Here is a 113,589-nt window from a genome sequence, read left to right as displayed (position 1 = left end):
TGCAGGGGCTGGGCGGCATGCAATCCATCTACGACAACCTTGATAAAGTGGCCGGGCTCTCCTTCCGTGGAGCAAAAACCATGGCGGCGAAGCTGGAGCAGAATCGCGATGTGGCATTTCTCTCCTACCAGCTGGCGACCATCAAAACCGATGTGGAACTGGAGCTGGCCTGCGAGCAGCTGACGGTTAACGAGCCTGACGTCGAAGCATTGCAGACGCTGTTTAGCCGCTATGAATTCAAACGCTGGCTTGCCGATCTGCAGGAAGGAAAATGGCTGCAGGGTAAAAAGAGCAATAGCCAGGCGCAGAAATCGCTGCCGGATGAACCCGCCGTGGCCGCAGCGGAAACGGTCAGCGTGCTGTCATCCGACGGCTATGTCACCATCCTCGACGAGGCGACCTTTGCCGACTGGCTGAAAAAACTGCAAAGCGCCGACGTGTTTGCTTTTGACCTGGAAACCGATTCGCTGGATACCCTGAGCGCCAATATTGTCGGCATTGCCTTCGCCGTGGCACCGGGCGAGGCCGCTTACCTGCCGGTGGCGCATGACTATCTTGACGCGCCACCGCAGCTGGATCGCGCCGCGGTGCTGAAGCAGCTGAAACCGCTGCTGGAGGACAGTAAAGCAGCGAAGGTCGGGCAGAATCTGAAGTACGATCGTGGCGTACTGAAAAATTACGATATTGAGCTGAACGGCATCAAATTCGACACCATGCTGGAGTCTTACTGTCTGAACAGCGTCGGCGGCAAGCATGATATGGACAGCCTGGCGGCTCGCTGGCTTAACCACAAAACCGTCACTTTCGAAGAAATCGCCGGTAAAGGTAAAAATCAGCTCACCTTCAATCAGATCGCGCTTGAGCAGGCGGCGCACTATGCGGCAGAAGACGCTGACGTCACGCTGCAGTTGCACCTGCAGATGTGGCCGAAGCTGGAGCAGGAAGCCGGTCCGAAGCAGGTATTCGAGGCGATTGAGATGCCGCTGGTGACGGTCATTTCCCGCGTAGAGCGCAACGGTGTGCTGATCGATCAGAACATCCTCGCGAAACATTCGCAGGAGCTGACCTCGCGTCTGGCCGAGCTGGAGCTGAAGGCGCACGAGCTGGCCGGCGAGCCTTTCAACCTCTCCTCCACCAAACAGCTGCAAACCATTCTGTTTGAGAAGCAGGGAATTAAGCCGACGAAGAAAACGCCGGGCGGCGCGCCATCGACCAGTGAAGAAGTGCTGGCTGAGCTGGCGCTCGACTATCCGCTGCCGAAAGTAATTCTTGAGCATCGCGGCCTGTCGAAGCTGAAATCCACTTACACCGATAAGCTGCCGCAGATGATCAATCCGATCACCGGCCGGGTACACACCTCTTATCACCAGGCGGTGACGGCCACCGGACGACTCTCCTCGACCGACCCGAACCTGCAAAACATTCCGGTGCGCAACGAAGAGGGACGGCGCATTCGTCAGGCGTTTATTGCGGGCGCGGATAAGCGCATCGTGGCCGCCGACTATTCGCAGATTGAGCTGCGAATCATGGCGCACCTGTCGCAGGACAAAGGCCTGCTGGATGCGTTTGCGCAGGGTGAGGATATCCACCGCGCCACGGCGTCTGAAGTTTTCGGTGTGGCGCTAAGCAAGGTTTCCGGTGAGCAGCGCCGCAGTGCGAAAGCGATTAACTTCGGACTGATTTATGGCATGAGCGCATTTGGTTTGTCGCGACAGCTCAACATTGGTGCCGGCGAAGCGAAGAAGTACATGGATCTCTACTTTGAGCGCTATCCGGGCGTGCTGCGTTATATGGAAGCGACGCGCGCGCAAGCCGCGGATAAGGGGTACGTCGAGACGCTGGATGGTCGTCGTCTGTGGCTGCCGGACATCAACTCCAGCAATGCCATTCGCCGTAAAGCCGCCGAACGTGCGGCGATCAACGCACCGATGCAGGGCACCGCAGCGGACATCATCAAGCGTGCCATGATCGCCGTTGACGGCTGGCTGCTGCAGCAGAACAGTGACGAGGTGAAAATGATCATGCAGGTACACGATGAACTGGTATTTGAGATCCACAAAGATGCCGTCGCAGGTGCCAGCCAGACGATCCGCGAACTGATGGAGAACAGCATGAAGCTGGATGTACCGCTGCAGGTTGAAGTGGGAACCGGCGATAACTGGGATCAGGCGCACTAAGGGCCCGCTGCCCGCCGCAAATGCAGGCGGCGGGTAACGTCATAAGAAAAAAGTTTACTTAATCGGTTCAGCCGGTCATCAAAACTGCCGGTAAAATACAGGTTAAGTAACTGCTTATCGGCTAAGCATTTTTTTGGTAATTAAACTACATGCCCTGCGCGAAAATGTGACGAAGCTGGTAAAAAAGATGTGGAATTCTGAAACTTAACAACAAAAAACCCTTTGTTGGTCAGAAAAAATCGGGTAAAGTTCATCGCGTAGGGTACAGAGGTAAGATGTTCTATCTTTCAGACCTTTTACTTCACGTAATCGGATTTGGCTGAATATTAGCCGCCCCAGTCATTTATGACTGGGGCGTTTTTTATTGGGCTTTTTCTGAAAAAAAGCGGACGCAAAGGCCCGCTCTGGCGCTACTCTGACAGCGCTTCACCGTCGCCTTCCTGCGCCGGGGTCAGCTCGCTAAACCATGTATCGAGTTTCTGACGCAGCTTATCGACGCCCAGTTTTTTCAGCGATGAGAACATCTCGACCTGGACATCGCCCATAAATGCCAGCGATGCTTCACGCACCATGTTCAGCTGCGCTTTACGGGCACCGGAAGCCAGCTTGTCGGCTTTGGTCAGCAGAATCATAACCGGAATACCGCTCTGCACCGCCCACTCAACCATTTGCTGATCGAGATCTTTAAGCGGATGGCGGATATCCATCAGTACCACCAGTCCTTTCAGGGCCTGACGTTTCTGCAAATATTCACCCAGCGCGCGCTGCCATTTACGCTTCATCTCTTCCGGGACTTCCGCATAACCGTAACCTGGTAAATCCACCAGGCGTTTGCCTTCCACCACTTCAAACAGGTTAATCAGCTGCGTGCGGCCTGGCGTTTTACTGGTACGCGCCAGGCTTTTCTGGTTGGTCAGGGTATTCAGCGCGCTGGATTTGCCTGCATTTGAGCGCCCGGCAAAGGCAACTTCAATGCCCGTATCCGCCGGTAGATGACGAATATCCGGCGCGCTGAGCATGAAATGGGTGACGTGATAGTTCAAAGCAGACAATGTAAAACTCCAGCAGAATGATCGGGCAATGGCGCTGATTATACCTGTTATGGCGCAAAAGTGCCCGACAGGCGTCTTAACGCGCCATTTTGTAAGAGATCGCCGCTAACTGCTACCAGTGATGACGGATTCATGCAACATTCATTCGTTATAATATTGTTTATTTTCAATGTATTACGTTAAAAATGAAAAAGGCCGCTCTAAATTAGAGACAAGTCTCACTTGTTCAATTTACTGTTTGGTCTACATTTGTTGTCAGTGCACGGCAGCACCCATCAGGATGATGAGCTCAGGAGCGTCGGGGATGACCGCGAGCATGGCAGGAGAGCGATTCAGGCAGGAATCGGACAGGGACAGGGATTACTCGCAGGAGCGATGTGGCGATGGAGCAACCGGGACGTTGTGAGCCGTAAAGGATTTGACGCGTGTTTCCTTCGTATGAAGGTGCGAAATAAGGCGATAGCACAGGCTATCGCCTTTTTTCTTTGTCATCTTTCTGCTAGATTTCGCCGCAATTCTATACTGAACTCACCAGGCATCGCCGAGACCGAACACATGAAGCAACCTGCACCAGCCCAGCGTGGCAAACCTGCTGCTAAAGCGAAACGCAAATCGCGTGAAGAACTGAACCAGGAAGCCCGCGATCGCAAGCGCGATAAAAAGCACAGCGGCCACAAATCCGGCAGCCGCGCCAACCCGGAAACGCAAAGCGCCGGTAAAGGGCACAGCAAAAAGAGCGCCGATCCGCGCGTGGGCAGCAAAAAGCCAGTCGCGCTGGTGGCGGACGGCAAAACCCTGCCCGAAAAGAAAGTGGCGAAGCCAAAACCCAAAGCCGAAAAAGTGCGCCTGACGCCGCAGGAAGAGCTGGCCAAGCTGGAGAACGATGAGCGTCTCGACACGCTGCTCGATCGCCTTGAGAGCGGCGAAACCCTGAGCGCAGAAGATCAGGCGTGGCTGGATGAGACGCTGGATCGCATTGACGAGCTGATGGAAACGCTGGGCATTGCGCTGGACGACGACGCCGAAGACGAGCAGGCAGAAGAGGATATGATGCGCCTGCTTAAGGGCCACTAACCGCCATTTTTGATCGGCATGCGGCTTTGCGCATGCCGCGCTAAACAGGTATTCACCTATGTTTTGGCCTGGATCAATTTTAGCGCTGCTGCTGACGTGTTATCTGCTGTGGTTATTGTTTAAACTACGCCGCCTGTCGCGGCTGAAATCGCGCTTACGGCGGCGTTCCGCCCAGCGCTTCGTCTCCTCTTCTGCCACGCGACCCGCCCTCAGACGACGTCACCGTAAGGAGTGAGCATGTCATCGCAGCAGATTGAGTGGGATCAGCGGCTCATCGAAAAATACAATTACGCCGGTCCGCGTTACACCTCCTATCCCACCGCGCTGGAATTCAGTGAAAGCTTTGGCGCGAGCGATTTTCAGCGCGCGGTTGAGCGCTATCCCGAGCGCGCGCTGTCGCTGTATGTGCATATCCCGTTCTGCCATCGTCTGTGTTACTTCTGCGGCTGCAATAAAATCGTGACGCGCCAGCTGCACAAGGCCGATCGCTATCTGGAGGTACTGGCGCAGGAGATTCGTCAGCGCGCTCCGCTGTTTGCCGGCCGTCGCGTTACGCAGCTGCACTGGGGCGGCGGCACGCCCACCTTCCTTAATCAGCAGCAGGTCAGCCGGCTGGTGGCGCTGCTGCGCAGCCATTTCGACATCGCTGATGATGTTGAGATGTCGATCGAAGTCGATCCGCGTGAAATTGAGCTGGAGATGATCGATCATCTGCGCGCAGAGGGCTTCAATCGCCTGAGCATGGGCGTGCAGGATTTCAACAAGGCGGTGCAGGAGCGGGTCAACCGCGTTCAGGATGAAGAGACCATTTTCGCCCTGGTGCAGCGTGCCCGCGCGCAGGGATTCCGCTCAGTCAGTCTGGATTTAATCTACGGCCTGCCGCTGCAGACGCCAGAGAGCTTTGCCTTTACGCTGCAGCGGGTGATTGCGCTCAATCCGGATCGCCTCAGCGTCTTCAACTATGCGCACATGCCTGCGCTGTTTGCCGCTCAGCGCAAAATCAAAGATGAGGAGCTGCCGACGGCGGCGCAGAAGCTGCAAATCCTGCAGCAAACCATTGCGACGCTGACCGGTGCGGGTTACCAGTTTATTGGCATGGACCACTTTGCCAAACCGGATGATGAACTGGCGGTGGCACAGCGCGCCGGCGTACTGCATCGCAATTTCCAGGGTTACACCACGCAGGGCGAAACCGAACTGCTCGGACTGGGCGTTTCGGCCATCAGCATGCTGGGCGACAGCTATGCGCAGAATCAGAAAGAGTTAAAAGCCTGGTATGCCAGCGTTGAGCAGCAGGGCCATGCGCTGTGGCGCGGTTTAACCCTGAGCGAGGATGATTGTCTGCGGCGGGATGTGATTAAAGCGCTGATCTGTAACTTTGCGCTGGATTTTGCCGACATCGAAGCCCGGTGGCCAGTGGTGTTTGAACGCTATTTTGCTGAGGATTTAGCGCTGCTGGCGCCGCTGGTGGCGGACGGCTTGCTTGAGATGGGTGAGCGCCGGCTGCAGGTCACCGGCATTGGCCGTCTGCTGATTCGCAACATCTGCATGTGCTTTGACCGCTATCTGCGGCAGAAAGCACGGATGCAGCAATTTTCGCGGATAATTTAAGCATAAAGGGAGCCAGCGCTCCCTTTATGTTAACTGAACAGACTGACGCTGATGGCGCAGACCACGGCGGCCAGCGCGGTTTGCGGTGAGTGAGTCACAGCATTACCGATTGCCGCCACGTTATGCGCGATCAGCTGGATGACAGATTGCAACATGTTAGCCTCTCCCGATTGCCGCCAGTATGATACTGAACGGCACCGGTCTGTACAGATGTTACGCGCAGAAAGTGTGCAATAAATAACCCTTTTACACTTTTCCGCGTTATTCCATGCCCAGTTCTTTCAGTTTACGCGTGAGCGTATTGCGGCCCCAGCCCAGTAAACGTGCCGCTTCCTGCTTGTGGCCCTGCGTATGACGCAGCGCAGTGGTCAGCAGCGTACGCTCCATCTCCGGCTGTGCTTCTGACAGCAGGTTCTGATGACCGGAACGCAGCGCGCGGTCTGCCCACTGCGCCAGCAGCGTTGCCCAGCTGTCCGGCAGCGACTGCACCGGATTTTCCGGCGTACTCGACTCAAACAGCTCCGGCGGCAGATCCTGAATCAGCACTTCCTGGCCCGCGGCCATCACCGTCAGCCAGCGGCAGGTGTTCTCCAGCTGGCGCACGTTACCCGACCAGTGCAGTCGCGTCAGCGCGGCTTCAGTCTCCGGATGCAGAATTTTCGCTTCTACGCCCAGCTCACGCGCTGCGACCTGCAGGAAGTAGCGCGCCAGACGCGGGATATCCTCACGACGTTCACGCAGCGGCGGCAGATGCACGCGAATCACGTTGAGGCGATGGAACAGGTCCTCACGGAACTTGCCCTCCTGCACGCGCAGCTCCAGATTCTGGTGGGTAGCGGCGATGATGCGCACATCCACTTTGACCGGCGCATAGCCACCAACACGATAGAACTGGCCATCGGCCAGCACGCGCAGCAGGCGCGTCTGTACATCAAGCGGCATATCGCCGATTTCGTCGAGAAACAGCGTGCCGCCATCGGCCTGCTCAAAGCGGCCCTGACGAATCTGGTTCGCGCCGGTAAACGCGCCTTTCTCGTGGCCAAACAGCTCCGATTCGATCAAATCCTTCGGGATCGCCGCCATATTCAGCGCGATAAACGGGGATTTGGCGCGCGGGCTGTGGCGATGCAGCGCATGCGCGACCAGCTCTTTACCGGTACCGGACTCGCCGTTGATCAGCACGCTGATCGACGAACGCGACAGACGGCCGATGATGCGGAAGACATCCTGCATCGCCGGCGCTTCGCCGATGATATCGGTGGTCGGGCCGCTTACCGGCTGATTGCGCGGCTGCTGCTGCTCCTGATAGTGACTGATGGCACGCTCTACCAGCGCGACCGCTTCATCAATATCAAACGGCTTAGGCAGGTAATCAAACGCGCCCTGCTGATAAGCGCTGACCGCCGCGTCGAGGTCCGAATGCGCGGTCATAATGATGACCGGCAGCATCGGATGACGCTGTTTGATCTGCTTCAGCAGCGCCAGACCATCCATGCCTGGCATACGAATATCCGACAATAATACGTCCGGGGTTTTGGTCGAGAGCGCATCCAGCACCTCGTTGCCGCTGTCAAAGGTGGCGCAGCTTAAACCGGCTCCAGTGAGCGCACGTTCAAGCACCCAGCGGATGGAGCTATCGTCATCGACGATCCAGACTATCCCTCGTTGCATAGAAACCTCACTGGCGAATAGGCAGGTAAACCGAGAATTCGGTGTGGCCTGGCCAACTGTTAAATTCAATTTTTCCCGAATGCTGATCGATCAGGCTGCGGGCGATAGAGAGACCTAAACCGGTGCCGCCTTCGCGTCCGCTGACCATCGGATAGAACAGCGTATCCTGCAGCTGGGCCGGAATGCCCGGGCCATCATCTTCAATGTCGATACGCGCCACCAGCCGGTAACGCGTGCCGTGTAACGTCAGCTGAAACGCGGTACGGGTGCGGATGACAATGGTGCCGCCCGCTTCGCCCAGCGCCTGCAGCGCGTTACGCACCACGTTGAGCAGCACCTGCTCAATCTGGTCCGGGTCGTGTGGCAGCTCCGGCAGGCTGGGGTCATAATCACGCACCAGCGAGACGTTTTCCGGCAGCTCCATCGACACCAGGTTAACCACACGTTCAGCCACCTGATGGATGCTCTGGGTCACGTGCAGTCCGGGCTGCTGCGGACCCAGCAGGCGGTCGACCAGGTTACGCAGCCGGTCGGCCTGCTCAATAATCACTTTGGTATATTCATTCAGCGCCGGATCGGGCAGGGCGCGCGATAATAGCTGTGCCGCGCCGCGCAATCCGCCGAGCGGGTTTTTAATTTCGTGCGCCAGGCCGCGTACCAGATCGCGCGCGGCAACCTGCTGAGCGTGCTGAATCTGCTCCTGGCTGAGACGGCGCTGATTATCCATCGGCGCCATTTCCAGCAGAATAAATCCGTCGGGTAGACGCTGTGCCGTGAGCGACATAATGTGCGCGCGGCCATCCACCACTAACGTGACTTCGCTATCGGTAAAGCCCTGGCCTGCCCCTAAACTCTCGCTCATTACCTCAATGTTCAGCGAAAAATAGCCGGTAAGTTCCGGTAAGGGCGTGCCGAACAATTTTCGTGAGCTTTGCGCCAGTAATTGCTGGGCCGCCGGGTTGGCGTAGTGGATAACCAGATCGTTATCGACCAGCAAAATACTATTGATCAGGGAGTTGAGAATCTGCCCCGCGTCGGGCAGCGTGCCAGTTGCCATACAGCGTTCCTCTGCACTAAATTAGTGCATTATAGCCTTTGGGGACGCAAATCTATCCGTCGAACGATGAATTCGCGGTGAAAAAAGCCCATCCGGAGATGGGCTAAAGTTTCCACGGCAACAAAAAATCTTCAGCGCCAGGATTAGCACCGTCGCGGCGTTGGCGGCTACGGTGCATCTGCGCGAATCTTTTAAGGATTAAACGCTGTAGTACAGTTCGAACTCAACCGGGTGCGGCGTCATGCGTACGCGGTCGTTGTCAGCTTTACGCAGTTCGATGTAAGCATCGATAGCGTCGTCGGTGAACACGCCGCCACGGGTCAGGAACTCGCGGTCTTCGTTCAGTGCGTTCAGCGCTTCTTCCAGTGAACCGGCCACTTTTGGAATCTCAGCTTCTTCTTCCGGCGGCAGGTCGTACAGGTTTTTGTCCATCGCATCGCCAGGGTGGATCTTGTTGATCACGCCGTCGAGGCCGGCCATCAGCAGTGCGGTGAACGCCAGGTATGGGTTAGCCGCTGGATCCGGGAAGCGCGCTTCGATACGGCGTGCTTTCGGGCTGGCCACCACCGGGATACGGATAGAGGCAGAACGGTTACGCGCTGAGTAAGCCAGCATTACCGGTGCTTCGTAGCCTGGGACCAGACGCTTGTATGAGTTGGTGGTCGGGTTTGCCAGGGCGTTGATGGCTTTAGCGTGCTTGATGATACCGCCGATGTAGAACAGGGCAGTTTCAGACAGGCCGCCGTATTTGTCGCCAGAGAACAGGTTTACGCCGCCTTTAGACAGTGACATGTGGCAGTGCATACCGGAACCGTTGTCGCCAAACATCGGCTTCGGCATAAAGGTAGCCGTTTTGCCGTAGGCGTGCGCGACGTTGTGCACGACATATTTGTAGATCTGAATTTCGTCAGCTTTCTTGGTCATGGTGTTGAAGCGGGTAGCCACTTCGTTCTGACCAGCAGTAGCCACTTCGTGGTGATGCGCTTCTACCACCAGACCCATCTGCTCCATGGTCAGACACATGGCAGAACGGATGTCCTGTGATGAGTCAACCGGTGGCACCGGGAAGTAGCCGCCTTTCAGACCTGGACGGTGACCTTTGTTACCGCCTTCGTACTCTTTACCGGTGTTCCAGGCTGCTTCGATGTCGTCGATAGCCACGTGTGAGCCGGAAGTTGAAGAGCCGAAACGGATGTCGTCAAACAGGAAGAACTCTGGCTCAGGTCCGAACAGTACGGTGTCGGCGATGCCGGAAGAACGCAGGAACTCTTCTGCGCGCTTGGCAATGGAGCGCGGGTCGCGATCGTAGCCCTGCAGCGTGCCTGGCTCGAGAATGTCACAGCGGATGATGAGCGTCGGATCTTCGAAGAACGGATCCATTACGGCAGTTGTTGCATCCGGCATCAGCACCATGTCTGATTCGTTAATGCCTTTCCAGCCGCCGATGGAAGAGCCATCGAACATTTTGCCTTCTTCGAAGAAGTCAGCGTTAACCTGGTGAGCAGGGATAGTAACGTGCTGTTCTTTACCTTTGGTATCGGTAAAACGCAGGTCAACAAACTTAACTTCGTGCTCGTTCATCATCGAGAGAACGTGTTCAGCGGACATACTCAACTCTCCTGGAAATGGTCATTTTGTCGTCGTGGTGAGAGAACTTCTGTTGCCGGGAATGTGTCACGACTACTGACCACCCCTGACCAAGATCTCGGCAAGCTCTTCAACCGTTGTGCAACTGTCGTTTTCGCTTAAAAGATATAAAGCGAATTCTGTGCCAACTTTATTACAATGGTAAAAATGGCGCTGTGATGCGCCCTGCGGTGAGACGACGGCTGCACCAGCGTGGATGGAATGCACCAAAACAGTGCCGTCAGTTTAGGGGTAAGCACTTAAATGGTGCAAAGCGCCATCAAAGTGCAGCTTAATGCACCGTTATTGGTGCTAAAAACGCGCACTGCGAGAATCTTTCGGCGAAAACTGTGATCATGTTCAGTCTTTCGCTTAATCCGTGTACAATACCGCGTTATTTCTATAATGCCTGAGGCAAAGCTGTGATCGAAAATTTGCGTAACATCGCCATCATCGCGCACGTTGACCATGGTAAGACCACCCTGGTTGACAAACTGCTGCAACAGTCCGGTACTTTTGATGCCCGTACCGAAGCGACTGAGCGCGTGATGGACTCCAACGATTTGGAGAAAGAGCGTGGGATTACCATCCTCGCGAAAAACACCGCCATCAAATGGAACGACTACCGTATCAACATCGTTGATACCCCGGGACACGCCGACTTCGGTGGTGAAGTTGAGCGCGTCATGTCCATGGTGGATTCGGTGCTGCTGGTTGTAGACGCGATGGATGGCCCTATGCCGCAAACCCGCTTCGTAACCAAGAAAGCCTTTGCCCACGGTTTGAAGCCGATTGTAGTCATCAACAAAGTTGACCGTCCTGGCGCGCGTCCGGACTGGGTTGTGGACCAGGTATTTGACCTGTTCGTCAACCTCGACGCGACTGACGAGCAGCTCGATTTCCCGATCATTTATGCGTCTGCGCTGAATGGTATCGCCGGTCTGGATCACACCGACATGGCTGACGACATGACCCCGCTGTATCAGGCCATCGTCGACCACGTTTCTCCACCGCAGGTTGAAGTTGAAGCCCCACTGCAGATGCAGATCTCGCAGCTGGACTACAACAACTACCTCGGCGTAATCGGTATCGGCCGCATCAAGCGCGGTAAAGTGAAGCCAAACCAGCAGGTTACTGTGATCGACAGCGAAGGGAAAACCCGTAACGCGAAAGTCGGTAAAGTGCTGGGCCATCTGGGTCTGGAGCGTATTGAATCCGATCTGGCTGAAGCAGGCGACATCATCGCTATCACCGGTCTGGGCGAGCTGAACATCTCCGACACCATCTGCGACACGCAGAATGTGGAAGCGCTGCCAGCGCTGAGCGTGGATGAGCCAACCGTAACCATGTTCTTCAACGTCAACACCTCACCGTTCTGTGGTAAAGAAGGTAAGTTTGTGACGTCGCGTCAGATCCTTGAGCGTCTGAACAAAGAGCTGGTGCACAACGTAGCGCTGCGCGTAGAAGAAACCGAAGATGCCGATGCATTCCGCGTATCCGGTCGTGGTGAGCTGCACCTGTCAGTTCTGATCGAGAACATGCGTCGTGAAGGCTACGAGCTGGCGGTATCCCGTCCGAAAGTTATCTTCCGTGAATTCGAAGGCCGCAAGCAGGAACCATTCGAAAACGTTACCCTCGACATCGAAGAAACCCACCAGGGTTCAGTGATGCAGGCGATGGGTGAGCGTAAAGGCGACCTGAAAAACATGGATCCGGATGGTAAAGGCCGCGTACGTCTCGACTACGTGATCCCAAGCCGTGGTCTGATCGGCTTCCGTAACGAATTCATGACCATGACTTCGGGTACCGGTCTGCTGTACTCCACCTTCAGCCACTACGACGACGTGCGTCCGGGCGAAGTGGGTCAGCGTCAGAACGGCGTGCTGATCTCCAACGGTCAGGGTAAAGCGGTTGCCTTCGCCCTGTTCGGCCTGCAGGATCGCGGTAAGCTGTTCCTCGGTCACGGTGCGGAAGTGTATGAAGGCCAGATCATCGGTATTCACAGCCGTTCTAACGACCTGACCGTAAACTGCCTGACCGGTAAGAAACTGACCAACATGCGTGCGTCAGGTACTGACGAAGCTACCACCCTGGTACCACCGCAGAAAATGACGCTGGAGCAGGCTATCGAGTTCATCGATGACGACGAACTGGTAGAAGTGACGCCGCAGTCAGTACGTATTCGTAAACGCCACCTGACCGAGAACGATCGCAAACGCGCGTCTCGCGGCAGCAAAGAGTAAGCGAAATCGTCTGATAATGAGCCCCGCACCCGCGGGGCTTTTTTTTGCCTGCCGTCTGAGGCAGCGCGACCCGCACGAAATCAGACCCCGCTTGCGGAATGCGGATTTCCCCTAAGCGTACCTGTTCAGGCTTGCCTTTTACCGCTAGAGTGAATGATCCAGGGAACGTAGAGGAGAGGTGTCATGCTGTACATCTTTGATTTAGGCAATGTGATTGTTGATATCGATTTCAATCGGGTACTCGGCGTCTGGAGCGATCTGGGACGCGTGCCGCTTGCCACGCTGCAGAGCCGTTTTCGCATGGACGAGACCTTCGAGCAGCACGAGCGGGGCGAAATCAGCGACCCGGAGTTTGCTGCCCGGCTGTGTGACCAGCTCGATATTGCCCTGAGCTATCCGCAGTTCACTGCGGGCTGGCAGGCGGTGTTTGTCGGCGTGCGTCCGGAAACGCTGGCGATCATGAACCAGCTGCGCGCCAGCGGCGAGCGCGTGGTGATTCTGTCTAACACCAACCAGCTGCATTTCGAGTTCTGGCCAACGCAGTATCCGGAAGTACAGCAGGCTGCCGACCACATCTATATGTCGCAGGATATCGGCATGCGCAAACCAGAAGCGCGCATCTGGCACTACGTACTGGAGCATGAAGGCTTCACCGCCGATCAGGCGGTATTCTTTGATGACAACCAGGCTAATGTTGATGCGGCGCGCGCGCTGGGCATTGAGAGCGTGCTGGTCGAAGATGCGAAAACCGTGCCTGACTGGTTTGCGAGCCGTCGCTGAGTGACCATGCGAACTCATCTGCGCCACTCGGCGCATGCGTTTTTCCTGTGGATCAAACTGCTGTGGCGCCGCATCGATGAAGACAACATGACTACGCAGGCCGGTAATCTGGCCTACGTGTCACTGCTGGCGCTGGTGCCGCTGATTGCCGTGGTATTCGCGCTGTTTGCCGCCTTCCCGGTGTTCTCCGACATCAGCGTGCAGCTGAAGAACTTCATCTTCACTAACTTCATGCCGGCCGCCGGGGATGTGATTCAGCGCTATCTCGATCAGTTTGTCGCCAACGTCAATAAAATGACGGCAGTGGGGGCTGTGGGGCTGATAGTCACTGCGCTGCTGCTGATGCACTCGGTCGACAGCGCGCTCAACGCCATCTGGCGCAGCGACAAGCCGCGCCCGATGGTTTACTCCTTTGCGGTCTACTGGATGATCCTGACGCTGGGACCGCTGCTGGCCGGTGCCAGTCTGGCTATCAGCTCTTATCTGCTGTCGCTGCGCTGGGTGAACGTGACCGGCGTCACCAGCCTGATCGATCAGGCGCTGCGCATCTTCCCGCTAGTACTCTCCATTCTCGCCTTCTGGCTGCTGTACAGCATTGTGCCGACGCGGCGTGTGCCGGGACGCGATGCGTTGATAGGTGCGGTGGTCGCGGGTCTGCTGTTCGAGCTGGGCAAAAAAGGCTTTGCGCTCTATGTTACGATGTTTCCTTCGTATCAGTTAATTTACGGCGTGCTGGCGGTGATCCCCATCCTGTTTCTGTGGGTTTACTGGACCTGGTGTATTGTGTTGTTAGGCGCGGAAGTGACCGTCACGCTGGATGACTATCGCCAGTTAAAACAGCAGGAACGCGATAAAGAACGAGAGGAAACATGATTGCTTTGATTCAGCGTGTGACGCGCGCCAGCGTCAGCGTAGATAACGCCACGGTGGGCGAAATTGGCGCCGGTCTGCTGGTGCTGCTGGGGGTGGAAAAGGGCGATGATGAGCAGAAATCACAGCGCCTGGCGGAGAAAGTGCTGGGCTACCGCATTTTTGGCGATGAGAACGACAAAATGAATCTCAGCGTACAGCAGACAGGCGGTAGCGTGCTGGTGGTTTCGCAATTCACCCTGGCGGCCGACACGCAAAAAGGCATGCGTCCCTCTTTCTCTGGCGGCGCGCATCCGGCGGAAGCGGAGCGCCTCTATCACGACTTCAGCGATCGCTGCCGGGCGCTGGGCGTCACCACCGCCAACGGGCGCTTCGCCGCCAATATGCAGGTTTCGCTGATTAACGATGGTCCGGTGACCTTCTGGTTACAGGTGTGAGATTTTTAGCCGAGCGGCAAGGGATCAGCCACGCAAGCTCCGAACGAGAGAATCACTTTATGTATCATCTTCGCGTACCGCAAACGGCGGAAGAGCTGGATATGTATTACCAGTTCCGCTGGGAAATGTTACGGAAGCCGCTGCGCCAGCCGCAGGGCTCAGAACGTGATGCCTGGGATGCGCTGGCGCATCACCAGATGGTGGTGGATGAGCACGGCAAACCGGTAGCGGTAGGCCGGCTGTATATCAATGCGGAAAATGAAGCGGCGATCCGCTTTCTGGCGGTGCATCCGTCGGTGCAGGGCAAAGGGCTGGGTACGCTGGTGGCGATGACGCTGGAGTCGGTGGCCCGCCAGGAAGGGGCCAAACGCGTCACCTGTAGCGCGCGCGAGGATGCGGTGGAGTTCTTTGCCAAGCTCGGCTTTGTCAATCAGGGCGAAATTACCGCACCGCAAACCACGCCGGTGCGCCACTTCCTGATGATTAAACCGGTGGTGACGCTGGATGATATTCTGCATCGCGCCGACTGGTGCGGACAGCTGCAGCAGGCGTGGTACGAACACATCCCGCTGAGCGAAAAGATGGGCGTGCGCATTCTGCAGTATACCGGGCAGAAGTTTGTTACCACCATGCCGGAAGCCGGCAACCAGAACCCACACCACACGCTGTTTGCCGGCAGCCTGTTTTCACTCGCCACGCTTACCGGCTGGGGATTGATCTGGCTGCTACTGCGCGAACGCCATCTTGGCGGCACCATCATTCTGGCCGATGCACATATTCGCTACAGCAAACCGATCAGCGGACGGCCCGGCGCCATCGCCGATCTCGGCTCGCTGAGCGGCGATCTCGACCGGCTGGCGCGCGGACGAAAAGCACGCGTACAGATGGAGGTGGAGCTGTTTGGGGATGATGAGCTGGGCGCGGTGTTTGAAGGTGTTTACATCGTGTTACCCGCCGATCCCGACGGACCGCTGGAAGAGGGCGGTTCAGGCGCGCGTATTAATTAACCACGCAGCGCGCAACAAAACCACAGGGTCACTCTGCATGGCGTAATGCTTGCCAGCTAAGATTCAAATGCATTCAACAACAGTTGCATTTTTGGTAGCGGCGCAATTTATTGCGCGATAAATCGCGCCGCTACAAATATTGTGCGATTTGTGATGGCCTGACGCGCCCGCATCGCGCTTTTCAGCGCGATCGGTCATGCAATCATCACTGCACCTGCCCGCCACGCATCGTCTGCTGCAGCGACTGCGTATCCGTCGTCACCGACAAACTGCCTTCTGCGCTGGCACGCAGCGGGGCGCCCGCGCTAAGCGAGCCCTTCAGCTGCAGCTGCAAATTACTGCTGCCGCTCAGCGGCAGCGCAGGCCAACCCCAGTTTTGCAGCACGTTTGCCGGTACCGCCTGGCCTTTCAGGTTCAGCGTAAACGGACGCTGTGCTTCCTGTCCTGCGGTTGCCGTGCCTTCCAGTAATCCGCTACCGTTGAAGGCGCTCATCTCGCTGACCTCAATCTGCCGATCGCTGGCGTTCAGGCTAATCGACGGATGGCGTAAATCGGTGCGGTTAAAGGTGGCTTCCGCCGCGTTAAAGGTGGCTTTGCCCGCCCAGATGCCCCATTGATGCTGGCGCGCCAGCAGCAGATTCTCTGTATTACCGTCGAGCGCGGTCATCTGGAACGGGAAGGCCGGATTGATATCAATCACCAGGTTACGGTTAGCGGTCGCACGCTTCACCAGCACGCTATCCAGCCAGCCCGGCAGCGTCTGCTGCCAGCGATCGCGCCAGTTTTGCGGCAGCGTGTATTCCAGGCCGGCAATGGCTAAATCGTCAAGCGTCAGGCGCTTATCGCTGCGCGTCCAGCTGCCGCTGGCGCGAATCACGCCGTTGACCCAGCGTGAGCTGAACTGCGTCAGCTGAATGCCCTGCGGTGAGAATTCGGCGTTGACGATCGGATCGTTGAGTTCAAAGCTGCCGTTAATAAAGTTGCCGGCGTTCATGGCCAGCGAACCGTCGTCGCTCTGCCAGTCATCGCCGCGCAGTGTAATGTTCTTCAGGGTCAGATCGAGATCGGTCACCGCCCAGTCCGGGCCCTGCAGGCGCGCATCGGTCATATCCAGCCGGTTGATGCTCACCGAAGGCACGTCACGCAGCGGACTGAGGAACTCGCTCAGGCTCTGCTGAGTTTGCAGGCGGATATCGTTAAGACGCAGCTGGTTGATTTGCCAGTTACCCTGCGCGTCGCGCTCGGCACGTCCGGTCATTGAGCCGCGCGCCAGATCGGCGCCGATATTGCTCAGCACCAGCCGGCGTTTGGCGATATTGCCCTGCAGCAGCACGTTGTTACCGGCGACGCCGTCCAGCGTCATGGCACCTGCGCTCATCTGGAACTGCGCATCGCTGCCCAGCATATCGTCAGGCGTGGGCTTCCACGGCACAATGCCGCCGTTGACCCGCTGCGCCGCCAGCGGCAGGGCGCTGTGCGGGCTTTCGATCTGCACATTATTGAGCTGCAGCCGGTTGGCCTGAATCGGCAGCGTGGTTTGTGGTGACTGGTTAGCGAGGTTGATGTCGCCGTCGCGCACTTCAATGCTGTCGAAATGCAGCGGATCGCTGAACTGCACCAGTGCCAGACCGAGATCGACGCGCTTCGCCACCAGTACCGCCGGCTGGCCGTCGTGGCCGAAGCTGAAGTCATCCAGGATGATGTGGGAAGGCGAGGAGAAGTTGTGCTCAATCTTACTCAGCGACAAATGCCAGGCGGTTTTATCGCTTACCCAACGGCTAAACCAGCCTGCGCCCCACTGGGTTTGCAGCAGCACATAGAGAACCACCAGCGCCAGCAGAATCAGCAGTAACAAGGTAAGGAAAAACTTGCCTAAAAATTTCATCGCATCCATCCATCCCGATATTTATCCGGTGAGTGGTTGTTATGCCTGAATTACCGTTACAGCTCAACAGCCTGGATGAAAAAGCGGATAAATAACAGGCAGGCCGTAGCCTGCCAGCAGCATTACTTTTCCTGCGGAAAGACGAGGTTAAGCACGATAGCGGTGATACCCCCGGCGGCGATGCCGGATGACAGCAGGGTTTTCAGCCAGTCCGGGGCAAATTGCAGAATCAGCGGCTGTTGCGATACGCCAAGGCCCACCGCCAGCGACAGCGCGATGATCATAATGGCGCGGCGATTGAGCGGCTCGCGCGACACGATGCGCACGCCAGAAGCGGCAATGGTACCAAACATCACGATGGTGGCACCGCCCAGTACCGGTTCCGGAATATGCTGCACAAAGCCGCTCACCGCCGGGAACAGGCCGAGTACGATCAGCATCAGCGCCACCACAAAGCCCACGTAGCGGCTGGCCACGCCGGTCAGCTGAATCACCCCGTTGTTCTGACCAAAGCAGGAGTTAGGGAAGGTGTTGAACAGCGCCGACACAAACGAGTTGAGACCATTGGCCAGTACGCCGCCTTTCAGACGCTTCATATACAGCGGACCGCTGACCGGCTGTTCGGAGACATCGGAGGTGGCGGTAATATCGCCGATGGTTTCCAGCGAGGTCACCATAAACACCAGCATCAGCGGGATCAGCAGATTCCAGTCAAAACCCAGGCCGTAATAGAGCGGCGACGGCACGGCCAGCAGCCCCTGGTTGGTTGGTGCTGAGGTAGCGGGCAGCATATCCAGCGCCCAGGCCAGCGCATAACCCACCGCCATGGCGATCACCAGCGACGCGACGCGCAGATAAGGGTTGCGCTGACGGTTGAGCAGGATGATGACCAGCAGCACGGCACCGGCCAGCAGCAGATTTTTCGGCGCACCAAAGCTGTGATCGTTCATGGCGGCGAAGCCTCCGCCAATCGAGGTCAGGCCGACCTGAATCAGCGACAGACCGATAATCATCACCACAATGCCGGACACCAGCGGCGTGATGATGCGGCGCGCGAGGTGCAGCACGCGTGACAGCAACATCTCGGTACAGGAAGCCACCATCAGGGTACCAAACAGCGCTGCCATCATGGTCGGCACATCGGCGCCGCCGTTTTTCAGCGCCATACCGCCCATGATCAGTGGCGTGACAAAGTTAAAGCTGGTGCCCTGAATCGACAGCAGGCCAGAACCCACCGGTCCCCAGGTTTTGATTTGCAGAATGGATGCCACACCCGAAGCAAACAGCGACATGCTGATGATGTGCTGCGTGTCCTGCGCCGGTAAGCCGAGCGCCTGGCAGATCAGCAGTGCCGGGGTAATCACCGCCACAAACATCGCCAGCAGATGCTGGCAGGCAGCAAACAGCGTTTGCGGCAGCGGCGGACGATCTTCAAGACGGTAAATCAGTTCACTTTTGCTCTCGCCTGGCGCAGTGGCAGGCTGGCGGGATTCAGCAGTATTGACGGACATGGTGGCTTCTCAATAACAACAAAGGGGCGATTTTAAACGGTTGCGTTGTGAAAGCAATCGTTTGCAGTACCCCTTTTGGTTGTGATTGATCTAGAGCGTAAACACGGTGCGGCAGCGGCTGTCATCCTGCTGCCACGCCTGCTCTACCTCACTCAGCGGACGCTGCTGAAAAGCGATGGAGAAGTCACTTTCAGCGGCGGCGTTCAGCATCTCACCAATACAGGCGATCAGTTCGATGTCAGAGACGCTGCCCAGTCCGCTGCCCATCAGCGTCAGCCCGGATGAGCGCAGCAGTTTACTGTGCAGTGCGATCTCCTGCCCGCTGAGCGAGCCAATCTGCACAAAACGCACCGTTTTCTCACCGCCGGCCACGGCCGCATGCATGATGTCGAGCGCACTCTGGCCCCACAGATAATCCAGCACCACATCAATGCCTTGCTGCATCAGCGCTGGCAGCGCGCCGGGCAGTTCATCCAGCGTCAGGATGATATCCGCGCCCTGCGTGCGCAGCTGCTCCAGCACCGCGCGGTTACGGCCGGTGGCGATGATTTTCCCGGCACCGAGGTGACGCGCAATACGCACCGCCAGCCCGCCGGAGGTGCCGGTTGCGCCGTTGATCAGCACGGTTTCACCCGCCTGAAACTGCGCGCGACGCGTCAGTGCGGCCCACGAGGACATGCCGGGATTGGCGATTGCCGCAGCCAGCAGCGGATCAAGCGTCGGCGGCAGCGCAACCACCGCTGCAGCCGGCACCCGGGTCTGCTGCGCCATACTGCCCCACGGTGCGCTAAAGGCGAGAAAATAGACCGGATCGCCGTTGCTCAGCGTGCCGGTGCCATCAATACCGGCGATAAACGGATAGTGGCTACCGGCGCTGTAATGGGCGCCGGCGGCCCGCGCTTTCGCCAGCTGGCTGATGGCGGCGGCCTTCACCGTCACCACCACATGCTGTTCATCGGCCTGCGGTGGCGGGAAATCGCCCCATACCGGTTTCTCACCTGCGGCACTGACAATAGCTGCTTTCATGTTTCACCTTCAGTTCATCGGATAATATGTGTAATATGCACACATTAGGCCTGCTCTGGGATGACGTCAATGAAAAGCGTGCAAAATACACATAATAATGCCGGCTTCGATGATTTGCACAACGCGCTGCTGATGATCGTCGGCACCTTTAATCGTCCGCAACGCGATGAATTATTAATAAAAGAGTCCGGTATCCAGCTGGATCGCGCCCTGTTTCCGTTGCTGATCCAGATTGGCCGCTTTGGTCCCCTCGGCGTGGTCGAGCTGGCCGATCGCGCCGGGCGCGATTACACCACTGTCAGCCGCCAGGTGGCGAAGCTGGAAGAGCTGGGGCTGGCGCAGCGGCAGAAAAATGCCAGAGACAAGCGGATCAATGAGGCGGTGATCACCGCGGCGGGAAAAGCGATGACGGACAAAATCGACGCGGCGCGCACCCAGATCTATCAGCAGCTGTTCGCTGGCTGGCCAGCTGAAGAGCGCGCTGAGTTAACGCGCCTGTTACAGCGCTTCGTCGGGGATTTTATGGCGGTGGATCGACAGCCGCAGCTGGATTAAGCGTGGCTGTAGCGCTCGGTTTCCGGCAGCCAGCGCTCGATCAGCGCCTGAGCCTGTTCAGGATAATGCTGGTGAATATGGCGCGCCACGCGCTGAACTTCCGGAATCATGCTTTGATCGCGCAGTAAATCGGCGACCTTAAACTCGGCGTTGCCGGTCTGGCGCGTGCCGAGCAGTTCACCCGGACCGCGAATTTCCAGATCGTGCTGGGCGATGACAAAACCGTCGTTGCTGTCGCGCAGCACCTGCAGGCGTTTCTGCGCGGTTTTACTCAGCGGCGCTTTGTACAGCAGCACGCAGTGTGAGGCGACGGCACCGCGGCCAACGCGTCCGCGCAGCTGATGCAGCTGTGCCAGACCAAGTCGTTCCGGGTTTTCGATGATCATCAGGCTGGCGTTGGGCACATCCACGCCGACCTCAATCACCGTGGTGGCCACCAGCAGCTGGATTTCGTTGGCCTTGAACGCCGCCATTACCGCCTGTTTCTCCGCCGGCTTCATACGCCCGTGTACCAGACCGACCTGCAGGTCCGGCAGCGCCACTTTCAGCTCCTGCCAGATGGCTTCCGCCGCCTGCGCTTCCAGCACGTCGGATTCATCGATCAGCGTACACACCCAATAGGCCTGACGGCCCTCGTGGCAGGCGCTTTGCACCCGGGTGATGATGTCGCTGCGGCGGGTATCGGGAATCGCCACCGTGGTCACCGGCGTACGGCCCGGCGGCAGTTCGTCAATGGTTGAGGTATCGAGATCGGCGTAGGCCGTCATCGCCAGGGTGCGCGGAATCGGGGTAGCGGTCATGATCAGCTGATGCGGATGGAAACCCTGCTCTTCGCCTTTTTCCCACAGCGCCAGCCGCTGATGCACGCCGAAACGGTGCTGCTCATCAATGATCACCAGCGCCATACCGTTGAATTTCACCTGTTCCTGGAACAGCGCGTGCGTGCCCACCACCATCGCCACCTGACCGCTGGCAATCGCCTCCTGCTGCGCTTCGCGCGCTTTCCCTTTCTGCTTTCCGGCCAGCCAGCCAACTTCCACGCCAAGCGGCGCAAACCACTGACGGAAATTACTGGCGTGCTGTTCTGCCAGCAGCTCGGTCGGGGCCATCAGCGCTACCTGCTTGCCGTGGGCGATCACGTTCAGCGCCGCCAGCGCAGCCACCAGCGTTTTACCGGAGCCGACATCACCCTGCACCAGACGCATCATCGGGAAGTCGTGCGCCAGATCGCGCTCAATCTCTGCGACCACGCGCCGCTGCGCCGCGGTGGGCGAGAATGGCAGTGCAGCCAGCAGTTTGTCCACCAGTTGGTGGCGTGCCGGCATGGGCAGGGCGTGATGGCGCTGCGCGCCGGCGCGTACCGCCAGCATGCTGAGATTGTGCGCCAGCAGCTCTTCGAGAATCAGACGCTTCTGCGCCGGATGACGGCCGGTTTCCAGCTCGCTCAAGCGCAGGTCCGGCGGCGGCCGGTGCAGGGTGCGCAGCGCCTCCGGCAGGCTGATCAAACCGCCGCTCAATTCCGGCGGCAGCAGCTCGGCAATCGGGCAGCTCTCCAGCAGCGTCAGCGCCTGATCGGTGAGATTGCGCAGCGTGGCCTGGCGAATACCTTCGGTGGTGGGATAGACCGGCGTCAGAGTTTCCTGCAGCTCAACGCCACCCAACTCGCCCTGGACGCGATACTCCGGATGAATGATTTCAGCGCCGCGCTGGCCGCGTTTGATCTCGCCATAAGCGGTAACGCGACGGCCCGGTGCCAGGCTGTTTTTCATGCCGGCGTTGAAGTTGAAGAAGCGCATCGTCAGCACGCCGCTGCCGTCGCTGATCTGGCATACCAGCATACGGCGGCGACCAAAGGTGATTTCGCTGTGCAGCACTTCACCTTCCACCGTCGCCCAGATGCCGGGCAGCAAATCGTTAATTTTGTACAGCTGGGTGCGGTCTTCGTAGCGCAGCGGCAGGTGCAGCAGCAGATCCTGAATGGTAAACAGGCCGAGTTTCGCCAGCTTACCCGCCTGGCTGGCGCCGACGCCGGTCAGGGTACTGAGCGGAATGGCATCCAGCAGACGGCCTTTCATTTTTTACCCGTCGCTTGCATGGTGGACCACCAGGCGGCATCGGCTTCGACTTCGCCCTGCGCGTTGATGTGCGGATAGGGCAGGCCTTTCTGCTTCGCTACGCGCGCCAGCACCGGATACCCGCCCTCAAACAGCAGGCGCTGCTGCTCATCCTCGTCCAGCAGGCTGTGCTGGCGGCGATACATGCCGGCGTTTTGCCGCTGGCGCTGGGCTTCATACAGAATCAGCGCAGAGGCCACGGAGACATTCAGCGACTGCACCATACCGACCATCGGAATGATGATATCGCGGTCGGCCAGCGCCAGCGCTTCAGCGGTGATGCCGGTTTTCTCCTGGCCCATCAAAATACAGGTCGGTTTGGTGTAATCGATCTCGCGGAAATCGACCGCTTTGTCAGACAGATGGGTCGCCAGCACCTGCATGCCGCGATCTTTCAGATGGCGCACCGCATCAGCAATGTGGCGATGGGTTTTCACCTTCACCCAACTGTTACTGCCCGCCGACGCGGACACCATGGTGCGCATACGCACGCTGGGCCATACCGCATGAACTTCGTGGATGCCGACGGCGTCGGCGGTGCGGATCACCGCAGAGACATTGTGCGGCTTATGCACCTGCTCCATGCAGACGGTGAGATCGTGCTGGCGCATGGCCAGCATCTCCTGGATACGAGCAAAACGTTGAGCGTTCATGCACTAATTACGGTTACGGTGAACTTTAATCACGTCCGGCATCACGCGGATTTTACGCATGATATTGGCCAGATGGACGCGATCGTTCGCGGTGAGGCGGATGAAGGCGCTGTAAACGCGGCCGTCACGCTCTTCGGTATTGAGGCTTTGAATATTCGAACCTGCGGTATTGATTGCCGCGGTCAGGTTGGCCAGCGCGCCCTGGTGATTAAACATATCCACCTTAATCTCGGCGACAAACTCCTGATCGGTCACTTTATCCCATTCAACCGGCATGAATTTTTCCGGTTCTTTCTGGTAGCCGCGAATGTTGCGGCAGGATTCGTGATGCACCACCAGACCTTTACCGGGGCTGACGTGCGCGACAATCGGGTCGCCAGGGATGGGACGGCAGCACTTGGCGAAGGTAATCAGCACGCCATCAGCGCCCTTGATGGGCAGCTTTTTGCTGCGCTTACTGCTGCCAGATGACGGTTCGCTGCCGGATTGCAGCAGGTTCTTCGCCACCACCACGCTCATGGCATTGCCGAGGCCAATCTCCGCCAGCAGATCGTCGATGCTGGAGAGCTTCATACGCTCCAGCTCCTGCTGAATATTCTCTGCAGGAATTTCGGCCAGCTTTTTGCTGCCGCCGAGCGCGTGGCTCAGCAGACGACGGCCGAGGTTAACGGAATCTTCGCGCTTGAGGTTTTTCAGCAGCTGGCGAATTTTGGCTCGCGCTTTTGAGCTCACCACAAAGTTGAGCCACGCGGCATTTGGTCGGGCGCCAGGTGCGGTAATGATTTCAATCGTCTGGCCGCTGGTCAGCGCCTGCGACAGCGGATACGGCTGGCGATCGACGCGCGCACCTACGCAGGCGTGACCGATATCGGTGTGCACCGCATAGGCGAAATCCACCGGCGTGGCGCCAGCGGGCAGTTCGACGATGCGGCCTTCCGGCGTAAACACGTAGATCTCATCCGGGAACAGATCGGATTTTACGCTCTCGATAAATTCAAACGAGCTGCCAGCGCTCTGCTGCAGCTCCAGCAGGCTTTGCAGCCAGCGCTGGGCGCGAATTTGCGCGGTGGTACCGCTTTCGCCGGCTTCTTTATAAGCCCAGTGGGCCGCCACCCCCATCTCCGCCATCTGATCCATATCTTCGGTACGGATTTGCACCTCAACCGGCACGCCGTGCGGGCCGATCATCGAAGTGTGCAGTGACTGATAGCCGTTGGCTTTGGGAATGGCGATGTAATCTTTCACGCGTCCGGGACGCGGTTTGTACAGGCTGTGCATCTGACCGAGCACGCGATAGCAGGTATCAAGGTCTTTCACGATGACGCGAAAGGCATAAATATCCATGATCGAGTGAAATCGCTGCTCTTTCAGGTGCATTTTGCGGTAGATCGAATAGAGATGCTTTTCACGTCCGCTGACGCGGCACGGAATGCCGGCTTCCTGCAGACGCCCGTCGATTTCCGACAGGATCTTCTGAATCATCTCTTTACGGTTACCGCGCGCCGCTTTCACCACCTCTTTAATCACGCGGAAACGGTTTGGATAGAGCGCTTCAAAGCCGAGCTCTTCCAGTTCCGTTTTCAGGTGATGAATACCGAGGCGGTGCGCCAGAGGACTGTAAATCTCCAGCGTTTCCAGCGCGATGCGCCGTTTTTTATCCGGACGCAGCGCACCCAGCGTGCGCATGTTGTGCGTGCGGTCAGCCAGTTTGATCAGGATGACGCGAATGTCCTGCACCATCGCCATGATCATTTTGCGGAAGTTTTCAGCCTGCGCTTCTTTCTTGTCGCGGAATTTCAGCTTATCGAGCTTGGAAACGCCTTCTACCAGCTCGGCCACGCTTTTTCCGAACAGCTGTTCCATGTCCTGATAGGTGGCGGGCGTATCCTCAATCACATCATGCAGCAGCGCCGCCATCAGCGTTTCGTGGTCGAGCTTCATCTCGGCCAGAATGCAGGCAACCGCAACGGGATGGGTGATATAGGGTTCGCCGCTGGAGCGTGTCTGGCCCTCGTGGGCATCACGTGCGACAAGGTAAGCTTGCTTGAGGCGCTTGATTTGCTCCTCAGGCAAGTATTTTTCAATCAGCTGATTGAGGCTTTCAAACAGATACAAGGTTGACCTGCAGAGTGCTGTTAACGACGACCTTCAGCGATAGCGGTAACGGCTTGTAACTCAGCGGCTTCCTGCTCTTGCTGTTCCTGACGATCACGGACATCCAGAATCTGGTTGGTGATCAGGCCTTCTTCGATTTCGCGCAGGGCGATAACGGTGGCTTTATCGTTCTCTTCCGGAACCAGCGGATCTTTGCCGCCTACCTGCATCTGACGTGCACGACGTGCAGCGACCAACACCAGGTCAAAACGGTTACCAACTTTCTCTACTGCGTCCTGAACGGTTACGCGTGCCATAGGTGTGCTACTCCACAGATGATGAAGAAATGACTGGGCATAATACTGAAAGTGACTTCAGACTGCCAATAGTTTGCTGATTAAAGCATCATGTCGCGCTTTCTGGCGACCCATACGCAGACGTTCTGCGCGAATAATGGTTTTCAGATCCGACAGCGCCAGATCGAAATCATCATTAACAATCAAATAATCGTATTCGGCATAGTGGCTCATTTCTGCCACTGCCTGCGCCATGCGGCGGGCGATCACCTCTTCGCTGTCCTGACCGCGGCCGCGCAGGCGGCGATCCAGCTCTTCGGTGGACGGCGGCAGAACAAAGATGCTGCGGGCGGCCGGCATTCTCTGGCGAATCTGCTGTGCGCCCTGCCAGTCAATGTCGAGAAACACGTCAACGCCGGTCGCCAGCACCTGCTCAATCGCCGCGCGTGAGGTGCCGTAATAATTGCCAAACACTTCCGCATGCTCAAGGAAAGCATCCTCGGCGATCATGCGTTCGAATTCAGGCTTTGAGACGAAAAAGTAGTGTTCACCATGCGCTTCGCCGGGGCGCACGCCGCGGGTGGTATGAGAAACAGACACCTGCGTATCGTACAGCGGTTGTGTCTTTAACAGCGCCTGAATCAGGCTGGATTTACCTGCGCCGCTGGGGGCGGAAACAATATAGAGCGTGCCTTGAGCCATGGTTATCTTGAATTGAGTAAAGAGCGGAGTCGATTTCCTGCACAGTATACACGGCTTAAGCGCAGCACGCAGCGTTTGCCGCCCGCACGCGGCAATTCTTTTTCTGTGCGCGCCCTCCAGCGGCAGCGCAACTTTCTGCAATTCGCACAAAAATCCGTCAGCCTCGCTCCACAATCGGCTTTTTAACGCTGGTGTCACTCACCGCGGCACGCTGCAATCAGCAAAAAAGGAGGCGACGATGAAAGGATGGAGATGGCTGGGTGCGATGTTGCTGGCGGGATGTGCGAATGGGATGGCGGTTTGTCCCAACTGGTCACCGGTGCGCGCTGAACAGGAGATGGGCGTGCTGCACAACCAGCTGCGCCACTGGGATGATGCCTACTACCGTCAGGGGCAAAGCCCGGTAAGCGATGCCGATTACGACAGCCTGCAGCAGCGCTTACAGCAGTGGCAGCGCTGCTTCACGCCGGCGTTGCCCGGCTATGCAGCACAGCTCAGCACCGACGGCAGCACGCTGCACCCGGTGGCGCATACCGGCGTACGCAAGCTGCGTGACAAGCTGGCGGTGGCCTACTGGATGCAGGATAAACCGGCGCTGTGGGTGCAGCCAAAAGTCGATGGCGTGGCGGTGACGCTGATGTATCGCCACGGCGAACTGGCTGGCCTGATCAGCCGGGGCGACGGACTGCGCGGTGAACAGTGGCTGGCGAAAGCGCCGCACATTGCGGCGATCCCGCAGCATATCACGACCGACCGTGCGGAAGTGGTATTGCAGGGTGAGCTGTTCCTGACGATGACCGATCACCAGCAGGTGCGCGATGGCGGTCAGAATGCGCGCGCCCAGGTGGCGGGCGCCATGATGCGGCGCGAAGCCAGTCCGCTGCTGTCGCGCATTGGCGTGTTTATCTGGGCATGGCCGGATGGGCCGCCGATGATGCAGGCGCGGCTGGCACAGCTTACGCAGTGGGGCTTTGCCCTGACGCAGCAGTGGAGCCGCCAGGTCAGTAATGAAGAGGAGGTCGCGGCCTGGCGTGAGCGCTGGTATCGCCAGCCGCTGCCTTTTGTCACCGATGGTGTGGTGATTCACCAGTCACCGCAGCGCGTCGGGCGCGACTGGCAGCCCGGACAGGGCAGCTGGTCGGCCGCGTGGAAATATCAGCCTGCCGAAGTCAGCAGCGAGGTGCTGTCGGTGGATTTCAACGTCGGACGCACCGGAAAAATTGCCGTGGTGCTGAACCTGCAGCCGGTGCAGCTGGAGGATAAAACCGTCCGGCGGGTCAATCTGGGCTCGCTGCGTCGCTGGAAGCAGTGGGATGTGATCGCCGGCGATCAGGTCACGCTGTCGCTGGCCGGGCTGGGTATTCCGCGGCTGGAACGAGTGATTTGGCGCGTGGCGCAGCGCGACTATCCGTCGCCGCCGCAGGACGACGCATTCAATCCGCTGAGCTGCCTGCACTTCAGCGCAGGGTGTCGCGCGCAGTTTCTGTCGCGTCTCAGCTGGCTAAGTCATAAGTCGGTACTGGATATTGCTGGCATGCAGCGCAGTAGCTGGCAGCGCCTGCTGGACGGCGGCAGCGTCAGCCACCTGTTCTCCTGGCTGACGCTCACGCCAGAGCAGATTGCGCAGGCACAGGGCATCTCCACCGTACGCGCCCGGCAGATCTGGCATCGTTTTAACCTGACGCGCCAGCAGCCGCTGCGCCGCTGGATCAGCGCGCTGGGCTTACCGCTGCCGCGCACGGCGCTACAGGCGTTGCCCGATACGCAGTGGTCGCAGTTGCTGGCGCGTTCAGCCGACAGCTGGCAGCAGCTGCCGGGTATCGGCAGCGTACTGGCACAGCGGCTGGTGACGATGCTGCAGGATGCGCGCCTGCAGTCGCTGATTCACTTTCTGCAGCAGCAGAATATCCCGGCGCAGCCGTCAGTGCTCGGGGTGGGGGTAGTTGAAAATCGGCAGACCGAGGCGGAAGCGCAGCGCCAGCAGGCGGGCGAAGAAGCCGAACAGTAGCGTGATGATCACCACCACTTCATGCGCCAGCGGTGTTTTCAGCAGCAGGATATACATCCAGCCGGAGGCAAAAGCGATGCCGGCGTACAGCTCTTTCTGGAACACCAGCGGAATGCGGTTGCAGAACATATCGCGCAGCACGCCGCCAAAAACGCCAGTTATGACTGCGGCGATGGCGGCGATGATCGCCGCATGGCCGGAATCCAGCGCAACCTGTGCGCCGATAATCGAGAACACCACCAGACCCAGCGCATCCAGCACCAGAAACACTTTACGCAGATGATTCATCAGCGGCGCGACAAAGGTTGTGACCACGGCCGCCGCCGCGACGATCATGATGTATTCCGGGTGTTTCACCCAGCCGAGCGGATAGTGGCCCAGCAGAATATCGCGCACCGAGCCGCCGCCAATCGCCGTGACCGACGCAATAATAATGACGCCAAACAGGTCCATTTTGCGTCGGCCTGCCGCCAGCGCACCGGTCATTGCTTCGGCGGTAATACCAATGATGTACAGGACGGTTAATAACATAGAGCACTCCAGTAAACTGGCGGCAAGGCTAAAGATTTCCCAGAGTGTAGACCACTGAGATTTTCTAAAAAAATGTTTTCGGATTAGCCATGCTGATGGCGAGCCTGCTGATGGGCTTGTTACAGAGGAACTGCGGTTGTCAGCCGGTGTTTTCGCATCAATAAAAATGATGCGAGACGGCGGATCGACCCTGATTTAAGTTTCGCCGATGATGTGTCGCACCTGATTAATGCCTGCTCATTCAGGCTCATCATTTACGGGCGCGACGTGCAGCAACTCTGGACAGGCATGAAAAAACACAGCGAAGACATCCTCTATTACTCCTCCGATAAGCTGGCGGCACTCGGGCTGGAAAGCCTGCTATCAGCGTTACCGGTGGGCTGCCGGGTGCATGAACTCTGGTCGCTCAGTACCGTCATCTCGCAGTGTGAAAGAGTGCGGCCGCGGTTACTGGTGTTTATTTTTCACGAGAATATGCCGCTGGCTGGCACCTTCAAAGTGCTGTATGCGCTGCAGCAGCAGTTTCCGGCCATGCAGATGCTGGTGCTGACCCGACGTCTGTTGCCGATGATGCACGCTCTCAGTCGTTATCTGCCCGGACTCAGCGTCCTCGATTTAAAGTCCTCACACACCGCGCTGCGTCGTTGCCTGCTGGCCTGTATCGCCGGCGGGATACCGCAGTTGCAGGAGGGGGCTGACATTCTGCTACCGGACCGGCAGCTACGGGTGCTGCTGATGATGGCGTGGGGCTACAACACGGAGCAGATTGGTAACCGGCTCGGTATCAGCCATAAAACGGTGAATGCACACAAGCTAAATGCGCTTACCCGCCTGCAGGTGAAAAGCAAAAACGATATGGCCGATCTGTTTATGGTGATTGACGAGCTGCGCATGCTGGTGGGATGGCTGCGCCTGCACCGCAATGGCAAGCTGAGCGAGCTGGCTTATCATTCGCTGGAAGAGTTACTGGAAGCATAAAAAGAAAAAAGCGTGCTGGTAACCAGCACGCGAACGCATCTTGCAGATGCCCAGAGCCCACCATACAGACTTGTTGTTATTATCCGTTTCTTGCTCGCACTGCGGCGAAAGCTTTCAGGCTAAAACGGTACTCCGGCTGGAACCAGGGACGTCCGTAGTAGCAGTAGATCAGCATTCTGATGGAAACCATCGCCAGGTAACCCCAGATGGCGCACAGCACTGACGGCGTCAGCCACACGGTAAACAGCGTGACCGCCAGCCCTGCCAGCACGGAAGACGTTTCCGTAAAGGCAATGCGCGTAAATTGTTTTTCCCGTTGCAGGATGGCGCGATAGTGCTGCCCCTGCGGAATAATAATAAAGATGACGGAAATCATCTCCAGCATAATTGCCAGTTCCGACTGTCCCATTACTCGGCTGTAAATATCACTGCCGATAAACAGCACGGCAAAAATAAATAAACCGCTTAATACATTACCCCAGTAAAGCGTCGAGAGTTCGCTGTTATTTAAACTTTGATAGCGAATAAGTGCGTTACCGAAGCCGCGATCGGCTAGTGTATCAATCACTAATAATATCACTACGGCAATCGCGAGCAAATTGAGCTCATTTGCCTGCAGGATTTGCGCCAGCAGTGAAAGCTGTAATACCCCAATGCCAACGATTTTTATGGATGACAACACTGACCATTTGGCGCTGGCCAGATTTCTTTCGCGTATCGCCATACTCTGCTCATTATGGTACATGTACCAGTGCAATTAAGGGTTCACCCGGGCGGCGGCCCAGAGTACAGATCACATCAATGCAGCGCTTCCTGTCGCAGTCCTGAGATACCTTTCAGTACCGGCCACGTCGCGATGCTGTTAATTAAGTGATGCTCTGATAATAAAATGATGCCCCTGGCGCGTAATTGTTGTGGCGTCTGCGCGGTATCTCCTCCGGTCAGGAGGAAATCCGCGAGATCGTTATAAAATCCTTTTGCATTATTATATTTCCCGGCCAGTATCCGTCTGGCAATCTCAACAAATTCTTTTTCAGATAACAAAGGATAGGTTGAGCGATCCATGTTATGTCCCTGCTGTTTTTATTATTAAGTACTGCTGTGTGTGAAGGAGTTATACCGTGTTTTATTTAAATTAACACCATAAGAAAACTCCTATAAATCGACTGCAGGAATAAATGGTTTCAGAATATGGATGTGAATATATAAATTCTGATCTTTACAATTTATTAGTTTTTTTCCACCTTTAATGGCGCTGCAAAGTTGAACAAGTCAGCGCACAGGAAAAAACAGAGATAAATCAGAAGCACTCAGCTCTCGCCAGTCCGGCACGACCAGGAATTTTCCCGGTTACGACGCTTTAGCCAGACTGGTGAATGGTGCGAAAATGCGCTTTGCGCGCGGTGAAACAGTTAAACACCGCTGCGCGAAAAAAATGCTGCTTTTTAACGATTACGTCCAGCGGAGGATAAAGGGTGGCTGGTGGGATAATGCATTGATTCTAATGGGTTAACAGATGAAGGAGGCGCTCAAGATCGCGTTTTACCCAGGCAACATCCCCGGCGAACTTCTCGTCAGACATCAGCGGCTGGCGATAAACCACCATGACGACTTCGGCACCCTGCTCGTTGGCAATGACCCGCATCGGCATATAAATCTCTTTACCGCTGCCGGTGTCGATCCAGTGATCCATCACGCCAAACGGGTTATAGGGAGTGAAACGAATCTTCACTGTGCCTTCCGGGCCTTTCGCTTTCCAGTACTGGCCTTCCTGCGTCAGCGTTCTGCTGCTCAGGCCGCTGGCCCACTTCGCAAAACATTCGGGTTTCCAGATGGTTTCGTACAGATCTAACCAGTTACGGGGAATGGTGAGCGTCACTGTCTGAGATGGCAGCATGGAGCCTCCGCGGGGCAGGTAAACGACAAATTAAACCTGAAACATCGCCTGTCACCTTAACTGAAGGTCACCGGACTGCAAATGGCCCGGTGACGGAAGTGTGCTGCAACAGCGTTTTCTGTCAGATAAAACGACCGCGGCCCTGAATGTCATGCAGTCCGGCGCTGCCGTCGGGCTGACGCAGCACGAAGCGATCGGATTGCGCCACCACCGCGCAGCTGTGGTTAGGGAAGATGCGCAACAGGGCGCCAACCGCAGGCGCATGTTCGCCATAGGTTAAAAAGCCGTGCTCTTCCGACAACTTCTGCACTTCATACTGATGGCCATGCTCGTCCACCGCGATGCCGAAACCGCTGGCATTGGTGCCGTGCGGGCCTTTGTCCGAGCTCAGCATTTTGGAGCCGGCATCAATGATGGCGTAATAAGGATTAACGGCCACCACGCGCGTCACGACCGTTAACGCCAGCGCATCCGCCTCACACAAGCCCAGACGCCAGGCAGTGAGATCCAGCAGGGCATAATTGCCGGGACGAATTTCATCGCTGCCAGCGGCTACCGGTGCCGCCAGCGCCGTGGGCGTGGAGCCAACCGAGATGGGACAAGGAACAAAGCCGGCATCCAGCAGCCGCCGTTGCAGGTCACGCATCAGCGCGATCTCCTGCTGCGCCACCTCAGCTATCGCCGTGGCATGACCCGCAGCGTACGCATGACCCGCATGCGAGATCAGCCCGGCGAAGGGCAATCCGCTGGCGACAATCTGCTGCGCCAGCGTCAGCGCGCTATCGCTATGCGGATCGACGCCAACGCGATGCAGACCCACATCCACTTTAATGGCGATCGCCAGCGCGCAGTCCGGCTGCTGCTGATGGGCGGCGGCGATGGCGCTTACGCCCGCCGCGCAATCTGCGATGCAGGTAATGCGCGCCTGATGCTGTGCCGCCAGCTGCAGCAGTTCGGTCAGCGCGGCGGCGTGCACCACGGGATAGGCCAGCAGCACATCGCGTACCCCGCCGTGCACAAAAGCCACGCCTTCGCTCGGTTTCGACACGGTAATGCCGCGCGCACCCAGCTGTTGCTGCTGTTCAGCGATCCAGACGCTTTTATGAGTTTTGATGTGGGGACGCAGCGCGACGCCGGCGGCATCGGCTTTCTGTTGCATCAGTTGCAGGTTACGCTGCAGGCGCGCAGCATCAACTTCCAGGTAGGGCGTAAGCCGGTCGGCGTGCAGCGGTCGCAGCCAGCCTGCTGTCTCAGGGTGTTCCATTTTAATAGTCCGCAGGTTACGTCTTGGTGCGGACTATCATTCACGAGCGCCGGTTAGACGTAAAGTGAAGCTTCGCCTGGCGGACGGGTTTTAAAGCGGCGATGCAGCCACAGATATTGCTCAGGCGCGCGCAGAATTTCTTTCTCAATCACCCGATTCATGTACGCCGCGGCGGCCGCTTCATCATCATGCGGGTAGTTTTCCAGCTGCGGCTGAATGATCAGCTGATAGCCGTCTTTGCGCGCATTACGAATCAGCACGATGGTCAGCATCGCCGGTTTCGCCAGCCGCGACAGCACAAAGGTGCCATTGGTGGTGGCCGCTTTCTCGACCGCGAACAGTGGAGCAAACACGCTGCCTTTCGGGCCGTAGTCCTGATCCGGCGCGAACCAGACGGCTTCGCCCTGTTTCAGCGCCTGAACCATGCCGCGCAGATCGCGTCGATCAATCATTGCTTTATTGGATCGCATGCGCCCTTTGGTTTGCGCCCACTCCATCGCCTGATTATTGTGCGGGCGATACATGGCCATCATCGGCTGGCACAGTCCGGTGATACGGCCACCCAGCTCCAGCGACATAAAGTGCACGCCAATGACCATCACGCCGCGCTGCTGGCTCTGCGCCAGCTGAAGATTGGCGATGCCGTGCACCTGAAACAGCTGTCGCACGCGCGCATCGGACCAGAACCAGGCGATGCCGGTTTCCGCCAGTGCCATGCCCAGCGACTCAAAATTGCCGGCAATCATCATCTCTTTCTCGTCTTCATTAATGTGCGGGAAGCAGAGTTCGATGTTACGCCGCGTAATGCGTTCGCGCCGCTTCAGGAAGTGGCGTGATAACCGGCCCGCCGTCGCACCCAGCCGGATTAATAAAGGATAGGGGAGCTGCACCAGCAGCCAGAGCACTGCCAGCCCGAACCAGGTAAACCAGTAGCGGGGATGCAAAAGTTTGGAACAGAACTGCCCGGTTTTCTTCATAGCGCCTTCATGTCAGGAGTGAATGTAACGCGCGAAGAAGTCGGTCCATGGTTCCCGGTGCGGTACAACTGTAGTTATTACGACCGGCACTTTAGCAAATAGTGCCGTATAAGATATGTAAACTCTGCAATCTTCAGGATTCAGATGATTGATGGATCGTGCACTAAACGGCAGGGGAGTGAAATCGGATTGGGTTTAAAAGGCGTAAAAACAATAGGTTGGTGGACTGGCTGGCCAGATTTATATGTCATTTTCGGTCAGTAACAGACACAGTTGTTCATCATTCAGGCAATAATCCTTACATTGCGTAAATTAAATATTGGTCTACTGCATCGGCTGGCAGCTTCTGCAAGCCAGTTTCAGACACAGTAATGTCCTTTTTGCCCTAAAAAAGCCATGATCAGACACTATTGTGTCTATGTGGAAGCGCTATAGCTCAACCAGGCTTACCCTATGGCTACGGTGTGCAGCAAAATCTCACCGCATACCTGCGGCAGGCTGTAAAACCATGCGATCCAGCCACCAGGCGCTATACAAACCGGCGTAATGGCTGCTATTAGCAAGGAAAGATAAAGCCCTGAGCAGGGCTTTATAGAGACAAGCGTTATTCGATGTTCTGAATCTGCTCGCGCATCTGTTCGATCAGCACCTTGAGCTCAATTGCCGAGGCGGTGATGTCCGCATTGATCGATTTCGACGCCAGCGTGTTCGACTCGCGGTTGAACTCCTGCATCATAAAGTCGAGGCGACGGCCGACGGCTTCTTTCTTCTTCAGAATGTTGTAAGTCTCTTTCACGTGCGCATCGAGGCGATCCAGCTCTTCGGCTACATCAATACGCTGGGCCATCATCACCAGTTCCTGCTCAAGGCGATTGTTCTCCAGCTGTACCTCAGCTTCTTCCAGCTTGCTCACCAGACGCTCGCGCTGCCATTTCAGCACTTCTGGCATCTGCGCGCGCACTTTGCTGACCTGCTCGGTCACGCCCTGCAGCCGCTGTTCGATGAGCGCTTTCAGCGCGTTGCCTTCACTTTCACGCGCAATGATGAAATCGTCCAGCGCGCCATCCAGCGCCGCCAGCAGTTCCGCGTTGATGGCGTCCAGATCCTGCTCCTGCGCGGTCATCACGCCCGGCCAGCGCAGAATATCCAGCGGGTTAATTGCGCCTTCATCACTCTGCATCTTCACCCAGTTCGCCGCCTGAACCAGCTGTTTAGCCAGCGACTCATTCAGCTGCAGCTCACCCTGAGCGCTGGCATCGGCGTCGAAGCGCAGGTTGCACTCGATTTTGCCGCGTGTCAGGCGGTTGCGGATGCGTTCGCGAATCACCGGCTCCAGGCTGCGAAACTGCTCCGGCAGGCGGATATAGGTTTCGAGGTAACGCTGGTTGACGGAACGCAGTTCCCAGGCGGCGCTGCCCCAGCTGCCTTTGGCTTCACGGCGGGCGTATGCGGTCATACTGCGGATCATAAGCTTCTACTCATTCAGGAAATGTTCTTCGAATTATAGCGAGGGTGCTCCCGGCATGATAGGCGTAAACGCACAGCAGGGTGCCAGGCCTTTGACAACCGCGTTTATTGTTATTTACCGATGTTTTCAGGCGATAAAAATATCAAGGTTGTGAATGCAGAGATAAATAACATTTTAATCTGGCGAAAAAATAGCTACTGCGTGAATTGACCTGCGGTAATTATCGCCAGCTTGTGAACGGGCAGGGTTTTTACCTTGATTAAAATCATTAAAACACTGATGCAAAGCTGTGAATTGTGTCAATCCATTGATTTTAATGGCTTTAATAACCGTTAAAACATAATGGATTTGTGAGTGTTGTTTTTGATCATATATAACGAAAATACCGTTGCGCAGGGCAAAATTGATCTCTATCGTTGGCACCACTTGAGGACGACAACCACAAAAATGATGTGGACGGCCATCAGGAAAAATATAAGTAATTAAATTTTTCTATACACAGCAAATTGAATAAGACCGACGCAGAACGCGCTCCTTGTTTTATTCACCTAAATGGAAATCAGCAAATGAACATGAACAAAATCGTTGTGGCTTTAGGTCTGTCTATGTCTCTGGTGGCGGGTTCTGCGATGGCAGCAGGTGAAGGTAACGGTACTGTGACGTTTAAAGGTGCGATTGTTGATGCGCCATGCTCCATCGAACCAGGTTCAGTCGATCAGACGGTTGAGCTGGGTCAGATTTCCAACCTGGCGCTGAAAGACGGTGGCCGTTCTACACCGCGTCCATTCCAGATCAAACTGGAAAACTGCGACACCGCAACCAAAAAAGAAGTGACCGTGACCTTTGCCGGTACTGGCTCTCAGGTTATCCCGGGCAAACTGGCTATCACCGGTACTGCATCAGGCGCGGCGATCGGCATCAACTTCGGCGATACCGAAATTGAACTGGGTACCGCAACACCAGCGCAAAAACTGATGGACGGCAACAACCAGCTCTCCTTCGCAGCCTTCCTGCAGGGTGGCGGCGCTTCTGAGACTATCGTCCCGGGCGAATTCCAGAGCGTGGCTGACTTCGCACTGAACTATCAGTAATGGTCAGAGAGTGGCGGGCTTCCTTGCCCGCCACTCTATCTTTTCGCTTAAGGAACTGCGGCGATGAGTCGTTTTATGCCTGCGGCGATAGTTTCGGCATCGGTGCTTTTCATCAATGACTGCCGCGCCGAACAGTTGATCGACCGCGGCCGCGTTGCGTTACGCGGCGCCATTCATCAGGGTGCCTGCGCCATTAAGGTCGATGATGCTGAACAAACCATCGCGATGGGGGTGCTGCCGCTGGCGCGCCTGCAGCGTGACGGTAAAGGGCCGGGTTTTCCCTTCTCTATCCAGCTGGTCAATTGTCCGGTGGAGTACAGCGCGTCGGGAGGCGTGGCACGCACCTTTTCTATCACCTTTGACCACGATGGCCCGCCGGGTCAGCAGCGTTTTGCTGTGTATGGCGATGCCAAAGGGGTAGAGCTGATGATTACGGATACGCAGAGCAACACCATTGCTCCCGGTGAGGCGCAGCCGATCGATCAGCATCTGACGCAGCAGCACGACCTGCGTTATCGGCTCACGCTGGTCAGCAACCAGCAGCAACTGCACAGCGGGAGTTACGCCGCCGCGATTCGTTTTCACATTAATTACAACTGATCTTTCACGGTTTACGGACACCGCTTGCCATGAAAAAGGCTTCATTAACTGCGCCAGTCTCATGCGTGCGCAGGCAGCGTATCAGGCTGACGCCGCTCAGCGTGGCGTTAATGTTAGCCCTCGGCTACAGTGCTCCGCTCTTCGCTGCCGGTGCGGTCTCATTCAACACCGATATTCTTGATCTCAACGATCGGCAAAACATCGATCTGTCGCAGTTTGCTCAGGCTGGCTACATCATGCCGGGCGAATACATGATGGAGCTGCGCGTCAACCAGACACAGATTCCGGAAATGCTGGTGCGCTACTACGCGCCCGAAAACGCGCCAAATGAAAGTCTGCCCTGCCTGACACCCGAAATGGTGGATAAACTGGCGCTGAAACCGGAAGTGCTGAAAAACGCGTCGTGGCTGCAGGATGGCCAGTGTCTGGCGGTGGATTCCATCTCCGGCATGCAGGTGCGCGGCAATCTGGGTGAATCTCGCCTCAACATCACCATTCCACAGGCATGGCTGGAGTACAGCGCCGCCAACTGGGAACCGCCGTCGCGCTGGGATAACGGCGTCCCTGGCCTGTTAATGGATTACAACCTGTTTGCCTCCACTACGCGTGCGCAATACGGCGCTAAAAGCCAGAGTGTGAGCGGCAACGGCACCGGTGGCGTTAACGCCGGTGCCTGGCGCCTGCGTGCGGACTGGCAGATGCAGCAAAATCGTGGCACGGGCAGCCATCGTCAGGAATTCACCTGGACACGCTTTTACGCCTATCGGCCGCTGCCTTCTCTCCAGGCAAAAGCCACGTTGGGCGAGAACTATCTCGATTCCGGCATGTTTGACAGCTTTCGCTATCTTGGCGCGGCGATCACCAGCGATGACAACATGCTGCCGCCCAACCTGCGTGGTTATGCACCGGAAGTGACCGGTATCGCCAAAACCAACGCCAAAGTCACCATTAGCCAGCAGGGACGGGTGATTTATGAATCGCAGGTGGCTGCTGGTCCATTTCGTATTCAGGATCTCAATGATGCCGTCTCCGGCCAGCTTGACGTGCGCGTCGAGGAGCAGGACGGCAGCGTGCAGACCTTTAGCGTCGATACCGCCACTATCCCGTATCTGACCCGTCCGGGCCGCGTGCGTTACAAATTCGCCAGCGGCAAACCAGGCAGCGAAGAGCACAAAACGCAGGGCCCTACGTTTGCCACCGGCGAATTCTCCTGGGGAATCAGTAACGGCTGGTCGATGTACGGCGGCGGGCTGGCCGCAGGCAATTACAAAGCGTTATCGATGGGTCTGGGGCGCGATCTGCTGTTGCTGGGCGCCATTTCATTTGATGCCACCCAGTCACAGGCTGGCTTACCGCAGCAGGGCAACAAAAGCGGCGGCTCTTATCGCCTGAGCTATTCCAAACGCTTCGAGGAACTTGATGGTCAGGTGACGTTTGCCGGCTACCGCTTTTCGCAGCGCAACTTTATGAGTCTGCCGCAGTATCTCGACGCGCGTTATCGCAACCAGCAGGTTTCTAACAGCAAAGAGCTCTACACCATTACGCTCAACAAGCACTTTCGCAGCCTGAACCTGAGTAGTTACCTCAGCTACAGCCATCAGACCTATTGGGATCGTGCCCCGCTGGATCGCTGGAGCTTTTCCACTTCGCGCTACTTTGATGTCGGCCGGTTTAAGAATCTGAGTTTAAGTCTGTCGCTCAACCGGACGCAATATAACGGCAAAAACGATGACAGCGTTTACCTCAACTTCAGTATGCCGATTGGCGGTGACAGTAGCCTGAGCTACAGCCAGCAAACCAGCGGTAAGCAAACCACCCACTCGGCCAGTTTTTATGACCGGCTGGACAGTAACAACAGCTACAGCCTGAGCGCCGGCCTTAATAGCGATCGCCGTCAGTCGTTCAGCGGGTTTTACAGTCATCAGGGCAGTCTGACCAGCATGACGGCCAGCGCCAGCGCGCAGCAGGGACAGTACCGCAGCGCCAGCCTGTCACTGCAGGGCGGTTTAACGCTCACGCCGCAGGGCGCGGCGCTGCACCGGCTGGGCATGCCCGGCAGCACGCGTCTGATGGTCGATACCGATGGCGTCTCCGGCGTACCGGTCAACGGTGGTGGCAGTAACACGTATACCAATTTCTTTGGCAAAGCGGTGATTTCGGATGTGAACAGCTATTACCGCAACACCGCCAGTATCGATGTCACCGGACTGGCTGACAACGTGGAAGCGTCGCGCCCGGTAACCCAGATCACCCTGACCGAAGGCGCCATCGGTTACCGGCGTTTTGGTGTGATTAAAGGCATTAAAGCCATGGCTGCCATCCGGCTGGAAGATGGCAGCTGGCCGCCCTTTGGTGCCAGCGTCCAGAGTAACGGACGCGAAGTGGGCATTCTGGATGATGACGGCCTGGTATGGCTGAGTGGCATTGAGGCCGGTGCCAGCATGGATGTGCGCTGGAACGGCGAAACCCAGTGTCAGCTGGCATTGCCCGATCCTCTGCCGCAGCAGTTGCTCGACGAAGGACAGAACTTGTTATTACTTTGCACGCGCCGCGCCGCGCCTGCTTCTTCAACGTAAGGAAAGAGTTAATCATGCTGGTAAAAACGCTGAGCGGCGCCTTGCTGCTCTCCACGCTGACGCTATCGCTGCAGGCTCACGCGGCGATTGCGCTTGATCGCACCCGGGTCATTTTTAACGGTAACGAAAAAAACGTCTCACTGAATATCAGCAATGAAAACAAGCAGCTGCCTTATCTGGCGCAGGGCTGGATTGAAGACAGCAGCGGTAAAAAAATTACGTCACCGCTGGTGCTGCTGCCGCCGGTGCAGCGCGTCGAACCGGGCGAACGCAGCGTGGTGAAAGTGCAGGCGCTGCCCGCCATCAAGTCTCTGCCGCAGGATCGTGAGTCGGTGTTCTATTTCAGCATGCGTGAAATCCCGCCGCGCAGCGAGAAGAGCAACGTGCTGCAAATCGCGTTGCAGACGCGTATCAAGCTGTTCTATCGCCCGGAAGCGATCGTCGTGAGCAATCCGTCGGTGGTGACGCCATGGCAGGAAAAACTGACGCTGACGCGCAAAGGTGCACGCTACCAGCTTAATAATCCCACGCCTTACTTCATTACGCTGGTGGATGCGCAGCCGGCGAAAGGCCAGTCGCTGAAGAAGAGCTTTGAACCGGTAATGGTCGCGCCAAAAAGCAGTATCGATCTGGGCGTGAACGCAGCAGAACTGGGCAGCACGCCGCTGTTAACTTACATCAACGACTACGGCGGCCGTCCAACGCTGGCGCTGAAATGTGCCGGCGACAGCTGCAGCGTCGTCAGTAACAAGGTGGAGCAGTAAGCGATGCGTCTGCTGTTGCTGGCGCTGACGCTGCTGAGCGTGACTCTGCAGGCGGCAACCAACGGTGTGGTGCATGTGTATGGCGCGCTGCAGGAGAGTCCATGCTGGCTTGACGTCGGTAACAATGATCAGGCGGCTGGCCTCGATACCACGCCGACCGCCGCGCTGCAACAGGTCGGTGAGCAGGTGATGAAGCAGGCATTAACGCTGCATTTGCAGGACTGTCCGTACAGTATCCGTAATGTCGCCGATCCGCTATGGCTGCAACATGTGCCGTCCATCAGCATCGACTTCTTTGCCCCGCAAAGTCTGGCCGATCCGCAGCTGATTCGCGTCCAGGGCTCTGACGGCGTGGGCCTGCAATTGTTTGATGAGAACCATCAGCCGCTGCCGCCCACCTTCCGCAATCTGCGCGTGCCGCTCAGCGCCGGCAGCAATGTGCTGAGCTGGCTGACGGTAGAGGAACGCACCGCGCTGCCGCTGCAGCCGGGAGCCTGGTCAGCCAGCGGTCAGTTACAGGTGAACTATGACTAAGCATCGACTTGTTCTGTTGATGAATTATTACAGCAGGCTGCTAACCGGTAGCCTGCTACTGTGCATCTGCTGGTCGCTGCATGCGGTGGAGATGCGCCTGCACGGTACGCTGATTGAGAATCCGCCCTGCACGCTGAATGACAACCAGAGCCTGATGATTGAGTTTGGCGATGCGCTGAGTGTGAAAAAGATCGATGGCGTCGACTATCTGCAGCGTAAGGCGATACCGGTCAAGTGCACCGAGGATCCGGGCGCGGCATTGCAGGTGCGTCTGACCGGAACCGCTTCCGGTTTCGACAGCAGCGCACTGCTCAGCAGCGTGAGTGCGCTGGGTATTCGCTTTTATCTGGCCAGCAAGCCGCTGGCGGTCAACAGCACGTTGCCGATTGTTTTCCCCGGTACGCTCGATCTCGGTGCGGTGCCGGTACAGCAGCCGGGCGTGACGCTGGAGGGTGGGGAGTTCACCGCCAGCGCGGCGCTGCTGCTGGAATATCAGTAAGGAGAGGCGATGAGAGCGGGCGTAATGCTGGTACTGGGATGGCTGCTGGTGCCACCGGCACAGGCGATAGAGATGCAGCTGCACGGCACGCTGGTGGCGGAACCCTGTTCTCTGGAACCGGATCAGCAGCAGCTGGAACTCAACTTTGGCGACATCGTTGCGAAATCGCTGTATCAGAATCCGCGCACGCCGGCGCGTCCGCTGGTAATGCGTCTGAGCGGCTGTGATACCGAACTGGGAAAAGACGTTGAGCTGGTGTTCAACGGTATTGCCGATGCCGAGCAGCCCGATCTGCTGGCGCTGGCCGGTGATGCCGGTGCCAAAGGCGTGGCCATTGGGCTGAGCGATGCGGACGGAAAGCTGGTGCCCATTAACCGGGGCGTGATGCATTTTCCGCTGCAGCAGGGCGATAACCAGCTGCAGTTCAGTGCCTGGCTGCAGGCTTCGGCGAGCGCGATTGCCGAACGCACCATTGAGCCTGGCAATGTATCGGCGATTGCCACTTTTTATCTGAACTATCCCTGAGTGCCTGTTATGTGGTTGATCAATCAACATATCACCTTTGACCCGGATCGGCGCCTGTTGCGCGATCGGCATGATAACGAGCTGCTGCTCAACCAGAGCAGCGCACGCTGCCTGGCGCTGTTTCTGCAAAAGCCGGGTGAGGTCATTAGCCACGAAACGCTGCTGGATGAAGGCTGGCGTAGCCAGGGGGTGCACGTGACGGAAAACTCGCTGCGCCAGATGCTGTCGATGCTGCGCAAACAGTTTCTGCAGCTGCGGGTTGAGGGAGAAACCTTTGTCACTGTTCATCGTCAGGGCTACCGGCTGCATGAGTCGGTGCGGGTGGAAGCCTGTTTACCGCTGGCTGAAGCCGTGGAAGAAGCGCGCATCATGTCGGAAGCACGTATCCAGCCGCTGGTCACCACCCATGTGCACACGACGCCGCTGCCGGTGATGGTGCAGCCGCCGATCACCACCACCGTGGAGGAGGAAATACCCGCTGCGGCGCCACGCAGCCGTTCCGGGCTGGTGTTAATCGGCATGTTGATCAGCGCGGTGTTGTTACTGGTGCTGGCCTTACTCGGCATTAAGGTGCTGGAGATTCGCGACGTGGTTGCTGTGACCTATGCACCTTATCGCCACGTGCAGGGCCGCCAGTGGTATATCCAGGACGACTTCAGCGCCACCGAGCGTGAAGAGATCGATCAAAACCTGCAGCTGGTGAGTGACAGCATGGCGCGCTTTATCCAGCTGGCCGAAGAGGAACGCCACATCTATATCAACCGCACCAAGCTGGCTGACCGTTACAGCTGGTTTATCTGTCAAAACCCTATCGAGCAGAAGGATGCGTTATGTCGGTCAGCCATATATTTCGTCGCCGAGTAACCTGGGTGTTGCAGGGGGGATTACTGATGCTGGCGCTGGTACTGGCGGCCATCCTGATTTATCAGCTGTCACGTCGCATTCCCCATTGTGAAGCGGATTCGATTCTGATCTCCAGAGAGGCGGGACAGCTGGTGGTGTCGCACGGGCAGTGGAAAGTGCAAAACAGCCTGTTTCAGGCCACCGGCAATTACAGCGGTATGATCAGCTATTACTCGCCACAGCAGCAACTGCAGCGCCGCGAACCGGTAGACGTCTCTTTTGAGCTACGTCACAGCTTCTCCGGCGCCGCGCTGCGCAGCGAAACCACTGCTATCTCCTACAACCTGGCCAATCGCGCCTCACCACAGAATATTGAGCGTTATATCTCCGCAGGACTGGCGCCCGGCCATGTCAACTACGGCTGGATTTATCGTCTGCAGAATGTGCGTTATGTGATTGGGAACAATGCGAATCCGTCGGTGATTTGTAAAAAATAACTTATGGTTATACAAATGAGTAAAATTATATTTTTCGGTTTCTTATGTTTTATTTTGATAAGAATGAATAGTGCTATAGCAGGGTTAGAAGAATCTTGCTGGACTGAACCGACTCAATTAATGGTTCTTGATACTAAGGCGTTAAAATTCAATAGTTATAAGAAAGGTGCAGAAAGCTCCTTGGGCAATAGGACTTTATTACCCCGCATATTCCCTGTTATTTGTAATAAGAGCAAAATCACGCGGCCTCCGGGTAATCTTTCAGATGTTCTTTGGTTGGAAGGTGACATGGGTCCATTGCTAACTCCTTCTGATCAGAACAATAGGTATTATAAATTAACTGATGATATTGATGTGGCTGTCTTGATTTTAACAAATGCGGGCACTCGTCGTAAATATCTTCCCGTAACTTTTAATGACGATATAATGCGAGTTATAGATGCATTCGTTCCTGTTGGCAGAAATGTCTCATCACAAAGTCCAGACTTTTCGAGCGAAACTATATATTTTAAATTGCGACGTGATGTTATCGGTGGGGCAGTAGTGATACCAGGTAATATAGTTGTAGCAACTTTATATTCCGTTGACAGATTTTTTGTGCCGCTTCCTCCGCGGCCAGACAAGCCTTTGGCTCATATTATTACCGATCCTCTTGGGGTTGTTATTCCTGTGCCGATAGTTTGTAATATTAATGAAGGTAATGCTTTAAATGTTGAGTTTGGTCGTATGGTGGTTAGTGAAATTCCTGATGCACCAGTAAATGACAAATATAGCCAGGACGTACCCCTGCACATAAAGTGCAACTCTCTCCTTAATCAGGACGCAGCAATCCAGTTAGCGACTGGGGTAACCGATTTCTCCAGCGACCTGATTGCTACCAGTAATAAGGATTTAGGTGTGGCAGTGTTTCACCGTGGGCAGCTAATGAAACCTTACCAACCTTCACCTGTAAAGCTGGTTAATGGCGAAGCCCTGGAAACTATTACACTCTCGCCGGTTAAAAGGAAAGGTGCGAAACTTTCCGGTGGTGAGTTTACTGCTTCAGCCACGGTAATTGTCACAGTAATGTAATAAATTAAAAAGAAGATGGGCCGAATTTATGAAGACTAGTACGGCTGGATGTGTCCTGAGTAAATTCAAAGCCAATTGTTAATTGCTAAGTGTCTTTATTATTTTAACTGGATATGCGTATTTATGTTATGAAAACCAAATTGTCGCGAAGAAAATGCGTGTTATTTATTATAAAATTTATTTTTATGAGCACCTTCTCCGGTCAGGCTCATGCTGGTCTTGATTATGCCTGCTGGACCGACCCCTTAGCGGTAATGGTGTTGACATCTGGCCGTTTGGCTAGCCACAGCATATCTCCTGTAAAAGGAGTACACGGCAGGTTATTCTTTGATGAATCATTAGGGGGGTTTTCTGGCATATGTAATAATCCCGGTAAATATGAATGGTATAACTTACTTATTGAGGCTGATCTGGGTGCACATTTTATCCCTTCATCTACAAATATCGGTTATTATAAACTCACTGATGATGTTGATGTGAAGGTGCAAGGCTATGCTCCAAGCTGGTATCCTTATCCAATGACTTTCGAGGACCGTAGATATAAAAATCCTGGTCGTGGGACAATAAAGCCTGGGCTGGGAATGATTCATGATGTTTTTTCGGCTTCTTCATTTCTTTTAACTGATTTTATTATAACAAAAGATATTATCGGTGGAGCGATTTTTGTCCCGCCTGATGTAGAGATGGTGACCATTTATACGATTGGTTATATGAGCCCGCCTTATCCTCCGAGACCCGAAAAACCCTTGCTAAAAATCGTTATCGGACCTCACGGCATTATCATCCCGGTACCCATTGTCTGCGATATCAATAACGGCACGGATATTAACGTTGAATTTGACCGCATCGCGGTAAGCTCCGTTTCTGAATCAGTGTCCAATACCGCCAACTACAAAGATGTGCCGTTAGAAGTTAAATGCAGTTCTGCATTAAATCAGGAAGTCAATTTACGCTTAGTCGCCGGAACCCCCTCTTTCTCGAATGAACTCATCGCCACCAACTATCCTGATCTGGGCATTGCGGTTAAACATAAAGGACAATTGCTCAAACCGATGGGCACTTCTGCTGTCCGGTTAATCAACGGCATGGCTTCAGAGGTCATCACCGTGTTCCCGGTGAAAAAGAAAGGACAACCGCTGAGCGGTGGTGAATTCAATGCTTCAGCAACATTGCTGATCAGCATGCCTTGATGATGCTTTAATCCGCGTTATTGATATTAATGTTAATTAATCTTTTTATGATGGTTAAAGTTAAACACTTATCAGAGGGAGATCGGCTTAACCTGCAGCGATACAGATTAACGGTGTTTGAAAATATTTTTCATCATCACAGCTGTGTGAATCACCATGATTCACGGGGGTTTTCACACCATTCACAGCTTTTTGGCCGTACATTTTCTGTAGCCAAAGTCTATCAACCATTATTCAACGAGACAGTTTTTGGCCTGTTTCGGCAATTGGGTTTGCTATGCTCTTTCTCTGTTTTATGTCGTGGTATCTGTCCGGACGAGACCCGCGCGTCACGCCACCTTTGCTGATGCAGCAATTTCTGCAGCGGCGGCGTCGGGGACAGTGCGGTGAGAAAGTCGCTTCTTTCCCTTTCGCTTCGCTGGCCTGCCTTATCTGTTTTCTCCCCACGCTGATTTATCTGCCCAACAGTGGTGGCAATGGCTTTGATCTGCCGCTGAATTTGCTCACTGCAGGCTGCCTCGCGCTGCTGGCAGCCACGCTGCTGTTGAAGAACTGGCGCCAGCCGCGCGATTTAATTGATGACAACGTCATGACGCATGCGCTGTTGCTGATGCTGTTTTGCTTTGCGCTGGCGGTGATCCTGCAGGAGAACGATAACGGACTGCTGACCGGCGTTATCCGACTACTGGGGCTCAGTGCCATACTCATTCTGTGGCTGCTGCTGGGCCTGATGCCGCAGCTCTGGCAGCAGCGTCAGCAAATCATTGCCGGCATCGTATTGCTCAGCACCTTGCAGGCGCTGCTGGCGATTGCGCAAACCTGTTTTCCGGCCCAGCTGCAAACGCTGATGGAGTTTCGTTATCACGCCGGCCAGATTCGCCCTTACGGTATTTTTCAGCAGTTCAATTTGCTGGCCAGCTTTCTGGCGACCGGTCTGGCGGCTACGGTCTGGCTCTGTCTGCAATCTGACATCAGGCACCGTTTCTTACTACTGCCGGCAGTGCTGATCAACAGCCTGGCGCTGCTTCTGACGCAGTCGCGTACCGGTGCGTTTGGCTTTGCGCTGGCGCTGCTGGTGATGCTGCTGGTGTGCGATCGTCGCCAGCGCGCGGTAATCATCAGGATTGTCATGGTGATGGCGCTGGCCGTGCTGTGCGCCCTGCTGCTGCGCAATGAATTAGCGCCGGGCATGCGTGAATTTGCGGCGTCCGACCTGGCGCGCCAGCAGCTGCTGGAATACACGCTGCGGATGATCATGGAAAAACCGTTCAGCGGCTGGGGCTTTGGTCAGTTTGAGTATCATTTTTCGCGGATACGCATGGTGGACGCGATCCACCTGAAAGATTTCAACGCTACCCATCCCCATAACGAGTGGCTGTATAGCTGGGTGGAAGGCGGTGTTTTGCCGATGGTAGGCTTCACCGCCGTGTTGCTGGCATGGCTGACGCCGCTGTGGCGCTGGCGCAGTCAGCCGCAGCGCCTGATGCTGTGGAGTCTGACGCTGCCCGTCATGCTGCACACCATGGTCGAATTTCCGCTCTATCAATCGCTGCCGCATCTGTGGCTGCTGATGCTGCTTACCCATCTGGCGTTACGTCAGCCCGAAGATCGATCAATGATTGAACCTGCGACGCCGGGACTGCCGTCGCGTATGCTGCGCCTGAACATGGCCGGCGGCGCGATTGCGCTGATGCTGTTTTTCTTCAGCGGCCTGCAGACCAACGCGCTGCTCACCCAGGCGGAGCGCGGTCAGTTCCTCTCGTATCCTTCACGCGATCAGCTGTGGAATCCGTGGATTCAGGGCGAGCGCTATGAGTTCGGTGAAATGGTGCATTGCCTGATGCGCTACAACCAGACGCGGGATGAGCGCCTGCTGGCGCGCTTTGTGCAGCAGTCGTCGCTGTGGCTGGAGCGCCATAACGACCTCAACGTATTCCGGAATGCGGTGATGATTGAGTGGCATCTGCGTCACTATCAGCGCTCGCGCAGGCTGCTGCGTCAGGCGCTGACTCTCTATCCAACAGATGAAAGCCTGCTGCAGCTGAAAGCAAAAATGATGACGGAATGGTCATCGGCGGCCTATGCTGTGACAGATGAGACAGGCAACTTCTGAGGCTAAGATGTTGAATAAATGGATGAGGCCGCTGGGCTTCGCCATGATATTAAGCGGATGTCAGACTTCTCCGCCCACTCCGCAGGTTATTCCGCCGCACACCGCGCCCGTGGCCGTGTGCGGGGCCGGCGAGATGATGATGCAAACCACGCTGTGGTTTGATCTGCCGTCCTCCGCTGGCGCAGCGGCCTGGTCGCAGTTTGCTGAACGCGACATCACGCCGCACTTTCCCTCGCCGCTGACGATTTACGATGGCCGCGGCCCGCAGGGCAATCGCAAGGTACTGGTACTGCTTCATCCGGCGGATCGGGCCAGCTCCGAAAGCATTAACGCGCTGCGCGACAAGTTTAAACATCGTTTTGCGACACAACCGGTGACGCGTATCGACTCGCTGGTGTGCGCGGCGCTGTAACACGCGCTGCCTGCACGCGGGCAGGACAGCCGCGTGTGAAGTCCGTATAATGCGCAGCCAAACCCAAGCAAGCCGGAGAGAAACCATGCGTCCAGCAGGCCGTAGCACTTCTGAAGTGCGTCCCGTCACCCTCACTCGTCACTTTACCAAACATGCGGAAGGCTCGGTTCTTGTCGAGTTCGGCGAAACCAAAGTCCTGTGCACCGCGACCGTTGAAGAGGGCGTGCCGCGTTTTCTCAAAGGCAAAGGTCAGGGCTGGGTAACCGCAGAATATGGCATGCTGCCGCGTTCGACGCACAGCCGTATGGCGCGTGAAGCCGCCAAAGGCAAGCAGGGCGGACGTACGCTGGAAATCCAGCGCCTTATCGCCCGCTCGCTGCGTGCGGCGGTTGATCTGCAGGCGCTGGGTGAATTCACCATCACGCTGGACTGCGACGTGATTCAGGCCGACGGCGGCACGCGCACCGCGGCAATCACCGGTGCCTGCGTTGCGCTGGCGGATGCGCTGAACGCGCTGGTGGCAGCCGGTAAACTGAAAGCCAGCCCGCTGAAAGGCATGGTGGCGGCGATCTCGGTCGGCATCGTGGCCGGTGAAGCAGTGTGCGATTTAGAGTATGTCGAAGACTCCGCCGCTGAAACGGATATGAATGTGGTGATGACCGAAGATGGCCGCATGATTGAGGTGCAGGGCACCGCAGAAGGCGAGCCGTTCAGCCATGACGAATTGTTGCAGCTGCTGGCGCTGGCGCGCGGCGGCATTGAGCAGCTGATTCAGGCGCAGAAAGCGGCGTTAATTGATTGATGTAACAGGCGACCACAGAGTCGCCTTTTCTTTATTTGAGGAGTGAGAAATGAAAGCCTGGCAGCGTCAGTTTATTGAGTTCGCCCTGAACAAAGGGGTGCTGAAGTTTGGTGAGTTCACCCTGAAGTCTGGCCGCAAAAGTCCCTATTTCTTTAATGCCGGTCTGTTCAACACCGGGCGCGATTTAGCGCTGCTGGGCCGTTTCTATGCGCAGGCACTGGTGGATGGCGGCGTCGATTTCGACCTGCTGTTTGGCCCGGCCTACAAAGGCATTCCGATTGCGACCACTACCGCCGTGGCGCTGGCCGATCATCATGACCGCGATGTGCCGTACTGTTTTAACCGTAAAGAGGCCAAAGATCACGGCGAAGGCGGTTTACTGGTGGGCAGCCCGCTGCAGGGCAAAGTGATGCTGGTCGATGATGTGATCACCGCCGGCACGGCAATTCGTGAATCGATGGACATCATCAACGCCCATAATGCCACGCTGGCCGGCGTGCTGATTTCGCTCGACCGCCAGGAACGTGGCCGTGGCGAGATTTCTGCGATTCAGGAAGTGGAGCGCGATTATCAGTGCAAGGTCACGGCGATCATTACGCTGAGCGAGCTGATTGATTACCTGGCGGAGAAGCCAGAGATGGCCGACCATCTGGCGAAGGTGAAGGCGTATCGCAAAGAGTACGGTATTTAAAGTTTGCCGCGGTCGCCATTAATGGCGACCCTACAGTCGCAGGATGTTTGAGCGTAGGGTGCGCATTAATGCGCACCAGGTGGCGAAGGTCGGGGCGATTGCAAAGAGTACGGCATTTAAGGTTTAGCGCGATATTCAGCGCCGCACGATAGCGTAGCGGCGCAATTTATTGCGTGCTGGAGCGCGCCGCTACAAATCCGCTGTGCGTATTAAACCAGCTGTGCGGCAATCAGCGGCCAGCGGCTGTCGAAATCGGCGGTCGGGCGATAACGGAACTCCGAGCGCACATAGCGTGACAGCAAACCTTCGCAGAACGCCAGCAGCTGGCTGGCGAGCAGCGTCTCATCGGTCTGGAAACCTTCGCCGTCGCGCATCTTCTTCTCTTTCATCACCTGGCGCAGCTGAACTTCAATACGTTCAAACAGCTGATTAATACGCCCCTGCAGGCGATCCTGTTCAAACATCAGCGCGTGGCCGGTCAGGATGCGCGTCAGCCCAGGATTACGCTCACCAAATCCCAGCAGCAATTGCACGATCAGGCGCAGGCGCGCCATCGTCTCTTTTTCATCTTTCAGGATCAGATTGATGCGGGTAATCAGACTGTCTTCAATAAATTCAATCAGGCTATCAAACATGCGCGTTTTGCTGGGAAAGTGGCGATATAACGCCGCTTCAGAAACGCCGACATTGGCGGCCAGCTTGGCGGTGGTGATACGCTGACTGCCATCGCCCGACTCCAGCATTTGCGCCAGCGCCTGCAAAATCTCTTCGCGACGATTCCGTTTCGCGACTTTTTTTTCTGCCATGACCTTCAACACCCCTGAAATTCACCAAAAACAGGCAATACTGCCTTATCTGCCACAGATAAAGCGGCCTGTGGCGACAAGAAATAAAAAGATGGCTATGCGAAAAGTGAGCGTATTACTGACGGCCAGAGTGACCGAAACCGCCTGCGCCGCGATCGCTGGCGTCAAAATCTTCCACCAGGTTAAATTCGGCCTGCACTACCGGTACAAACACCAGCTGAGCCAGGCGATCGCCAGGCTGCAGCGTGAAGCTATCCTGGCCACGGTTCCACACTGAAACCATCAGCTGGCCCTGATAGTCGGAGTCAATCAGCCCCACCAGGTTACCCAGTACGATGCCGTGTTTGTGACCGAGACCGGAGCGCGGCAGAATGACGGCAGCCAGTGACGGATCGGCAATGTGAATCGCCAGGCCGGTCGGCACCAGCGTGGTCATGCCCGGTGCGATTTCCAGTGCGTCATCAAGGCAGGCGCGCAGATCGAGACCCGCGGAGCCAGAGGTCGCATAGGTGGGTAGTGGGAATTCCTTGCCTACGCGCGCATCAAGTATTTTTACGTCGATTTTTTTCATCATAACGGCTGACAATCTCGTCTATTAATTGTTGGCCAAGGAGCGTCTTATCACTGAGCGGTAAGACTTTCTCTCCCTCCTGCCAAAAAAGGTGAAGAGCATTGGTGTCGCTATTGAAGCCCTGCCCGGCCTGCGCCACATCATTGGCGCAAATCAGGTCCAGGTTTTTCCGCACCCGTTTTTGCCGCGCGTATTCTTCCACATTCTGGGTTTCGGCAGCAAATCCCACCACGAAAGGGCGCTGCACTTTAAGCGCCGCGACGCCTGCGACAATATCCGGGTTCTTCACCAGCTGCAGCGTGACGTTATCATCGCCACCCTGTTTTTTAATTTTCTCTGCGGCAATGTTTGCCGCCCGGTAGTCTGCCACGGCTGCGCTGGCAATGAAAATATCTTGTTGGCTGATTTGCGCCATCACCGCCGCTTCCATCTCCAGGGCGCTGTTAACATCAATGCGCGTCACGCCGGCGGGCGTGGCTAAGTTCACCGGACCGGAAACCAGCGTCACGTTTGCGCCGCGCTTCGCCGCTGCCGCGGCAACCGCATAGCCCATCTTGCCGGAGCTGTGATTGCTGATATAGCGCACCGGATCCAGCGCTTCTCGGGTCGGACCGGCGGTGATCATAATGTTGAGATGTTGCAGATCGTTGACGGGCGCGGCCCACTCCAGCGCATGCGCAACGATGGCCAGCGGGTCCAGCATGCGGCCCGGGCCGATATCACCGCACGCCTGGCTGCCGCTGTCCGGTCCCCAGACCAGCACGCCGCGCTGCGCCAGACGCTGCAGATTCTCCTGCGTCACGGCCGCGCGGTACATCTGCTGGTTCATGGCCGGCACGATGGCGACCGGTGCCGCACTGGCCAGGCAGGCGGTGGTGACCAGGTCGTTTGCCATGCCAGCGGTAATGCGTGCAATCAGATCGGCGGTTGCGGGCGCAAGCACAATCAAATCGGCCCATTTTGCCAGTTCGATATGGCCCATTGCCGCTTCGGCCGCCGGGTCGAGCAGGTCATCAAACACCGGATAGCCGGAAACCGCCTGCAGGCTGAGCGGCGTAATAAAGGCTTTGGCCGCATCGGTCATCATCACGCGGACATCCGCGCCGCGATCGCGCAGACGGCGCACCAGTTCCGGTGCTTTATAGGCCGCGATGCCGCCACTGACGCCCAGCAGAATTTTTTTTCCGGCTAATCCCATCATGTTGTTTGCCTCACTTCAACGCAGAGTGCCGCGCCTGGCGCGACAGATGCAGGCAACTTTATCACAAAATCGGCGACCCGCCTTTTCACTGCCTGCGCCCTTTGCGAGCCGGCTCTGGAATTTGTCACGCGCCGCTGGTGGCCTGCAATGCACCGGCGCAGAATGGCGGCATTGCAAGGAGGGCGGAACGATGACGGAACTGGCACCACGGGAAAAACTGACGCTGCTGGGCGCCGAGGCGCTAAGCGATGCCGAACTGCTGGCGATCTTTTTACGCACCGGCACGCGCGGCAACAGCGTGATGGGGCTGGCGCGGCTGATGCTGAATGAATTCGGTTCGCTGTATCGCATCATGACCGCCAGTAAAGAGGAGCTGGGGCAGATAAAGGGCGTCGGCAGCGCCAAAATGACGCAACTGCATGCCATTGCGGAACTGGGGCGGCGCTTTTTTGCCAGCCAGCTGGCGCGCGAAAATGTGATGGAGAATCCGCAGGTCACGCGCCACTACCTGCAAAGCGTGCTGGCACATCAGGAGCGTGAAATCTTTATGGCGCTGTTTCTGGATAACCAGCACCGCGTTTTGCAGGCGCAGAAGATGTTTTCCGGCTCCATTGCCAGCGTGGAAGTGCATCCGCGTGAAATCGTGCGTGAGGCGCTAAAGCTCAACGCGGCGGCGGTGATACTGGCGCACAATCATCCGTCCGGCATGGCGGAACCGAGCCGTGCCGATCGTGAGATTACCAGCAAGGTGGCGCAGGCCTGCGCGCTGCTGAATATCCGCTTATTAGATCATCTGGTGATTGGTCACGGTGAGTTTACCTCTTTCGCTGAGCGCGGCTGGCTGTAATTCGCGGCGTCAACTGGGCAGAAATCCGGCGTTTTTGCGCGATCCGGAGGGATCTTTATCTGTTCGGGACTTGAGCACTTCGGCTTAGCGGCGTATACTACGCCACCTTTGAGAATCTCGGGTTTGGCGTTTGGGCCAGCTTAGCGGGTTCACATGGAACTCGCCTGGGCGGGCTAAGGCCTGACGAGGCGGCCAAAACCTAGTTTTTAAAGCTCGAGCTGATTTGATTTTTGGAGAATAGAAATGTCACGAGTCTGCCAGGTAACTGGAAAGCGTCCGGTGACCGGTAACAACCGTTCCCACGCAATGAACGCGACGAAACGCCGTTTCCTGCCGAACCTGCACTCTCACCGTTTCTGGGTTGAGAGCGAGAAGCGCTTCGTTACTCTGCGTGTATCTGCTAAAGGTATGCGTGTTATTGATAAAAAGGGCATCGATACGGTTCTGGCCGAAATCCGCGCCCGTGGTGAGAAGTACTAAGGAACTGAATCATGGCTAAAGGTATTCGTGAGAAGATCAAGCTGGTTTCCTCTGCTGGTACAGGTCACTTCTATACCACCACGAAGAACAAACGTACTAAACCTGAGAAACTGGAACTGAAAAAGTTCGATCCGGTTGTACGTCAGCACGTGATCTACAAAGAAGCCAAAATTAAGTAATTTTGGTGTTCTTGCGAAAAACCCGGCTCCGGCCGGGTTTTTTGTTTCTGCGCTACGTTGAGGAGATGAGATGCCTGAATTACCTGAGGTAGAAACCAGCCGACGCGGTATAGAACCTCACCTGGTGGGAGAAACCATTCTGCATGCCATTGTGCGCAATCCGCGTCTGCGCTGGCCGGTTTCCCATGAAATCCATGCGCTGAGCGACCAGCCGGTGCTCAGCGTACAGCGCCGCGCCAAGTATCTGCTGCTGGAGCTGCCGCACGGCTGGATCATCATTCATCTTGGCATGTCCGGCAGCCTGCGCGTCCTGTCCGGCGAACTGCCGGCTGCGAAGCATGACCACGTCGATTTGGTGATGAGCAATGGCAAAGTGCTGCGCTATACCGATCCGCGGCGTTTTGGCGCCTGGCTGTGGACTACCGATCCGGAAGGCAGCAGCGTGCTGGCGCACCTCGGTCCGGAACCGCTGAGCGATGCCTTCAACGGCGGGTATCTGTATGAAAAGTCGCGCGGCAAACGCACGGTGATCAAGCAGTGGCTGATGGATAACAAAGTGGTGGTGGGCGTGGGTAACATCTATGCCAGCGAATCGCTGTTTACCGCCGGGATCTTACCCGATCGTCCGGCGATGAGCCTGAGTGAAGCGGAAGCGGAACTGCTGGCGAACACCATCAAAGCCGTACTGCTGCGTTCGATTGAGCAGGGCGGCACCACGCTGCGTGATTTCCTGCAGACCGACGGTAAGCCAGGTTATTTTGCGCAGCAGCTGCAGGTGTATGGCCGTGCCGGCGAGCCCTGTCGTGCCTGCGGTACGCCGATCCTCAGCGGTAAACACGGTCAGCGCAGCACCTTCTGGTGTCCACGCTGCCAGCACTGATTACGGCTGCGCCAGCTTCGCCAGCAGCGCCTGATGCACCACGGCAGGCAGAAATGCCTGCACGTCACCCTGATGGCGCGCCACTTCCTTGACCAGCGACGACGAGACAAATGAGAAGCCTTCGGACGGCATCAGAAACACGCTCTCCAGCGTGGGCCGCAGATGACGGTTCATGTGCGCCAGCTGCAGCTCATACTCAAAGTCCGATACCGCACGCAGACCGCGCACCAGCACGTTCGCGTTCTGCGCCTGGGCAAAATTCGCCATCAAATCGCTAAAGCCAACCACCTCAACATTTGGCAGATGGGCCGTAACCTGGCGCGCCAGATCGACACGTTCATCAAGGCTAAACAGCGGCTTCTTACTCGGGCTGGCGGCAATCGCCAGCACGATGCGATCAAACATCTGCGCTGCGCGCGTGACGATATCCAGATGGCCCAGCGTCATCGGGTCAAACGTGCCGGGATAAATCGCTTTAGTGCTCATACGCGGCCCTGTGTTGAGGTGTGATGCAGCGCCCAGAGCGCCGAGTATTTATTAAAGGTGTATTGTGCGTTGACCACCGCCAGAATCCAGCCCTGTTTACCATCGAGAAAACCGGCGCGCAGCAGCAGCGTCTTAATAAACGCGCCTGCGGTGTGGCTGAAAACAGAGAGAATACTGCAGCGCTTGCCGCGCTGAAAGCGCTCCTGTGCCCAGGCTTCGGCATAGTTCATCTGCTTACGCTGGAAGGCAATCAGATCGCGGCAGGTCAGGTGCTGCAAATCACCCGGCAGCGCCACCACCGGCGTGCCCTGCGTCTCGAGCGATTCGTGCACCAGATTGTCGTTATAGCGCAGATGGCGCGGATAGAGGCGCAGCACGCGGTCGGGATACCAGCCGCTGTGGCGCATAAAGCGGCCGAGAAACAGATTACTGCGCCCGAGGCTGTAAACCTTATCGCTGGGCGGCTGTGTCAGCACCTGCTCAATGGCGCGGCGCAGCTCTGGCGTAACCCGTTCATCGGCATCCAGCATCAGAATCATATCGCCGCTGGCAAAGGCCTGGGCGCGCTGACGCTGCTTACCAAAGCCGGCCCAGCCGTCTGCCTGATAGACCTGCGCACCGTGCGCGCGTGCCACCTCGATGGTCGCATCGCTGCTGCCCGAATCCAGCAGAATGATTTCATCTGCCCAGCTGACGGAAGCCAGCGCCTCCGGAAGGAGTTCAGCTTCGTTTTTGGCGATCATCACCACGGAAAGACGTTGGCGTTGCGACATGCGTTAATGAGCTCGTGGAGGCAGATGCGGTTCGAGTAACTGTAGCAGACGCTGCAGTGCGCCCTGATTCTGGTGCAGCACGTCTACCGCGTGGCGGCCGTAGTAGCGGCGATAATCGTCATCCTGCAGCAGGTTCGCCACTTCTTTTTCCAGCGACACCACATCAGTAACGGTGATCAGCCCTTCCGCCTGTTGCAGACGGGCGCAGATATCTTTGAAGTTCCAGATGTGCGGGCCCATCAGCACCGGAATGGCATGTGCAGCGGGCTCGAGCGGATTGTGGCCGCCGCGCTCCACCAGGCTGCCGCCAACAAAGGCCAGATCGGCGATGCCGTACAGCAGCATCAGTTCGCCCATGGTATCGCCAATCACCACCTGCGTGGCGCTGGAGGGGATCTCGCCGCTGCTGCGCAGGGTAAAGCTGAAGCCGCGTTTTTGCGTCAGATTGCAGGCATCTTTAAAGCGTTCCGGATGGCGCGGCACCAGAATCAGCAGCAGATCCGGGAACTGTTGCAGCAGGCGGCGATGGGCGTCGAGCACGATGGCCTCTTCGCCTTCGTGCGTGCTGGTGGCGATCCACACCGGCCGGCGCGATGCCCACTGGCGGCGCAGTGTCACCGCGCGTGCCGCCAGCTCCGGCGTAACGGAGATATCAAACTTAAGACTGCCGGTCACGGCCAGGTGCGAGCGCTTCAGGCCAAGGCTGAGGAAACGATCGCCGTCCTCAACGTTCTGCGCGGCGATCAGCGTAATGCGCTGCAGCAGGTCACGCATGAAACCGCCGAGCTTTTTATAACCTCTGGCGGAGCGTTCAGACAGGCGCGCATTGGCAATCACCAGCGGAATCTGGCGCTGATGCAGAATGCGAATAATGTTCGGCCACAGCTCGGTTTCCATGATAATCACCAGCCGCGGGTCGACGGTATCGAGGAAACGGTTAATTGAGCCGGGCAAATCGTACGGCAGATAGACGTGGTGCACGTCTTTGCCAAACGCCGACTGAGCACGCTCGGAGCCGGTGGGCGTCATGGTGGTCACGGTAATGGGCAGCGTCGGATAGCGATGACGCAACGCGCGCACCAGCGGCACGGCGGCGAGCGTTTCACCGACCGAAACCGAGTGCAGCACGATGCCGTGCGGCGCCACTTTACCGCTGCAGTAGCCGTAGCGCTCCGCCCAGCGTTTGCGATAGGCCGGTGCTTTTCGACCGCGCAGCCACAGGCGCAGCCAGATCAGTGGCTGAATCAGATAAAGCAGGGCTGTATAGAGAGTCGTCATAGTTAAGGTTACGACCAGTTCGCGTCAAAAAACACAGGAAAGGCGGCATGTTAACAGAAACTGACCGCCTGCTCATACCACTTCGTCAACGGGTTTGCAGGACGCGCTGATAAAGCGAAGTCAGTGCCTGCGCCAGTCTTTGCGGACCATAAGGTTCGATTTTGCGACGCGCGGCCGCGCCCAGCGCTGAATTGTGCGAAAGCGCGGGCGTCGCTATTACCGCTTCGTTTAACGCCTTGATATCCAACGCATCGCAGACAAAACCCTCTTCACCGTTGGTGATAAATTCTGCGCCGCCGCAGCCGGTGCTGGTAATGATTGCCAGCCCGCAGGCCATCGCTTCCAGCACCACATTGGGAAACGGATCGTACAGCGTCGGCAGCAGCAGCGCATCGGCGGCATGGTAAAACGGCTGAACGTCCTGCTGCACGCCGGCGAAGCGCAGGCGATCGAGGCAGTTAAGCTGGTTCGCCAGCTGCTGATAGCGCGCCAGCTGTTTGTCCTGGCCGACCACCACCAGGTAGCGATCGCTATTAGCGACCGCTTCGATAGCGGCCTTTAGCCCTTTGCGTTCGAAGCCGGAGCCGACGTAGATCATCACCGTGGCGTCCTGCGGCAGGTTGAGTCGCTGACGCGCGGCGTGACGCAGCGTATCGCTGGCAGGCTGAAAACGCTGGCTATCAATGGCGTTGTGAATCACGTGGATTTTGCTGGCATCCAGCGCGAAGTGGCGCAAAATATCCTGTTTCACCATGTGCGAATTACAGATCACCGCTTTCAGCGAGGGCGCGTTGAACATCTCCGCTTCCGCCTGCAGCACATAGCGATGGTACGGGCTCAGGCTGGCGCTCAGCCGCTGCCACGGCGAAACAATGCGCGCGCGCTGCTCCAGCCATACGCGATGCACACCGTCGCCGGCGCGGAAAATATCGCAGCCGGCGATGCGCTCGTGGCTCTGTACGATATCGAACTTTTCCCGTTCCCAGCAGGCGCGCGCCGCGCGGGCAAAGCCGCGTTCACGCGAAATGCGGCCGAATTTTGCCGGATTGCAGATGTGCAGGTGCCAGGCCGGGTTCGGCGTGCCCTGCCAGCTGCGGGTAATGATGTTGAGGTCGAGCTGCTCGCTGTCCAGCGCTTCCAGCGCGCGTGAGATAAAACGCTCGGCACCGCCGTCCGGCCGGTATTTCTGCCGGACAATCGCCAGCCGTAACTTAGTCATGCAAAAGGCTCCTGGCGGCGGCAAGCACATCCTCAACCGGGATGGCAGACAGATAGCGCTGCTCGGTATTGGTATTGATCGAATCCGGTGACGGCAGCGGCGCATAGTCGCCCGCCCAGATAACGCGGTTATTGTCGCCCCACGGGCGCCAGTGCTGCAGCTTGGTCGGGCCGAACAGCGCCAGGCACGGCGTCTGCAGCGCCGCGGCCATGTGCATCGGTGCGGAATCGACGCCAATAAACAGCTGTGCGGCGTCGATCAGCGCCGCCAGCTGCGGCAGCGAGAGCTGGCCCGCCAGCGACACCACATTCGGCGTGCGGCACAGCGACTGGATATGGGCGATCATCGCCAGCTCTTTCTGATCGGGCGCGGCGGTCAGCACCACGCTGCGACCATCAGCGGCCAGCGCATCAATCAGCTGCGCCACCTTTTCATCTTCCCAGCACTTAAAAACCCAGCGCGAGGTGGGCTGCACCACCACAAACGGTCCGGTAATCGACTGCTGAGCGAGGACGTCCTGCACTTTTTGCTGGTCGGCGGTGCTGAAATGCATGGAGGCTGTCGCCCCGGCGGTGGGAATGCCGAGCGGCTGCAGCGCCGTCATGTTTTGTTCCACGGTGTGCAGCTGATGGTGACGGTCGGTGGAAACCAACTGGTTATGGCACCAGCGCCAGAACGCGTTGTCGCGCTTGCGGTACGCAAAGCCAATGCGCACCGGGGCACCGGACAGGCCGGTAATAATGGCGCTGCGCCACTGGTCGGCCAGATTAATCACCACATCGTAATGGCAGGCGCGCACCGACCGCACCAGCGCGACCTCATGGCGAAACTTCTGCCAGCCGCCTTCCTTTTTCCAGTTGCGATCGATGATATGCAGCTGACGGATCGCCGGATGCGCTTCCAGCATCGGGCGCGTCTCTTTATACAGCAGCACATCAATGTTGGCCTGCGAATAGCGCTGGCGCAGCGCATTGATGGCAGGCGTGGTCAGCAGCATATCGCCATGATGACGCAGCTTTATCAGCAAAATATTTTGCGGTGCAAAGTGGGCTGGAATCGGGCTTGCCATACTCAAATCATCTCAAAATTCAGTGAGCTGATTGTAGGGCAAACCCTGGAGGGGTTAAAGCCGCGGCGGGCGCTTATTTATTGCGCCAGCGATAAATGCGGCTCAGCCACAGCAGCAGCTGATACCACTGACGCGCGCCGCGCGCATTGCGCAGCATGCGTTTGTGCGTCTGGCTGCTAAACAGATCGGCGATCATTGCCTGGCGCGCTGCGGCGTCCGGTTCGCGCCGGATAGCGTGGCACACGCTCAGCGCTTCGCGGGTAATCTGCGCGTGGAAGCTCGGGTAAATCTTCACCTTGTGACGATAGCGCGTATTGATCTCTTCCAGCATGCGCGCGATTTTCAGGTAGTGACGCTGATAGTCGACGTTGTGCTGGCCGGTGCGCTTGCGGTTGCTGATCGACGCATCGTGCATGTAGTAGCGATACAGCACCCGATCGGTGTAGCGCACGCGCTGCACGTTGAGCATAAACTCGGTAGTCCACGGGATGTCCTGATGATGCAGACCGGGTTCAAACTGCAGATTAAGCTGTTCGATCAGCTCACGGCGGTAGATACCGAGCCACACGACGTGCAGGTAACGCCGGGTTTTCAGCGCCTTGTCGAGCCACTCCGGCCCGCTTAACACGCCGGTGCTGGTGAGGCGATCCCGCGGAATCATCGGCTTAATTGTCTGGCTGGCCTTGAAAAACCACTCGGCGTTGCACTGCGCAGCGTCCAGACGATCGCGCTCCGCCATGTCGACCAGCGTCTGGTACATCGCCGGGTCCATGGTGTCGTCAGCGTCGGGAAAGCTGACGTATTTACCCCGCGCCACGGCCAGCCCGGCATTGCGCGCACGCGACACGCCACCGTTCGGCTGATGAATCACCTGGATATGCGGGTACTGCTGCGCCAGCGCGTCGGCGCGCTCGCCGGAACCGTCGGTGGAGCCATCATCAACAATGATGATCTCCAGCGAGGTCAGGGTTTGCGCCAGCAAGGCATTGATACAGCCGGTAAAGTCAGCACCAGCGTTAAACATCGGGATAATGAGACTGAGTAGCGGGGATGAGCTATCGGGCTGCGCTGTCATGTTCTTCGTTGTTCCGTCGCGCCAGGCGCTGCTGCTGCCGGGTGCGGATAAAATCATGGATATCATTTAGCTTGCGTTCATCCAGCTCGAACAGCTGTTCAACCGGATGGGCAAATTTGTATTGCGCAGCGAACACAAACGAAGAGGGCGCGATGTGGTTTGGGCCAATTAAGAGCACGTCACCCAGCGGCCTTTGCTCCTCTACGCAGCAGGGACCATAAATTAAAATCACCGGTACCTGTTGCGCGTCGGCAATATACACATTGCCGGAATCCGAGGCGATATAGAAATCCATCTCGTTAATGGCGGCAGGCAGCGCCTCGAGCGGAATTTTACCTACCAGACTCACCAGATTGTTTCGCTGACCCGCAACTTTAAACAACTCCTGAACGCGTGATTGTTCATTCGGTGCGCCGAAAGCAAAAAAAGTGCAGGGGAGATCGCTCAGGTGGTCGAAAAGCCGACACCAGATTAACGGCGGAATGGTTTTGGCCTGATTCCCTGCCGTTACGCTAATACCAATGCGGATGCCCGGCGCCTGAGTAATTTCCGCTGGCAGGGTTTCCGGTTGCCACAGTGGCAGGGTGGCATGTTTGGGATAACTCTCTTTGGTAAAAGAGCGATCGGCCAGTTTCAGGTAATTTTCCAGCGTTAAGGTATTTTTCTCGTGGTAAACCACGCCGCTGGCCGTTAAATAAAACAGGCCCTGATAGCCTTTGCGGCGATAGCTGGAAAGAAATTGTTTGTTGCTGGCATTGCAGCAGGCGGCAATAAATAAATTGAGATTGGTGGGATGCAGCAAATAAATATTGTCGTAGCGATTGAGCAGCTGCCACACCAGTTTTATTTTTTTCATCAAACCGGAGCGATGATCTTCGATATACCAGATGTGCTCCAGCGTGGCGTCACGTTCAGCCAGCGGGGCGACACTATAGCTCAGCAGGGCATCGCTTTTTCCCAGGTGGGATAATAACGGCGTGATATTAATATAGTCGCCAATTTTAGCGGTCTGTATCACCAGATTTTTACCGGTGCGGCCATGAACAAACTTCATCAACCATTTGACCGGCGAAAAAAGAATAAACAGTAGTACGTACGTCAAGTAGTCATCCCCATGATTCGGTCACACCGTCATGGGGGACCTGTTAACCTGAAACGTGCTGCGTGGTTGAAAATGACGTCTCCGCCACCTGAATAAGCTGCAGGTATTGCTGGCAAACAACGCTCAAACTATAAATGCTTAAGTCCAGATGTTGCAACCTGGGGGGAGTTGTATAAATTTCTCGCATTTTTTCTGCCAGCGATGTTGCATTCATCTCTGCCAGACCGCGTGACAGTTCGCCGGTGAGGATTGAAACAGGACCGCCCGGACAGCGCGTACTGACCACCGGGGTGCCGCAGCTCAGGGCTTCGACCAGCACATTACCAAAACCTTCACTGTCGGAGCTGACCACCAGCAGGCGCGCGTGCCGTATCCAGGGATAAGGATTGCGCTGAAAACCTTCGAAGCGCACGCGCTCCGCAATGCCTGAATTCTGCGCCTGCTCACGCAATTTTTGCGTTATTTTTTCGCTTCCCTGTCCCAGCAAAACCAGCGGCGCGGTGATGCCACTCAGGGCATAGGCTTCGAGCAGGCGGTCATGGCGTTTGGTTTCATGGAAGCGTCCCACGTGCACCAGGAAATCGGTGCCGGCTAACGGGCAGGGTTCAGCGGCCAGCCGGGCGAGGCTGTCAAAATCGAAAGGATTGGCGATCACTTTGGCCTGGCGGGGCTGTACGCCAATGTTTTGCACCATATCGTCGATGACGTACTGCGAAACCCCGACGATTTGGCGATCCTGATAAACGTGACGGATTTTCAGCCGCTTCAGCCACAGCGAGAAGCCGGTTTTACGTGCCAGATACGAAGCAGAAAACACGCCGTGCAGACAGAACCAGGTCCTGTCTCCATCGAGCGCAGGCGTTTGCCTGACAATGCGGTCAGTTTTATGCAGATGAGAGAGGATCAGATCAAATTTGCCGTGACGCGCTTCACTGTCGCGCACCGCACGATCCAGCAGACGCGCGCGGCGCCATGTTTCTGTCAGCTTGCGCCACGGGTGGTTACAGCGATCAAGAATCACCTGGTAATCCACGCCAGCCGGAATAGGGTAATCACATACCTTCCGCAATGAGAAGATCGAAACCTGGTGTCCCTGACTGAGGAAGCCCCCCGCCAGAGTCAGTACGACTTTTTCGGCGCCGCCGCCCGGCAGGCCATCAATCACCATTAAAATGCGTTTCGACAAAATTTTTTACCCCTACATGCCAGTCTGCTGTAAAGACTTAGCTGCTATCATTCCCGGTGCTATCAGGACTTAATATAAGAAAATTCAATTAATTATTTTTATGGCCAGGTAATTTTACACGAACGTGCGCTCGGTTAATTGCTAAAATTCAGGCCAGTGAAGAGTTTAAATTATTCTAGTTTAACTAATCTTATACCGCTATCGACTTCCCCCTGAACCCGCATGGGAAAAGTTTGCGCCCGTCAGGAGCGTTGCGTACCATAGCGATTATAACACTGTAATTCACCGGATAAGTTATGGAAAAACCTGCCTTTTTAATTACCCTTGATACCGAAGGGGATAACCTGTGGCGCAATCGCAGCGGCAAGGTCACTACCCATAACGTCCGGTTTTTACCGCGCTTCCAGGCGCTGTGTGAGAAATACGCTTTTAAACCGACCTGGCTGACCAACTATGAGATGGCCAGTGACCCGGCTTATGTCGAGTTCGGGCGCGATCTGCTGGCGCGCGGTCAGGGCGAAATCGGTATGCATTTACATGCCTGGTACAGTCCACCTGAATATGCGCTGACCGACGATGAGTGGCGTTACCAACCTTATCTGATCGAATATCCGGAAAACGTCCTGCGCGATAAAGTCGCCTTTATGACCGATCTGCTGGAGAACGCTTTTCAGCGTAAAATGACCAGCCACCGCGCCGGCCGCTGGGCATTTAATGAAGTGTACGCCCGCGCCTTGATCGATCAGGGCTATCTGGTTGACTGCTCGGTTACGCCGCGCGTGAGCTGGCGTAATGCGCCGGGTGCACCGCAGGGACAGGGCGGAACGGATTACAGCCATTTCCCCGATCGCGCTTACTTCCTCAATGAACAGGATATTTCCAGGCCGGGTGACAGCCCGCTGCTGGAACTGCCAATGAGCATTCAGTATCGCTATGGCGCGTTCACTAATCAGCTCAAAAAAGTGTGGAATGGCATCCGCGGCAGGCAGCGTGGCCCTTCAGTGAACTGGCTGCGTCCGGTGGGGGGAAATCTGGCCCAGATGAAACAGGTGGCAGAACAGACGCTCGCACAGGGCAACGACTATGTGGAGTTCATGCTGCATTCATCCGAGTTTATGCCAGATGGCAGCCCCACGTTTAAAACGGAGGCTGATATTGAACGCCTGTATGACGATCTGGAAGGTCTGTTCAGCTGGCTGGCGACCCGGACGCAGGGCATGACGCTCACGGAGTTTGCCCGGCTGAAGCAACAGCAGCGCTAAGCCGCCCAATCGCGTTACAGCGCGATCTCAGCCAGCATGGCCATCACGTCGTCAGGCTGAATGTCTGCCATGCTGCTGCTGCCCTGCGCGGGCCGTAACGCATGCTGATTCCTGCCGTAGCCACCAATCAGACCCGGGTCAGTCGGGCCGAACAGGGTGATGTTGGGGCGATCCAGCGCGGCGGTCAGATGGCTCAAACCGGTATCTACTGAGACCACCGCACGGGCGCCCGCCAGCTGCTGCGCCACCTGCTCCAGCGTCAGCTTCGGCAAGACCTCTGCATGATCAAACCCTGCTGCCAGCCGCTGCGCGCGCTGGTGCTCGTGTTCGGCGCCCCACGGCAGCCTGACGCGCAGGCCAGTGGGCTGAACCCGCGCGATGAGCTGGCGCCAGTGATCTTCCGGCCAGTGTTTGTTGTCGCGCGTTGTGGCGTGCAGAAACACCAGGTACGGTTGGCTATCCTGCGGTTGTGCCGCGAGAAAATGACCGGCAATGGCATAGTCGCCCTGCGTGGCCGGTTTTTCATAGCCCAGACTTTTCGCGAACAGTTCGCGCGTACGTTCCACGGCGTGCTGCTGCTTACCAATCTCATGACGCTTGTCATACCACCAGCTGGCGAACGGTTCACGTGCGCTGCGGCTGTCCTGGCCATGTTTGATGCCTTTAGCCAGGCGCGTCACCAGCGCGGCGCTTTTAATCAGCCCCTGGGCATCAATCACCACGTCGTACTGACGTGACTGCAGCTCGCGTTTGAATTGCACGCGCTCTTCGCGCTGCTGGCTGCCAAACCAGTGTTTGCGCCAGCGACGAATCGCCACCGGCAGGACTTTGTCGACGGCCGGATGCCAGCCGGGGATCTGCGCAAAATTCTCTTCCACTACCCAGTCGAAGCGAATGCCGGGAATCGCCTGCATCGCATCGGTCAGCGCCGGCAACGTGTGCAGCACATCACCCATCGACGAGGTTTTAACAATCAAAACGTGCATGGTTACTCCTGCACCGGATGCAGTAACTCATTGAGTTCCTGATGCACGCGTGCCGGTTGAATATCAATCAGGCTCTGGTGATAGCCTTCTGCGGCATCGCCTTTGCGCACTTTGTGGTAGCCGGTAATCAGGCGAATGATGCGCGCCTGATGGGACAGCGGCGGCGTGAAGTCCGGGCTGCTCGGGCCATACAGCGCCACCAGCGGCCGGTTGAGCGCGGCGGCAATGTGCATCAGTCCGGAATCATTGCTGACGACCGCAGCACAGTGGGCGATCAGAATCACCGCCTGCTCCAGCTGCGTTTCGCCCGCCAGATTGCGGCAGTGCGCGCGTGCCGTGTCCGGCAGCGCCTGCAGGATCGCCTCGCCGGTTTCCCGATCTTTAGCCGAGCCAAACAGCAGCACCTGATAGCCTTCAGTAATCAGCTGTGCCGCCAGCGCGGCGTAGTGATAGTGTGGCCAGCGCTTCGCGGGACCAAATTCGGCACCGGGGCAGAAGCCGATGGCCGGGCGATCGGCCGACAGCGCAAACTGCGCCGCGGTCATGCGTTTTTCATCGTCGTCGACGCGCAGCTGCGGCCACAACAGCGGCTGCGGCAACTGTGCTGCCGCCGCAACCGGCTGGTCATAGCCCAGCGCCACATAGCGCTCCACCATTAAGGGAAACGCGGCTTTGTCCAGCACCCGCACGTCATTCAGCACGCCATAGCGCATTTCGCCGCGCCAGCCGATGCGGCGTTTGATGCCGGCAAAAAACGGCACCAGCGCCGATTTAAACGAGTTTGGCAGCACATAGGCGCGATCGTAACCGCTGGCCCGCAGCGCTTTGCCCAGGCGACGGCGCTCACCCAGCGCCAGCGCACCGTGGCCAAGCGGCATCGCCAGCGCCTGATTCACTTCCGGCATGCGTGACAGCAGCGGCCGGCACCAGGCCGGCGCCATCACATCAATTACCGCCTCAGGGTGCGCCTGTTTCAGCGTGCGATAGAGACTTTGCGACATCATCATATCGCCGACCCAGGAGGGGCCAATAACCAGAATTTTCATCGCCGGTGCCGGTTTCCTTATGCGTGACGGTTCAGCCAGGCCATGTATTCGCCCACGCCCTGCGCAACGGTTTTAAACGGTTTGTCATAGCCCGCGGCGCGCAGTTTGCTGAGATCCGCCTGCGTAAAGGCCTGGTAGCGCCCTTTCAGTTTGTCCGGGAACGGGATGTATTCGATCTGGCCTTGCTGGTGGAACTTCAGCACTGCATCCGCCACTTCCTGGAAAGATTCGGCGCGGCCGGTACCACAGTTATAGATGCCGGATACGCCGTTTTCCCAGCACCACAGATTGACCGCCACTACATCATCAACGTGGATGAAGTCACGACGGAAGCTGTCGCTGCCCTCGAACAGCTTAGGATTTTCACCGTTGCTGATTTGCGTATTGAGGTGGAACGCGACGCTCGCCATGCTGCCTTTATGGCCTTCACGCGGCCCGTACACGTTGAAATAGCGGAAGCCGCACACTGGCGAATCTGCTTCCGGCAGAATCTGGCGGACATAGTGGTCGAACAGCATTTTTGAGTAGCCGTACACGTTGAGCGGCTGCTCGTACTGGCGCTCTTCAATGAAGTTCTCGTTACGCCCGCCGTAGGTGGCGGCCGATGAGGCATACAGGAACGGAATTTCACGTTCGAGGCAGAAGTGCAGCAGATCTTTCGAGTACTGATAGTTATTGTCCATCATGTACTTACCGTCCCACTCAGTGGTGGCTGAACAGGCACCTTCATGGAACACCGCTTCAATCGGACCCAGATCTTCACCCGACATGATGTAGGTGAGGAACTCCTCTTTATCCATATAATCCGCGATGTCCAGATCCGCGAGGTTCACGAATTTGGTGCCATCTTTCAGATTATCCACCACCAGGATATCGGTATGACCGCGATCGTTGAGCGCTTTCACAATGTTGCTGCCAATCATGCCCGCGCCGCCGGTTACGATAATCATATGCTTTGCCTTTAAACAGTTGGGGTGAAACAGGAGGTTCCACGCACGAATACCTAACATCATAACATTTCAGCCCGATGCGGACAGCCAGATGACGCCGATCGCGCTGCACAAATTCTGCGCGCCGCGTGAACTATGCTGCAAAACGGAGATTTCCCTGGCTGAATTGTCGTCCATTCGCTTTTCGATCAGTAATATGTGCCAAAATTTTGCTATCTGAGGAGCAGAATCATGTCCGATCAGTTCTATTCACAAATCCGGCAACAGCTTGAGACAACGCGGCAGGACGGATTGTTCAAACAGGAGCGCACCCTGACCTCGGCGCAGCAGGCGGAAATCAACGTCGCCAATAGCCCGCCGGTGATTAACTTCTGCGCCAATAACTATCTCGGCCTTGCGAACCATCCGGCGCTGATTCAGGCCGCCAAAGACGGTATGGATACGCATGGTTTTGGCATGGCGTCGGTGCGTTTTATCTGCGGCACGCAGGACAGCCATCAGCTGCTGGAGCGCCGGCTGGCGGAGTTCCTCGGCATGGAAGAGGCTATCCTGTTCTCCTCATGCTTCGACGCCAACGGCGGCCTGTTTGAGACCCTGCTGGGCGCGGAAGACGCGATTATCTCGGATGCGCTCAACCATGCGTCGATCATCGACGGCATCCGCCTGTGCAAAGCCCAGCGCTATCGTTACGCCAACAATGATATGGCTGAACTGCGCGCGCGCCTGCAGGAGGCCCGCGACAAGGGGGCGCGCCATCTGCTGATTGCCACCGACGGCGTGTTCTCCATGGATGGCGTGATCGCTAACCTGCAGGGCATTTGCGACCTGGCCGATGAGTTTAATGCGCTGGTGATGGTGGATGACTCGCACGCGGTGGGCTTTGTCGGCGCAAGCGGACGCGGCACGCATGAATACTGCGGCGTGATGGATCGCGTGGATATTCTGACCGGCACGCTGGGTAAAGCGCTGGGCGGTGCGTCCGGCGGTTACGTGGCGGCAAAACGCGAGGTGGTTGAATGGCTGCGTCAGCGCTCGCGCCCTTATCTGTTCTCTAACTCGCTGGCACCGGCGATTGTGGCCGCGTCGCTGCGCGTGCTGGATCTGCTGAACGAAGGCGATGGGCTGCGGCAGCGGCTGTGGGAAAACGCCCGCTTCTTCCGGGAAAAAATGACCGCCGCGGGCTTTACGCTGGCCGGTGCCGATCACGCCATCATTCCGGTGATGCTGGGCGATGCCAAAGTGGCGCAGCAGTTTGCCAGCCTGCTCCAGCAGGAGGGCATCTACGTTACCGGCTTCTTCTATCCGGTGGTGCCACAGGGCCAGGCGCGCATTCGCACGCAGATTTCTGCCGGCCACACTCAGGCGCAGCTGGAGCACGCGGTGGCGGCCTTCACGCGCATCGGACAACAGTTAGGGGTTATCACTGCAGGAGCCAACGGATGAAAGCACTGGCTAAACTGAAAGCGGAAGAGGGGATCTGGATGGTGCACGACGCGCCGGTGCCGGAGCCCGGTCATAACGATCTGCTGATTAAAATCCGCAAAACCGCCATCTGTGGCACCGATGTGCATATCTATAACTGGGACGACTGGTCGCGCAAAACCATTCCGGTGCCGATGATCACCGGCCACGAATACGTGGGCGAAGTGGTCGGTATCGGTCAGGAAGTGAAGGGTTTCGCCATTGGCGATCGCGTATCGGGCGAAGGTCACATCACCTGTGGCCACTGCCGCAACTGTCGCGCCGGCCGTACCCATTTATGCCGTAATACCGTGGGTGTCGGGGTTAATCGTCAGGGCTGCTTCGCTGAATATCTGGTGATCCCGGCGTTTAACGCGTTCAAAATTCCCGACAATATTTCCGACGAGCTGGCGGCGATTTTCGATCCGTTCGGTAACGCGGTGCATACCGCGCTCTCGTTTGATTTGGTAGGTGAAGACGTGCTGATCTCCGGTGCCGGACCGATTGGCATTATGGCGGCAGCGGTGTGTAAGCACGTCGGCGCACGAAACGTGGTGATCACTGACATCAATGAGTACCGCCTCGGGCTGGCGCGTGAAATGGGCGTGACGCGTGCGGTCAACGTGGCGCAGCAGAATCTGCGCGAGGTGATGACGGAACTGGGGATGACCGAAGGCTTTGATGTCGGACTGGAGATGTCCGGCGCGCCGCCGGCGTTTCGTACCCTGCTGGAGACCATGAATCACGGCGGACGCATCGCGCTGCTGGGCATTCCGCCGGGTGAAATGTCGATTGACTGGAATCAGGTTATCTTCAAGGGGCTGTTTATCAAGGGGATTTACGGCCGTGAGATGTTTGAAACCTGGTACAAAATGGCCGCGCTGATTCAGTCCGGCCTCGATCTGACGCCGATCATCACGCATCGCTATCACATCGACGACTTCCAGCAGGGCTTCGACGAGATGCGTTCCGGGCGTTCAGGCAAAGTGGTGCTGAGCTGGGATTAAACGACACACCGGCCTGCGGGCCGGTGACGCTCAGGATTGCTGTTTTTCCGCATCGGTCAGGTAACGCACCTTACGCGTGTAGTCCTGGCCTTTGAAGCTCAGCGGCTGGTGCGGATCCTGCAAATATTTTTGCCATTCACTTAAGGGAAAGCCGCCATGCGCGCCAATCACCTGCGGTGGAATCACGGCCGACTGACCACCAATGCGTTTCGACACCGGCCAGTTAGCCCATTCGCCCAGATTGACCGTGCGGAGATCCAGCAGGTCGAGCAGGGCAGCGAGCGGTAGCTGATCGGTTGGCGGCTGGTCGTCGTTCATCAATTCCCAGGTATCATTAAATAACGTCAGCCACAGCGGACAAATACGCTGCCATGTGCGACGGGAGGCCGCCAGATAGGCGCCATTCACGTGATCCTGCAAATAAGGGCGAACGGTGTGGTGGTAATAGGCCGGAATATGTTCTTCTGGCGCGCCGGCCAGTTTGGCGATCATCTTGCCCTGACGGAAGCTGCTGTACAGATGATGCTCACGCATCGCAATATCCGGCGTTTTTAATAAATTGAGATCGGAATCGATCATCAATATACCTTCACCGGTCGCCTGCAAGGGGGCCTGAAGTTTAATCAGGCGGCTGCGGTAGATCTGTTTATAGCGGTAGTTTTCTTCACGAAACGGCACCTCCAGCGTCACCACACGCACGCGTGCCGGCAGCGGCGGAAAAGCGCTGGAAGGCTGATCGCTGACGATGACAATTTCGCTGATGGTGTCGGCGCAGCGGCTGGCAAAATAAGCGCTGAGCACCGCTTCTTCAATGTAATCAGCGCCGGTACAGGGAATGACCACGGAACTGACGGCAATTGTGCCCTGCGCATCCGCCTGCGTGGCGGGAATGTTGTGGCGCGAGAGAATATAGCGACGGTGTTTATTTAAAAAATCAAACATGCTTTTTTCTCTCCATGACGTTTTCCAGAATGTTTTCCACGCCCGATACGTAATGTTCAATGCTATAGCGCTCGCGCACCCGGGCGGCGGCGGCGGCGATTAAACGCTGGCGCAGCGCAGTATCCTGCCACAGCGCGCTAAGATGCTGGCTAAGCTGTTGCGTATTGCCATAGTCAAACAGTAAACCGGTCTCGCCGTGTTGAATTAATTCCGACGTACCGACGACATTCGAACCTATCACCGCCGTATTCACCAGCATCGCTTCCAGCACCACGCGCGGCAGCCCTTCACTGGCTGAGGCGAGAATAAACGTATCGAATGCCGCCAGATAATCCAGTGCGTTATTTTGAAAGCCGGTAAAAATAACCTGCGCGGCAATCCCCTCTTTTTGCGCCAGCTGCTGTAAGTGCTGCTGCTCCGGGCCGGCACCGACGATCACCATTTTCCATTTAGCGGCAGGATGCGCGCGGCTGAATGCACCTAACGCCTGCAAAATATGATGGTTAGATTTACGCGCAATCAGGGAACCGATGGAGCCGAAAATAAAGGTATCGGCGGGATAATCAAAGCGCTGACGCACCGCCTCACGCACCGGCAGCGGCTGATGAATATCGATAGCGTTGGATACGGTAAAGCAGCGCTGCGCATCAACACCGCTTTCGCTCAGGGTGCGGTGTACGCCCTGTGACACGGCAATCACCGCATCACAATGCCGATTAATCATCTTGACCAGCGCATTATTGAGTAACGGATCAATGCGGCAGTGCTGAATTAACGCCACGTGAGTCTGTTCAGCGGCGAGATAGCCTTCAACGTTGGTGCTGGGCTGATTATTCATGTACAGCGCATCATAGCCACCGTCGCGTAAAATCGTCGCGATTTGGCGGGCGTTAGGCTGCATGCGCCACTGGCGATCGATGCGGTCGATGGCGTTTTTTTTCACCGCGCGGTTAAAAAACAGCAGGGTGCGCAGCAACTCTTTGGTGATTTTTGCCCAGAGCGGCTGGCGACGCTGCGCAATAAATGTCACCGGAATGCCGATCGCCTCTAATACCGAGGCAATGGTCTCCTGATTGCCACGCGCATAATTCTGATAAAAACAGCAGGTGATAGCGAAACGCTGGCGATCGATGCGCTTGAGTAATTCCAGCATGCTGTTGGTACCACCGCCCCATTCGCGCCCGGTATCCAGCAGCAGAATTTTCTTTCTGGTTGACGTCATCTATTCCGATATCCTTGCGCGGAAAAGGTGTGGCGTTAAATAAGGCGCAGCACGCTGCGCCTGATAATCAGAATAGCTGTTTAAGCGACTGCATGAGTGGACTGCCGGTAATGCTCTCTGTCACCACCTCCACCGCACGACTCTGCGGTACGGCAGGCAGCGGCTGTGCAGGCTTACACACGCCCGGCGCACGGAATACCGGGGTGCGCGGTTTCACCGGCGTGCTGGCCGGCGGCGTAGCGCCCTGGCGCAGCGGTTCGTTGAGCAACTGGCTGGGGCGGACCAGGGTGATATCGCCCGGTAGCGTCGGCAACATCTGCTGCAACACCCGTACCGTGGTGGGATGCGGATGGCCAATAGCGATGGTGTAGCCATCGCGCTGTGCCAGCTTCACTGCGCGGGTGAACTGGGTGCGAATCGCCGCTTCATTCTGGCTGTCGTCGAGGAATACGCGCCGCTTCAGCACCTTAACCTGCGTGCCCTGTGCGGCCGGGACCGACTGGCTGTTGCCAATGGTCATGCTATCGAGAAAGTAGTAGTTGTAGTGATTGAGCACCTGCATCACTTTCTGCATGCCGGGCAGGCTGGAGGTCATTTTGCTGCCCATATGGTTGTTCAGGCCAACCGCATACGGCACTTTGTTGCTGGCTTCACGCACGATGCGCGCGATCTCTTCGCTGCTCATCTCCGGCGTCAGCGTGTCCTTCTCCAGCGGCTGTTTGCTCAGCGGCGCCATCGGCAGGTGAATCAGCACCTCATGACCACCCTGATGCGCTTTGGTTGCCATATCACGCGCATGAGGCGCATTGGGTAGCACCGCCACAGAAACCGCGGCGGGCATCTGCAGCACTTTATTCTCTTCAGCCGGGCGGTAGCCGAAGTCGTCAATGACGATAGCCAGTTTTCCCGCATGGGCGGCAAAGGTAAAAAACAGCCCGCACAGGGCGGCGCTAAGCTTTTGGGACTGAAACAACACTTATCTTCCTAACCACGGCAGTGGGTTGACGGCCTGTCCCTGACGACGAATTTCAAAGTAGAGCGAGGGCGTGCCGCGGCCGCCGCTGGTGCCCACGAGGGCGATAGGCTGTCCTGCCTTCACCTGCGCACCGACGCTCACCAACGCGCTCTGATTGTAGCCATAAAGGCTCATATCGCCTTTACCGTGTTCGACGACCACAACCAGGCCGTAGCCTTGCAGCCAGTCGGCCATCAGCACGCGACCATCAGCAATGGCTTTGACTTCAGTGCCTTCCGGGGCATCAATCACCAGCCCTTTCCAGCGCAGTTCGCCCTGCATTGCTTCACCAAAGCGATGTTCAATGCGACCGCGCACTGGCCAGATGGCCTGTCCGCCCGGCCGGCCAAGGCCGCCGGTGCGCGCCATCAGCTCGCGCTCGCTTTGCGTAGGGGAATAGCTGGAGCCTTTGGCTTTTGCCTGGGCCTGACGCTGGCGCACTTTTTCCGCCTCGCGCGCTTCGCGTTGCGCCCGTTCGCGCGCCTCACGTTCGGCTTTGGCGATTTTGTCCTGCAGGCGGCTTTCGTTCTGGCGCATCTCGACCAGATCGGCCTGGTCTTTCTCCAGCGCGCTCTCCAGTGCGGACAACGTTTTCTTGCGTGCGGCGCTGGCGGTTTCCAGCTTGTTCTGTTGCGTCTGCTGCTGCGCTAACAGCGACTTTTGCTGCTCCTGCTTGCCCTGCAGCGCCTGACGCTGCTGCGCCAGTTCCTGCTGAGTCTGCTTAAGCTCGTCGATGTTTTTTTGCCGGGCGGCATTGAGGTAGCCAAAATAGGCCAGAATACGTTCGCTGCGCTGTGCTTCTTCACCGCCGAGCAGCAGCTGTACGGCGTTGTGCTGGCCCTGACGAAACGCGGCATCCAGCTGCTGCGCCAGCAGTTTTTCCTGCTGCGCCTGCTGCTTTTCCAGCCGGGCAATGGCGGCGGTGGTTTGGGCGATTTCGCCGTTCAGCGCGCTCAGGCTATTGCGGGTTTCACGCAACTGGCGACTGGCCTGGGCAATCACTTTTTCCTGACTCTGCAGCTGATCCAGCAGCTTACTGCGCTGCAGCTTCTGCGCTTTAACGCTTTTCTCTTTTTCGGCGATGTCCTGCTGAATGGACTTTAGCTGCGTTTTGCTGTCATCGGCGCTATGCGCGGCGACGGGCAACAGCAACGCACCCGCACAAAGCAGGCTAAGGGAGATATCGGACCAGCGAAATGACAACGGAGATGCCGGGTCGTTGTAACGGGTCCTTGTGTGTGTAACGGTCGCTTTTCCCTTCATAGTCGATAATTATTCCACGATGAACAGCCGCTTACCAGTTATCCCGGCCGGGTTTTGCTTTACGAAAGATGTCGGCCACAGCTTAGCGGGATAAAGATTGTCTCAATTTTGCGATTAGAACACTTTTTTTGGAAAATGACGCACAAATCGTAACTCTGCCCGCTTCGCGACTGTACATGCGAAGTGGCGCAGGTATACTCAGAACCCTTGTTTTAGCTTATTAGCCCCGGTCTGGAGTCGTTACCCCTCATGCAAGAAATTATGCAGTTTGCAAGCAATCACCCCATCCTTAGTCTGGCATGGGTCGCTTTACTTATTCTGGTGATTGTAACCACCGTTAAAGGAATGTTCTCTAAGGTAAAAACCATCAGCCGTGGTGAAGCAACCCACCTGATCAACAAAGAGGATGCGGTGGTGGTAGACGTTCGTTCACGCGACGACTATCGCAAAGGACACATTTCAGGGGCTATTAACATCGCCGCAGCCGATATCAAAAAAGGCAGCTTCGGCGAGCTGGAAAAGCACAAGTCGCAGCCCATAATTGTGGTATGTGCCACCGGCCAGAGCGCCGCAGAACCGGCAGCCACCCTCAGCGCAGCGGGTTTTGACAAAGTGACCGTGCTGAAAGATGGTGTGAGCGGCTGGAGTGGCGAAAACCTGCCGCTGGTTCGCGGTAAATAACTTCCTGAGGTATCACCGCATGGCTAATGTTGAGATTTACACCAAAGTGACCTGTCCTTACTGCCACCGGGCGAAGGCGTTGCTGGATCAAAAAGGCGTGTCATACCAGGAGATTCCCATTGATGGGGACGCGGTAAAGCGCGAAGAGATGATCAAACGCAGCGGCCGCACCACGGTGCCACAGATCTTTATTGACGCGCAGCACATTGGCGGCTGTGACGATCTCTACGCGCTGGACGGGCGTCAGGGACTCGATCCCTTGCTCCGCGCATAACATTTTCGACCGACAATTTTCACTTAAAGGATTCAGTAACATGTCAGAGCATAGCAGCAACGAAATGCAGTTCCAGATTCAACGCGTTTACACCAAAGACGTTTCATTTGAAGCGCCAAACGCACCTCAGGTTTTCCAGAAAGAGTGGGAACCGGAAGTGAAGCTGGATCTGGACACCGCCTCTTCTCAGCTGGCGGATGAAGTGTATGAAGTCGTGCTGCGCGTTACTGTCACCGCCACCGTGGGCGAAGACACCGCGTTCCTGTGCGAAGTACAGCAGGCCGGTATCTTCACCATCAGCGGTATCGAAGGCACGCAGATGGCACATTGCCTCGGCGCTTACTGCCCGAACATTCTGTTCCCGTATGCGCGTGAATGTGTCACCAGCCTGGTGTCACGCGGTACCTTCCCTCAGCTTAATCTGGCGCCGGTCAACTTTGATGCGCTGTTCATGAATTATCTGCAGCAGCAGGGTGAAGGCGAAGCGCCACGTCAGGATGCCTGATGACTACACTCAACGCTTCGATTAGCGTCATCGGTGCCGGCTCGTACGGCACCGCACTGGCCATTACGCTGGCCCGTAATGGCCACCCGGTGCTGCTGTGGGGCCACAATCCGCAAAGCGTGGCGCAGCTGCAGGCTGACCGATGCAATACCGCTTTCCTGCCCGATGTTCCTTTCCCCGATAATCTCGTTCCTGAAGCCGATCTGGCCCGCGTCGTCAGCGCCAGCCGCGATCTGCTGGTGGTGGTGCCAAGCCATGTGTTCGGCGATGTGCTGATGCAGCTTAAACCGCTGCTGCGTGCCGACTCACGCATTGTCTGGGCGACCAAAGGACTGGAAAAAGAGACCGGACGGCTGCTGCAGGATGTGGCGCGCGAAATCCTCGGCGACAGCATTCCGCTGGCGGTGATTTCCGGCCCGACCTTTGCCAAAGAGCTGGCGGCTGGTTTGCCAACGGCGATTGCGCTGGCGGCCACTGACGCGCAGTTTGCCGACGATCTGCAGCAAAAGCTGCACTGCGGCAAAAGCTTCCGCGTTTACAACAATCCGGACTTCATCGGCGTGCAGCTGGGCGGCGCAGTGAAAAACGTCATTGCGATTGGTGCCGGGATCTCCGACGGCATTGGCTTTGGTGCCAATGCGCGTACGGCACTCATCACCCGCGGTCTGGCGGAGATGAGCCGTCTCGGTGCTGCGCTGGGTGCCGATCCGACGACCTTTATGGGCATGGCGGGTCTTGGCGATCTGGTGCTGACCTGTACCGATAATCAGTCGCGCAACCGTCGTTTCGGCATGATGCTGGGGCAGGGCGAAAGCGTGGATGAGGCGCAACGCATTATCGGACAAGTTGTAGAAGGCTACAGAAATACCAAAGAAGTCAAAGCGTTAGCTGCGCGTGTGGGCGTGGAAATGCCAATAACCGAGCAAATATATCAGGTATTATATTGCGAAAAATCGGCGCGAGAGGCAGCATTGAGCCTGCTTGGTCGTACAAGGAAGGACGAGAACAGCCAAAGCTAAAGCAGGACGCTTAAGCATTATCACCTGTAGCGCCTCATCGGGCGCTTTTTTATCGGGAGCAAACAGCAATGTCGTCTGAAGAGTTAGAACTGGTCTGGAACCATATCAAAGCCGAAGCCAGAGCGCTGGCCGATTGTGAACCGATGCTGGCCAGTTTTTACCACGCGACCTTGCTCAAGCACGAAAATCTCGGCAGCGCGCTCAGCTACATGCTGGCTAACAAGCTCGCTAACCCGATCATGCCCGCCATCGCCATACGCGAAATTGTTGAAGAAGCCTATCGTCAGGATCCTGAGATGATTGTCTCGGCCGCGTACGATATTCAGGCGGTGCGTCAGCGCGATCCGGCGGTCGACAAATATTCCACGCCGTTACTCTATCTGAAGGGCTTCCACGCGCTGCAGGCGTACCGTATTGGCCACTGGCTGTGGAAAGAGGGACGGCGTGCGCTGGCGGTGTATCTGCAAAACGAAATCTCGGTCTCATTCGCCGTGGATATTCATCCGGCGGCGCGCATCGGGCGTGGCATCATGCTGGATCACGCCACCGGCATCGTGATTGGTGAAACGGCTGTGGTGGAAAATGACGTCTCCATTCTGCAGTCGGTCACGCTGGGCGGTACCGGTAAAACCAGCGGCGATCGCCATCCGAAGATCCGTGAAGGGGTGATGATTGGCGCGGGTGCCAAAATCCTTGGCAATATTGAAGTCGGGCGCGGTGCCAAAATCGGCGCCGGTTCGGTGGTCTTGCAGCCGGTGCCGCCCCATACCACGGCGGCCGGCGTGCCGGCGCGCATTGTCGGTAAACCAGCCAGCGACAAACCGTCGATGGATATGGATCAGCATTTCACCGGCGCCGGGTTTGAGTACGGCGACGGCATCTAGCCTTTGATCAGCGCGCCCGCATAATCCAGCTGGCGCCACGCCTCATACACCACCACTGAAACTGCATTCGACAGGTTCATGCTGCGGCTCTCCGCGCGCATCGGAATGCGGATCTTCTGTTCTGCCGGTAACGCATTAAGAATTTCTGGCGGTAAGCCACGGCTCTCCGGGCCAAACAGCAGATAGTCGCCCGGCTGATAGCTGACGGCGCTGTGCGCCGGTGTGCCTTTGGTGGTCAGCGCGAATAAGCGCTGTGGCGCTTCCGCCGCCAGAAAAGCGACGTAGCTGGCGTGCTTTTTCAGCGCGGTATATTCATGGTAATCCAGTCCGGCGCGGCGCAGGCGTTTATCATCCCAGGCGAAGCCTAACGGCTCAATCAGGTGCAGCTGAAAGCCGGTATTGGCGCACAGGCGGATGATGTTGCCGGTATTTGGCGGGATTTCAGGTTCAAATAAGACGATGTTTAGCATAAGGCCCCCGGAAACGAGGGCCGCAGCATAGCAAATTATTGCCGGGCGGAGTACAGCGGCAGCCACAGCGTCAGGCGCAGACCGCCTAACGGGCTATCATCGGCTTTCACCCAGCCGCGGTGCTGTTGCACGGCGGTTTCGACAATCGCCAGCCCGAGCCCGGTGCCGCCGGATTCACGGTCACGCGCTTCATCGGTGCGGTAGAACGGACGGAAAATCTGCTCGCGATCTTCCGGGCTGACGCCGGGACCGTCGTCGTCGACGTGCACGGTAATGCCCTGAATATCCACGGCAAAGCTAACGCTGATGTGCGTGTGCGAATAGCGCAGCGCGTTGCGCACAATGTTCTCCAGCGCGCTTTCCAGCGCGTGCGGGTTACCGTACAGCGGCCACGGACCGGGCGGATACGGCACGTCCATGGTTTTACCCATCTGCTCCGCTTCGAATTTGGCATCTTCCAGCACGCCATTCCACAGCTGGTTGGCCTTCATCGCTTCGCTCACCAGCGCGTTCTTATGCTGGGTGCGCGACAGTACCAGCAAGTCGTTGATCATGCCGTCCAGACGCTGCGCTTCGGTCTCAATACGCTCCAGTTCTTTGCCTTCGCCATGACGCCGGCGCAGTAGCGCAGTCGCCAGCTGCAGACGCGTCAGCGGCGTGCGTAATTCATGGCTGATATCCGACAGCAGTCGCTGCTGTGCCGTCATCATGCGTTCGAGCGCGCTCACCATCTGGTTGAAACTGGAGCCGGCTGCGAGAAATTCCTGCGGGCCCGATTCCAGTTCCGGATGCTGACGCAAATTTCCGCTCGCCACTTCATCCGCGGCATGTTTTAGTTTGCGTGCCGGACGCGCCAGGCTCCACGCCAGCCACAGCAGCAGCGGTGAGCTGATTAACATCGTGACGATGAGCAGCAGCAGAGGACGGTCAAACAGCAGGTTGACGAAATCGAGCTGGGAACTGGTGGCGGGACGGATCAGATACAGCTGGTAATTGTCTTCGCCGTCGCGCACCGCGAAGGGGCCGACCATCTCGACGCGGCCATACTTTTTCTTCTGCGGATGATCGGCATTATCGGACTGGCCGATAAAGTTACGGATCACCTGCATTTCATTGTGCTGCGCACCGATCACCCGTCCTTCGCTGGTCACCAGCAGCAGGCGCTGACCGGGCGGTGCCCATTTGTCGATGGCGCGAAACAGCCGGCGCCACCACATCAGGTCGTTGGGCGGATCCTGTGACAGCTCCGCCTCAACGTGTTGCTCAATCATGGTGCCCTGGCGCTGTTCGCTCTCCATCAGCGAGGTCATCTGGCGCGAATCGAGTTTGGGCACCATCAGTACCAGCATCAACACCAGCGCCAGGGTGAGCCAGAAGATGGCGAAGATGCGGGTGGTCAAACTTCCAATCATGATGCCGAAACCATCAGATAGCCGCGTCCACGCAGAGTTTTGAACCACGGATGACCATCACGACGTTCCGGCAGCTTACGACGCAGGTTGGAGATGTGCATATCGATGGCGCGGTCAAACGGCGTCAGGCGCTTGCCCAGCACTTCCTGGCTGAGATGCTCGCGTGACACCACCTGGCCAAGATGCTGCGCCAGTAAGTAGAGCAGGGTGAACTCGGTGCCGGTGAGATCCAGCGTTTCGCTGTCGAAGCTGGCTTCCTGACGGCCCGGATTCAGGCGCAGGCAATCCACTTCCAGCGTCGGTGAGCTGTTATCGTGCTGTTGCTGCTGTTCGCTCCAGTTGGAACGGCGCAGAATCGCACGGATACGCGCCACCAGTTCGCGATCGTTGAACGGCTTTGGCAGATAGTCATCCGCGCCCAGTTCCAGGCCCAGAACGCGGTCCAGCTCGCTACCGCGGGCGGTCAGCATGATGACAGGGGTTTGATGTTGCTGGCGTAGCTCTTTTAACGTGTCGATACCGTTCTTCTTCGGCATCATGACATCGAGCAAAAGCAGGTCGACGGTGTTGTCCAGCAGATTGAGCGCCTGCTCGCCATCGCTGGCGACAATCACCTCAAAACCTTCCATTTCAAGCAGTTCTTTAAGCAGCGAAGTCAATTCGCGGTCGTCATCAACCAACAGGATTTTATTCATTTTTTGTTGCCCTCCGCAGGCAAAATACCGTGTTCCTATAGTGGCAATCCAACGCTTTACGTAGTTTTACACCCCCTGACGGATGTTTGCAGCTGTCGCCGTACACTAGCTCTCGTTGAATCGCAAAACGGAACGAACCGGGAGTAAACGATGCGCTACTTAACCGCCGTCGTCTTTGCCTCAGCGATGGTTCTCAGTCACGCCAGCGCAGAAGCAGCAGACACGACGACGATTGACGAGATGCATCATAACGGCGGATTGACGACAGGCAGTATGACGCAAAATCCGCAAAGCCACATGTTCGATGGCATTGAGCTGACTGAACAACAGCGGCAACAGATGCGCGACCTGATGCAGCAAGCGCGCCATGAACGCCCGGTGTTAAGCGTTCAGGATATAGAAACTATGCATGACCTTGTCATTGCAGACAAATTTAACGAATCGGCTATCCGCCAGCAGGCAGAGAAACAGGCCCGCGAGCAGGTAGAACTGCAAATCGAGATGGCCCGGGTTCGTAATCAGATGTATCACCTGCTAACGCCTGCACAGCAAGCAACATTGCAGAAGAATTTTGAGCGGCGCCTGAATGAAGCGCGTCGGCTCTCCGGATTGCAGCCATCATCACCGCTGCAAGCAGTGAGTAGTACCAGCAGTAACCAGTAACATAGTATCCCTGTTTTCCTTGCCATAGACACCATCCCTGTCTTCCCCGCCATGATGGCGGGGTTTTTTTTGCCCTGAATTCGCGGGCAAATTGCATCCGTTTCGCTATCCTGTCACGCAGTCTGCACGGTACGGTGATAAACTTGAGCCATTTTCCACTGCATGGCGTGCTGCAGCGCCTGACGAGGCAAGGCATGGAACCTTCCTACGCAAAACTGGTAAACCGCGCGGCGCTGGCGGCGACCACGCTGGCAACGCTGTTGCTGATCGTGAAAATTTTCGCCTGGTGGTACACCGGTTCGGTCAGCGTGCTGGCGGCGCTGGTGGATTCGCTGGTCGATATCGCCGCGTCACTGACCAATCTGCTGGTGGTGCGCTATTCATTGCAGCCTGCAGATGACGATCACACCTTTGGTCATGGCAAAGCGGAATCGCTGGCGGCACTGGCGCAAAGCATGTTTATCTCCGGATCGGCGCTGTTTTTGTTTCTTACCGGGCTGCAGCATCTGGCCACGCCGGAAACGCTGCGTGCGCCGCTGGTGGGTATAATAGTGACGCTGATCGCCCTCAGCTCCACGCTGGTGCTGGTCGCTTTCCAACGCTGGGTGGTGCGGCGTACCCGCAGCCAGGCGATTCGCGCGGACATGCTGCATTATCAGTCGGATGTGGTGATGAACGGCGCGATTCTGGTGGCGCTGGGCTTAAGCAGTTATGGTTTCAAGCGTGCGGATGCGCTGTTTGCGCTCGGCATCGGCGTATATATCCTCTATAACGCGCTGCGCATGGGCTATGAAGCGGTGCAGTCGCTGCTCGATCGCGCGTTGCCGGAGCAGGAAAAACAGGCGATTATCGCGCTGGTAAGCCACTGGCCCGGCGTACGCGGTGCCCATGCGTTACGTACGCGGCAGTCTGGCCCGACGCGGTTTATTCAGCTTCATCTGGAGATGGACGATCATCTCCCGCTGGTGCAGGCGCATCAGGTGGCCGATCAAATTGAGCAGGCATTACGGCAAAAATTTCCCGGCTCAGATGTGATTATTCATCAGGACCCCTGTTCTGTCGTGCCGCAAAATCAGCAGGGTTTTTTTCAGTTTTAGCCGTTATAAAACATAGTATTGCGTGAAAAAAATGACGTAACGCTAACAACTCTGTAAAAAATTAGCGAAAACTTGTCTGACCTGAATCAATTCAGCATCAAGCCTTTGATATACTATCTGCAACTATTAAGCCGTGCGATCGCGAGCTGGTCCACACCGGTCGAAAGGCAGGAATAATCCTTAGTTTTGAACAATCCAGAGGTTGTCATGATCAAAAAAATCGGAGTACTGACCAGCGGCGGCGACGCCCCAGGCATGAACGCAGCCATTCGCGGAGTTGTCCGTTCCGCGCTGAGTGAAGGCCTTGAAGTTTTTGGTATTTATGACGGCTATCTGGGTTTGTACGAAGACCGCATGATCAACCTCGACCGCTACAGCGTGTCGGACATGATTAACCGCGGCGGCACCTTCCTCGGCTCGGCGCGTTTCCCGGAGTTCCGCAACGAAGAAGTGCGTCAGGTCGCGATCGAAAACATGAAAAAGCGCGGCATTGATGCGCTGGTGGTGATTGGCGGTGACGGTTCTTACATGGGTGCTAAGCGCCTGACTGAGATGGGCTTCCCGTGCATTGGCCTGCCGGGCACCATCGATAACGACGTCGCCGGTACCGATTACACCATCGGTTATTTCACCGCGCTGGAAACCGTAGTTGAAGCGATTGACCGTCTGCGCGATACCTCTTCTTCGCATCAGCGTATCTCCATCGTAGAAGTGATGGGCCGCTACTGCGGTGACCTGACCTTAGCGGCGGCCATCGCCGGTGGCTGTGAGTTCATCGTGCTGCCTGAAATCCCTTACACGCGCGAAGAGCTGGTGGCAGAAATCCAGGCTGGCATTGCGAAAGGTAAAAAACACGCCATCGTGGCGATCACCGAACACATCTGTGACATCGACGATCTGGCGCACTTTATTGAAGCGGAAACCAAGCGTGAAACCCGTGCCACCGTGCTCGGCCACATCCAGCGCGGCGGTGCGCCATGCGCTTACGACCGCATTCTGGCATCACGCATGGGCGCTTATTCAATTGAGCTGCTGCTGCAGGGCTACGGCGGTCGCTGCGTGGGTATTCAGAACGAGAAGATGGTGCATCATGACATCATCGACGCTATCGAAAACATGAAGCGTCCGTTCAAGCGCGACTGGCTGGATACCGCGAAAAAACTCTACTAATCAACGATAAATCGGGCGCGATCGCTTTCGCGCCCTTTTTTATGCCTTGCTATATTCTCCATAGTTATAACAGCTTATTTTTAATTCTTTAATCCATGGATTGCTTTGTGTCAGTCTTGTTCTATAACGACCTCGGGAGAGCAAGCAATGAACAAGTGGAGTATTGGTGTCACCCTGTTACTGGCTTCAACCAGTGTTCTGGCAAAGGATATTCAGCTGTTAAACGTCTCTTACGATCCAACCCGTGAGCTGTACGAGCAGTACAACAAAGCTTTTAGCGCGCACTACAAGCAGGAAACCGGCGATAACGTGGTGATCCGCCAGTCGCACGGCGGTTCGGGTAAGCAGGCGACGTCCGTGATCAATGGCATCCGCGCAGATGTGGTGACGCTGGCGCTGCAGTCCGACGTGGATGCTATTGCTGACCGTGGTCGTATCGATAAAAACTGGATCAAGCGTCTGCCGGACAACTCGGCACCTTATACTTCCACCATCGTGTTCCTGGTACGCAAAGGCAATCCTAAAGGCATTCATGACTGGCCAGATCTGATTAAGCCAGGCGTTTCCGTGATCACGCCAAATCCGAAAACCTCCGGCGGCGCACGCTGGAACTATCTGGCGGCCTGGGGCTGGGCGCTGGACCAGAACCACGGTGACCAGGCCAAAGCGCTGGCTTACGTCCGGGCGCTGTTCAAAAACGTTGAAGTGCAGGATTCCGGTGCACGTGGCGCGACCAATACCTTCGTTGAGCGCGGTATCGGCGATGTGCTGATTGCATGGGAAAACGAAGCCTATCTGGCCGTCGATAAGCTGGGCAAAGACAAGTTTGAAATCGTTACGCCGAGCGAATCAATCCTCGCCGAACCAACGGTCTCCGTGGTCGATAAAGTGGTGGATGAGCAGGGCACGCGTAAGGTGGCGGAAGAGTACCTGAAATATCTCTACTCACCGGAAGGCCAGACCATCGCGGCGCAAAACTTCTATCGCCCGCGCGATCCTGAGGTGGCGAAGAAGTTTGCCAGCAGCTTCGCGCCGGTCAAACTCTTCACCATTGATGACAAGTTTGGCGGCTGGAGCAAAGCGCAGAAAGCGCACTTTGCCGATGGCGGCAGCTACGATCAGGTCATGAAACCGTAACCGCGTTTTCATCGTAACGAAACGGTCAGCTCTGCGCTGGCCGTTTTGCTTTGCAGCGCGGAAAAAGCCGTGACTTTCCGCCGGCGACAGGTGAGGATGCAGGCAGCTTATCACTGAGGATCTGGCCATGCAGGGGCGCCGCCGTACTCTTAAGTTGCTGCTTGTCGCATTCATCATATTGATTGCCGGACTGATCGCCGGCGCGCTGCATTTCCATAAAAACGCTGATGCGCTGTGGCAGATCGTCAGCGAAAAGTGCGTGCCGGATATGACACAACACGGTAAGCCGGCACCCTGTCAGCAGGTCAATCTGGCGCAGGGTTATGTGACGCTCAAAGATTTGAACGGCCCGCTGCAATATCTGCTGATGCCGATAGCAAAAATCACCGGCATGGAGAGCCCAATCCTCCTCGAACCCACCACGCCGAACCTGTTTGCTGCCGCCTGGCAGCAGCGCCGCCTGCTGGCGCAGAAGCGCGGTGCGCCTGTCGACGACCGCGTGCTGTCGCTGGCCATCAACGCGCAGTATGGTCGTACGCAGAATCAGCTGCACATTCATATCTCCTGCCTGCGACCGGATGTGCGTCAGCAGCTGGATACGCTGGCACCGAAGCTGAATGCGCAGTGGCAGACGGCAACGCTGCTGCGGCATACCTGGCTGATTCGCACGCTGAGCACCGCCGAACTGGCGCAGCAGAGCGTGTTTATCCGGCTGGCAGAGGAGGTGCCGCATGCGCGCGGTGAGATGGGAAAATACGGGCTGGCGCTGGCCCAGCTGCCGGATGGACGCCTGGCGCTGCTGGCGCTGGAGCGCAACTGGCTCAAGCTGAATCGCGGTTCGGCGGAAGAACTGCAGGATCACCAGTGCCGTTTGCTGGAGTGAGTGGCATCGCGACTGCTCAGGCAATAAAAAAGGCGGCTCATCAGCCGCCTTTCTCTGCGTGAGAAACTTACGCGTTTTTCGCTGCTGCAGCGGCTTTGACGATCACCGCGAAAGCGTCGGCTTTCAGCGACGCACCGCCCACCAGCGCGCCGTCGATGTCCGGCTGGGTGAACAGTTCTGCGGCGTTTTTGTCGTTAACCGAACCGCCGTACTGAATGATTACCTGCTCAGCGATAGCGGCATCTTTCTTCGCGATGTGGTCACGAATGAATTTGTGTACTGCCTGCGCCTGCGCTGGGGTCGCTGATTTACCGGTACCGATGGCCCAGACTGGCTCATAGGCGATAACCGCGCCTTCGAAGGCCGCTGCACCCTGGGTTTCCAGCACGGCGTCGATCTGACGTGCGCACACTTCTTCAGTTTTGCCAGCTTCGTTCTCAGCTTCGGTCTCACCGATGCACAGCACTGGTACCAGGCCTGCGGCCTTCAGCACGGCGAATTTTTTCGCGATGAACTCGTCGCTCTCTTTATGGTAGGTGCGGCGCTCAGAGTGGCCGATGATGATGTATTTCGCGCCGATGTCTTTCAGCATCTCGGCAGAGGTTTCACCGGTGAAAGCGCCAGACAGGTTCACGTCCACGTTCTGCGCACCCAGCGCAATGTGGCTGCCGGAAATGGCGTGTTTGGCCTGATCCAGATAGATCGCCGGCGGAGCAATCGCCACACCGCAGCCTTCCACACCTGACAGCTCTTTGCGCAGGCCTTCAATCAGCTCGCCCGCCATGTGCTTGCTGCCATTCAGTTTCCAGTTACCCATAACCAGTGGATGTCGCATTCTTTCCTCCGCATAACGCGATTCATGAAATAGCGCTGCCATCGGGGCAGCGATGTCTGCCAGACAGTATAGAGATCAAATGGGGCGCTGGCTTTGCTTTTCGTCATTTTTGCCGGGGAGATCAGGGGCTAGCGAGCGCCAGTTTGATGGGCTCAACGGCGAAGGTCAGCCCTTTGTCGCCGTTGTCTGCGACCACGAAGCGCAGTGCACCTTCGGTGCGGGAAAAATAGCGTGCACCCTTGCCGGCGCTGAGCAGGCCGTCGAGCTTCTTGTGTCCCTCATCCGCTGACAAACCGGGCACAAAAAAGCGCAGTAGCGCAGTCATGTAATCCATGGCGCGTGTCTGTGCCGCTTTCATATCCGGGCCCGGCACCGGCAGCCAGGTAATCTGCAGCGTTTTAATCTTGCCGGTGCCCTGTTCCAGCGCGGTAGAGGCATACAGCGTTTCGCTGATTTTACTGGCGGCACGTGTCAGGTGGCTCTTGTCATCGCGGTTGTCGATGGCGCGATACTCCTGCAGCGGGAGGTCAGGATTGGCGGCGTTATACTTTTCGCGGAACTGCGCGATGGTCATATCAAAGGTGGGCGCACCCGCCAGCAGATACGGCGCCGCAGGCAGGTGATCGTTGCGATCCTGCGCGGGCGCGTCCTCCGCCCAGGCGGGAAATGTCAGTGCGACGCTGAGCAGCAGCGCGACTGGCAGATTCTTCATTGCTTCGGCCCTAAATCATTCACTTAGCCCACGATTAGAACGGTTTTTACCGCTGAAAGTCAAAACCCGCGCCGGGAAAAATCTGACATTTTGCTGCCAGCGCGATTACCAGTAATGTTCGCTGGTCATGTGACCGGGTTTACGTTTGAAATGCTTACGCATATCGCGGGTCTCTTTCAGCAATTGCTGGGTATCGCGCACCATCTGCGGGTTACCGCACAGCATCACGTGGCTGGTATCGGCGAGCATCGGCAGGCCCACGGCGTTTTCCAGTTCTCCGCTCTCGATCAGCTGCGGTACGCGGCCATGCAGTGAACCGGGCATCTGCTCGCGGCTGACCACCGTCTGAATGTGCAGCTTGCCCTGATAACGCTGCTGTAGCTGCTGCATCAGCGGCAGAAAACTCAGGTCGGCGGCATAGCGCGCAGCGTGTACCAGCACAATGTTGTCGAAGCGTTCCAGCCCTTCGCCCTGTTGCAAAATCGACAGATACGGGCCGATCGCCGTGCCGGTCGCCAGCATCCACAGCGTCTGGCAGTCGGGGATCTCATCCAGCACAAAGAAACCGGCCGCCTCTTTGGTCACCATCACCTGATCGCCGGGCTGCAGCGCCTGCAAACGCGGGCTGAGCTTCCCTTCCGGCACTGTTACCAGATAGAACTCCAGCAGCGGATCCTGCGGCGCGTTAACGTAGGAGTAGGCGCGCTGCACGCGCTCGCCGTCGACTTCCAGCGCCAGCTTGGCAAACTGGCCGGCGGTAAAAGGGTCGATGGGCGCCGTGACGCGCAGGCTGAACAGTGCATCGGTCCAGTTTTTCACTTCTTTTACTTCTGCATTGACCCACTCTGCCATGTTCGCTCCTGATGATTGATAATTGGTCTCTTTCTATCTTCGTCAGCCCGGCACCAGATTTCCAGCCCCGCAGCGGGTAAAGGGCTCTCTGCGACAAATCGTCCGCACACATCAGCAACTGTAGCGGCCACGTTACAGCCTGGTACAGAAGCTTGACGGTGCCTGAGCTATCGCTTTACGCCCGCCTCTCGCTTTGTGCGCAATTCCTGATATTTTTGCCGCCATAACTCTCCGGCAGCCCTGTTTAGTGCTGTCATTACTTTGTTTCTCAGGCAGACATTTTGTTCCATGATGATGAGTAATACGCAAAACCGCTTCCTGCTGTTCATGCTGATTGTGCTGGTGGCGGTGGGACAGATGGCGCAGACCATCTATGTGCCCGCCATGGCGAACATGGCAGAGGCGCTTAACGTGCGCAGCGGCGCCATGCAGCAGGTGATGGCGGCCTATCTGATGACCTACGGCGGATCGCAGCTGATCTACGGCCCGCTGTCGGACAGCATTGGCCGGCGTCCGGTGATCCTCGCGGGCATGACGATTTTCGCGGCGGGCGCTCTGATCGCCCTGTTTGCGCCGTCGCTGAGTGTGCTGGTACTGGGCAGTGCGGTGCAGGGACTGGGTACCGGCGTGGCTGGCGTCATGGCGCGCACCATGCCGCGCGATCTTTACTCCGGCATTGCGCTGCGCCAGGCCAACAGCCTGCTTAACATGGGCATTCTGGTCAGCCCGCTGCTGGCGCCGGTAATCGGCGCGCTGCTGACCCATCTGTTTGGCTGGCACGCCTGCTTTGCTTTCCTGCTGCTGCTGTGTGTTGGCGTAACGGCGGCGATGGCCCGCTGGCTCCCGGAGACCCGTCCGGTGGATGCGCCCGCGACACCGTTTCTGCGCCGCTACATCACGCTGCTCAGCGACGGCAACTTTGTGCGTTATCTGCTACTGCTGATCGGCGCGCTGGCGGGCATTGCGGTATTTGAGGCCAGCTGTGGCGTACTGATGGCGGGCGTGCTGGGACTGGATGGGCTGACGGTAAGCATCCTGTTTATTCTGCCGATTCCGGCGGCGTTTTTCGGTGCCTGGTTTGCCGGCCGTGAGCAAAAGTCCTGGCATACGCTGATGTGGTACGGCGTGAACAGCTGCCTGCTGGCGGGACTGCTGATGTGGCTGCCAGCGTGGTTTGGCGTGATGACTATCTGGACGCTGCTGGTACCGGCCGCGCTGTTCTTCTTCGGCGCGGGCATGCTGTTTCCGCTGGCGACTTCTGGCGCGATGGAGCCCTACGCGTGGCTGGCCGGCAGCGCCGGTGCGCTGATTGGCGGTCTGCAGAATCTCGGTTCTGGCGTGGTGGCGTGGCTCTCAGCGCTGCTGCCGCAGCACGATCAGTCGAGCCTCGGCATGCTGATGTTTGTGACGTCGCTGGTGATGCTGCTGTGCTGGTGGCCGCTCTCGCGTCATCCGGAGAGCGGCAAACAGACGGTTACAGGATAAAAGGGTGCAGCGCCGCGTCTTTGCGGTCCAGATAGTGGATCGACTGAATGCGGCGAATGGTGCGCGATTTACCGCGCACCAGCAGCGTTTCGCTGGTGGCGATATTGCCCTGGCGCGTGATGCCCTTTAGCAGATCGCCCGTGGTGATGCCGGTCGCCGCGAAAATCACGTTATCGTTACGCGCCATCTGTTGCAGCGTCAGCACTTCCCCGGCGTTGATACCCATTTCGGCACAGCGCGCCAGCTCCTGCTCACCCAGACGGCGGTTTTCGGCCGAATCCCCTTTGACCTGATGACGAGCCAGCAGGCGCGCCTGCATGTCGCCATCCATGGCGCGGATCACCGCCGCCGACACCACGCCTTCTGGCGCACCGCCGATGCCATACAGCACGTCCACTTCGCTGTCCGGCATACAGGTGAGAATCGAGGCCGCCACGTCGCCGTCCGGAAAAGCAAACACGCGCACGCCCAGCTGCTGCAGCTGCGCGATGACCGCATCGTGACGCGGTTTAGCAAGAATCGACACCGTCAGCTGGCTGAGCGGTTTATTGAGCGCCTGCGCAATCGCCTGCAGATTGGTGGCGAGCGGCAGGTTGAGATCGATAGCGCCGCGCGCGCCCGGACCGACAATCAGCTTTTCCATATACATATCAGGTGCGTGCAGGAAGCTGCCTTTATCGCCCACCGCCAGCACCGCCAGCGCGTTGGCCTGGCCCATCGCAGTCATACGCGTGCCTTCGATAGGATCAACTGCAATGTCCACCGCATCGCCGTGGCCGGTACCGACTTTTTCACCAATGTACAGCATCGGTGCTTCGTCGATTTCGCCCTCGCCAATCACGATCTGGCCGTCGATATTGATGGTGTTGAGCATAATGCGCATGGCGTTGACGGCGGCGCCGTCAGCGGCATTCTTGTCGCCGCGTCCTAACCAGTGATAGCCCGCTAACGCAGCGGCTTCGGTCACACGGGAAAATTCAATCGCGAGTTCTCGTTTCATGGTCTGCACCTGACAAAAAACAGGCGGGCAGTGTAGCACAGCGGGGCAGGGGGACGGGAAAAACCCGCGGCAGGGCGCCGCGGGTCAGCACAGTGTTACTCTTCTTCTTCCCACGCCTGGGCGCGCGCCACGGCTTTTTTCCAGCCGGCATAACGCACGTTGCGTTCGGTGGTTTCGATGCTTGGGCGGAATTCGCGTTCCACCACGGCTTTAGCACGAACTTCTTCCAGATCGTTCCAGAAGCCGACCGCCAGACCGGCGAGGTAAGCCGCACCCAGCGCGGTCACTTCGCGCACTTCCGGACGCTCCACGCGCGTGCCGAGAATATCGGACTGGAACTGCATCAGGAAGTTGTTGGCCACCGCACCGCCATCCACGCGCAGCGACTGCAGGCGGGTATCGGCATCGTTTTGCATCGCTTCCAGCACATCACGCGTCTGGTAAGCGATGGACTCCAGCGTGGCGCGAATAATGTGGTTAGCGTTGGCACCACGGGTCAGACCGAAGATTGCGCCGCGCGCATACGGGTCCCAGTACGGTGCGCCGAGACCGGTAAAGGCCGGCACCATGTACACGCCGTTGGTGTCTTTGACTTTCATCGCGAAGTATTCGGAGTCGCCCGCATCGCTGATCAGCTTCATCTCATCGCGCAGCCACTGAATTGACGCACCACCGATGAACACGGCACCTTCCAGCGCGTAGTTCACCTCGCCGCGTGGACCGCAGGCGATGGTGGTCAGCAGACCGTGAGTTGAGGTAACCGCTTCGGTACCGGTGTTCATCAGCATAAAGCAGCCGGTGCCGTAGGTGTTTTTCGCCATACCAGGCTGCACACACAGCTGGCCATACAGCGCAGCCTGCTGGTCACCGGCGATACCGGCGATAGGAATACGCGTACCGCCCTTACCACCAATGTTGGTCTGGCCGTAGATTTCGGACGATCCTTTCACTTCCGGCAGCATTTCACGCGGAATATCCAGAATCTCCAGCATGCGCGCATCCCACTCCAGCTTGTGGATGTTGTACATCATGGTACGCGATGCGTTGGTGTGATCGGTGATGTGCACGCGGCCCTGGGTCATTTTCCACACCAGCCAGGTATCAACGGTACCGAACAGCAGTTCGCCGCGTTTCGCCCGCTCGCGTGCGCCTTCCACGTGGTCGAGAATCCATTTCACCTTGGTGCCGGAGAAGTACGGGTTAATCACCAGACCGGTGGTGTGCTGGATGTACTCTTCCAGACCCTCTTTCTTCAGCTTGTTACAGTAATCGGCGGTACGCGGATCCTGCCAGACGATGGCGTTGTAAATCGGTTTGCCGGTCTCTTTGTCCCAGACAATCGCGGTTTCACGCTGGTTGGTGATACCGATGGCGGCGATCTGGTCAGAACGGATATCAGCGTGTGCCAGCACTTCCACCAGCGTGGAGCTCTGTGAGGCCCAGATGTCCATCGGATCGTGTTCAACCCAGCCGGCTTTCGGGTAGATCTGGGTGAATTCGCGCTGTGAGACGGCGACGATGTTGGCGTCATGATCGAGCACCACGGCACGTGAGCTGGTTGTGCCCTGATCGAGCGCGACAATATATTTTTTATCAGTCGTAGTCATTATGGTTTCCTGATGATTAACGATGAAACTTACGCTTTACGCTGCTCAGCGCGCGCGACCGGTTTTTCTGTTTTACTGGTTTCTGCAAGGTTGCCCGGCAGGTGACGGCCAATCAGCGCACGATAACCGAAGGCACCGAGGCAGGCACCGACCAGCGGGCCAAAAATCGGCACCAGGAAGTAAGGAATATCTTTACCACCGGTGAACGCCACGTTACCCCAGCCCGCGAAGAAGGCGAACAGCTTCGGACCGAAGTCACGCGCCGGGTTGAGGGCGAAGCCGGTCAGCGGACCCATGGAACCGCCAATCACCGCCACCAGCAGACCAATCAGCAGCGGCGCCAGCGGGCCACGCGGTACGCCGTTGCCGTCGTCGGTCAGCGCCATGATCACCGCCATCAGCACGGCAGTAATCACCATTTCTACCAGGAACGCCTGCGCCACGGTGATGTGCGGGTTCGGATAGGTGGAGAAGATACCGGCCAGATCGAGGCTTTGCACGCTGCCGCGTACCATCTGGTGGCTGGCTTCGTAATCAAAGAACAGATTGTAGTAAAGACCGTAGACCAGCGCCGCCGCACAGAACGCGCCAGCGATTTGCGACACAATATAAGGTAAAACTTTGCGGCCTTCGAAGTTGGCGAACAGGCACAGGGCAACCGTGACTGCCGGATTGAGGTGAGCGCCGGATACGCCTGCGCTCAGATAAACCGCCATGGAGACAGCAAGACCCCAGATGATACAAATTTCCCACTGGCCGAATGCGGCACCGGCCAGCTTCAGCGCCGCCACACAGCCGGCACCAAAAAAGATGATCAAACCGGTACCGAGAAACTCGGCGATGCACTGACCTTTGAGTGTGTTCGTTGTCTGACTCATAATGGAATTCCTGAAGCGAGGTTAAATTTTATCAGTTTTTGTTCTCAATCCTTGAGTCGCCCAGCTCTAATGTAGGGTTGATGTGAATTTATCGTTAACGAGCATAAACGAGAAATAGCGAAATCGAATTTTGTGTGCCGTGTCATAAAAATGCGCGTTTTCGCGTCTTTTGCCTGTGTTTAGGGCCAAAAACCCCCGCTGCGCTGCACCCTGCGCGTGTGACCGCGCGCAAAATGCGCGAAGTTGCGCGTTTTCCAGGTATAAACTGAAAAGTGTTACAGACTTCCCTCGCAGGCCTTGTGCTGCTGGACTTGCCGGGTGTGGCTACATACAATCGGGACATCGTGGCTGGACGCACTATTTTAAGGCACGCCCGGTCTATCAACGCCTTGCACGATTTAGGAGAGGTCAGAAAGATGTCATTTGAAGTATTCGAGAAACTGGAAGCGAAAGTACAGCAGGCGATTGATACCATCACCCTGCTGCAGATGGAAATTGAAGAGCTGAAAGAGCAGAACAATAACCTGAAAAACGAAATGAGCCAGGCATCCGGCAATCACGAAGCGCTGGCGCGTGAAAATCAGCACCTGAAAGAAGAGCAGCATGTATGGCAGGAGCGCCTGCGTGCACTGCTGGGAAAAATGGAAGAAGTTTAAGCCTCAGCGCTTAAACCAACGGGTGCCGCGGCACCCGTTTTTGTTTGTCGCTTACTCGATGTCGAGTGCGTCTTCAGACAGGATCATGCCGGTGTTGTCGGCGTAGAGATGATCGCCGGAGAAGAAGGTGACGCCGCCGAAGTTAACCCGCACGTCGCTCTCGCCGATTCCTTCGCCTGCGGCGCCAGCCGGAATGGCCGCAATCGCCTGAATGCCGATCTCCAGCTCTTCCAGTTCATCGACCTGGCGAACCGAGCCGTACACCACGATGCCTTCCCACTCGTTTTGCGCCGCCAGTCTTGCTAACTGAGCGTCAACCAGCGCGCGCCGCACTGAGCCGCCGCCATCGACCAGCAGCACGCGACCGCGACCGTTCTCTTCGAGCAGGTCATACAGCAGGCCGTTGTCTTCGAAACATTTCACTGTGGTAATTTGACCACCGAATGAGGTGCGCCCACCAAAGTTCGAAAAAAGCGGTTCAACAACGTTCACTTCTTCATGGTAGATGTCGCAGAGTTCAGATGTATCGTATTTCATAGGGATGTCGTCTGTTTGCCACAGGAGCGGTAAGTATATCGCTATCTGACGATTGTTGGCAAAATCATCAACCGCCAAAAAAAGCGCTGCATCAATATCCTGCGTAATATTTTGTCTGCGGCGGAGAGAACAGCGGCGCGTGGCAATAGCGCCGCAGGGGAAGCGTTACACGGCGGGCTTCTTGAAGGCCTGTTTGTGCGAGATACGGGAAATCAGCTCGGTCAGCGACAGCACCATGGTGGATCGCACCATCTGCAGGTAGCGCTGCTGCTGCATGGCGCGCAGCGCGGCGTCGTCGCGGGTGAAATCGGGTTGCGGCGGCCAGGCCAGCACGCAGTGCAGTTCGCCGAACGGGCCGAGTATTTCATCGTCGGTAAAGCGGTAGTCGCTGGTGTCGTGATTCAGCTCCTCACGCAGCGCCAGCAGCAGCTCGCAGTCTTCGTATTCGTGGCGATTGATCACCCCCAGGCCGTAGATGAGCTTCAGGCGTACCGACAGCTCGCCCAGCGGGCCGTCGCCCAGCAGCAGCGGTTCCACCGCATATTTCACCGCGTAGTCGTCTTTGCGAAAGACCTGCAGCACCAGCAGATTGACTGCTTCCGCCAACAGTTCGACAGCGGCGATCAGGAAGCTTCTCACCGAACGACCGGCGTTCAGCCGCTCAAGCACCCGGTTTTCAAAAGCCTGCTTCTCTTCCATTATTGCCTGCATCATTCAGCTACCGTCGACGGGCACGCGGCTGCCGTGCCCGAATTGACCACTAAAGGGCGCGCATTATGCCATAGCGTGGTAAGCGCTCACCACTGAGCTCACCACTTCGCTATTGGCATCGAGGCCAGAAATCTCCGCCAGCGCCGCCTGTGGGCCTTTCTGCGCGATCAGTGACGCCAGCTCCTGCGCCTGCGGATCGGCTTCGCTGCGATAGTGCATCGCGGCAGCAATACCCTGCACCAGGCTGGCGTGCGGCAGCTGATACTCCAGCGTGCCCAGCGTCGGCTTGATCAGGCGATCGCCGGCGCTCAGCTTGCGCAGCGGCTGACGGCCGACGCGCTCGACGTCATCTTTCAGGTACGGGTTTTCGAAACGCGTGAGGATTTTCTGGATATATGCGGCATGTTTCTCCGCATCGAAACCATAACGCTTGATCAGCACCGCGCCGCTCTCCTGCATCGCGCCCTGCACCACGGCACGCACTTTCTGGTCGAGAATGGCTTCGCGAATGGTGGCGTGACCGGCCAGCTGGCCAAGATAAGCGGTAATGGCGTGGCCGGTGTTGAGGGTAAACAGCTTGCGCTCGACGAACGCCATCAGGTTATCGGTCAGCTCCATGCCAGGAATGTCCGGCAGCGCGCCTTTAAACTGGGTTTTGTCGACGATCCACTCGCTGAAGGTTTCTACGGTAACTTCCAGCGGATCGGTGCTGCCGGCTTCAGATGGCGGCACGATGCGGTCAACTGCCGAATCAACAAAGCCAACATGTTCTTCAACCCACGCATGATACTGCTGCGGCAGCGCCTTCAGTACGTGCTGCTTCAGCTGGCTGGTGCCGCGCACCATGTTTTCACAGGCGATGATATTCAGCGGACGGACATTACCGTTGTCACTGCGTTTGGCCAGACCCTGCGCCACGCTGCCCGCGATGCGCTCAAGGATCTGCGGACCAACCGCCGTGGTAACGATATCAACCTCAGCGATCAGCGTGACGATGTCGTCGCTGGTGCTGTTCACCGCGCTGACGCCGGTAACGATTTCAACCTGCGCCTGCTCGCCCACCACGTGAACCGGATACTCATGACGGGCGTTAAGGGCATCAAGCACCACCTGATTCACATCAGCAAACACCAGTTCGATACCGGCATCCGCCAGCAGCTTACCGATAAATCCACGGCCGATGTTACCTGCTCCAAAATGTAACGCTTTCATAAATTTGACCCATATCAAATGACGAAGGGGCGGGCATGTCCGCCCCGGAAAGTGGGGACGGGCTTGCCCGCCCCAGGGAAGTTAAACAGCGAATTACGCGTTGGCAGTGCTGCCAGACAGCAGATCCAGCACGTCCTGCACGCTGGTGGTGTTCGCCAGCTTCTCGATTACGCTGTCGTCGTCGAGCGCATTGGTCAGGCTGGTGATCACCTGAATGTGTTCGTTATTGCGTGCGGCAATACCAATCACCAGTCGCGCGACTTCGTCCGGCTCATCGCCAAACTGCACGCCGGCCGGATACTGGCAGAATACCACGCCGGTTTTCAGCACGCGGTCTTTGGCTTCGACGGTGCCGTGCGGCACAGCGATGGATTCACCGAGGTAGGTTGGCGTCAGCTGCTCGCGCGCCAGCATCGCTTCAACGTATTCCGGCTGCACGTAGCCACCTTTCACCAGCTGCTCGCCGGCGAAGCGAATCGCCTGCTCTTTATTGCTGGCGCTCAGGCCGAGGAACACGTTGTCAGCGCCCAGTTTGAACAGGTGCGCGCTGCCGTCGTCATAGCTGTCTGCCAGCGCGGTCTGTACCGTTTCACGGTGGGCTTCGCTGCGGTTCGCCGCCACCAGACGCTCAGTCAGGTTGGTGTACAGCGCGCTGTCGAGGAAGTTGTTCAGCGAGATGTGCTGCGCCTGTGGCGCCTGACGCATCGCACGTTCGGTCAGATCGCGGTGAGTAATCACCAGATCAACATCGCCCGGCAGCGAGTTAATCGCGCTGTTGGTCACAGAGATATTGCTCAGGCCCGCATCCTGTACCTTCTTGCGCAGCACGCCTGCGCCCATCGTGCTGGAGCCCATACCGGCATCACAGGCGACGATGATTTTGCGCACGTGGCTGACGTCAACGCTGCTGGCATCGGCAACCACCGGTGAACCGGCAACGGCCTGGCCTTTTGACTGCGCTTTCATGTCTTTCATGCGCTGGGTCGCCGCTTCGATGTCGTCTTCTTCTTTTACTTTGCTGGTTTTCAGCAGAATCGAGGAGACCACGAAGGAGACGGCGAAAGCCGCAACGATAGCCGCGATGTTAGCGAAGTAAGCGCCTTTTGGCGTCATCGCCAGCACGGCCAGAATCGAACCTGGTGAGGCCGGTGATACCAGACCGCCGTTCAGCAGCGTCAGGGTGAACACGCCGGTCATACCGCCGAGGATTACTGCCAGCAGCAGGCGCGGCGCCATCAGCACGTACGGGAAGTAGATTTCGTGGATACCGCCAAGGAAGTGGATGATCGCTGCACCGCCCGCCGACTGCTTGGCGCTACCGCGGCCGAAGATCATATAAGCGACCAGCACGCCCATACCCGGACCCGGGTTCGCTTCAATCAGGAAGAAGATCGATTTGCCCGCTTCGCTGGCCTGCTGGATACCCAGCGGCGAGAAGATACCGTGGTTGATGGCGTTATTGAGGAACAGGATTTTCGCCGGTTCAACAAAGATTGAGGTCAGCGGCAGCAGGTTGTTCTGCACCATCAGGTTTACGCCGGCGGCGAGAATGTGCGACAGACCTTCTACCAGCGGACCGATAGCGAGGAAGGCCAGCAGCGCCAGCAGCATACCGATAATACCGGCCGAGAAGTTGTTGACCAGCATCTCGAAGCCGCTTTTGATTTTGCCGTCAACCGCGCGGTCAAACGACTTAATCGCCCAGCCGCCCAGCGGACCGGCAATCATTGAGCCAAGGAACATCGGCATATCGGCACCGACGATCACGCCCATGGTGGTGATGGCACCGACCACGCCGCCGCGATCGCCACCCACCAGACGACCACCGGTGAAGCCGATGAGCAACGGCAGCAGGTAGGTAATCATCGGGCCGACCAGCTTGGCCAGCGTTTCGTTAGGAATCCATCCGGTTGGAATGAACAGTGCTGTGATGATACCCCAGGCGATAAACGCACCGATGTTTGGCATCACCATATTACTCAGAAAGCGACCAAAGCTCTGAACCTTGACCTTGACTGATGAGGACATAAACCCACCCCTTATTGAGACGCGCTGCAATAAGAGAGCGCGTTTGTTTTTGTTAAGACGTTACGGCGGGGGCCGTGGCATTACTGTATGCACGCGGACTCTAGCACTAGTTGATTACACTGCGTAGCGTCAGGAAAAAGTGTGATGTATATCACGCTAAGTTGGGGTGGGCAGGGGGATTAAAGGTGACTTTGATCACAAAAATACCCTGTAAGAAAGCAACGCCGGCGAAAAAATGCGCGCAACAGCGGTGGAAATGTGACAAAAATCACCTTTCACCTGGGCCGGTTTGTTTCACAAATGTGATTGAGATCACAAATTATTTTTGGTTGAAAATGCGCCAGATCACACTCTGTGCTGACAGAAAAAGCCGATGTAAGGAAGTGACGAAAATCTGAAAAAGCGGGCAGTGGAGAACTGCCCGCTGAGCGGCTTACTGTAAACCACCCTGTACGGCATTTTGTGCCTGGGTCAGCGCCTGCGTATTGCTGGCGAGATTACTCATCAGCGTGTTGTATTGCGTGGCCTGCTCCTGCGTCGGGAACTGAACGCCGCCGTCATTGAAGCTGACGCGCGCGCCCTGCGACTGCAGATAATCGCCGGCCTGAACTGCCGACTGGCTCAGCGCCTGCAGCTGCGGCAGCAGCGGGATCAGCGTGCTGGCTGGCTGCGTCACCACTTTGGCGTACACGCTGTCGTACACTTTCTTCAGGTCGTCCGGCTGCTTCAGCGTGGCTTTGCTGCTGTCGGCCTGCATTTTGGCGCTCTGAATCTGCTGCGTCAGCACGCTCAGATTGCCGCTCGCCTGGCGCAGGCTGTCGCGGCGCGTCAGATAATCCTGCGGCACGCGGATGGCCGCCAGCTCATCAACCACCGGGCGCATGCCCTGATCCACCGCCTGATTCACCTGCTGCGAGAAGCCATACAGGATGGCGTAATCACTGGCGTAATTACCGAAGGTTTGCTTCTGGTTTTCGCTCAGGCTGGGCAGATGTTCACCGCTGCGCATCACGGTGTTTTGCAGAAAATCAGTAAAGGCTTTGCGCTGATCGCCCTCTTTATCGCCGCAGGCGGTAAGCTGCAGCACAAGTAGCACGCCGGTCAGCAGCATGCCGCTACGCATCCAGATGCGGGAAATTCCTGACGCCATAATTCAACTCCTGTTGTGACGATGGCTAAATTCGATTCGCTGGGAAAGGTCCTAAAGAATAGTGCAATGGCCCCGGCTGTACAACGGCTGGTCTGCAGTGCTTCACGCTGGTGCGTGCCTGCTGCACAACTGTGCAGCGCAGCCTGCCTGCAAGCGCAGCGCTGTGCAATAACGCATGTAATTCAGGCTGATAGCAACCTGGCATTGATATTGCCTGCTTTCTGGCAGATGCAGGAGCGATCGCGGGCAACCGACGTCGCCACACAATTTGCAATGGGTCACTAGGGTTCCGATCGCGAGATGCTGGTCCGAGAGTGACCGACCGTCCTCTGACGGTTACACGGCGGGAAAAAAGCCCGGGAGGAAAGCGAGAACGTTGCTCGCCGCCTCCTGCCTGATTTTCGTCCGTTAACGCCAGAGGAATCATCATGATTAAAGTCTGTCTGCGCCTGCTGCTGATTTGCAGCGTCGCCCTGTTCAGCGTTCCGTCGCTGGCCGCCGCTAAACCTTCCTTTAAGCTTTGCTGGTCCATCTACGCTGGCTGGATGCCGTGGGATTACGCCCAGCAAAGCGGCATCGTGAAAAAGTGGGCCGATAAGTACGGCATCGATATTCAGTTTGTGCAGGTTAATGACTATATCGAGTCGGTCAATCAGTACACCGCAGGTGGATTTGACGGCTGCACCATGACCAATATGGATGCGCTGACCATTACGGCGACCGGCGGCGTCGACAGCACCGCGCTGATTGTCGGCGACTACTCCAACGGTAACGACGGCATTCTGCTTAAAGGCGCGGACAGCGTCAGCGCGCTGAAAGGCAAACCCATCAACCTCGTCGAACTGTCGGTCTCACACTATCTGCTGGCGCGCGCGCTGGAGAAATCCGGCATGAGCGAGAAAGATGTCAGGGTGGTTAACACCGCCGATGCCGATCTGGTGGCGGCGTTTGGCACTGCTGACGTTAACGCCATCGTCACGTGGAATCCGCTGCTGGCGGAAGCAGAGAAGCAGCCGGACAGCCATCTGGTGTTCTCCTCGGCGCAGATCCCGGGCGAAATCCTCGACCTGCTGGTAGTTAACACCGCCACGCTCAACAAATATCCTCAGCTCGGCAAAGCGCTGACCGGCGCCTGGTACGAGACGCTGCACAGCATGGCCGGACAGAGCGACAGTGCCAAAGCGGCGCGCACGCAGATGGCGCAGGCATCCGGTACCGATCTGGCCGGTTTTGATCAGCAGCTTGCCGCGACACACCTGTTCAGCGATGCCAAAACCACGCTGGATTTTGTCGACAGCCCTCAGCTGAAAGCCACGATGCAGCTGGTGGCCGAATTCTCCTTTAAACACGGCCTGCTGGGCGAAGGCGCGCCGGGGGCCGATGCGGTAGGGGTCGCGACCCCGGCCGGTAACTGGGGCGATGCCGGCAACATCAAACTGCGCTTTACCGACACCTTCACCAAACTGGCCGCCGCCGGTCAGCTGTAAGCGAGGCGCTGCCGATGCGTAAATTAATTAACTACCAACCGCTGCCGCTCGGCCGCCTGCTGCTTGGCATTCTGCCGCTGCTGGCGGTACTGCTGGTCTATCTGTTCGCGTCGGATGCGCGCCTCAGCCTGAACGCGGCAGACAAACTGCTGCCGGGATTCAACGCCATGGGCGAGGCCATCAGCCGGATGGCGTTTCAGCCCAGCCCGCGCACCGGCGAGTATCTGCTGTGGAGCGATACCGCCGCCAGCCTGCTGCGTTTGCTGAGTGGCGTCGCTATCAGCGCGCTGCTGGCGCTGGCAATCGGCCTGTTTACCGGCGCGCTGCCGGTGGTGCGCGCGGTGCTGGCGCCGCTGGTGACGCTGTTTGCGCTGGTGCCGCCGCTGGCGATTCTGCCCATTCTGTTTATCTGCTTTGGCCTTGGCGAAGTCTCCAAAGTGGTGCTGATCGTTATCGGCATCACGCCGCTGATCGCGCGCGATCTGCAGTTGCAGGTGCAGAAAATCCCGCAGGAGCAGCTGGTCAAAGCGCAGACGCTCGGTGCGCATAGCGCGCAGATTCTGTGGCGGGTGATTCTGCCGCAGCTGATGCCGCGCCTGTGCGATGCGGTGCGGCTGTCGCTCTGTTCGGCGTGGCTGTTCCTGATTGCTGCCGAAGCGATTGCGGCCACGGAAGGCCTCGGTTACCGCATCTTCCTGATGCGCCGCTATCTGGCCATGGATGTGATTTTGCCGTACGTGGCGTGGATCACCCTGCTGGCCTTTGCCCTCGACCTGCTGCTGCGGCTCGTCAGCCGACGCTGCTGGCCGTGGTATCACGCCAAATAAGGAGCGCGCGATGCCCTTACTGCAACTGAAAAATCTGGAAAAACACTACGGCGATCAGGTGGTGCTGGAGCGGCTGAATATGCAGGTCGAGCGCGGCGAGTTCGTGGCGATTGTCGGTGCCTCCGGCTGCGGCAAAACCACGTTTCTGAATATGCTGCTCGGCACCGAAGCACCGACCAAAGGCGAGCTGCTGCTGGATGGCGCACCGATTCCCAACGAGCCGGACGCCCATCGCGGCGTGGTGTTTCAGCGCTACTCGGTGTTTCCGCATCTGACGGTGCTCGGCAACGTGATGCTGGCCGACGAGTTCAGCAGCGCACGCTGGCTGGGACGCGTCTGGGGACGCAAACGTCAGGCGATTCGCCAGCGCGCGCAGGCAATGCTGGCGCAGGTCGGACTGGAACAGGCGCAGAGCAAATATCCGCATCAGCTGTCGGGCGGCATGCAGCAACGTCTGGCCCTGGCGCAGGCGCTGATGAAACAGCCGCGCATTCTGCTGCTGGATGAACCTTTTGGCGCGCTCGATCCCGGTATTCGCAGCGAGATGCATCAGCTGATCACCCAGCTGTGGCAGCAGCATCAGCTGACCATTTTCATGATCACCCACGATTTGAAAGAGGGCTTCAGCCTCGCGTCACGCCTGCTGGTGTTCGACAAACTGCGCCACGATCCGCACGCGCCGCAAGCCTGGGGCGCCACTATCACTTACGACCTGCCGCTGGATCGCACTCAGCCCGCCGCTGAAGTGCTGTCCGCAACGCAGGTGGCTTAAAGGAGAGCACGATGCAGCCATACCAAACCCTGCTGCCCGCCGGGGCGCACTGGTCTTTTGTCATGCGCAGCGGCAGCGCGCTGACGCTGACCGATGTGGAGGGCGGCGCCAGCGCCGGCCTGCTGTTTTATAACCCGGAAAACCTGCTGGAGCGCTACAACGCGCCGGATACGCTCAAGTGCCAGCACACTTTCCGGCTCACTGCCGGCCACTGTCTCTACTCGGACATGGGGCGCATTTTCTGCGGCATTGAACACGACAGTTTCGGCTGGCACGAGAGCGTGTGCGGCACGCTGAACGCGGCACAAACGGCCGCGCGCTATGGAGTCAGCGACTATCAGCAGGCGCGCAACCTGCGCCATCAAAACGGCTACGACAGCTTCCTCGTCGAGCTGGCGAAATATGGCCTTGGCCAGCGCGACATGGCGGCCTGCCTCAATCTGTTTGCGCAGGTACGCGCCGATGACAGCGGGCGCTTAACGCTGGAGCGGCAGGGCGAAGCCGGCGCGCAGGTTCGGCTGCGTTTCGCCATGGACACGCTGGTGCTGCTGCACACCTGTCCGCACCCGCTCAGCCCGGCGAGCGATTATCCGCGCCAGCCGCTGCAGCTGACGCTGGATGCGCAGCGCGCGCCGCTGCCGGAAATCTGTCTGCAGCGCGCGGAAAACCAGCGCGGCCTGCGCAATAACGCCCTCTATCAACTGCAGGGAGAAGTGTGATGATCAAAGAGAGTGAACGAAACCCGGCGCAGGCGCGTCTGCAGCAGCAGATCGACGCCGGTGATTACTGGCTGCAGCGCATTGCCGCCGGAGAAACGCTGCGCATTACCGATCTGGAAGGCAATCAGGCGGCGGATACGCTGTTTTTCAACGCCGACGATACCGCCGAGCGCTACAGCATGAGCGAGACGCTGCGCGGCCAGCACAACGTGTTTCTCACGGCCGGCAGCGTGCTGCGTTCTAATCTTGATCGGCCGATGCTGACCATCACCGCCGATACCTGTGGCCGTCACGATACGCTCGGCGGCGCCTGCTCGTGCGAGAGTAATACGGTGCGTTATGACCTCGAAAAGCGCCACATGCACTCCTGCCGTGACAGCTGGATGCTGGCGGTCGCCGCGCATCCGGAGTCTGGCCTGACGCGCCGCGATATCACGCACAACATTAACTTCTTCATGAATGTGCCGGTGACCCACGACGGCGGCCTGACGTTTGCCGATGGCATCTCCGCGCCGGGTAAGTATGTTGAGATGGTGGCGCAGATGAACATTCTGGTGCTGATCTCCAACTGTCCGCAGCTCAACAATCCCTGTAACGGTTACAACCCGACGCCGATTGCCGTCAGCGTGTGGTGATTCTCTGACGCAACGGGACGACCCGTTTTACGCCGTCACAGCTGGTGCAGGACGACCTGCCGCAATAAGAGTATTCAGTCATGATTGATCGCGTATTGATTGCCAACCGTGGCGCGATTGCCGTGCGTATCATCCGTACCCTGCAAGCCATGAATATCCGGGCGATTGCCGTCTTATGCCGAAGCCGATCGCCATGCGCGCCACGTGCGGCTGGCCGATGAAGCCTGGTCGCTGGGCGAGGGCCAGGTGCGCGACACCTATCTCAACCAGGACAAACTGCTGGCGATTGCCGCGCAGAGCGGCGCGCAGGCGCTGCATCCGGGCTATGGCTTTCTCAGTGAAAAACCGGAGTTCGTCACGCGCTGCGAAGCGGCGGGCCTGCATTTTCTCGGGCCGGATGCGGCGCAGATGCGGGCGTTTGGCCTGAAACATCGCGCGCGTGAGCTGGCGCAGCAGAACGCGGTGCCACTGCTGCCGGGCAGCGGCCTGCTGACCTCCCTGCAGCAGGCACAGGCCGCCGCGCAACAGATTGGCTATCCGGTGATGCTGAAAAGCACCGCCGGCGGTGGCGGCATTGGGATGCAGCGCTGCAACAGCGCGGACGAGCTGGAGGAAGCCTTTACCCGCGTGAAGCGGCTGGCAGGCAATAATTTCGCCGACGATGGCGTGTTTTTAGAGAAATTTATCGCCCGGGCGCGCCATATCGAAGTACAGATTTTTGGCGATGGCCGGGGCGACGTGATTGCGCTGGGCGAACGCGATTGCTCGGCGCAGCGCCGTAATCAGAAGGTACTGGAGGAGACACCCGCGCCGCGGCTCAGCGATGCGGTGCGCGCGCAGTTGCAGGCCACCGCCGTACGGCTGGCGCGCGCGGTTAACTATCGCAGCGCCGGCACGGTGGAGTATGTCTATGATGAGGTCAGCCAGCAATTCTGGTTCCTGGAGGTGAATACCCGCCTGCAGGTCGAGCATGGCGTCACTGAACTGGTGTACGGCGTGGATCTGGTGCGCTGGATGGTTGAACTGGCGCAGCAGCGTCTGCCGCCGCTGGCGACGCTGCAACCGGTGGCGCAGGGCCATGCCATTCAGGTGCGGCTGTACGCTGAGGATCCGGCGAAGCAGTTTCAACCAAGCGCCGGACTGCTCAGCCACGTGCAGTTCCCGACGGCGCTCGATCACGCTACGCTGCGCATCGACAGCAGCGTAGAGAGCGGCATGGAAGTTTCACCGTTTTACGATCCGATGCTGGCGAAGATCCTCGTGCACGCGGCCGATCGCCAGCGCGCGCTCGACGGCATGATCGCGGCGCTGGCGCAGAGTGAGCTGTATGGCATCGAGACCAACCTGCGCTGGCTGCGTCAGCTCTGTACGCTGCCGGACGTGCAGCAGGGGCGCATCATTACCGCCACGCTCGGCAGCGTGGCGTGGCAGCCGCCGACGCTGGATATCCTCAGCGGCGGCACCCTCACCACGGTGCAGGATGCGCCGGGCCGCGTCGGCTACTGGCACGTCGGCGTACCGCCTTCCGGGCCGTTCGACAGCCGCGCCTTCCAGCTCGGCAACCGCCTGCTGGGTAACGAGGCCCAGGCGGCCGGGCTGGAAATCACGCTGCGCGGTCCGACGCTGCGCTTTAATCAGGCATGCAGCTTTGTACTGAGCGGCGCGCCGTTGGCAGCCACGCTCGACAGCCAGCCGCTGGCGATGCATCAGGTGCTGCATGCGCAGGCCGGGCAAACCCTGACGCTGGGTGACGTGCGCGACGGCTGCCGCAGCTATCTGCTGCTGGCGGGCGGGCTGGATACGCCGCGCTATCTGGGCAGCCGCAGTACCTTTACGCTGGGTAAGTTTGGCGGTCACGCCGGGCGGGCGCTGCGCGCCGGCGACGTGCTGCAGCTGGCCGCGCCGCGTCAGGCTGCGGCGGCGCGCCTGCCCGAGACGCTGCTGCCGCCGCTTAACGGTGAATGGCAGCTGCGCGTTATTTATGGTCCGCACGGCGCACCTGCCTTCTTTACCGATGACGATATCGACGAATTTTTCGCTGCCGAGTGGCAGGTGCACTACAACTCCAGCCGCACCGGGATTCGGCTGATCGGCCCGAAACCTGACTGGGCGCGCAGCGACGGCGGCGAGGCGGGCATGCATCCGTCCAATATTCACGACAACGCCTATGCCTTTGGCACGGTGGATTTTACCGGTGATATGCCGGTGATCCTTGGTTCGGACGGCCCTTCGCTGGGCGGCTTTGTCTGTCCGGCGACGGTGATCGACGCCGATCTGTGGAAGCTGGGTCAGCTCAAAGCGGGCGATCGACTGCGCTTTGTGCCGATCGCCCTTGCTGATGCCGATCGTCTGGCGCAGGCGCAGCGTCACGAGATCGCGCATCTGCAACCGGAAGCGGTGTGCGTGGCGCCAGCACTGCCGCTGATCGATCCGATCTTGCACCAGCATGCAGCAACCGCCGGGCGGCCTGCACTGTGCGTGCGCGCCGCGGGTGACCGTTTTCTGCTGGTGGAGTATGGCGCGCTGACACTGGACATTGCGCTGCGTTTCCGCGTTCACGCCCTGATGCAGTGGCTGGAGGCGCATCCGCTGGCGGGTCAGCTGGAGCTGACGCCCGGCATCCGCTCGTTACAGGTGCATTATGATGCGCAGCAGTGCGCAAGAAGTGAGCTGTTGGCGCAAATTTTGCACGCTGATAATCTGCTGGGCGACCTCGCCGACGCGGCTGTGCCGTCGCGCACCGTGTGGCTGCCGCTCAGCTGGGATGATGCCGCCTGCCGTGAAGCCGTGACACGCTATAGCCAGTCGGTGCGTCCGAATGCGCCCTGGTGCCCGAGCAACATTGAGTTTATCCGGCGTATTAACGGGCTCGATAGCGTGGAGGCGGTGAAACAGATTGTGTTCAGCGCCTCGTATCTGGTGATGGGGCTGGGCGATGTCTATCTCGGCGCACCGGTGGCGACGCCACTCGATCCGCGTCACCGCCTGGTGACCACCAAATACAATCCGGCGCGCACCTGGACGGCGGAAAACTCGGTGGGCATCGGCGGCGCGTATCTGTGTGTTTATGGCATGGAAGGGCCGGGCGGCTATCAGTTCGTCGGACGTACGCTGCAGATGTGGAATCGCGATCGCCGCACCAGCGCCTTTACCCAGCCGTGGTTGCTGCGTTTCTTCGACCAAATCCGTTTTTATCCGGTCAGTGCCGACGAACTGCTGCAAATCCGCGAACGTTTCCCGTGGGGCGATTATCCGCTGCGCGTGGAAACCGGTGAGTTCCGGCTGGCCGACTATCAGGCGCTGCTGACTGCCCAGGCGACGGAGATCGACGCGTTCCAGCAGCAGCGTCAGCAGGCGTTTGACGCCGAGCTGGCACGCTGGCGCGCCGATGGCCAGTTCACCTTCGACAGCCAGCTGCAGGCGCAGAGCAGCGAGGAAGTGGTGGTGCCGGCGGGCTGCCACAGCGTCGAGAGCCAGGTGGCGGGCAGCGTGTGGCAATGGCTGGTGGAGGAAGGCAGTGACGTAACCGCGGGTGCCACGGTAGGCATTCTCGAATCCATGAAGATGGAAATCCCGATCGTGGCGCCGGTTAGTGGCAAAATCCACAGCCTGCAACGCCAGGCCGGGCAGCAAGTGCAGGCGGGTCAGTTACTTATGGTGATCGATCCGTTTGCAGTATAAGAAAGAAGAAAAAATAATCAGGAAACAGGCAGCAAAGCCGGGGATCTGACCCATACTTAGAGACCCGGTTCAATGTTGCATTGCCCTGACATCTTTTCGCAGTGTGCAACAGGCTGTGTCCCGTAACGGTTTCATTAAAACACTATTTTCGCCCTGATAAGGGAAAACTGTTTCGGGATACAGCCTGATAAGGCCGGTTTCAGCGCCTGGTGGCGCTTACCTCTCTACTTTCACGTGCTTCATAGTGAGTTTTAAGGAGTTCTCTATGGAAATAAAAGATCCAATGGTCGAATTACTCAGCAGTCTTGAGCAAATTGTTTTGACACGTGATGCACAGACTCCCGTATCAGAAATTGCACTCAATACCGTTTCCGTTCCCGAACCGCAGCGTTTACGCGAGATGACCGGCATGCAGGTGGATGAATTCGCCCGCGTGATGGGGGTGAGCGTCTCGTCAGTAAAAAGCTGGGAAGCGCAACGTACGCGCCCATCCGCCACGGCTCGCAAACTGATGAAACTGCTGCAGGCCAATCCGTATCTGGGCCGACAGCTGCTGGAATAACGCCGACTATCGGTTCTCTGTGACCCGCCTGCACGGCGGGTTTTTTTCAGCTTAAGCCACCGTATTTCGCCGCCTGTTTGACAAACCAGCTCTCCGGCACGCTGTACGGCGGTTTTGCCAGCTGCGCGATGCCCTGTTCAATGATGTGATTCGCCTGCTGCCACAAACGCCGATCGCCCTGCTGTAACAGCTGAATCTGAATCTGTTTCTCGACCAGGTAAACCCGGGCAAAGTTGGGGTCGAACTGCACGATGGCACGGGTGTTATCGATGATATCGGCCAGCTTGATGGTTTGCGCCTCGGGCGAGGCTTCGGCAGTGTGGCGAAAGTGTGCCAGCTTCCGGGCGGTACGATTTTTCGCCTGCGGCTGGGCGCTGTCGGTAAGCATGTCCACCAGGTGTGCAACGCGCGCACCAAAGTGTTCTTCAATATCCTGTAAAGTACTGGCGGTGTCCTCCACCGTGTCGTGCAGCCAGGCGGCAGCGATCATCGCTTCGTCATCGCTGACGCTGCGCACCAGCTCCGCGACGGCAGCCGGATGCACAATATAGGGTTCGTCGGTGTATTTGCGACGCTGGCCCGCATCGGCATGTGCCTGCGTGGCATAACGGCGCGCCTGCTCTTCCAGTGAATCACGCATCTTCACACTCCAGGAAAAAGTTGCTTGCAATTATCTAGCGCGCTATTTATATTGAGTCGCATGAACAGTAATCAAGATGACAAAAAAGTGAAGCCTGCGCCACTCCAGCTTGATCAGCATCTGTGTTTCGCGCTCTATTCAGCGAACCTGGCGATGCATAAAGTCTATCGTCAACTGCTGGCGGCGCTGGAGATCACCTATCCGCAATATCTGGTGATGCTGGTGCTGTGGCATCAGGATGATCTGACGGTATCGGAGATTGGTGAAAAGCTGTTTCTCGATTCGGCCACCCTGACGCCACTGCTGAAACGACTGGAGAGTGCTGGTCTGCTGCGCCGCCAGCGTTCGCGTCAGGATGAGCGCCAGGTCGTGGTCACGCTGACCGACCAGGGACGCGCGCTGCAGGAAAAAGCCGCCAGCATTCCGGAAGCGGTACAGTGTGCGACCGCCTGCGATACCGACACCATGGCGGCGCTGAAACAGCAGCTGGACGATCTGCGCGGCAACCTGAATCGCGCCACCTGAGCATCAGGGATGTCGCTGCGGCGGCATCCTGAGAGTGAAGTTTTCCCCTGTGCCTTATAAATAGCACGCGATTGTATAGCGAATAGTGAGGTTATGATGTCTTTAGAAAAAGTGATTTACACCGCCAAAGCCAAAGCAACCGGTGGCCGCGATGGCCGCGCCACCTCGTCTGATAACGTGCTGGACGTGAAGCTGGGCGTGCCAAAAGAGATGGGCGGCGCGGGCGGCGAGGTGACGAACCCGGAGCAGCTGTTTGCTGCCGGCTACTCTGCCTGCTTCCTCGGCGCGATGAAATTTGTCGCCGGCCGCGACAAAATCGCCATGCCAAAAGACGCGTGGATTGAGGGCGAAGTGGGGATTGGTCCTATCCCCACCGGTTTTGGCATTGAAGCAAAACTGAATATCCATCTGCCAGAGATGGACGCGGCGGAAGCGCAGAAGCTGGTTGATGCGGCACACATTGTTTGTCCGTACTCAAATGCGACGCGCGGCAACATCGACGTGACGCTGAATATCATCAACTAAGTTGATGCATGCATAAAAGGCTCCTGCGGGAGCCTTTTTTATCACGAATACCATCCCGCATCCCATCGAACTAAAGAATTTTCTGGTCTTACCATTGGTTAAATGTTCTACTGCTGCGCTCCGTGCATCATCGTAATTATTTGGGTTCAGATTCGTCCCGATCCTACTCGCCAGGTCACGCTTTTCTGCTACGCAAGCGAACCTTACGCTCTTTGCACAGTCACATTTACGGTTGAAGCATCGACACCAGGTCGGGAACAGAAATTTATATGAATTACATTAAAAGTTTAACGCAGCAAAAGTTGTCGCTTTTGCTGGCGCTCTATCTTGGCATCTTGTTGAATTTGCCAATCTTTTATCGCCGTTTTGACGGCTTCTTAACGAAATCCACCGTCACCAACTGGTTATCCGCCGCGGCGGAAGTGACCGCTGCCGTACTGCTGACCTTCTTCCTGATGCGACTGCTGTCGCTGGGTGGCAAATGGTTTTATCGCGTGATCGCCAGCCTGCTGGTGGTGATTTCGGTTGCCGCCGCCTATTACATGGCGTTCTTTAACGTGGTGATCGGTTACGGCATCGTGGCGTCGGTCATGACCACCGATGTCGATCTCTCTAAAGAGGTTATCGGGCTGCACTTTGTATTGTGGATGGTGCTGGTGAGCGCACTGCCGCTGCTGCTGATCTGGCGCAATAACCTGAGCCTGACGCTGATTGAACAGCTGAAGACCCCCGGTCAGCGTCTGAAACCTACAGTGATCCTGCTGCTGAGCGTGGCACTGGTATGGCTACCGATTCGCTACTTCGACAAGCTGCAAAAAGCCAATGAAGAGCTCACCAATATCGACCTGCCAAGCTATGGCGGCGTAGTGGCGCACTCTTATCTGCCTTCGAACTGGATCGCGGCGCTGGGCCTGTTCGCCTGGACCAAGGTGGACGAGAAGCTGGACAGCCAGGAGTTGCTCGATCCGGCGAAGAAGTTTACCTATGTAGCGCCGCCTGGCATTGACGATACCTATGTGGTGTTTGTGATTGGCGAGACCACGCGCTGGGATCACATGGGCATGCTGGGCTACAACCGCGATACCACGCCGAAGCTGTCGAAAGAGAAGAATCTGGTGGCATTCCGCGGTGAATCCTGTGATACCGCCACCAAGCTGTCGCTGCGCTGCATGTTTGTGCGCGAGGGCGGCACCATGGATAACCCTGGCCGTACGCTGAAAGAGCAGAACATTTTTGCGGTGATGAAAGAGCTGGGCTTCACCTCCGAGCTGTTCGCCATGCAGAGCGAAGTGTGGTTCTACGACAACGCCGATGTGAATAACTTCTCGTTCCGCGAGCAGATTGGTTCTGAGAAGCGCAATCAGGGCAAAGCGGTGGACGATATGCTGCTGGTGCCGGAGCTGCAGGCTTCGCTGCAGCGCTTCCCGAAAGGTAAGCATCTGGTGGTGTTGCACACGAAAGGTTCGCACTATCTTTATTCACAGCGTTATCCGCGCGAGTTTGCCCGCTATCAGCCTGAGTGTATTGGCGTGGACGATAAGTGCAGTAAAGCCCAGCTGATTAACGCCTACGACAACTCGATTCTGTATGTTGATACCATGCTGGACAGCGTGCTGGATCAGCTGCGTGATAAGAAGGCGATTGTGTTCTATGCCGCGGACCACGGTGAGTCGATCAGCGAAAATATGCACCTGCACGGTACGCCGCGCGAGATGGCGCCGCCGGAGCAGTTCCGCGTGCCGATGATTGTCTGGGCATCAGATAAGTATTTGCAGGACCCGACTAACCGCAGCAACTTTGAGCGCTTGCAGGCGCAGCAGCGCGTCGGCAAAACCCATCGTCACGTTGAGTTGTTCGACACCATTTTAGGGTGTCTGGGTTATACCTCGCCGGATGGCGGTATTAAAGCAGCGAATAACTGGTGCCAGGCACCTGCCACTGCCAGCAGTGCGAAAGCGCTGTAATTCGTGCCTGGATCTTATTGAGCAGGCAGGTGTTTAAGGCACTGCTTGCTTTCCAGGCAATCAGGCGGATTTTCGGGAAAAGGGATTGACGCTCTAAAGTCACGGCAGTAATATTCGCCCCCATCGGCGAGTAGCGCAGCTTGGTAGCGCAACTGGTTTGGGACCAGTGGGTCGGAGGTTCGAATCCTCTCTCGCCGACCATATTCGAAAAGCCCGCTTTGCAAAAAGCGGGCTTTTTTTCGTTCGCAGCAAAAGAGGATGAGAACCTCCGAAGGAGGTTTGAGCCGAGCGCAGCGAGACAACGTTGCGTCAGCAACGGCCCGCAGGGCGCTTCTCGCAGAGAAGCGTAATCCTCTCTCGCCGACCATATTCGAAAAGCCCGCTTTGCAAAAAGCGGGCTTTTTTCGTTCGCAGCAAAAGAGGATGAGAACCTCCGAAGGAGGTTTGAGCCGAGCGAAGCGAGACAACGTTGCGTCAGCAACGGCCCGCAGGGCGCTTCTCGCAGAGAAGCGTAATCCTCTCTCGCCGACCATCATTCAAGAAACCTGCTTTGCAAAAAGCAGGTTTTTTTTCGTCTGTCGTTTTTGCACTCTCAGGGTGAAATACGCGACCGCTCCGTAAAGACGCTGTCTCGTCCCTGATCGCTCGGCACACGCCATCCATGGCGTGTGACGCTTTACTCCACGGCCCCGCCTTCCACCCTTTATCCGGCTTCGGCGATGGCTGAAGGTTTACTGACTGCCGTTTAGCGTGGCATGACTGATTGCAGCGGTACATATGCCAAAAGGGAAGGGAAGGCCATCAGGAGAGCAAAGCGTCCGCCGCATGGATGCGGCGGTCGAGGCTACAGGGATGTATTTACGCCGCCTTTGCGATCTGATGACCTTCCCTGAACCAGACTCACATCCCGGCAGCGATCAAGCAAAGTCATCAATTTACGCGTTCCATTAATGATCACCGGGATAAACGGTATTATCCTTCAACACCGCTCTTCATCCCTTGCTGCATCAAAGCACCTCTCTTAATTCGCGACGCATTCTGCTTATGACCGGCTTTTGCTTTTTGCTGATTTCTTATGCCATTACGCCAGCATATTTCGCTGCCTGAACGTCATAACGCACGGGGAATCGTTCAGATATTCAACATTTACCGACAACTTTAAGACGTTTTTTAACGGTGATAATCACTGTCATCAGGCGCTATTGCCAGAGAATCACACGGCATTGCGCGCTTTATCACCTTTTTAAATTTTGGCTTAGCGTGCAAACACTGTTTTTTATCGTTGCTTGCACTTACTCACACTCTGTGTAAATAACCCCACGTTGTATTGACGTTCATTGCAACTGTTGACAAATTGATGCGTCAATAAGATGCAGAGACGGCCAGCGCTGGCAGGTTCCACGGCGTCAGCGCTACAACAATAACCGCTCGCATTTTGGTCATTACATAACTGACCTGCCCGAACCGCATAAAAAAATCAGAGGTCGGGCGACGCACACAACATCACATCACAATGGAGCAAAACATGATCAACTCCCTGGCCAAATCCAGGATGCTGAAGGTCGGTCTTAGCCTGATTGCTATGACCGTGGCCGCGGGCGTTCAGGCGAAAACCCTCGTTTACTGTTCAGAAGGTTCGCCGGAAGGCTTCAACCCGCAGCTGTTCACATCCGGCACCACTTACGATGCCAGCTCAGTACCGATCTACAACCGTCTGGTTGAATTCAAAACCGGTACCACTGAGCTGCAGCCGGGCCTGGCAGAAAAATGGGACGTCAGCGAAGATGGTAAAACCTATACCTTCCATCTGCGTCATGGCGTGAAGTGGCAAACCACCAAAGACTTCAAGCCGACCCGCACCTTCAACGCTGATGACGTCGTGTTCTCCTTCGAGCGCCAGCTCGATAAAAACAACAAGTACCATGGTGTCTCTGGCGGCAGCTACGAATACTTCGAAGGCATGGACATGCCGAAGCTGATCGCCAAAATCGAAAAAGTGGATGACTACACCGTACGCTTCACGCTGACCCGTCCGGAAGCGCCGTTCCTCGCCGACCTTGGCATGGACTTCGCATCAATCCTGTCGAAAGAGTACGCCGACAACATGCTGAAAGCCGGCACGCCAGAAAAACTGGACCTCAATCCGGTGGGTACCGGTCCTTTCGTGCTGCAGCAGTACCAGAAAGACTCACGTATTCTATACAAAGCCAACCCGGACTTCTGGGGCACCAAGCCAAAAATCGATCGCCTGGTGTTCTCCATCACGCCAGATGCTTCGGTGCGCTACGCCAAACTGCAGAAAGGCGAGTGTCAGGTGATGCCGTATCCCAACCCGGCTGATATCGCCAGCATGAAGAAAGACACCAAAATCAACCTGATGGAACAGCCAGGGCTGAACGTCGGTTACCTGTCTTTCAACACCGAGAAAAAACCGCTGGATAACGTCAAAGTGCGTCAGGCACTGACCATGGCGGTGAACAAACAAGCGATCATTGATGCGGTCTATCAGGGCGCCGGTCAGGCAGCGAAAAACCTGATCCCACCAACCATGTGGGGCTACAACAATGACGTCAAAGACTACGCTTACGATCCGGCCAAAGCCAAAGAGCTGCTGAAAGAAG

Annotated in this window: 109 protein-coding genes, 1 tRNA gene, 2 other RNA genes, 1 pseudogene and 1 riboswitch (2 of these 114 cut by a window edge); of the genes and pseudogenes, 59 read left to right on the top strand and 54 right to left on the bottom strand. The window is 57.3% G+C overall.

Annotation, left to right across the window (positions count from 1 at the left end; all coding sequences use genetic code 11):
- On the top strand, positions 1-2,177 hold the 3' portion of the coding sequence (gene polA / locus C1Y43_RS19485) for a DNA polymerase I (protein WP_058780484.1). 613 nt of this gene lie to the left of the window's left edge; only the last 2,177 of its 2,790 coding nucleotides appear in the window; its start codon lies off the left edge, out of view; the stop codon is at positions 2,175-2,177.
- A 410-nt stretch (positions 2,178-2,587) separates the two neighbouring features.
- Here polA and yihA read toward each other — a convergent pair whose 3' ends face one another.
- Positions 2,588-3,229, bottom strand: a complete 642-nt coding sequence (gene yihA, locus C1Y43_RS19480; protein ID WP_031279643.1) for a ribosome biogenesis GTP-binding protein YihA/YsxC — start codon at positions 3,227-3,229, stop codon at positions 2,588-2,590.
- Positions 3,230-3,784: 555 nt separating this feature from the next.
- Here yihA and yihI point away from each other — a divergent pair.
- Together yihI and hemN are read left to right on the top strand one after the other, a co-directional pair.
- Positions 3,785-4,303, top strand: coding sequence for a Der GTPase-activating protein YihI (gene yihI, locus C1Y43_RS19475; protein WP_058770999.1), 519 nt, complete (start codon positions 3,785-3,787; stop codon positions 4,301-4,303).
- 237 nt (positions 4,304-4,540) lie between these two features.
- A complete protein-coding gene (gene hemN / locus C1Y43_RS19470; protein ID WP_104189290.1) occupies positions 4,541-5,914 on the top strand; it encodes an oxygen-independent coproporphyrinogen III oxidase in 1,374 nt (457 codons plus the stop codon).
- Positions 5,915-5,943: 29 nt separating this feature from the next.
- On the opposite strand, the gene C1Y43_RS23700 is transcribed toward hemN, so the two are convergent.
- From C1Y43_RS23700 to glnA, 4 genes are all read right to left on the bottom strand, one after another.
- Positions 5,944-6,069 (bottom strand): YshB family small membrane protein, encoded by a 126-nt coding sequence (locus C1Y43_RS23700; RefSeq protein ID WP_021507120.1) that lies wholly within the window; start codon positions 6,067-6,069, stop codon positions 5,944-5,946.
- Between the two features lie 106 nt (positions 6,070-6,175).
- Positions 6,176-7,585 (bottom strand): nitrogen regulation protein NR(I), encoded by a 1,410-nt coding sequence (glnG, locus tag C1Y43_RS19465; RefSeq protein ID WP_031279642.1) that lies wholly within the window; start codon positions 7,583-7,585, stop codon positions 6,176-6,178.
- A gap of 7 nt (positions 7,586-7,592) precedes the next feature.
- Complete coding sequence (gene glnL / locus C1Y43_RS19460; protein ID WP_021507118.1) at positions 7,593-8,642, bottom strand: nitrogen regulation protein NR(II); 1,050 nt, start codon at positions 8,640-8,642, stop codon at positions 7,593-7,595.
- A 198-nt stretch (positions 8,643-8,840) separates the two neighbouring features.
- Positions 8,841-10,250 (bottom strand): glutamate--ammonia ligase, encoded by a 1,410-nt coding sequence (gene glnA / locus C1Y43_RS19455; protein ID WP_031279641.1) that lies wholly within the window; start codon positions 10,248-10,250, stop codon positions 8,841-8,843.
- A gap of 440 nt (positions 10,251-10,690) precedes the next feature.
- Between glnA and typA the strand changes: the two genes are divergently transcribed.
- From typA to fabY, 5 genes are all read left to right on the top strand, one after another.
- The gene (gene typA / locus C1Y43_RS19450) at positions 10,691-12,511 is read left to right on the top strand and encodes a ribosome-dependent GTPase TypA (RefSeq protein WP_021507116.1); all 1,821 of its coding nucleotides are present in this window, start codon (positions 10,691-10,693) and stop codon (positions 12,509-12,511) included.
- Positions 12,512-12,694: 183 nt separating this feature from the next.
- Positions 12,695-13,291 (top strand): glucose-1-phosphatase, encoded by a 597-nt coding sequence (gene yihX, locus C1Y43_RS19445; protein WP_021507115.1) that lies wholly within the window; start codon positions 12,695-12,697, stop codon positions 13,289-13,291.
- Between the two features lie 6 nt (positions 13,292-13,297).
- Positions 13,298-14,164, top strand: coding sequence for a virulence factor BrkB family protein (locus tag C1Y43_RS19440; RefSeq protein WP_021507114.1), 867 nt, complete (start codon positions 13,298-13,300; stop codon positions 14,162-14,164).
- Positions 14,161-14,598, top strand: a complete 438-nt coding sequence (dtd, locus tag C1Y43_RS19435) for a D-aminoacyl-tRNA deacylase (protein WP_021507113.1) — start codon at positions 14,161-14,163, stop codon at positions 14,596-14,598. Before C1Y43_RS19440 ends, dtd begins: the two co-directional genes overlap by 4 nt.
- 59 nt (positions 14,599-14,657) lie before the next feature.
- Complete coding sequence (gene fabY / locus C1Y43_RS19430) at positions 14,658-15,605, top strand: fatty acid biosynthesis protein FabY (RefSeq protein ID WP_021507112.1); 948 nt, start codon at positions 14,658-14,660, stop codon at positions 15,603-15,605.
- A 205-nt stretch (positions 15,606-15,810) separates the two neighbouring features.
- Here the strand turns inward: fabY and C1Y43_RS19425 are convergent, their stop codons facing one another.
- The 3 genes from C1Y43_RS19425 to C1Y43_RS19415 all read right to left on the bottom strand — a co-directional run bounded on the left by C1Y43_RS19425 (position 15,811) and on the right by C1Y43_RS19415 (position 20,027).
- Complete coding sequence (locus C1Y43_RS19425) at positions 15,811-17,490, bottom strand: AsmA family protein (RefSeq protein WP_104189305.1); 1,680 nt, start codon at positions 17,488-17,490, stop codon at positions 15,811-15,813.
- A 122-nt stretch (positions 17,491-17,612) separates the two neighbouring features.
- Positions 17,613-19,001 carry an NCS2 family protein gene (locus C1Y43_RS19420; protein WP_104189288.1) on the bottom strand — a complete coding sequence of 463 codons (1,389 nt, stop codon included), beginning with the start codon at positions 18,999-19,001 and terminating at the stop codon, positions 17,613-17,615.
- A gap of 90 nt (positions 19,002-19,091) precedes the next feature.
- The gene (locus tag C1Y43_RS19415; RefSeq protein WP_104189286.1) at positions 19,092-20,027 is read right to left on the bottom strand and encodes a zinc-binding alcohol dehydrogenase family protein; all 936 of its coding nucleotides are present in this window, start codon (positions 20,025-20,027) and stop codon (positions 19,092-19,094) included.
- 69 nt (positions 20,028-20,096) lie between these two features.
- Here C1Y43_RS19415 and C1Y43_RS19410 point away from each other — a divergent pair, with 69 nt between their 5' ends.
- Positions 20,097-20,582: a MarR family winged helix-turn-helix transcriptional regulator gene (locus tag C1Y43_RS19410; protein WP_058780488.1), complete on the top strand. Its 486-nt coding sequence runs from the start codon at positions 20,097-20,099 to the stop codon at positions 20,580-20,582.
- Here the strand turns inward: C1Y43_RS19410 and recG are convergent.
- From recG to gmk, 5 genes are read right to left on the bottom strand one after another with little or no spacing between them, the layout of a single operon-like run.
- Positions 20,579-22,657 carry an ATP-dependent DNA helicase RecG gene (gene recG / locus C1Y43_RS19405; protein ID WP_104189284.1) on the bottom strand — a complete coding sequence of 693 codons (2,079 nt, stop codon included), beginning with the start codon at positions 22,655-22,657 and terminating at the stop codon, positions 20,579-20,581. The genes C1Y43_RS19410 and recG overlap by 4 nt on opposite strands.
- A complete protein-coding gene (gene trmH, locus C1Y43_RS19400; RefSeq protein ID WP_031279638.1) occupies positions 22,654-23,349 on the bottom strand; it encodes a tRNA (guanosine(18)-2'-O)-methyltransferase TrmH in 696 nt (231 codons plus the stop codon). Before trmH ends, recG begins: the two co-directional genes overlap by 4 nt.
- 3 nt (positions 23,350-23,352) lie before the next feature.
- Complete coding sequence (gene spoT, locus C1Y43_RS19395; RefSeq protein ID WP_021507105.1) at positions 23,353-25,464, bottom strand: bifunctional GTP diphosphokinase/guanosine-3',5'-bis pyrophosphate 3'-pyrophosphohydrolase; 2,112 nt, start codon at positions 25,462-25,464, stop codon at positions 23,353-23,355.
- Positions 25,465-25,484: 20 nt separating this feature from the next.
- Positions 25,485-25,760 (bottom strand): DNA-directed RNA polymerase subunit omega, encoded by a 276-nt coding sequence (gene rpoZ, locus C1Y43_RS19390; RefSeq protein WP_021314198.1) that lies wholly within the window; start codon positions 25,758-25,760, stop codon positions 25,485-25,487.
- Positions 25,761-25,817: 57 nt separating this feature from the next.
- Positions 25,818-26,441, bottom strand: a complete 624-nt coding sequence (gene gmk, locus C1Y43_RS19385) for a guanylate kinase (protein WP_021507104.1) — start codon at positions 26,439-26,441, stop codon at positions 25,818-25,820.
- Positions 26,442-26,679: 238 nt separating this feature from the next.
- Here gmk and ligB point away from each other — a divergent pair, with 238 nt between their 5' ends.
- Positions 26,680-28,449, top strand: coding sequence for an NAD-dependent DNA ligase LigB (gene ligB / locus C1Y43_RS19380; protein WP_104189282.1), 1,770 nt, complete (start codon positions 26,680-26,682; stop codon positions 28,447-28,449).
- Here the strand turns inward: ligB and C1Y43_RS19375 are convergent.
- Positions 28,363-28,980, bottom strand: coding sequence for a trimeric intracellular cation channel family protein (locus tag C1Y43_RS19375; RefSeq protein ID WP_031279636.1), 618 nt, complete (start codon positions 28,978-28,980; stop codon positions 28,363-28,365). The genes ligB and C1Y43_RS19375 overlap by 87 nt on opposite strands.
- Before the next feature lie 288 nt (positions 28,981-29,268).
- Here C1Y43_RS19375 and C1Y43_RS19370 point away from each other — a divergent pair, with 288 nt between their 5' ends.
- Complete coding sequence (locus tag C1Y43_RS19370; protein WP_058771006.1) at positions 29,269-29,958, top strand: LuxR C-terminal-related transcriptional regulator; 690 nt, start codon at positions 29,269-29,271, stop codon at positions 29,956-29,958.
- A gap of 79 nt (positions 29,959-30,037) precedes the next feature.
- Here C1Y43_RS19370 and C1Y43_RS19365 read toward each other — a convergent pair whose 3' ends face one another.
- The 7 genes from C1Y43_RS19365 to C1Y43_RS23845 form a co-directional block, all read right to left on the bottom strand.
- Entirely contained in the window at positions 30,038-30,682 is a 645-nt protein-coding gene (locus C1Y43_RS19365; RefSeq protein ID WP_104189280.1) for an oligosaccharide flippase family protein, read from the bottom strand.
- A gap of 74 nt (positions 30,683-30,756) precedes the next feature.
- Positions 30,757-31,023, bottom strand: coding sequence for a hypothetical protein (locus tag C1Y43_RS19360; RefSeq protein WP_058771008.1), 267 nt, complete (start codon positions 31,021-31,023; stop codon positions 30,757-30,759).
- A gap of 436 nt (positions 31,024-31,459) precedes the next feature.
- The gene (locus C1Y43_RS19355; protein WP_058771009.1) at positions 31,460-31,855 is read right to left on the bottom strand and encodes a hypothetical protein; all 396 of its coding nucleotides are present in this window, start codon (positions 31,853-31,855) and stop codon (positions 31,460-31,462) included.
- A gap of 121 nt (positions 31,856-31,976) precedes the next feature.
- Positions 31,977-33,119, bottom strand: a complete 1,143-nt coding sequence (locus tag C1Y43_RS19350) for an alanine racemase (RefSeq protein WP_104189278.1) — start codon at positions 33,117-33,119, stop codon at positions 31,977-31,979.
- A 53-nt stretch (positions 33,120-33,172) separates the two neighbouring features.
- Positions 33,173-34,096: a kdo(2)-lipid IV(A) palmitoleoyltransferase gene (gene lpxP, locus C1Y43_RS19345; RefSeq protein WP_104189276.1), complete on the bottom strand. Its 924-nt coding sequence runs from the start codon at positions 34,094-34,096 to the stop codon at positions 33,173-33,175.
- A 604-nt stretch (positions 34,097-34,700) separates the two neighbouring features.
- The gene (locus C1Y43_RS19340; protein ID WP_021507096.1) at positions 34,701-35,564 is read right to left on the bottom strand and encodes a YicC/YloC family endoribonuclease; all 864 of its coding nucleotides are present in this window, start codon (positions 35,562-35,564) and stop codon (positions 34,701-34,703) included.
- Positions 35,565-35,738: 174 nt separating this feature from the next.
- Positions 35,739-35,990 carry a hypothetical protein gene (locus C1Y43_RS23845; protein ID WP_125311832.1) on the bottom strand — a complete coding sequence of 84 codons (252 nt, stop codon included), beginning with the start codon at positions 35,988-35,990 and terminating at the stop codon, positions 35,739-35,741.
- Between the two features lie 140 nt (positions 35,991-36,130).
- Here C1Y43_RS23845 and C1Y43_RS19335 point away from each other — a divergent pair, with 140 nt between their 5' ends.
- The 15 genes from C1Y43_RS19335 (at position 36,131) to pyrE (ending at position 49,772) form a co-directional block, all read left to right on the top strand.
- On the top strand, positions 36,131-36,655 hold the full coding sequence (locus C1Y43_RS19335) for a fimbrial protein (RefSeq protein ID WP_021507095.1): 525 nt from the start codon (positions 36,131-36,133) through the stop codon (positions 36,653-36,655).
- Between the two features lie 63 nt (positions 36,656-36,718).
- The gene (locus C1Y43_RS19330) at positions 36,719-37,255 is read left to right on the top strand and encodes a fimbrial protein (RefSeq protein ID WP_104189274.1); all 537 of its coding nucleotides are present in this window, start codon (positions 36,719-36,721) and stop codon (positions 37,253-37,255) included.
- Positions 37,256-37,284: 29 nt separating this feature from the next.
- Positions 37,285-39,831: an outer membrane usher protein gene (locus C1Y43_RS19325; protein WP_104189272.1), complete on the top strand. Its 2,547-nt coding sequence runs from the start codon at positions 37,285-37,287 to the stop codon at positions 39,829-39,831.
- A 14-nt stretch (positions 39,832-39,845) separates the two neighbouring features.
- On the top strand, positions 39,846-40,595 hold the full coding sequence (locus C1Y43_RS19320; RefSeq protein ID WP_104189270.1) for a fimbria/pilus periplasmic chaperone: 750 nt from the start codon (positions 39,846-39,848) through the stop codon (positions 40,593-40,595).
- Between the two features lie 3 nt (positions 40,596-40,598).
- Positions 40,599-41,129 carry a fimbrial protein gene (locus C1Y43_RS19315; RefSeq protein ID WP_104189268.1) on the top strand — a complete coding sequence of 177 codons (531 nt, stop codon included), beginning with the start codon at positions 40,599-40,601 and terminating at the stop codon, positions 41,127-41,129.
- Positions 41,122-41,628 (top strand): fimbrial protein, encoded by a 507-nt coding sequence (locus tag C1Y43_RS19310; protein WP_104189266.1) that lies wholly within the window; start codon positions 41,122-41,124, stop codon positions 41,626-41,628. Before C1Y43_RS19315 ends, C1Y43_RS19310 begins: the two co-directional genes overlap by 8 nt.
- A 9-nt stretch (positions 41,629-41,637) precedes the next feature.
- Positions 41,638-42,153, top strand: a complete 516-nt coding sequence (locus C1Y43_RS19305; protein WP_022547360.1) for a fimbrial protein — start codon at positions 41,638-41,640, stop codon at positions 42,151-42,153.
- 9 nt (positions 42,154-42,162) lie between these two features.
- Positions 42,163-43,017: a winged helix-turn-helix domain-containing protein gene (locus tag C1Y43_RS19300; protein WP_104189264.1), complete on the top strand. Its 855-nt coding sequence runs from the start codon at positions 42,163-42,165 to the stop codon at positions 43,015-43,017.
- Positions 42,984-43,493, top strand: coding sequence for a hypothetical protein (locus C1Y43_RS19295; RefSeq protein ID WP_127833493.1), 510 nt, complete (start codon positions 42,984-42,986; stop codon positions 43,491-43,493). The genes C1Y43_RS19300 and C1Y43_RS19295 overlap by 34 nt, the downstream gene beginning before the upstream one ends.
- A gap of 15 nt (positions 43,494-43,508) precedes the next feature.
- Positions 43,509-44,564: a fimbrial protein gene (locus C1Y43_RS19290; RefSeq protein WP_158251412.1), complete on the top strand. Its 1,056-nt coding sequence runs from the start codon at positions 43,509-43,511 to the stop codon at positions 44,562-44,564.
- Positions 44,565-44,692: 128 nt separating this feature from the next.
- Positions 44,693-45,754 (top strand): fimbrial protein, encoded by a 1,062-nt coding sequence (locus tag C1Y43_RS19285; RefSeq protein WP_158252672.1) that lies wholly within the window; start codon positions 44,693-44,695, stop codon positions 45,752-45,754.
- A gap of 277 nt (positions 45,755-46,031) precedes the next feature.
- On the top strand, positions 46,032-47,867 hold the full coding sequence (locus tag C1Y43_RS19280) for a PglL family O-oligosaccharyltransferase (RefSeq protein ID WP_104094256.1): 1,836 nt from the start codon (positions 46,032-46,034) through the stop codon (positions 47,865-47,867).
- Positions 47,868-48,000: 133 nt separating this feature from the next.
- Entirely contained in the window at positions 48,001-48,279 is a 279-nt protein-coding gene (locus C1Y43_RS19275) for a DUF3574 domain-containing protein (RefSeq protein ID WP_233209853.1), read from the top strand.
- An 85-nt stretch (positions 48,280-48,364) separates the two neighbouring features.
- Positions 48,365-49,081, top strand: a complete 717-nt coding sequence (gene rph, locus C1Y43_RS19270; protein WP_021507082.1) for a ribonuclease PH — start codon at positions 48,365-48,367, stop codon at positions 49,079-49,081.
- Positions 49,082-49,130: 49 nt separating this feature from the next.
- Positions 49,131-49,772: an orotate phosphoribosyltransferase gene (pyrE, locus tag C1Y43_RS19265; protein WP_021507081.1), complete on the top strand. Its 642-nt coding sequence runs from the start codon at positions 49,131-49,133 to the stop codon at positions 49,770-49,772.
- A 209-nt stretch (positions 49,773-49,981) separates the two neighbouring features.
- Here pyrE and slmA read toward each other — a convergent pair whose 3' ends face one another.
- The 3 genes from slmA to coaBC all read right to left on the bottom strand — a co-directional run bounded on the left by slmA (position 49,982) and on the right by coaBC (position 52,350).
- The gene (gene slmA, locus C1Y43_RS19260; protein ID WP_021507079.1) at positions 49,982-50,578 is read right to left on the bottom strand and encodes a nucleoid occlusion factor SlmA; all 597 of its coding nucleotides are present in this window, start codon (positions 50,576-50,578) and stop codon (positions 49,982-49,984) included.
- Positions 50,579-50,693: 115 nt separating this feature from the next.
- A complete protein-coding gene (dut, locus tag C1Y43_RS19255; RefSeq protein ID WP_031279631.1) occupies positions 50,694-51,152 on the bottom strand; it encodes a dUTP diphosphatase in 459 nt (152 codons plus the stop codon).
- The gene (gene coaBC / locus C1Y43_RS19250) at positions 51,121-52,350 is read right to left on the bottom strand and encodes a bifunctional phosphopantothenoylcysteine decarboxylase/phosphopantothenate--cysteine ligase CoaBC (RefSeq protein ID WP_058775471.1); all 1,230 of its coding nucleotides are present in this window, start codon (positions 52,348-52,350) and stop codon (positions 51,121-51,123) included. Before coaBC ends, dut begins: the two co-directional genes overlap by 32 nt.
- Before the next feature lie 190 nt (positions 52,351-52,540).
- Between coaBC and radC the strand changes: the two genes are divergently transcribed.
- From radC to mutM, 4 genes are all read left to right on the top strand, one after another.
- Positions 52,541-53,197 (top strand): DNA repair protein RadC, encoded by a 657-nt coding sequence (gene radC, locus C1Y43_RS19245; RefSeq protein WP_021507076.1) that lies wholly within the window; start codon positions 52,541-52,543, stop codon positions 53,195-53,197.
- Positions 53,198-53,440: 243 nt separating this feature from the next.
- On the top strand, positions 53,441-53,677 hold the full coding sequence (gene rpmB / locus C1Y43_RS19240) for a 50S ribosomal protein L28 (RefSeq protein WP_010616494.1): 237 nt from the start codon (positions 53,441-53,443) through the stop codon (positions 53,675-53,677).
- A gap of 11 nt (positions 53,678-53,688) precedes the next feature.
- Positions 53,689-53,856 (top strand): 50S ribosomal protein L33, encoded by a 168-nt coding sequence (rpmG, locus tag C1Y43_RS19235; protein ID WP_001051798.1) that lies wholly within the window; start codon positions 53,689-53,691, stop codon positions 53,854-53,856.
- Positions 53,857-53,926: 70 nt separating this feature from the next.
- Positions 53,927-54,736 (top strand): bifunctional DNA-formamidopyrimidine glycosylase/DNA-(apurinic or apyrimidinic site) lyase, encoded by an 810-nt coding sequence (gene mutM, locus C1Y43_RS19230; RefSeq protein ID WP_058771020.1) that lies wholly within the window; start codon positions 53,927-53,929, stop codon positions 54,734-54,736.
- On the opposite strand, the gene coaD is transcribed toward mutM, so the two are convergent.
- The 8 genes from coaD to C1Y43_RS19190 all read right to left on the bottom strand — a co-directional run bounded on the left by coaD (position 54,737) and on the right by C1Y43_RS19190 (position 62,906).
- Positions 54,737-55,222: a pantetheine-phosphate adenylyltransferase gene (gene coaD / locus C1Y43_RS19225; protein ID WP_104189258.1), complete on the bottom strand. Its 486-nt coding sequence runs from the start codon at positions 55,220-55,222 to the stop codon at positions 54,737-54,739.
- Positions 55,219-55,995 carry a glycosyltransferase family 2 protein gene (locus tag C1Y43_RS19220; protein ID WP_010616498.1) on the bottom strand — a complete coding sequence of 259 codons (777 nt, stop codon included), beginning with the start codon at positions 55,993-55,995 and terminating at the stop codon, positions 55,219-55,221. The genes coaD and C1Y43_RS19220 overlap by 4 nt, the downstream gene beginning before the upstream one ends.
- 3 nt (positions 55,996-55,998) lie before the next feature.
- Positions 55,999-57,273: a lipid IV(A) 3-deoxy-D-manno-octulosonic acid transferase gene (gene waaA, locus C1Y43_RS19215; protein WP_021507071.1), complete on the bottom strand. Its 1,275-nt coding sequence runs from the start codon at positions 57,271-57,273 to the stop codon at positions 55,999-56,001.
- Between the two features lie 85 nt (positions 57,274-57,358).
- Positions 57,359-58,492, bottom strand: a complete 1,134-nt coding sequence (locus C1Y43_RS19210) for a glycosyltransferase family 4 protein (RefSeq protein WP_104189256.1) — start codon at positions 58,490-58,492, stop codon at positions 57,359-57,361.
- The gene (rfaQ, locus tag C1Y43_RS19205; RefSeq protein WP_104189254.1) at positions 58,485-59,561 is read right to left on the bottom strand and encodes a putative lipopolysaccharide heptosyltransferase III; all 1,077 of its coding nucleotides are present in this window, start codon (positions 59,559-59,561) and stop codon (positions 58,485-58,487) included. Before rfaQ ends, C1Y43_RS19210 begins: the two co-directional genes overlap by 8 nt.
- A 73-nt stretch (positions 59,562-59,634) precedes the next feature.
- A complete protein-coding gene (locus C1Y43_RS19200; protein ID WP_072208994.1) occupies positions 59,635-60,636 on the bottom strand; it encodes a glycosyltransferase in 1,002 nt (333 codons plus the stop codon).
- The gene (locus C1Y43_RS19195) at positions 60,617-61,738 is read right to left on the bottom strand and encodes a glycosyltransferase family 9 protein (RefSeq protein ID WP_104189252.1); all 1,122 of its coding nucleotides are present in this window, start codon (positions 61,736-61,738) and stop codon (positions 60,617-60,619) included. Before C1Y43_RS19195 ends, C1Y43_RS19200 begins: the two co-directional genes overlap by 20 nt.
- Before the next feature lie 43 nt (positions 61,739-61,781).
- Positions 61,782-62,906: a glycosyltransferase gene (locus C1Y43_RS19190; RefSeq protein WP_058759422.1), complete on the bottom strand. Its 1,125-nt coding sequence runs from the start codon at positions 62,904-62,906 to the stop codon at positions 61,782-61,784.
- Between the two features lie 314 nt (positions 62,907-63,220).
- On the opposite strand from C1Y43_RS19190, the gene C1Y43_RS19185 reads away from it, so the two are divergent.
- Positions 63,221-64,186, top strand: coding sequence for a deacetylase (locus tag C1Y43_RS19185; RefSeq protein ID WP_104189250.1), 966 nt, complete (start codon positions 63,221-63,223; stop codon positions 64,184-64,186).
- A 14-nt stretch (positions 64,187-64,200) separates the two neighbouring features.
- Here the strand turns inward: C1Y43_RS19185 and rfaC are convergent, their stop codons facing one another.
- Genes rfaC through rfaD form a run of 3 tightly spaced genes read right to left on the bottom strand, consistent with a single transcriptional unit; the run spans position 64,201 to position 67,168 of the window.
- A complete protein-coding gene (gene rfaC, locus C1Y43_RS19180; protein ID WP_088516667.1) occupies positions 64,201-65,172 on the bottom strand; it encodes a lipopolysaccharide heptosyltransferase RfaC in 972 nt (323 codons plus the stop codon).
- Positions 65,173-65,174: 2 nt separating this feature from the next.
- Entirely contained in the window at positions 65,175-66,218 is a 1,044-nt protein-coding gene (gene rfaF, locus C1Y43_RS19175; RefSeq protein WP_104189248.1) for an ADP-heptose--LPS heptosyltransferase RfaF, read from the bottom strand.
- 17 nt (positions 66,219-66,235) lie between these two features.
- Positions 66,236-67,168: an ADP-glyceromanno-heptose 6-epimerase gene (rfaD, locus tag C1Y43_RS19170; protein ID WP_021507062.1), complete on the bottom strand. Its 933-nt coding sequence runs from the start codon at positions 67,166-67,168 to the stop codon at positions 66,236-66,238.
- A gap of 231 nt (positions 67,169-67,399) precedes the next feature.
- Between rfaD and C1Y43_RS19165 the strand changes: the two genes are divergently transcribed.
- Both C1Y43_RS19165 and tdh read left to right on the top strand, forming a co-directional pair.
- Positions 67,400-68,611 (top strand): glycine C-acetyltransferase, encoded by a 1,212-nt coding sequence (locus tag C1Y43_RS19165; RefSeq protein WP_058771026.1) that lies wholly within the window; start codon positions 67,400-67,402, stop codon positions 68,609-68,611.
- Positions 68,608-69,636 carry an L-threonine 3-dehydrogenase gene (gene tdh, locus C1Y43_RS19160; protein ID WP_058759416.1) on the top strand — a complete coding sequence of 343 codons (1,029 nt, stop codon included), beginning with the start codon at positions 68,608-68,610 and terminating at the stop codon, positions 69,634-69,636. Before C1Y43_RS19165 ends, tdh begins: the two co-directional genes overlap by 4 nt.
- Before the next feature lie 30 nt (positions 69,637-69,666).
- Here tdh and C1Y43_RS19155 read toward each other — a convergent pair whose 3' ends face one another.
- From C1Y43_RS19155 to envC, 4 genes are all read right to left on the bottom strand, one after another.
- Positions 69,667-70,578, bottom strand: coding sequence for a hypothetical protein (locus C1Y43_RS19155; protein WP_058775481.1), 912 nt, complete (start codon positions 70,576-70,578; stop codon positions 69,667-69,669).
- Positions 70,571-71,800 (bottom strand): glycosyltransferase, encoded by a 1,230-nt coding sequence (locus tag C1Y43_RS19150; RefSeq protein WP_104094246.1) that lies wholly within the window; start codon positions 71,798-71,800, stop codon positions 70,571-70,573. The genes C1Y43_RS19155 and C1Y43_RS19150 overlap by 8 nt, the downstream gene beginning before the upstream one ends.
- 67 nt (positions 71,801-71,867) lie before the next feature.
- Positions 71,868-72,773: a divergent polysaccharide deacetylase family protein gene (locus C1Y43_RS19145; protein WP_104189303.1), complete on the bottom strand. Its 906-nt coding sequence runs from the start codon at positions 72,771-72,773 to the stop codon at positions 71,868-71,870.
- Between the two features lie 3 nt (positions 72,774-72,776).
- The gene (envC, locus tag C1Y43_RS19140) at positions 72,777-74,078 is read right to left on the bottom strand and encodes a murein hydrolase activator EnvC (protein WP_058775483.1); all 1,302 of its coding nucleotides are present in this window, start codon (positions 74,076-74,078) and stop codon (positions 72,777-72,779) included.
- 249 nt (positions 74,079-74,327) lie between these two features.
- Here envC and C1Y43_RS19135 point away from each other — a divergent pair, with 249 nt between their 5' ends.
- The 5 genes from C1Y43_RS19135 to cysE all read left to right on the top strand — a co-directional run bounded on the left by C1Y43_RS19135 (position 74,328) and on the right by cysE (position 77,441).
- A complete protein-coding gene (locus tag C1Y43_RS19135) occupies positions 74,328-74,759 on the top strand; it encodes a rhodanese-like domain-containing protein (protein ID WP_058759412.1) in 432 nt (143 codons plus the stop codon).
- A gap of 19 nt (positions 74,760-74,778) precedes the next feature.
- Entirely contained in the window at positions 74,779-75,033 is a 255-nt protein-coding gene (gene grxC, locus C1Y43_RS19130; protein ID WP_010616518.1) for a glutaredoxin 3, read from the top strand.
- Between the two features lie 40 nt (positions 75,034-75,073).
- Positions 75,074-75,538 (top strand): protein-export chaperone SecB, encoded by a 465-nt coding sequence (secB, locus tag C1Y43_RS19125; protein ID WP_021507054.1) that lies wholly within the window; start codon positions 75,074-75,076, stop codon positions 75,536-75,538.
- Positions 75,538-76,557 carry an NAD(P)H-dependent glycerol-3-phosphate dehydrogenase gene (gpsA, locus tag C1Y43_RS19120; protein WP_059010949.1) on the top strand — a complete coding sequence of 340 codons (1,020 nt, stop codon included), beginning with the start codon at positions 75,538-75,540 and terminating at the stop codon, positions 76,555-76,557. The genes secB and gpsA overlap by 1 nt, the downstream gene beginning before the upstream one ends.
- A gap of 68 nt (positions 76,558-76,625) precedes the next feature.
- Positions 76,626-77,441 carry a serine O-acetyltransferase gene (gene cysE / locus C1Y43_RS19115; protein WP_021507052.1) on the top strand — a complete coding sequence of 272 codons (816 nt, stop codon included), beginning with the start codon at positions 76,626-76,628 and terminating at the stop codon, positions 77,439-77,441.
- Here the strand turns inward: cysE and trmL are convergent.
- The 3 genes from trmL to cpxR are packed head-to-tail and all read right to left on the bottom strand — an operon-like array spanning position 77,438 to position 80,018.
- A complete protein-coding gene (trmL, locus tag C1Y43_RS19110; RefSeq protein WP_058775484.1) occupies positions 77,438-77,911 on the bottom strand; it encodes a tRNA (uridine(34)/cytosine(34)/5-carboxymethylaminomethyluridine(34)-2'-O)-methyltransferase TrmL in 474 nt (157 codons plus the stop codon). The two genes, cysE and trmL, sit on opposite strands and share 4 nt — an antisense overlap.
- A gap of 35 nt (positions 77,912-77,946) precedes the next feature.
- On the bottom strand, positions 77,947-79,323 hold the full coding sequence (gene cpxA / locus C1Y43_RS19105) for an envelope stress sensor histidine kinase CpxA (protein WP_031279625.1): 1,377 nt from the start codon (positions 79,321-79,323) through the stop codon (positions 77,947-77,949).
- Positions 79,320-80,018, bottom strand: coding sequence for an envelope stress response regulator transcription factor CpxR (cpxR, locus tag C1Y43_RS19100; RefSeq protein ID WP_007885339.1), 699 nt, complete (start codon positions 80,016-80,018; stop codon positions 79,320-79,322). Before cpxR ends, cpxA begins: the two co-directional genes overlap by 4 nt.
- A 150-nt stretch (positions 80,019-80,168) precedes the next feature.
- Here cpxR and cpxP point away from each other — a divergent pair, with 150 nt between their 5' ends.
- The 5 genes from cpxP to C1Y43_RS19075 all read left to right on the top strand — a co-directional run bounded on the left by cpxP (position 80,169) and on the right by C1Y43_RS19075 (position 84,968).
- Positions 80,169-80,681, top strand: coding sequence for a cell-envelope stress modulator CpxP (gene cpxP, locus C1Y43_RS19095; RefSeq protein WP_021507049.1), 513 nt, complete (start codon positions 80,169-80,171; stop codon positions 80,679-80,681).
- Positions 80,682-80,875: 194 nt separating this feature from the next.
- Complete coding sequence (gene fieF, locus C1Y43_RS19090) at positions 80,876-81,778, top strand: CDF family cation-efflux transporter FieF (RefSeq protein ID WP_021507048.1); 903 nt, start codon at positions 80,876-80,878, stop codon at positions 81,776-81,778.
- 207 nt (positions 81,779-81,985) lie between these two features.
- A complete protein-coding gene (gene pfkA, locus C1Y43_RS19085) occupies positions 81,986-82,948 on the top strand; it encodes a 6-phosphofructokinase (RefSeq protein WP_021507047.1) in 963 nt (320 codons plus the stop codon).
- Between the two features lie 147 nt (positions 82,949-83,095).
- Positions 83,096-84,085 carry a sulfate ABC transporter substrate-binding protein gene (locus C1Y43_RS19080; protein WP_021507046.1) on the top strand — a complete coding sequence of 330 codons (990 nt, stop codon included), beginning with the start codon at positions 83,096-83,098 and terminating at the stop codon, positions 84,083-84,085.
- A gap of 127 nt (positions 84,086-84,212) precedes the next feature.
- A complete protein-coding gene (locus C1Y43_RS19075) occupies positions 84,213-84,968 on the top strand; it encodes a CDP-diacylglycerol diphosphatase (RefSeq protein ID WP_104189246.1) in 756 nt (251 codons plus the stop codon).
- 67 nt (positions 84,969-85,035) lie between these two features.
- Here the strand turns inward: C1Y43_RS19075 and tpiA are convergent, their stop codons facing one another.
- The 3 genes from tpiA to fpr form a co-directional block, all read right to left on the bottom strand.
- Positions 85,036-85,803: a triose-phosphate isomerase gene (gene tpiA, locus C1Y43_RS19070; protein ID WP_031279624.1), complete on the bottom strand. Its 768-nt coding sequence runs from the start codon at positions 85,801-85,803 to the stop codon at positions 85,036-85,038.
- A 121-nt stretch (positions 85,804-85,924) separates the two neighbouring features.
- On the bottom strand, positions 85,925-86,515 hold the full coding sequence (locus tag C1Y43_RS19065; RefSeq protein ID WP_058775487.1) for a YiiQ family protein: 591 nt from the start codon (positions 86,513-86,515) through the stop codon (positions 85,925-85,927).
- A gap of 105 nt (positions 86,516-86,620) precedes the next feature.
- Positions 86,621-87,367, bottom strand: a complete 747-nt coding sequence (gene fpr / locus C1Y43_RS19060; protein ID WP_021507043.1) for a ferredoxin--NADP(+) reductase — start codon at positions 87,365-87,367, stop codon at positions 86,621-86,623.
- Between the two features lie 291 nt (positions 87,368-87,658).
- On the opposite strand from fpr, the gene emrD reads away from it, so the two are divergent.
- Positions 87,659-88,852: a multidrug efflux MFS transporter EmrD gene (gene emrD / locus C1Y43_RS19055; protein ID WP_275044624.1), complete on the top strand. Its 1,194-nt coding sequence runs from the start codon at positions 87,659-87,661 to the stop codon at positions 88,850-88,852.
- Here the strand turns inward: emrD and glpX are convergent.
- The 3 genes from glpX to C1Y43_RS19040 all read right to left on the bottom strand — a co-directional run bounded on the left by glpX (position 88,842) and on the right by C1Y43_RS19040 (position 92,337).
- Positions 88,842-89,852, bottom strand: coding sequence for a class II fructose-bisphosphatase (gene glpX, locus C1Y43_RS19050; protein ID WP_021507041.1), 1,011 nt, complete (start codon positions 89,850-89,852; stop codon positions 88,842-88,844). The genes emrD and glpX overlap by 11 nt on opposite strands.
- A 95-nt stretch (positions 89,853-89,947) precedes the next feature.
- Positions 89,948-91,459 (bottom strand): glycerol kinase GlpK, encoded by a 1,512-nt coding sequence (gene glpK, locus C1Y43_RS19045; protein ID WP_021507040.1) that lies wholly within the window; start codon positions 91,457-91,459, stop codon positions 89,948-89,950.
- A gap of 29 nt (positions 91,460-91,488) precedes the next feature.
- Positions 91,489-92,337, bottom strand: a complete 849-nt coding sequence (locus tag C1Y43_RS19040) for an MIP/aquaporin family protein (protein ID WP_021507039.1) — start codon at positions 92,335-92,337, stop codon at positions 91,489-91,491.
- A 416-nt stretch (positions 92,338-92,753) separates the two neighbouring features.
- Between C1Y43_RS19040 and zapB the strand changes: the two genes are divergently transcribed.
- On the top strand, positions 92,754-92,993 hold the full coding sequence (gene zapB, locus C1Y43_RS19035) for a cell division protein ZapB (protein WP_021507038.1): 240 nt from the start codon (positions 92,754-92,756) through the stop codon (positions 92,991-92,993).
- Positions 92,994-93,044: 51 nt separating this feature from the next.
- Here zapB and rraA read toward each other — a convergent pair whose 3' ends face one another.
- The 5 genes from rraA to C1Y43_RS19010 form a co-directional block, all read right to left on the bottom strand.
- Complete coding sequence (rraA, locus tag C1Y43_RS19030; RefSeq protein WP_021507037.1) at positions 93,045-93,530, bottom strand: ribonuclease E activity regulator RraA; 486 nt, start codon at positions 93,528-93,530, stop codon at positions 93,045-93,047.
- 165 nt (positions 93,531-93,695) lie between these two features.
- The gene (gene mtlR / locus C1Y43_RS19025; RefSeq protein WP_193717991.1) at positions 93,696-94,244 is read right to left on the bottom strand and encodes a mannitol operon repressor MtlR; all 549 of its coding nucleotides are present in this window, start codon (positions 94,242-94,244) and stop codon (positions 93,696-93,698) included.
- Between the two features lie 60 nt (positions 94,245-94,304).
- A complete protein-coding gene (gene mtlD / locus C1Y43_RS19020) occupies positions 94,305-95,453 on the bottom strand; it encodes a mannitol-1-phosphate 5-dehydrogenase (protein WP_021507035.1) in 1,149 nt (382 codons plus the stop codon).
- Between the two features lie 93 nt (positions 95,454-95,546).
- Positions 95,547-97,481 carry a PTS mannitol transporter subunit IICBA gene (locus C1Y43_RS19015; RefSeq protein WP_104189244.1) on the bottom strand — a complete coding sequence of 645 codons (1,935 nt, stop codon included), beginning with the start codon at positions 97,479-97,481 and terminating at the stop codon, positions 95,547-95,549.
- Between the two features lie 433 nt (positions 97,482-97,914).
- Positions 97,915-98,631 carry a DUF3053 domain-containing protein gene (locus tag C1Y43_RS19010; RefSeq protein ID WP_010616539.1) on the bottom strand — a complete coding sequence of 239 codons (717 nt, stop codon included), beginning with the start codon at positions 98,629-98,631 and terminating at the stop codon, positions 97,915-97,917.
- Positions 98,632-98,901: 270 nt separating this feature from the next.
- A riboswitch (guanidine-I (ykkC/yxkD leader) is annotated at positions 98,902-98,996 on the top strand.
- 63 nt (positions 98,997-99,059) lie between these two features.
- Here C1Y43_RS19010 and C1Y43_RS19005 point away from each other — a divergent pair.
- The 7 genes and pseudogenes from C1Y43_RS19005 to C1Y43_RS18975 all read left to right on the top strand — a co-directional run bounded on the left by C1Y43_RS19005 (position 99,060) and on the right by C1Y43_RS18975 (position 107,314).
- Positions 99,060-100,118, top strand: coding sequence for a putative urea ABC transporter substrate-binding protein (locus C1Y43_RS19005; protein ID WP_104189242.1), 1,059 nt, complete (start codon positions 99,060-99,062; stop codon positions 100,116-100,118).
- A gap of 14 nt (positions 100,119-100,132) precedes the next feature.
- Entirely contained in the window at positions 100,133-100,945 is an 813-nt protein-coding gene (locus tag C1Y43_RS19000; RefSeq protein WP_058771035.1) for an ABC transporter permease, read from the top strand.
- Between the two features lie 10 nt (positions 100,946-100,955).
- Entirely contained in the window at positions 100,956-101,717 is a 762-nt protein-coding gene (locus C1Y43_RS18995) for an ABC transporter ATP-binding protein (RefSeq protein ID WP_021507031.1), read from the top strand.
- An 11-nt stretch (positions 101,718-101,728) separates the two neighbouring features.
- Positions 101,729-102,436, top strand: a complete 708-nt coding sequence (locus C1Y43_RS18990; protein ID WP_104189240.1) for an urea amidolyase associated protein UAAP1 — start codon at positions 101,729-101,731, stop codon at positions 102,434-102,436.
- Positions 102,436-103,071, top strand: a complete 636-nt coding sequence (locus C1Y43_RS18985; RefSeq protein WP_021507029.1) for an urea amidolyase associated protein UAAP2 — start codon at positions 102,436-102,438, stop codon at positions 103,069-103,071. Before C1Y43_RS18990 ends, C1Y43_RS18985 begins: the two co-directional genes overlap by 1 nt.
- 80 nt (positions 103,072-103,151) lie before the next feature.
- Positions 103,152-106,752: pseudogene (gene uca / locus C1Y43_RS18980) on the top strand (urea carboxylase).
- A 265-nt stretch (positions 106,753-107,017) separates the two neighbouring features.
- On the top strand, positions 107,018-107,314 hold the full coding sequence (locus tag C1Y43_RS18975) for an HTH-type transcriptional regulator (protein ID WP_021507026.1): 297 nt from the start codon (positions 107,018-107,020) through the stop codon (positions 107,312-107,314).
- 46 nt (positions 107,315-107,360) lie between these two features.
- On the opposite strand, the gene C1Y43_RS18970 is transcribed toward C1Y43_RS18975, so the two are convergent.
- On the bottom strand, positions 107,361-107,954 hold the full coding sequence (locus tag C1Y43_RS18970; protein ID WP_021507025.1) for an HD domain-containing protein: 594 nt from the start codon (positions 107,952-107,954) through the stop codon (positions 107,361-107,363).
- Positions 107,955-108,014: 60 nt separating this feature from the next.
- On the opposite strand from C1Y43_RS18970, the gene C1Y43_RS18965 reads away from it, so the two are divergent.
- From C1Y43_RS18965 to dppA, 7 genes are all read left to right on the top strand, one after another.
- Positions 108,015-108,479, top strand: coding sequence for a MarR family winged helix-turn-helix transcriptional regulator (locus tag C1Y43_RS18965; RefSeq protein WP_010616544.1), 465 nt, complete (start codon positions 108,015-108,017; stop codon positions 108,477-108,479).
- Positions 108,480-108,575: 96 nt separating this feature from the next.
- The gene (locus C1Y43_RS18960; RefSeq protein WP_021507024.1) at positions 108,576-109,004 is read left to right on the top strand and encodes an organic hydroperoxide resistance protein; all 429 of its coding nucleotides are present in this window, start codon (positions 108,576-108,578) and stop codon (positions 109,002-109,004) included.
- Between the two features lie 269 nt (positions 109,005-109,273).
- Positions 109,274-110,968: a kdo(2)-lipid A phosphoethanolamine 7''-transferase gene (eptB, locus tag C1Y43_RS18955; protein WP_104094238.1), complete on the top strand. Its 1,695-nt coding sequence runs from the start codon at positions 109,274-109,276 to the stop codon at positions 110,966-110,968.
- 124 nt (positions 110,969-111,092) lie between these two features.
- Positions 111,093-111,169 (top strand) — tRNA-Pro (locus C1Y43_RS18950).
- Positions 111,170-111,205: 36 nt separating this feature from the next.
- A non-coding RNA gene (locus tag C1Y43_RS18945) (RtT sRNA) lies at positions 111,206-111,335 on the top strand.
- Positions 111,336-111,370: 35 nt separating this feature from the next.
- Positions 111,371-111,500, top strand: a non-coding RNA gene (locus C1Y43_RS18940) — RtT sRNA.
- 993 nt (positions 111,501-112,493) lie between these two features.
- Positions 112,494-113,589 carry the 5' portion of a dipeptide ABC transporter periplasmic-binding protein DppA gene (gene dppA / locus C1Y43_RS18935; protein ID WP_021507022.1) on the top strand. 515 nt of this gene lie beyond the right edge of the window, so only the first 1,096 of its 1,611 coding nucleotides appear in the window; the start codon lies at positions 112,494-112,496; its stop codon lies beyond the right edge, outside the window.

This window comes from Pantoea sp. ICBG 828 (assembly GCF_002928355.1).
Taxonomy (GTDB): domain Bacteria; phylum Pseudomonadota; class Gammaproteobacteria; order Enterobacterales; family Enterobacteriaceae; genus Pantoea; species Pantoea dispersa.
This window is presented reverse-complemented; position numbering and strand designations above follow the sequence as displayed.

Bases quoted from the DNA above. Each gene is read 5' to 3' on its own strand.
- yihI (WP_058770999.1), top strand. From the start codon at position 3,785: ATGAAGCAACCTGCACCAGCCCAGCGTGGCAAACCTGCTGCTAAAGCG.
- hemN (WP_104189290.1), top strand. From the start codon at position 4,541: ATGTCATCGCAGCAGATTGAGTGGGATCAGCGGCTCATCGAAAAATAC.
- C1Y43_RS23700 (WP_021507120.1), bottom strand. From the start codon at position 6,069: ATGTTGCAATCTGTCATCCAGCTGATCGCGCATAACGTGGCGGCAATC.
- glnG (WP_031279642.1), bottom strand. From the start codon at position 7,585: ATGCAACGAGGGATAGTCTGGATCGTCGATGACGATAGCTCCATCCGC.
- glnL (WP_021507118.1), bottom strand. From the start codon at position 8,642: ATGGCAACTGGCACGCTGCCCGACGCGGGGCAGATTCTCAACTCCCTG.
- glnA (WP_031279641.1), bottom strand. From the start codon at position 10,250: ATGTCCGCTGAACACGTTCTCTCGATGATGAACGAGCACGAAGTTAAG.
- yihX (WP_021507115.1), top strand. From the start codon at position 12,695: ATGCTGTACATCTTTGATTTAGGCAATGTGATTGTTGATATCGATTTC.
- C1Y43_RS19440 (WP_021507114.1), top strand. From the start codon at position 13,298: ATGCGAACTCATCTGCGCCACTCGGCGCATGCGTTTTTCCTGTGGATC.
- dtd (WP_021507113.1), top strand. From the start codon at position 14,161: ATGATTGCTTTGATTCAGCGTGTGACGCGCGCCAGCGTCAGCGTAGAT.
- fabY (WP_021507112.1), top strand. From the start codon at position 14,658: ATGTATCATCTTCGCGTACCGCAAACGGCGGAAGAGCTGGATATGTAT.
- C1Y43_RS19425 (WP_104189305.1), bottom strand. From the start codon at position 17,490: ATGAAATTTTTAGGCAAGTTTTTCCTTACCTTGTTACTGCTGATTCTG.
- C1Y43_RS19420 (WP_104189288.1), bottom strand. From the start codon at position 19,001: ATGTCCGTCAATACTGCTGAATCCCGCCAGCCTGCCACTGCGCCAGGC.
- C1Y43_RS19415 (WP_104189286.1), bottom strand. From the start codon at position 20,027: ATGAAAGCAGCTATTGTCAGTGCCGCAGGTGAGAAACCGGTATGGGGC.
- C1Y43_RS19410 (WP_058780488.1), top strand. From the start codon at position 20,097: ATGAAAAGCGTGCAAAATACACATAATAATGCCGGCTTCGATGATTTG.
- recG (WP_104189284.1), bottom strand. From the start codon at position 22,657: ATGAAAGGCCGTCTGCTGGATGCCATTCCGCTCAGTACCCTGACCGGC.
- trmH (WP_031279638.1), bottom strand. From the start codon at position 23,349: ATGAACGCTCAACGTTTTGCTCGTATCCAGGAGATGCTGGCCATGCGC.
- rpoZ (WP_021314198.1), bottom strand. From the start codon at position 25,760: ATGGCACGCGTAACCGTTCAGGACGCAGTAGAGAAAGTTGGTAACCGT.
- gmk (WP_021507104.1), bottom strand. From the start codon at position 26,441: ATGGCTCAAGGCACGCTCTATATTGTTTCCGCCCCCAGCGGCGCAGGT.
- ligB (WP_104189282.1), top strand. From the start codon at position 26,680: ATGAAAGGATGGAGATGGCTGGGTGCGATGTTGCTGGCGGGATGTGCG.
- C1Y43_RS19375 (WP_031279636.1), bottom strand. From the start codon at position 28,980: ATGTTATTAACCGTCCTGTACATCATTGGTATTACCGCCGAAGCAATG.
- C1Y43_RS19370 (WP_058771006.1), top strand. From the start codon at position 29,269: ATGAAAAAACACAGCGAAGACATCCTCTATTACTCCTCCGATAAGCTG.
- C1Y43_RS19365 (WP_104189280.1), bottom strand. From the start codon at position 30,682: ATGGCGATACGCGAAAGAAATCTGGCCAGCGCCAAATGGTCAGTGTTG.
- C1Y43_RS19360 (WP_058771008.1), bottom strand. From the start codon at position 31,023: ATGGATCGCTCAACCTATCCTTTGTTATCTGAAAAAGAATTTGTTGAG.
- C1Y43_RS19355 (WP_058771009.1), bottom strand. From the start codon at position 31,855: ATGCTGCCATCTCAGACAGTGACGCTCACCATTCCCCGTAACTGGTTA.
- C1Y43_RS19350 (WP_104189278.1), bottom strand. From the start codon at position 33,119: ATGGAACACCCTGAGACAGCAGGCTGGCTGCGACCGCTGCACGCCGAC.
- lpxP (WP_104189276.1), bottom strand. From the start codon at position 34,096: ATGAAGAAAACCGGGCAGTTCTGTTCCAAACTTTTGCATCCCCGCTAC.
- C1Y43_RS19340 (WP_021507096.1), bottom strand. From the start codon at position 35,564: ATGATCCGCAGTATGACCGCATACGCCCGCCGTGAAGCCAAAGGCAGC.
- C1Y43_RS19335 (WP_021507095.1), top strand. From the start codon at position 36,131: ATGAACATGAACAAAATCGTTGTGGCTTTAGGTCTGTCTATGTCTCTG.
- C1Y43_RS19330 (WP_104189274.1), top strand. From the start codon at position 36,719: ATGAGTCGTTTTATGCCTGCGGCGATAGTTTCGGCATCGGTGCTTTTC.
- C1Y43_RS19325 (WP_104189272.1), top strand. From the start codon at position 37,285: ATGAAAAAGGCTTCATTAACTGCGCCAGTCTCATGCGTGCGCAGGCAG.
- C1Y43_RS19320 (WP_104189270.1), top strand. From the start codon at position 39,846: ATGCTGGTAAAAACGCTGAGCGGCGCCTTGCTGCTCTCCACGCTGACG.
- C1Y43_RS19315 (WP_104189268.1), top strand. From the start codon at position 40,599: ATGCGTCTGCTGTTGCTGGCGCTGACGCTGCTGAGCGTGACTCTGCAG.
- C1Y43_RS19310 (WP_104189266.1), top strand. From the start codon at position 41,122: ATGACTAAGCATCGACTTGTTCTGTTGATGAATTATTACAGCAGGCTG.
- C1Y43_RS19305 (WP_022547360.1), top strand. From the start codon at position 41,638: ATGAGAGCGGGCGTAATGCTGGTACTGGGATGGCTGCTGGTGCCACCG.
- C1Y43_RS19300 (WP_104189264.1), top strand. From the start codon at position 42,163: ATGTGGTTGATCAATCAACATATCACCTTTGACCCGGATCGGCGCCTG.
- C1Y43_RS19295 (WP_127833493.1), top strand. From the start codon at position 42,984: ATGTCGGTCAGCCATATATTTCGTCGCCGAGTAACCTGGGTGTTGCAG.
- C1Y43_RS19290 (WP_158251412.1), top strand. From the start codon at position 43,509: ATGAGTAAAATTATATTTTTCGGTTTCTTATGTTTTATTTTGATAAGA.
- C1Y43_RS19285 (WP_158252672.1), top strand. From the start codon at position 44,693: ATGAAAACCAAATTGTCGCGAAGAAAATGCGTGTTATTTATTATAAAA.
- C1Y43_RS19280 (WP_104094256.1), top strand. From the start codon at position 46,032: ATGCTCTTTCTCTGTTTTATGTCGTGGTATCTGTCCGGACGAGACCCG.
- C1Y43_RS19275 (WP_233209853.1), top strand. From the start codon at position 48,001: ATGATGATGCAAACCACGCTGTGGTTTGATCTGCCGTCCTCCGCTGGC.
- rph (WP_021507082.1), top strand. From the start codon at position 48,365: ATGCGTCCAGCAGGCCGTAGCACTTCTGAAGTGCGTCCCGTCACCCTC.
- pyrE (WP_021507081.1), top strand. From the start codon at position 49,131: ATGAAAGCCTGGCAGCGTCAGTTTATTGAGTTCGCCCTGAACAAAGGG.
- slmA (WP_021507079.1), bottom strand. From the start codon at position 50,578: ATGGCAGAAAAAAAAGTCGCGAAACGGAATCGTCGCGAAGAGATTTTG.
- dut (WP_031279631.1), bottom strand. From the start codon at position 51,152: ATGATGAAAAAAATCGACGTAAAAATACTTGATGCGCGCGTAGGCAAG.
- coaBC (WP_058775471.1), bottom strand. From the start codon at position 52,350: ATGATGGGATTAGCCGGAAAAAAAATTCTGCTGGGCGTCAGTGGCGGC.
- radC (WP_021507076.1), top strand. From the start codon at position 52,541: ATGACGGAACTGGCACCACGGGAAAAACTGACGCTGCTGGGCGCCGAG.
- rpmB (WP_010616494.1), top strand. From the start codon at position 53,441: ATGTCACGAGTCTGCCAGGTAACTGGAAAGCGTCCGGTGACCGGTAAC.
- rpmG (WP_001051798.1), top strand. From the start codon at position 53,689: ATGGCTAAAGGTATTCGTGAGAAGATCAAGCTGGTTTCCTCTGCTGGT.
- mutM (WP_058771020.1), top strand. From the start codon at position 53,927: ATGCCTGAATTACCTGAGGTAGAAACCAGCCGACGCGGTATAGAACCT.
- coaD (WP_104189258.1), bottom strand. From the start codon at position 55,222: ATGAGCACTAAAGCGATTTATCCCGGCACGTTTGACCCGATGACGCTG.
- C1Y43_RS19220 (WP_010616498.1), bottom strand. From the start codon at position 55,995: ATGTCGCAACGCCAACGTCTTTCCGTGGTGATGATCGCCAAAAACGAA.
- waaA (WP_021507071.1), bottom strand. From the start codon at position 57,273: ATGACGACTCTCTATACAGCCCTGCTTTATCTGATTCAGCCACTGATC.
- C1Y43_RS19210 (WP_104189256.1), bottom strand. From the start codon at position 58,492: ATGACTAAGTTACGGCTGGCGATTGTCCGGCAGAAATACCGGCCGGAC.
- rfaQ (WP_104189254.1), bottom strand. From the start codon at position 59,561: ATGGCAAGCCCGATTCCAGCCCACTTTGCACCGCAAAATATTTTGCTG.
- C1Y43_RS19200 (WP_072208994.1), bottom strand. From the start codon at position 60,636: ATGACAGCGCAGCCCGATAGCTCATCCCCGCTACTCAGTCTCATTATC.
- C1Y43_RS19190 (WP_058759422.1), bottom strand. From the start codon at position 62,906: ATGGTGATTGATGGCCTGCCGGGCGGCGGCGCCGAAAAAGTCGTACTG.
- C1Y43_RS19185 (WP_104189250.1), top strand. From the start codon at position 63,221: ATGGAAAAACCTGCCTTTTTAATTACCCTTGATACCGAAGGGGATAAC.
- rfaC (WP_088516667.1), bottom strand. From the start codon at position 65,172: ATGCACGTTTTGATTGTTAAAACCTCGTCGATGGGTGATGTGCTGCAC.
- rfaF (WP_104189248.1), bottom strand. From the start codon at position 66,218: ATGAAAATTCTGGTTATTGGCCCCTCCTGGGTCGGCGATATGATGATG.
- rfaD (WP_021507062.1), bottom strand. From the start codon at position 67,168: ATGATTATCGTAACCGGCGGCGCGGGCATGATTGGCAGCAACATTGTG.
- C1Y43_RS19165 (WP_058771026.1), top strand. From the start codon at position 67,400: ATGTCCGATCAGTTCTATTCACAAATCCGGCAACAGCTTGAGACAACG.
- tdh (WP_058759416.1), top strand. From the start codon at position 68,608: ATGAAAGCACTGGCTAAACTGAAAGCGGAAGAGGGGATCTGGATGGTG.
- C1Y43_RS19155 (WP_058775481.1), bottom strand. From the start codon at position 70,578: ATGTTTGATTTTTTAAATAAACACCGTCGCTATATTCTCTCGCGCCAC.
- C1Y43_RS19150 (WP_104094246.1), bottom strand. From the start codon at position 71,800: ATGACGTCAACCAGAAAGAAAATTCTGCTGCTGGATACCGGGCGCGAA.
- envC (WP_058775483.1), bottom strand. From the start codon at position 74,078: ATGAAGGGAAAAGCGACCGTTACACACACAAGGACCCGTTACAACGAC.
- C1Y43_RS19135 (WP_058759412.1), top strand. From the start codon at position 74,328: ATGCAAGAAATTATGCAGTTTGCAAGCAATCACCCCATCCTTAGTCTG.
- grxC (WP_010616518.1), top strand. From the start codon at position 74,779: ATGGCTAATGTTGAGATTTACACCAAAGTGACCTGTCCTTACTGCCAC.
- secB (WP_021507054.1), top strand. From the start codon at position 75,074: ATGTCAGAGCATAGCAGCAACGAAATGCAGTTCCAGATTCAACGCGTT.
- gpsA (WP_059010949.1), top strand. From the start codon at position 75,538: ATGACTACACTCAACGCTTCGATTAGCGTCATCGGTGCCGGCTCGTAC.
- cysE (WP_021507052.1), top strand. From the start codon at position 76,626: ATGTCGTCTGAAGAGTTAGAACTGGTCTGGAACCATATCAAAGCCGAA.
- trmL (WP_058775484.1), bottom strand. From the start codon at position 77,911: ATGCTAAACATCGTCTTATTTGAACCTGAAATCCCGCCAAATACCGGC.
- cpxA (WP_031279625.1), bottom strand. From the start codon at position 79,323: ATGATTGGAAGTTTGACCACCCGCATCTTCGCCATCTTCTGGCTCACC.
- cpxR (WP_007885339.1), bottom strand. From the start codon at position 80,018: ATGAATAAAATCCTGTTGGTTGATGACGACCGCGAATTGACTTCGCTG.
- cpxP (WP_021507049.1), top strand. From the start codon at position 80,169: ATGCGCTACTTAACCGCCGTCGTCTTTGCCTCAGCGATGGTTCTCAGT.
- fieF (WP_021507048.1), top strand. From the start codon at position 80,876: ATGGAACCTTCCTACGCAAAACTGGTAAACCGCGCGGCGCTGGCGGCG.
- pfkA (WP_021507047.1), top strand. From the start codon at position 81,986: ATGATCAAAAAAATCGGAGTACTGACCAGCGGCGGCGACGCCCCAGGC.
- C1Y43_RS19080 (WP_021507046.1), top strand. From the start codon at position 83,096: ATGAACAAGTGGAGTATTGGTGTCACCCTGTTACTGGCTTCAACCAGT.
- C1Y43_RS19075 (WP_104189246.1), top strand. From the start codon at position 84,213: ATGCAGGGGCGCCGCCGTACTCTTAAGTTGCTGCTTGTCGCATTCATC.
- tpiA (WP_031279624.1), bottom strand. From the start codon at position 85,803: ATGCGACATCCACTGGTTATGGGTAACTGGAAACTGAATGGCAGCAAG.
- C1Y43_RS19065 (WP_058775487.1), bottom strand. From the start codon at position 86,515: ATGAAGAATCTGCCAGTCGCGCTGCTGCTCAGCGTCGCACTGACATTT.
- fpr (WP_021507043.1), bottom strand. From the start codon at position 87,367: ATGGCAGAGTGGGTCAATGCAGAAGTAAAAGAAGTGAAAAACTGGACC.
- emrD (WP_275044624.1), top strand. From the start codon at position 87,659: ATGATGAGTAATACGCAAAACCGCTTCCTGCTGTTCATGCTGATTGTG.
- glpX (WP_021507041.1), bottom strand. From the start codon at position 89,852: ATGAAACGAGAACTCGCGATTGAATTTTCCCGTGTGACCGAAGCCGCT.
- glpK (WP_021507040.1), bottom strand. From the start codon at position 91,459: ATGACTACGACTGATAAAAAATATATTGTCGCGCTCGATCAGGGCACA.
- C1Y43_RS19040 (WP_021507039.1), bottom strand. From the start codon at position 92,337: ATGAGTCAGACAACGAACACACTCAAAGGTCAGTGCATCGCCGAGTTT.
- zapB (WP_021507038.1), top strand. From the start codon at position 92,754: ATGTCATTTGAAGTATTCGAGAAACTGGAAGCGAAAGTACAGCAGGCG.
- rraA (WP_021507037.1), bottom strand. From the start codon at position 93,530: ATGAAATACGATACATCTGAACTCTGCGACATCTACCATGAAGAAGTG.
- mtlR (WP_193717991.1), bottom strand. From the start codon at position 94,244: ATGATGCAGGCAATAATGGAAGAGAAGCAGGCTTTTGAAAACCGGGTG.
- mtlD (WP_021507035.1), bottom strand. From the start codon at position 95,453: ATGAAAGCGTTACATTTTGGAGCAGGTAACATCGGCCGTGGATTTATC.
- C1Y43_RS19015 (WP_104189244.1), bottom strand. From the start codon at position 97,481: ATGTCCTCATCAGTCAAGGTCAAGGTTCAGAGCTTTGGTCGCTTTCTG.
- C1Y43_RS19010 (WP_010616539.1), bottom strand. From the start codon at position 98,631: ATGGCGTCAGGAATTTCCCGCATCTGGATGCGTAGCGGCATGCTGCTG.
- C1Y43_RS19005 (WP_104189242.1), top strand. From the start codon at position 99,060: ATGATTAAAGTCTGTCTGCGCCTGCTGCTGATTTGCAGCGTCGCCCTG.
- C1Y43_RS19000 (WP_058771035.1), top strand. From the start codon at position 100,133: ATGCGTAAATTAATTAACTACCAACCGCTGCCGCTCGGCCGCCTGCTG.
- C1Y43_RS18995 (WP_021507031.1), top strand. From the start codon at position 100,956: ATGCCCTTACTGCAACTGAAAAATCTGGAAAAACACTACGGCGATCAG.
- C1Y43_RS18990 (WP_104189240.1), top strand. From the start codon at position 101,729: ATGCAGCCATACCAAACCCTGCTGCCCGCCGGGGCGCACTGGTCTTTT.
- C1Y43_RS18985 (WP_021507029.1), top strand. From the start codon at position 102,436: ATGATCAAAGAGAGTGAACGAAACCCGGCGCAGGCGCGTCTGCAGCAG.
- C1Y43_RS18975 (WP_021507026.1), top strand. From the start codon at position 107,018: ATGGAAATAAAAGATCCAATGGTCGAATTACTCAGCAGTCTTGAGCAA.
- C1Y43_RS18970 (WP_021507025.1), bottom strand. From the start codon at position 107,954: ATGCGTGATTCACTGGAAGAGCAGGCGCGCCGTTATGCCACGCAGGCA.
- C1Y43_RS18965 (WP_010616544.1), top strand. From the start codon at position 108,015: ATGAACAGTAATCAAGATGACAAAAAAGTGAAGCCTGCGCCACTCCAG.
- C1Y43_RS18960 (WP_021507024.1), top strand. From the start codon at position 108,576: ATGTCTTTAGAAAAAGTGATTTACACCGCCAAAGCCAAAGCAACCGGT.
- eptB (WP_104094238.1), top strand. From the start codon at position 109,274: ATGAATTACATTAAAAGTTTAACGCAGCAAAAGTTGTCGCTTTTGCTG.